At 41.4% G+C, this 115,343-nt stretch carries 96 protein-coding genes (1 of these 96 running past the window's edge); 25 read left to right on the forward strand and 71 right to left on the reverse strand.

Annotated features, from left to right (window positions below; translation table 11 throughout):
- Window positions 1-109 precede the first annotated feature (109 nt).
- The 4 genes from PV403_RS17230 to PV403_RS17245 all read right to left on the reverse strand — a co-directional run bounded on the left by PV403_RS17230 (window position 110) and on the right by PV403_RS17245 (window position 5,087).
- Window positions 110-1,150, reverse strand: a complete 1,041-nt coding sequence (locus PV403_RS17230) for a WXG100 family type VII secretion target (RefSeq protein ID WP_332085399.1) — start codon at window positions 1,148-1,150, stop codon at window positions 110-112.
- 179 nt (window positions 1,151-1,329) lie between these two features.
- Window positions 1,330-2,658, reverse strand: coding sequence for an MFS transporter (locus tag PV403_RS17235; protein ID WP_213536236.1), 1,329 nt, complete (start codon window positions 2,656-2,658; stop codon window positions 1,330-1,332).
- Window positions 2,659-2,733: 75 nt separating this feature from the next.
- Window positions 2,734-4,263 (reverse strand): FGGY-family carbohydrate kinase, encoded by a 1,530-nt coding sequence (locus PV403_RS17240; protein ID WP_332085400.1) that lies wholly within the window; start codon window positions 4,261-4,263, stop codon window positions 2,734-2,736.
- 47 nt (window positions 4,264-4,310) lie between these two features.
- Window positions 4,311-5,087 (reverse strand): SDR family oxidoreductase, encoded by a 777-nt coding sequence (locus PV403_RS17245; RefSeq protein WP_332085401.1) that lies wholly within the window; start codon window positions 5,085-5,087, stop codon window positions 4,311-4,313.
- Window positions 5,088-5,336: 249 nt separating this feature from the next.
- Here PV403_RS17245 and PV403_RS17250 point away from each other — a divergent pair, with 249 nt between their 5' ends.
- Window positions 5,337-6,461: an ROK family transcriptional regulator gene (locus PV403_RS17250; RefSeq protein ID WP_332085402.1), complete on the forward strand. Its 1,125-nt coding sequence runs from the start codon at window positions 5,337-5,339 to the stop codon at window positions 6,459-6,461.
- Between the two features lie 11 nt (window positions 6,462-6,472).
- Window positions 6,473-7,405: a HEAT repeat domain-containing protein gene (locus PV403_RS17255; protein WP_332085403.1), complete on the forward strand. Its 933-nt coding sequence runs from the start codon at window positions 6,473-6,475 to the stop codon at window positions 7,403-7,405.
- Between the two features lie 113 nt (window positions 7,406-7,518).
- Here the strand turns inward: PV403_RS17255 and PV403_RS17260 are convergent, their stop codons facing one another.
- The 11 genes from PV403_RS17260 to PV403_RS17310 form a co-directional block, all read right to left on the reverse strand.
- Complete coding sequence (locus tag PV403_RS17260; RefSeq protein WP_332085404.1) at window positions 7,519-8,640, reverse strand: DUF4179 domain-containing protein; 1,122 nt, start codon at window positions 8,638-8,640, stop codon at window positions 7,519-7,521.
- Window positions 8,621-9,208 carry an RNA polymerase sigma factor gene (locus PV403_RS17265; protein ID WP_332085406.1) on the reverse strand — a complete coding sequence of 196 codons (588 nt, stop codon included), beginning with the start codon at window positions 9,206-9,208 and terminating at the stop codon, window positions 8,621-8,623. Before PV403_RS17265 ends, PV403_RS17260 begins: the two co-directional genes overlap by 20 nt.
- Before the next feature lie 146 nt (window positions 9,209-9,354).
- Window positions 9,355-10,797 carry a radical SAM protein gene (locus tag PV403_RS17270; protein WP_332085407.1) on the reverse strand — a complete coding sequence of 481 codons (1,443 nt, stop codon included), beginning with the start codon at window positions 10,795-10,797 and terminating at the stop codon, window positions 9,355-9,357.
- Between the two features lie 27 nt (window positions 10,798-10,824).
- Window positions 10,825-11,622 (reverse strand): prolipoprotein diacylglyceryl transferase, encoded by a 798-nt coding sequence (locus PV403_RS17275; protein WP_332085408.1) that lies wholly within the window; start codon window positions 11,620-11,622, stop codon window positions 10,825-10,827.
- Window positions 11,623-11,683: 61 nt separating this feature from the next.
- Window positions 11,684-11,947 (reverse strand): B-box zinc finger protein, encoded by a 264-nt coding sequence (locus tag PV403_RS17280; protein ID WP_213535956.1) that lies wholly within the window; start codon window positions 11,945-11,947, stop codon window positions 11,684-11,686.
- Window positions 11,948-12,051: 104 nt separating this feature from the next.
- Entirely contained in the window at window positions 12,052-12,435 is a 384-nt protein-coding gene (locus tag PV403_RS17285; RefSeq protein ID WP_332085409.1) for a hypothetical protein, read from the reverse strand.
- Between the two features lie 310 nt (window positions 12,436-12,745).
- Window positions 12,746-13,207, reverse strand: a complete 462-nt coding sequence (locus PV403_RS17290) for a DinB family protein (RefSeq protein ID WP_332085410.1) — start codon at window positions 13,205-13,207, stop codon at window positions 12,746-12,748.
- 53 nt (window positions 13,208-13,260) lie between these two features.
- On the reverse strand, window positions 13,261-13,782 hold the full coding sequence (locus PV403_RS17295; protein WP_332085411.1) for a HugZ family pyridoxamine 5'-phosphate oxidase: 522 nt from the start codon (window positions 13,780-13,782) through the stop codon (window positions 13,261-13,263).
- A gap of 21 nt (window positions 13,783-13,803) precedes the next feature.
- On the reverse strand, window positions 13,804-14,577 hold the full coding sequence (locus tag PV403_RS17300; RefSeq protein WP_332085412.1) for an ABC transporter ATP-binding protein: 774 nt from the start codon (window positions 14,575-14,577) through the stop codon (window positions 13,804-13,806).
- Between the two features lie 2 nt (window positions 14,578-14,579).
- Window positions 14,580-15,569, reverse strand: a complete 990-nt coding sequence (locus PV403_RS17305) for a FecCD family ABC transporter permease (RefSeq protein ID WP_213536017.1) — start codon at window positions 15,567-15,569, stop codon at window positions 14,580-14,582.
- Between the two features lie 24 nt (window positions 15,570-15,593).
- Window positions 15,594-16,622 carry a helical backbone metal receptor gene (locus tag PV403_RS17310; protein ID WP_332085413.1) on the reverse strand — a complete coding sequence of 343 codons (1,029 nt, stop codon included), beginning with the start codon at window positions 16,620-16,622 and terminating at the stop codon, window positions 15,594-15,596.
- Between the two features lie 223 nt (window positions 16,623-16,845).
- Here PV403_RS17310 and PV403_RS17315 point away from each other — a divergent pair, with 223 nt between their 5' ends.
- The gene (locus tag PV403_RS17315; protein ID WP_191803092.1) at window positions 16,846-17,148 is read left to right on the forward strand and encodes an ArsR/SmtB family transcription factor; all 303 of its coding nucleotides are present in this window, start codon (window positions 16,846-16,848) and stop codon (window positions 17,146-17,148) included.
- A gap of 141 nt (window positions 17,149-17,289) precedes the next feature.
- Window positions 17,290-18,306 carry a zinc-dependent alcohol dehydrogenase family protein gene (locus PV403_RS17320; protein ID WP_225229410.1) on the forward strand — a complete coding sequence of 339 codons (1,017 nt, stop codon included), beginning with the start codon at window positions 17,290-17,292 and terminating at the stop codon, window positions 18,304-18,306.
- Window positions 18,307-18,434: 128 nt separating this feature from the next.
- Here the strand turns inward: PV403_RS17320 and PV403_RS17325 are convergent, their stop codons facing one another.
- From PV403_RS17325 to PV403_RS17335, 3 genes are all read right to left on the reverse strand, one after another.
- The gene (locus PV403_RS17325) at window positions 18,435-19,172 is read right to left on the reverse strand and encodes a CPCC family cysteine-rich protein (protein ID WP_332085414.1); all 738 of its coding nucleotides are present in this window, start codon (window positions 19,170-19,172) and stop codon (window positions 18,435-18,437) included.
- 253 nt (window positions 19,173-19,425) lie between these two features.
- Window positions 19,426-21,045, reverse strand: a complete 1,620-nt coding sequence (locus tag PV403_RS17330) for a Na/Pi cotransporter family protein (protein WP_332085415.1) — start codon at window positions 21,043-21,045, stop codon at window positions 19,426-19,428.
- A 216-nt stretch (window positions 21,046-21,261) separates the two neighbouring features.
- On the reverse strand, window positions 21,262-22,638 hold the full coding sequence (locus PV403_RS17335; RefSeq protein WP_332085487.1) for an MATE family efflux transporter: 1,377 nt from the start codon (window positions 22,636-22,638) through the stop codon (window positions 21,262-21,264).
- A 184-nt stretch (window positions 22,639-22,822) separates the two neighbouring features.
- Here PV403_RS17335 and PV403_RS17340 point away from each other — a divergent pair, with 184 nt between their 5' ends.
- Both PV403_RS17340 and PV403_RS17345 read left to right on the forward strand, forming a co-directional pair.
- Window positions 22,823-23,449 carry a TetR/AcrR family transcriptional regulator gene (locus PV403_RS17340; protein WP_332085416.1) on the forward strand — a complete coding sequence of 209 codons (627 nt, stop codon included), beginning with the start codon at window positions 22,823-22,825 and terminating at the stop codon, window positions 23,447-23,449.
- A gap of 247 nt (window positions 23,450-23,696) precedes the next feature.
- Entirely contained in the window at window positions 23,697-26,801 is a 3,105-nt protein-coding gene (locus PV403_RS17345) for an MMPL family transporter (RefSeq protein WP_332085417.1), read from the forward strand.
- A 55-nt stretch (window positions 26,802-26,856) separates the two neighbouring features.
- On the opposite strand, the gene PV403_RS17350 is transcribed toward PV403_RS17345, so the two are convergent.
- Together PV403_RS17350 and PV403_RS17355 are read right to left on the reverse strand one after the other, a co-directional pair.
- Window positions 26,857-27,426 (reverse strand): GNAT family N-acetyltransferase, encoded by a 570-nt coding sequence (locus tag PV403_RS17350; RefSeq protein ID WP_332085418.1) that lies wholly within the window; start codon window positions 27,424-27,426, stop codon window positions 26,857-26,859.
- Between the two features lie 43 nt (window positions 27,427-27,469).
- Window positions 27,470-28,321, reverse strand: coding sequence for a phosphotransferase (locus PV403_RS17355; protein WP_213535984.1), 852 nt, complete (start codon window positions 28,319-28,321; stop codon window positions 27,470-27,472).
- A gap of 197 nt (window positions 28,322-28,518) precedes the next feature.
- Here PV403_RS17355 and PV403_RS17360 point away from each other — a divergent pair, with 197 nt between their 5' ends.
- The gene (locus PV403_RS17360; protein ID WP_213535986.1) at window positions 28,519-28,944 is read left to right on the forward strand and encodes a GNAT family N-acetyltransferase; all 426 of its coding nucleotides are present in this window, start codon (window positions 28,519-28,521) and stop codon (window positions 28,942-28,944) included.
- Between the two features lie 91 nt (window positions 28,945-29,035).
- Here PV403_RS17360 and PV403_RS17365 read toward each other — a convergent pair whose 3' ends face one another.
- The 3 genes from PV403_RS17365 to PV403_RS17375 form a co-directional block, all read right to left on the reverse strand.
- Window positions 29,036-30,235 (reverse strand): copper amine oxidase N-terminal domain-containing protein, encoded by a 1,200-nt coding sequence (locus PV403_RS17365; RefSeq protein ID WP_332085419.1) that lies wholly within the window; start codon window positions 30,233-30,235, stop codon window positions 29,036-29,038.
- Window positions 30,236-30,419: 184 nt separating this feature from the next.
- A complete protein-coding gene (locus tag PV403_RS17370; protein ID WP_332085420.1) occupies window positions 30,420-30,812 on the reverse strand; it encodes an iron chaperone in 393 nt (130 codons plus the stop codon).
- A 69-nt stretch (window positions 30,813-30,881) separates the two neighbouring features.
- Window positions 30,882-31,421, reverse strand: coding sequence for a GNAT family N-acetyltransferase (locus tag PV403_RS17375; protein ID WP_332085421.1), 540 nt, complete (start codon window positions 31,419-31,421; stop codon window positions 30,882-30,884).
- 355 nt (window positions 31,422-31,776) lie between these two features.
- On the opposite strand from PV403_RS17375, the gene PV403_RS17380 reads away from it, so the two are divergent.
- On the forward strand, window positions 31,777-32,526 hold the full coding sequence (locus tag PV403_RS17380) for a class I SAM-dependent methyltransferase (protein ID WP_332085422.1): 750 nt from the start codon (window positions 31,777-31,779) through the stop codon (window positions 32,524-32,526).
- Window positions 32,527-32,581: 55 nt separating this feature from the next.
- Here the strand turns inward: PV403_RS17380 and PV403_RS17385 are convergent, their stop codons facing one another.
- The 5 genes from PV403_RS17385 to PV403_RS17405 form a co-directional block, all read right to left on the reverse strand.
- Window positions 32,582-34,111, reverse strand: a complete 1,530-nt coding sequence (locus tag PV403_RS17385) for a glycoside hydrolase family 32 protein (protein WP_332085423.1) — start codon at window positions 34,109-34,111, stop codon at window positions 32,582-32,584.
- Between the two features lie 130 nt (window positions 34,112-34,241).
- Window positions 34,242-35,795, reverse strand: a complete 1,554-nt coding sequence (locus PV403_RS17390) for a glycoside hydrolase family 68 protein (RefSeq protein ID WP_332085424.1) — start codon at window positions 35,793-35,795, stop codon at window positions 34,242-34,244.
- A gap of 103 nt (window positions 35,796-35,898) precedes the next feature.
- Window positions 35,899-37,176, reverse strand: a complete 1,278-nt coding sequence (locus PV403_RS17395) for an ABC transporter substrate-binding protein (protein ID WP_332085425.1) — start codon at window positions 37,174-37,176, stop codon at window positions 35,899-35,901.
- Window positions 37,177-37,205: 29 nt separating this feature from the next.
- A complete protein-coding gene (locus PV403_RS17400; RefSeq protein WP_213536002.1) occupies window positions 37,206-38,402 on the reverse strand; it encodes a response regulator transcription factor in 1,197 nt (398 codons plus the stop codon).
- Window positions 38,380-40,185 carry a cache domain-containing sensor histidine kinase gene (locus tag PV403_RS17405; protein WP_332085426.1) on the reverse strand — a complete coding sequence of 602 codons (1,806 nt, stop codon included), beginning with the start codon at window positions 40,183-40,185 and terminating at the stop codon, window positions 38,380-38,382. Before PV403_RS17405 ends, PV403_RS17400 begins: the two co-directional genes overlap by 23 nt.
- A gap of 384 nt (window positions 40,186-40,569) precedes the next feature.
- Here PV403_RS17405 and guaD point away from each other — a divergent pair, with 384 nt between their 5' ends.
- Window positions 40,570-41,934 (forward strand): guanine deaminase, encoded by a 1,365-nt coding sequence (gene guaD / locus PV403_RS17410; RefSeq protein ID WP_332085427.1) that lies wholly within the window; start codon window positions 40,570-40,572, stop codon window positions 41,932-41,934.
- A gap of 39 nt (window positions 41,935-41,973) precedes the next feature.
- Window positions 41,974-43,326 carry a uracil-xanthine permease family protein gene (locus PV403_RS17415; protein WP_332085428.1) on the forward strand — a complete coding sequence of 451 codons (1,353 nt, stop codon included), beginning with the start codon at window positions 41,974-41,976 and terminating at the stop codon, window positions 43,324-43,326.
- Window positions 43,327-43,430: 104 nt separating this feature from the next.
- On the opposite strand, the gene PV403_RS17420 is transcribed toward PV403_RS17415, so the two are convergent.
- From PV403_RS17420 to PV403_RS17445, 6 genes are all read right to left on the reverse strand, one after another.
- A complete protein-coding gene (locus PV403_RS17420) occupies window positions 43,431-43,904 on the reverse strand; it encodes a hypothetical protein (protein WP_332085429.1) in 474 nt (157 codons plus the stop codon).
- A 104-nt stretch (window positions 43,905-44,008) separates the two neighbouring features.
- Window positions 44,009-45,559: an acetamidase/formamidase family protein gene (locus tag PV403_RS17425; RefSeq protein ID WP_332085430.1), complete on the reverse strand. Its 1,551-nt coding sequence runs from the start codon at window positions 45,557-45,559 to the stop codon at window positions 44,009-44,011.
- 217 nt (window positions 45,560-45,776) lie between these two features.
- Window positions 45,777-46,394 (reverse strand): sugar O-acetyltransferase, encoded by a 618-nt coding sequence (locus PV403_RS17430; protein WP_332085432.1) that lies wholly within the window; start codon window positions 46,392-46,394, stop codon window positions 45,777-45,779.
- Window positions 46,395-46,635: 241 nt separating this feature from the next.
- The gene (locus PV403_RS17435) at window positions 46,636-47,571 is read right to left on the reverse strand and encodes a catalase family peroxidase (RefSeq protein ID WP_332085433.1); all 936 of its coding nucleotides are present in this window, start codon (window positions 47,569-47,571) and stop codon (window positions 46,636-46,638) included.
- A gap of 62 nt (window positions 47,572-47,633) precedes the next feature.
- Window positions 47,634-48,128, reverse strand: a complete 495-nt coding sequence (locus tag PV403_RS17440) for a hypothetical protein (protein WP_332085434.1) — start codon at window positions 48,126-48,128, stop codon at window positions 47,634-47,636.
- Between the two features lie 24 nt (window positions 48,129-48,152).
- The gene (locus PV403_RS17445) at window positions 48,153-49,496 is read right to left on the reverse strand and encodes a Dyp-type peroxidase (RefSeq protein WP_213535448.1); all 1,344 of its coding nucleotides are present in this window, start codon (window positions 49,494-49,496) and stop codon (window positions 48,153-48,155) included.
- Between the two features lie 345 nt (window positions 49,497-49,841).
- Between PV403_RS17445 and scfA the strand changes: the two genes are divergently transcribed.
- Together scfA and scfB are read left to right on the forward strand one after the other, a co-directional pair.
- Window positions 49,842-49,991, forward strand: coding sequence for a six-cysteine ranthipeptide SCIFF (gene scfA, locus PV403_RS17450; protein WP_160033811.1), 150 nt, complete (start codon window positions 49,842-49,844; stop codon window positions 49,989-49,991).
- 18 nt (window positions 49,992-50,009) lie between these two features.
- Entirely contained in the window at window positions 50,010-51,401 is a 1,392-nt protein-coding gene (gene scfB, locus PV403_RS17455; RefSeq protein ID WP_332085435.1) for a thioether cross-link-forming SCIFF peptide maturase, read from the forward strand.
- A gap of 171 nt (window positions 51,402-51,572) precedes the next feature.
- On the opposite strand, the gene PV403_RS17460 is transcribed toward scfB, so the two are convergent.
- The 5 genes from PV403_RS17460 to PV403_RS17480 form a co-directional block, all read right to left on the reverse strand.
- Window positions 51,573-52,259 (reverse strand): DUF3600 domain-containing protein, encoded by a 687-nt coding sequence (locus PV403_RS17460; protein WP_332085436.1) that lies wholly within the window; start codon window positions 52,257-52,259, stop codon window positions 51,573-51,575.
- Window positions 52,252-52,779 carry a sigma-70 family RNA polymerase sigma factor gene (locus PV403_RS17465; protein WP_332085437.1) on the reverse strand — a complete coding sequence of 176 codons (528 nt, stop codon included), beginning with the start codon at window positions 52,777-52,779 and terminating at the stop codon, window positions 52,252-52,254. Before PV403_RS17465 ends, PV403_RS17460 begins: the two co-directional genes overlap by 8 nt.
- A gap of 271 nt (window positions 52,780-53,050) precedes the next feature.
- On the reverse strand, window positions 53,051-54,205 hold the full coding sequence (locus tag PV403_RS17470) for a beta-ketoacyl-ACP synthase III (RefSeq protein WP_332085438.1): 1,155 nt from the start codon (window positions 54,203-54,205) through the stop codon (window positions 53,051-53,053).
- Window positions 54,206-55,072: 867 nt separating this feature from the next.
- Window positions 55,073-57,247 carry a 1,3-beta-galactosyl-N-acetylhexosamine phosphorylase gene (gene gnpA / locus PV403_RS17475; RefSeq protein WP_332085439.1) on the reverse strand — a complete coding sequence of 725 codons (2,175 nt, stop codon included), beginning with the start codon at window positions 57,245-57,247 and terminating at the stop codon, window positions 55,073-55,075.
- 12 nt (window positions 57,248-57,259) lie between these two features.
- A complete protein-coding gene (locus tag PV403_RS17480; RefSeq protein ID WP_213535441.1) occupies window positions 57,260-58,279 on the reverse strand; it encodes a glycoside hydrolase family 88/105 protein in 1,020 nt (339 codons plus the stop codon).
- Window positions 58,280-58,504: 225 nt separating this feature from the next.
- Between PV403_RS17480 and PV403_RS17485 the strand changes: the two genes are divergently transcribed.
- Complete coding sequence (locus PV403_RS17485) at window positions 58,505-59,446, forward strand: helix-turn-helix domain-containing protein (RefSeq protein ID WP_213535440.1); 942 nt, start codon at window positions 58,505-58,507, stop codon at window positions 59,444-59,446.
- Between the two features lie 134 nt (window positions 59,447-59,580).
- On the opposite strand, the gene PV403_RS17490 is transcribed toward PV403_RS17485, so the two are convergent.
- The 3 genes from PV403_RS17490 to PV403_RS17500 form a co-directional block, all read right to left on the reverse strand.
- Window positions 59,581-60,069: a cation:proton antiporter regulatory subunit gene (locus tag PV403_RS17490; protein WP_191802828.1), complete on the reverse strand. Its 489-nt coding sequence runs from the start codon at window positions 60,067-60,069 to the stop codon at window positions 59,581-59,583.
- A gap of 29 nt (window positions 60,070-60,098) precedes the next feature.
- Entirely contained in the window at window positions 60,099-61,331 is a 1,233-nt protein-coding gene (locus PV403_RS17495; RefSeq protein WP_213535439.1) for a cation:proton antiporter, read from the reverse strand.
- A gap of 413 nt (window positions 61,332-61,744) precedes the next feature.
- Window positions 61,745-62,260, reverse strand: coding sequence for a DUF4241 domain-containing protein (locus PV403_RS17500; protein ID WP_332085441.1), 516 nt, complete (start codon window positions 62,258-62,260; stop codon window positions 61,745-61,747).
- Window positions 62,261-62,613: 353 nt separating this feature from the next.
- On the opposite strand from PV403_RS17500, the gene PV403_RS17505 reads away from it, so the two are divergent.
- From PV403_RS17505 to PV403_RS17515, 3 genes are all read left to right on the forward strand, one after another.
- Window positions 62,614-63,429, forward strand: a complete 816-nt coding sequence (locus PV403_RS17505; protein WP_332085442.1) for a hypothetical protein — start codon at window positions 62,614-62,616, stop codon at window positions 63,427-63,429.
- Between the two features lie 170 nt (window positions 63,430-63,599).
- Window positions 63,600-64,925 carry a hypothetical protein gene (locus PV403_RS17510; protein WP_332085443.1) on the forward strand — a complete coding sequence of 442 codons (1,326 nt, stop codon included), beginning with the start codon at window positions 63,600-63,602 and terminating at the stop codon, window positions 64,923-64,925.
- A gap of 15 nt (window positions 64,926-64,940) precedes the next feature.
- Window positions 64,941-65,585 carry an ATP-binding cassette domain-containing protein gene (locus tag PV403_RS17515; RefSeq protein ID WP_332085444.1) on the forward strand — a complete coding sequence of 215 codons (645 nt, stop codon included), beginning with the start codon at window positions 64,941-64,943 and terminating at the stop codon, window positions 65,583-65,585.
- Window positions 65,586-65,785: 200 nt separating this feature from the next.
- Here PV403_RS17515 and PV403_RS17520 read toward each other — a convergent pair whose 3' ends face one another.
- Window positions 65,786-66,952 (reverse strand): DUF4317 domain-containing protein, encoded by a 1,167-nt coding sequence (locus tag PV403_RS17520; protein WP_160033793.1) that lies wholly within the window; start codon window positions 66,950-66,952, stop codon window positions 65,786-65,788.
- A 311-nt stretch (window positions 66,953-67,263) separates the two neighbouring features.
- Here PV403_RS17520 and PV403_RS17525 point away from each other — a divergent pair, with 311 nt between their 5' ends.
- Together PV403_RS17525 and PV403_RS17530 are read left to right on the forward strand one after the other, a co-directional pair.
- On the forward strand, window positions 67,264-67,821 hold the full coding sequence (locus tag PV403_RS17525; protein ID WP_332085445.1) for a GNAT family N-acetyltransferase: 558 nt from the start codon (window positions 67,264-67,266) through the stop codon (window positions 67,819-67,821).
- 90 nt (window positions 67,822-67,911) lie between these two features.
- Window positions 67,912-68,463, forward strand: a complete 552-nt coding sequence (locus PV403_RS17530; RefSeq protein WP_332085446.1) for a TetR/AcrR family transcriptional regulator — start codon at window positions 67,912-67,914, stop codon at window positions 68,461-68,463.
- Between the two features lie 123 nt (window positions 68,464-68,586).
- On the opposite strand, the gene PV403_RS17535 is transcribed toward PV403_RS17530, so the two are convergent.
- The 6 genes from PV403_RS17535 to PV403_RS17560 form a co-directional block, all read right to left on the reverse strand.
- Window positions 68,587-68,973, reverse strand: coding sequence for a DUF2255 family protein (locus PV403_RS17535; RefSeq protein WP_332085447.1), 387 nt, complete (start codon window positions 68,971-68,973; stop codon window positions 68,587-68,589).
- 79 nt (window positions 68,974-69,052) lie between these two features.
- Entirely contained in the window at window positions 69,053-69,805 is a 753-nt protein-coding gene (locus PV403_RS17540; RefSeq protein ID WP_191802810.1) for an SDR family NAD(P)-dependent oxidoreductase, read from the reverse strand.
- Window positions 69,806-69,832: 27 nt separating this feature from the next.
- Window positions 69,833-70,696 (reverse strand): aldo/keto reductase, encoded by an 864-nt coding sequence (locus tag PV403_RS17545; RefSeq protein WP_332085448.1) that lies wholly within the window; start codon window positions 70,694-70,696, stop codon window positions 69,833-69,835.
- A gap of 519 nt (window positions 70,697-71,215) precedes the next feature.
- Entirely contained in the window at window positions 71,216-72,850 is a 1,635-nt protein-coding gene (locus PV403_RS17550) for a formate--tetrahydrofolate ligase (RefSeq protein ID WP_332085449.1), read from the reverse strand.
- Between the two features lie 295 nt (window positions 72,851-73,145).
- Entirely contained in the window at window positions 73,146-75,443 is a 2,298-nt protein-coding gene (locus PV403_RS17555) for a thiamine pyrophosphate-dependent enzyme (protein ID WP_213535427.1), read from the reverse strand.
- The gene (locus PV403_RS17560; RefSeq protein WP_332085450.1) at window positions 75,440-76,462 is read right to left on the reverse strand and encodes a 2-oxoacid:acceptor oxidoreductase family protein; all 1,023 of its coding nucleotides are present in this window, start codon (window positions 76,460-76,462) and stop codon (window positions 75,440-75,442) included. Before PV403_RS17560 ends, PV403_RS17555 begins: the two co-directional genes overlap by 4 nt.
- 212 nt (window positions 76,463-76,674) lie before the next feature.
- Between PV403_RS17560 and hcp the strand changes: the two genes are divergently transcribed.
- Window positions 76,675-78,363 (forward strand): hydroxylamine reductase, encoded by a 1,689-nt coding sequence (gene hcp / locus PV403_RS17565; protein ID WP_332085452.1) that lies wholly within the window; start codon window positions 76,675-76,677, stop codon window positions 78,361-78,363.
- 243 nt (window positions 78,364-78,606) lie between these two features.
- On the opposite strand, the gene PV403_RS17570 is transcribed toward hcp, so the two are convergent.
- Together PV403_RS17570 and PV403_RS17575 are read right to left on the reverse strand one after the other, a co-directional pair.
- On the reverse strand, window positions 78,607-79,176 hold the full coding sequence (locus PV403_RS17570; RefSeq protein WP_332085453.1) for an SF0329 family protein: 570 nt from the start codon (window positions 79,174-79,176) through the stop codon (window positions 78,607-78,609).
- A 292-nt stretch (window positions 79,177-79,468) separates the two neighbouring features.
- Window positions 79,469-80,626: a cobalamin-independent methionine synthase II family protein gene (locus tag PV403_RS17575; RefSeq protein ID WP_332085454.1), complete on the reverse strand. Its 1,158-nt coding sequence runs from the start codon at window positions 80,624-80,626 to the stop codon at window positions 79,469-79,471.
- Between the two features lie 237 nt (window positions 80,627-80,863).
- Between PV403_RS17575 and PV403_RS17580 the strand changes: the two genes are divergently transcribed.
- Window positions 80,864-81,469 (forward strand): hypothetical protein, encoded by a 606-nt coding sequence (locus tag PV403_RS17580; RefSeq protein ID WP_332085455.1) that lies wholly within the window; start codon window positions 80,864-80,866, stop codon window positions 81,467-81,469.
- 230 nt (window positions 81,470-81,699) lie between these two features.
- Here the strand turns inward: PV403_RS17580 and PV403_RS17585 are convergent, their stop codons facing one another.
- From PV403_RS17585 to PV403_RS17610, 6 genes are all read right to left on the reverse strand, one after another.
- Window positions 81,700-82,668: a tRNA dihydrouridine synthase gene (locus PV403_RS17585; protein WP_332085456.1), complete on the reverse strand. Its 969-nt coding sequence runs from the start codon at window positions 82,666-82,668 to the stop codon at window positions 81,700-81,702.
- Window positions 82,669-83,056: 388 nt separating this feature from the next.
- Window positions 83,057-84,223: an ROK family transcriptional regulator gene (locus tag PV403_RS17590; RefSeq protein WP_213535421.1), complete on the reverse strand. Its 1,167-nt coding sequence runs from the start codon at window positions 84,221-84,223 to the stop codon at window positions 83,057-83,059.
- A gap of 119 nt (window positions 84,224-84,342) precedes the next feature.
- Window positions 84,343-85,971: a glycoside hydrolase family 43 protein gene (locus PV403_RS17595; protein ID WP_332085457.1), complete on the reverse strand. Its 1,629-nt coding sequence runs from the start codon at window positions 85,969-85,971 to the stop codon at window positions 84,343-84,345.
- Between the two features lie 62 nt (window positions 85,972-86,033).
- A complete protein-coding gene (locus PV403_RS17600; RefSeq protein WP_213535418.1) occupies window positions 86,034-87,431 on the reverse strand; it encodes an MFS transporter in 1,398 nt (465 codons plus the stop codon).
- Window positions 87,432-87,758: 327 nt separating this feature from the next.
- Entirely contained in the window at window positions 87,759-88,967 is a 1,209-nt protein-coding gene (locus PV403_RS17605; RefSeq protein WP_332085458.1) for an MFS transporter, read from the reverse strand.
- Between the two features lie 490 nt (window positions 88,968-89,457).
- Window positions 89,458-90,561, reverse strand: coding sequence for a DUF1648 domain-containing protein (locus PV403_RS17610; RefSeq protein ID WP_332085459.1), 1,104 nt, complete (start codon window positions 90,559-90,561; stop codon window positions 89,458-89,460).
- 187 nt (window positions 90,562-90,748) lie between these two features.
- On the opposite strand from PV403_RS17610, the gene PV403_RS17615 reads away from it, so the two are divergent.
- Entirely contained in the window at window positions 90,749-91,561 is an 813-nt protein-coding gene (locus tag PV403_RS17615) for an AraC family transcriptional regulator (protein WP_332085460.1), read from the forward strand.
- A 237-nt stretch (window positions 91,562-91,798) separates the two neighbouring features.
- Here the strand turns inward: PV403_RS17615 and PV403_RS17620 are convergent, their stop codons facing one another.
- The 6 genes from PV403_RS17620 to PV403_RS17645 form a co-directional block, all read right to left on the reverse strand.
- On the reverse strand, window positions 91,799-93,016 hold the full coding sequence (locus PV403_RS17620; protein WP_332085461.1) for a glycoside hydrolase family 27 protein: 1,218 nt from the start codon (window positions 93,014-93,016) through the stop codon (window positions 91,799-91,801).
- A 1,158-nt stretch (window positions 93,017-94,174) separates the two neighbouring features.
- The gene (locus PV403_RS17625; protein ID WP_332085462.1) at window positions 94,175-98,134 is read right to left on the reverse strand and encodes a P-loop NTPase; all 3,960 of its coding nucleotides are present in this window, start codon (window positions 98,132-98,134) and stop codon (window positions 94,175-94,177) included.
- Window positions 98,135-98,761: 627 nt separating this feature from the next.
- Complete coding sequence (rlmD, locus tag PV403_RS17630; protein WP_332085463.1) at window positions 98,762-100,666, reverse strand: 23S rRNA (uracil(1939)-C(5))-methyltransferase RlmD; 1,905 nt, start codon at window positions 100,664-100,666, stop codon at window positions 98,762-98,764.
- Between the two features lie 56 nt (window positions 100,667-100,722).
- On the reverse strand, window positions 100,723-101,604 hold the full coding sequence (locus PV403_RS17635) for a diacylglycerol kinase (protein ID WP_213535458.1): 882 nt from the start codon (window positions 101,602-101,604) through the stop codon (window positions 100,723-100,725).
- A 231-nt stretch (window positions 101,605-101,835) separates the two neighbouring features.
- Window positions 101,836-102,651 carry a sirohydrochlorin chelatase gene (locus PV403_RS17640; RefSeq protein WP_332085464.1) on the reverse strand — a complete coding sequence of 272 codons (816 nt, stop codon included), beginning with the start codon at window positions 102,649-102,651 and terminating at the stop codon, window positions 101,836-101,838.
- Between the two features lies 1 nt (window position 102,652).
- Window positions 102,653-102,943, reverse strand: coding sequence for a YerC/YecD family TrpR-related protein (locus PV403_RS17645; RefSeq protein WP_160033767.1), 291 nt, complete (start codon window positions 102,941-102,943; stop codon window positions 102,653-102,655).
- 409 nt (window positions 102,944-103,352) lie between these two features.
- Here PV403_RS17645 and PV403_RS17650 point away from each other — a divergent pair, with 409 nt between their 5' ends.
- Window positions 103,353-104,054 carry a hypothetical protein gene (locus PV403_RS17650; RefSeq protein WP_332085465.1) on the forward strand — a complete coding sequence of 234 codons (702 nt, stop codon included), beginning with the start codon at window positions 103,353-103,355 and terminating at the stop codon, window positions 104,052-104,054.
- Window positions 104,055-104,194: 140 nt separating this feature from the next.
- On the opposite strand, the gene corA is transcribed toward PV403_RS17650, so the two are convergent.
- The 4 genes from corA to PV403_RS17670 form a co-directional block, all read right to left on the reverse strand.
- Complete coding sequence (corA, locus tag PV403_RS17655; RefSeq protein ID WP_332085466.1) at window positions 104,195-105,154, reverse strand: magnesium/cobalt transporter CorA; 960 nt, start codon at window positions 105,152-105,154, stop codon at window positions 104,195-104,197.
- Window positions 105,155-105,461: 307 nt separating this feature from the next.
- The gene (locus PV403_RS17660; protein WP_213535457.1) at window positions 105,462-106,448 is read right to left on the reverse strand and encodes an inorganic phosphate transporter; all 987 of its coding nucleotides are present in this window, start codon (window positions 106,446-106,448) and stop codon (window positions 105,462-105,464) included.
- Between the two features lie 20 nt (window positions 106,449-106,468).
- Window positions 106,469-107,086 (reverse strand): DUF47 domain-containing protein, encoded by a 618-nt coding sequence (locus PV403_RS17665; RefSeq protein ID WP_213535407.1) that lies wholly within the window; start codon window positions 107,084-107,086, stop codon window positions 106,469-106,471.
- Window positions 107,087-107,407: 321 nt separating this feature from the next.
- Complete coding sequence (locus PV403_RS17670; RefSeq protein WP_249717726.1) at window positions 107,408-108,493, reverse strand: DUF3048 domain-containing protein; 1,086 nt, start codon at window positions 108,491-108,493, stop codon at window positions 107,408-107,410.
- Window positions 108,494-108,809: 316 nt separating this feature from the next.
- Here PV403_RS17670 and PV403_RS17675 point away from each other — a divergent pair, with 316 nt between their 5' ends.
- Window positions 108,810-109,337: a DoxX family protein gene (locus PV403_RS17675; protein WP_213535406.1), complete on the forward strand. Its 528-nt coding sequence runs from the start codon at window positions 108,810-108,812 to the stop codon at window positions 109,335-109,337.
- A 178-nt stretch (window positions 109,338-109,515) separates the two neighbouring features.
- Window positions 109,516-109,728, forward strand: a complete 213-nt coding sequence (locus tag PV403_RS17680) for a hypothetical protein (RefSeq protein ID WP_213535405.1) — start codon at window positions 109,516-109,518, stop codon at window positions 109,726-109,728.
- Window positions 109,729-109,799: 71 nt separating this feature from the next.
- Here the strand turns inward: PV403_RS17680 and PV403_RS17685 are convergent, their stop codons facing one another.
- Complete coding sequence (locus PV403_RS17685; RefSeq protein ID WP_213535404.1) at window positions 109,800-110,582, reverse strand: DODA-type extradiol aromatic ring-opening family dioxygenase; 783 nt, start codon at window positions 110,580-110,582, stop codon at window positions 109,800-109,802.
- A gap of 102 nt (window positions 110,583-110,684) precedes the next feature.
- Complete coding sequence (locus PV403_RS17690; protein ID WP_213535403.1) at window positions 110,685-111,515, reverse strand: alpha/beta hydrolase family protein; 831 nt, start codon at window positions 111,513-111,515, stop codon at window positions 110,685-110,687.
- A 195-nt stretch (window positions 111,516-111,710) separates the two neighbouring features.
- Between PV403_RS17690 and PV403_RS17695 the strand changes: the two genes are divergently transcribed.
- Window positions 111,711-112,457, forward strand: coding sequence for a DUF1129 family protein (locus PV403_RS17695; RefSeq protein ID WP_332085467.1), 747 nt, complete (start codon window positions 111,711-111,713; stop codon window positions 112,455-112,457).
- A gap of 75 nt (window positions 112,458-112,532) precedes the next feature.
- Here PV403_RS17695 and dhaK read toward each other — a convergent pair whose 3' ends face one another.
- Together dhaK and PV403_RS17705 are read right to left on the reverse strand one after the other, a co-directional pair.
- Complete coding sequence (dhaK, locus tag PV403_RS17700; RefSeq protein WP_332085468.1) at window positions 112,533-114,290, reverse strand: dihydroxyacetone kinase subunit DhaK; 1,758 nt, start codon at window positions 114,288-114,290, stop codon at window positions 112,533-112,535.
- 5 nt (window positions 114,291-114,295) lie between these two features.
- Window positions 114,296-115,343 carry the 3' portion of a glycerol dehydrogenase gene (locus PV403_RS17705; RefSeq protein ID WP_332085490.1) on the reverse strand. Its footprint extends 86 nt past the window's final position, so the window shows 1,048 of its 1,134 coding nt (coding positions 87-1,134); its start codon lies off the right edge, out of view; its stop codon occupies window positions 114,296-114,298.

Here is a 115,343-nt window from a genome sequence, read left to right on the forward strand (position 1 = left end):
CCATTTGTCTTTTGAAATCTGCTGTGAATGTGCGTCTTTGCTTTGGCATAGTAGATCCGCTCCTAATCGTATTCTCTTCATTCTACTAGCCCTTAATTTTTCTGTCCAACTAAGTGTAGACGATCCATGTACCACCATCATCTAAAGGTAAATTATGATGTACTTGCCACCCTTTTGGGTTAAGTCCATCCTTCATTCTAGAAATATCATCTTCACCTAAACCGGCCTTTTTAAGATATTCAACTCTTACAGGATCGTTAGCAAATTCCTTAAGAAAATTCTTCCTAACAGAGCTATTAAATTCCTTTCTAAATTTAGCTGTTTCTTCTGGAAGTCTCTTAGTGTAAATAATTTCTTCTACCTTTACACCTTTTAAATGAATCTTCTCTCCTTTTAACGTTCCTATGAAGTAATTATCCTTATCACCAATTCCCGTCCCCTCAGTCTTATCCTTCCCATCCGGACCATCTTGAACATTATTCTTACTCTTCAGAAGCTTCCCTAGCGTTAAATAAGAAGCTGCTTGACTTACTATATAGCCAGTATAATACCCTCTTCCCTCTTCTTCCTCTGTTCGCTTTATTTGCTCTAACAATTGTTCAGCATCTGATCGTGCAGTCCCCGTCCCCCATGCATAATCCCATGCAAAGCGTGCACCTAATAATGCATCGACTGCTCTCCCAACTGTAAATGCATATCCTATATCATATACTGTTCCGAAGGGACTCTCCCAAAAACTCTTTACTGTACCAACCGCATCGTCAAAGAGCCCTTCGATCGTAGCTCCTACTCCCTTAAGCGCAGAGGCAGTATAATCAACACGACTTTCTAGCTTTGCCTCCACTTTTGGAGGTAAGCTAGGCATAACGATCGCCGATCCTCCTTCACCATCCGCCTCAGCAAAACTCCTGGCTATAAAGTTCAGCTGCTGGGCAATCGACGAAATTTTCTCCATCGTCACACCCATGGATTGCCTGGCCGATAAATACTCATGAAAAAACCTTTCTTTTGTCGCCCCTGACCAGCCTTCACTTATAAAGTAAATTTGCTTGTCTAATTGATTGCACATCCGTTCCAGTTCCTGACGCTGGTTTAAGAAGTGTCTGACAACTTCCATCAGCTGATCAGGTGAGACCATTATTTTCACCATAAGGATTTCACTCTCACTGTTAGTTAAGGTGAATAGATTCTATCAAATAATGGAAAATATTACATCGGCCATTATTCCTTTAACTTCTATTCAATCTCTATCTTATGTACTTCATAAAAAGGAAAAAACTTCCCTGATTTATACTCAAGGAAGCTAGTAATATTTTTTATATAAACATTTTATTGAATAAGTGCACGTCGTCTTTCAAGTTCTACATCCATCGCTGCCCGCTGATCATCTAGTTTATAGAACCACATTGTAATTCCAATCAACAGACAAATGATTAGCGGCACCCAAATAAAGCAGATTTCAATATAGCTGAGTGCTGTTGTGTTTTGTGTGGCGTTGGGAACATAGCCCCCCATTTTTAGAACAACCCCAATTAAGAAACTCCCAAGCCCCAAACTTACTTTTACAAAAAATCCTTGAATTGCAGCAATCATCCCAGATATACTTTTATTCTTTTTATACTCTGAATAATCAATAATATCGGGCTGGATAGCAAATGTAACTCCGAAAATCCCGTAAATACCAAGACCTGTTATCGCAAGCCCTGCTATGACTAAAAACGATGAGGATTTTCCGAAATAAATAAGCAAATCTCCTACGATGTAAATAATCGTGCTTAAAAGCAGTATATTTCTTTTTGACATCTTCTTTTGAAGCCAAGGTAAAATAAGGAGCATAGGCAGACCCGATAAAATTCCGAATAGCCCAACAAAAGTAAGCCAATCTTGACGATTCAAATTATAAGTAAAATAATAAATTACAGTAGTATTTCGTATAACAAAAAGAGCGAAGTAGAGAAAATTCACGATAAAAAATATGGCAGCTTGACCGGTTAATCCTTTAAAGTCTTCTTTGAAGGAAGATTTTCCAGGATTGATGGTTGGCGGAACAACCTCTTTGGTACTCATAAAAGTAATCACAAATATGATAAGCGCCATGATGCCATAGATGCTCATTGTGATTAAGTAACCTCTTTGTTCATCACCTTGTCCAAAGAAATCAACCATTGGCATGGTAATGGACATGACTAAAGCGGTTCCAAGTAATGCGCAGATCATTCTTGTCGATACTAACCAGTTACGTTCATGGTTATCTGAAGTTAATCTCGGTACGATTGTATTTAATGGTATATTAACAACCGAGTAGGCAATGTTCAGCAAGGTATATGTGACATAGGCCCATATAATTTTTCCTGTCATACTGAAATCAGGCACAATAAATGTCATAATCGTAAATACAGCAAAAGGAATAGCACCAATGATAAAATAAGGCCTTCCTTGACCCCATCGGGTATGTGTTCGGTCTACTAGTAAGCCCATGCCGGTATCAGCAAAAGCATCAATTATTTTCGTTAATAACATTAACGTACCTGCAACTGCTGCTGTTATTCCAAAAACGTCAGTATAAAAGAAGAGCAGATACGAACCCATTGTGCTGAACACAAGATTACATCCTAGATCGCCAATCCCGTATCCAATCCTTTTTTTCCACTTAGACATAATTTCACTCCGTCCCTACTAATCTATCGATGTCGCTTTCCCTGATCTCATGAAAAAAGTTCCATGTGAACTACTCTATATTTTCGATAATCTTGATAACGTTTTCATGTCTTGCTTTAAATTCTGATATACCGATTTATATACACGGTAATATTCATTATATTTTTCATGGTTTTGCGGGTCGGGCATAATCTTCTGATCCAGTACCTGCCACTTTTTCACGTCTTCATACGATAGAAGTCCTGTACCAATTCCGGCAAGCATGACATCCCCCATATTGGCTTCCACATCATGAATCGGACAGACAACGGAATAACCCGTCACATCGGCAAAGATTTGTCTCCAGAGTTTTGACTTCGTTACACCGCCGGCGATTATAATAGATTCACCTAAGTTCTCCCCCGTTGCTTCCATTGCATCACGTAATGAGAACGCAACCGCTTCCAGAAATGCACGGTAGATATGAGCCTTTGTATGTGCCAGCGTAAGTCCAACCATCGTTCCTTTTGCATCTGAGTCCCAAATTGGGCTTCTTTCCCCCATGAAGTAAGGAAGAACAATAAGGCCCTCGCTGCCAACTGGAATCGTAGCTGCTTGTTTATTCAATACATCATAGGCATTTTCTCCGCCATTTTTCTCGGCTTCCACTTCAAATTGGCACATGGTTTGACGGAACCATTTCACAATTGCTCCTGCTGTGGCACCGCCGGCAAAATAATAAGAAAGTCTTTGAGCATCATATAGATAGGGCCAGACAATGAGATTCTTTCCCTTGATTGGTTTGTCCGAAATTAACGCTGCGCACATGGAAGTTCCAATTGCGGCTGCGTAAATACCAGATTCAAATACACCAAGACCAATATTCGCTGCACCACAGTCAATACCGCTTGCAATCACGGGCATTCCTTCAGAGAGCCCTAATTCAGATGCAGCTTCCTTTGTTAGTCCTCCAATAATATCTGTCGATTCTACTATGTTTTCCGGCATCATCGACATAGGAATTCCCATGGCATCCATCATTTCTTTAGACCATGTTCTGTTATTCATATCAAAAATACCGCCAATATTCCCCGCTGAGGAATAATCAATCGCAATGTTTCCGGTCAATTTATAAATAACGTAATCATTTGGGGGCAAAAATAATTTCGTTTTTTTCCAATTTTCGGGTTCATTATTTTTCATCCATAGTATTTTGGTAAATCCATAATAAGGATCTGCTCCATTGTGGGTAATACCTAATAGTTTTTCTTCTCCAATCGTGTCTAGAACCCATTGGGTTTCTTCTTCCGCTCTGCGGTCCATCCAGATCATACAAGGTCTAACTGGCTCCATATTTTCATCTAACGGAATTCCAGAACCTCCATACAGACCGCTAATCGCGATTCCGCGTATTTTTTCTGCTGGGACATTTGCCTTCTTCACTGTGTTTTTAATAGAAACCTTCGCTGCTTCGAGCCATACATCTGGCCACTGTTCAGCCCATAAAGGTCTCGGTGTAAGCACATCATATTCCTGTAAATCTTGGGCAATTAAGTTGCCTTCTGTGTCCATTAAAATGGTTTTGGTACCGGATGTTCCAATATCTGTGCCGAGTAAATAGAACAAGGATGTCGCCTCCTGATGTAATTGTTTCTTTATTTAAGTCTATTAGATTAGATGCAAGTAAAAGCGCCATCCACTACAAAGTCTGCTCCCGTAGTAAAGCTGCTCGTATCCCCTGCAAGGTAAACACAAATGGATTGTAGTTCTTCCGGTCTTCCCATTCTGCCAAGAGGAGCCATTTGATTCCATTGTTCAATTAATGGTTGTAAGCTTGGGGAATTTAACGTAAGTTCTGTTCCTATGTAGCCTGGACTGATACTATTCACGCGCACATTTCTAGTCGCCCACTCTACCGCTAGAGATTTTGTCAATTGGATGACTCCTGCTTTAGAAGCATTATAAGAACACTGCGGCTGCGGGACATTTACGATATGTGCTGACATAGAAGCTGTGTTAATAATGGAACCTCCGCCTTGCTTTAACATCACTTTTCCAGCTGCTTGAGCTGTTAAAAACACCCCGGTAAGATTAATATCAATTACTTTTTTCCATTGTTCATATGTCATTTCCTCAGCAGGTATATTCATGCAGATTCCTGCATTACAGAAAGCAACATCCAACCGTCCAAAGGCATCCAGCACTTTTTCCATCATAGCATTCACATCTTCTGGATTTGTGACGTCCGCTTTAATAGCAATCGCTTGAATTCCATGGTTTTTTTCGAGTTCGGCAGCTGTTTTCTGCGCTTCTTCAAGATCCAAATCCACTATAGCCACATCAGCCCCTGCCTCACAGAAAGCGGTTGCAACACTTTTACCAATTCCTCTCGCACCGCCTGTAACGAAGATCTTCTTTCCGTCTAATCTCATTTTTTCAATAATTCCCATAAATCTATTTCCCCTTTCTATTTTGTAAAACCGTTTTATTAAATAGATTAATAAAATCAATTTACATAATATACCCACTTTATAAAACAAGTCAACCTTCCATAAAAAAACAGCGACTTATTTCACACTCATTGCATGGATTTTATGATTCGTTAGTCACTTCAATTTGCTTCCAATTGTTATTTATTCGATAGCTATGTTATATTTAAAGGAATTTTATAAAAGTCGTTTGTATAATGGGGTTTAGTTATGGATCATAACATTACATTTAGGGATATAAAGAAAAGTAATTACTCATCGATTTATCATCTTATTTATCAAAATGAGAAGCTTTCAAAACAAGAAATCGCAAATCAACTTCATCTGAGTCTGCCAACGGTAACTCAAAATTTAGTTCGCTTAGAAAAGGAAAAACTGATTGAAAAGAGCGGGCAATTTGAATCCTCGGTTGGAAGACGTGCAACGGCATATGCATTATGTCCGCAGGCTCGTGTCAGCATAGGGGTTGAAATTCAAAGAAATACAATTTGTATTTCCGCAGTAGATTTGCTTGGTGTTGTTTTTCATAAAACCAACCTGTCACTTACATACGCAAATGAAGAGAGTTACTTCAAACAAGTAAGTCAAGCTGTACAAGTTTTCATCTCCTCTCTTATGATCGAACAAGAACAAGTCTTGGGTGTTGGTTTTGCAATACAAGCATTAACATCAGCGGATGGACAAAACATTACCTACGGAAAAATATTAAATTGTACGGGGCTCCACATTTCTGTTTTTTCACAGCACCTTGATTATCCTTGCCGTTTTTTTCATGATGCCAAATGTGCTGCAACCACGGAACTGTGGATCAGGAAAGATATTGACGATGCTGTCTATCTGTCGATTGGTACGCATCTTGGGGGAGCCATCATTATCAATGGCCAAATCTATATGGGGAATGAAGGACATAGCGGCACGGTAGAACATATGACAATCGATCCACGTGGTTCTCTTTGCTACTGCGGAAAAACAGGATGTATGGAAACACTATGTTCTGTTAGTGCGCTGCTAAAAGAAGATGAATCGTTAGAATTTTTCTTCCAACAGTTACGTTCTGGAATCCCTTCCTATATGGAAAGATGGAATGTATTCTTAGATCATTTAGCACTATCGATCAACAATATTCATCTTGTCATTAATAGAGAATTTATTCTGGGCGGTCATATATCTCCTTACTTAACAGAACATGATATTCAACTTCTTCATGAGAAAGTTTATGAGCGCACCGCTTTTCCTAGCAATGAATCATTTATTTATATTAGCCGTTCATCTGAAAATGGAGTTTCTAATGGCGCTGCCATTACTTTTATTCAATCCTTTTTAAATGAGATATAGGAGTTTCAACAATGAATGAACAACAACTATTAAACCTATTGAACGATATGGCGGGAGATGGACTCGTTTATATAGAAGAGAAAGGATATTCCACGAGTGAAGGTGCACCTGCTTGGAATGCAACTAGAGCAGCAGAGAAATTAGATAATATCGCGCTTATACCTATTCTCAGTAACCTATTATTAAAAGCTAAAAAAGAATCCGAGAAACAAGATATTTATTATGCGCTCGGTCACCTTGGAGTAAATACAAGCGATCCACGTGTAGTGGACATTCTTTTAAAACGGCTCGCAGTAGAAAAAAGCAAATATACTTTGGAGTGCATTCTCTCTCAAATAGCTCAGCAAAAAGATGTGCCTGACTGTACGCCTATCCTTCAATTTATTGATGATCCTCGCTGGTTAGTGCGTCATTCCGCCTTTCAAGCTTTAAGTAAATGTAAATGTTCTGCCGCGGAAGAAGCTTTAATCCAAGTTATTACTACATCACAAGATGAATATGATCTTTTTTATGCAATCGGTTCTCTCTGTGATCTTAGGGCAACCAGCTCGGTCCCTTATCTTCTTCCTTTATTGAAACATCCAAAAGGCGAAGTGAGATGCTCTGCTCTTAGTGCCCTAGATCAACTGGGAGATTCCACATTTCTGCCTGTTTTTATTGAAGCACTGAAAGATCGCTCTCCAGCTGTTAAATCCTTTGCTTTGTTAGCAATTCAGAATCACGGAGATGAAACTGCGATAGACTCTGTCTATCAACGAGTAAAAACGATGTTAAAAAGAATGCGATCAATAAAAAGCGATGAATTAGTGCCTGCGTTTGAATTTCTAAATCGATATAGAGAAAAATATAATCACATTCAAGAACTATTTGAATGGATTATATCGAAAAAGTGGGACTATCTTTTTGATGAAGAGAAAGACAAGGTTAAGAAGATCGTCACATAATTAAAAACCAAACCGTCTTGTTTATAAAAAAAGAAAACACCAACGTAAAAGAGCAACCTATCTTTATAGATTGCTCTTTTACTGCTATTTTACATTTTCCATCTTCGTAATAACTATTTCTCAATATCCACTTCAAACTCTAGTTCAGGAAAATAGGTTTTCATCTCATTCCCTTCCTCGTCAAACTTAACCTTCCCTTTTTCGGTGTCACTATATATATTTTGATATGGTTTGATGATGATCTTAGACGGGAGCGTAGTAAAAGGTTCTAGCCGAAGATCTGAAATCATTCCAGAGCTATTTGCCTGACCTCTCCCATTTCCACTAACTATTCTCAGCTCATTACCTTCATCATCATACACATCGTAATCCAAACCTGTCGTTAGCGGATCATATTTCATTCCTTCAGGCAGAACGAAGTGAGTTGAGATATTCGTCGTTATCGGTGTTAGTTCTACTCTTTTTAAAGTTACTGTATAGATTCCATGGGTCTTGGTCTCATTAGGAGAAATATCAACGATATCCTGTTTCGTTTTCTCAACGGGGATATGCATAACGATAGGGTCCTCAAATGGTTTAACTTCCAGGTTTAATGTAAGAATGAACGAATCAGGAAAAGGTGTTCCTTCTTGATTTCGTAAATCGGAAAATTCCAAAATCACAGAATTCTCAGATGCGCCAGGATGAAAAAATCTAGGTATCTCACCATATTTAGGTGCAAACTCATGTATATCTCTACCGTTGATCTGCAGCGTATAGCCGCTTAGATCTTCGTTCAGCTTCTCTCCTGACTCATCCGAATTACCTTGCGTTGTACGTTCTAAACTCAGTGAGACCCTCGTGCCGTCATAGATGATTTCAGGGACCGTAAATGTGGTATCCCCTCGAACCACACTAACATTTGGGGTAGCCGCTAATTTTTTTTCTGATGCTGTCCTCAGTCCAAGATCATCCACAAATGCAAAGATACTCTTCATCCCCGGAATTTGCTGCAACGAATCGGCCATCGTTGGTGACACAAATCCACTCCCTACAATCACCATGACTGCTGATGCCGCTATAGCCGTTGAAACCACCATTTTCTTCCACATCTTCTTTCTCCCCCTACACTTCGTTTTATTTTGATAAATCTCCACCATCACCTGATCCGTAAGATCGATAGGAACCTCTTTATCTCGTATCATTCGGATGACCTGATCCATGGGTTCCTCTTTTTTATGTAAATGATTCTTCATACGTCCCACCTTCCCCATTTCTTTTGATCAGTTTTTTACGTATACGCTCAAATTTCTTCCTCGCCGTAGCCGCCTTGATATTCATGACTTGTCCGATCTCATCATAGGAGTAGTCTTCCACTGCGCGAAGCAGCAAAATATGTTTTTCATCAAAAGAAAGATGATCCATTAGGATCTCTAATCTGTCACTGCTTTGGGTATCCTTCTTGTATGCCATTTCTGTCGAGTAAGTATTCTTAAAGAATTGGAGCAGCTCTACATCTCGAAATTTCTTTTTATTGAGATTCATACAGTGGTTGTACGCAATTTTGTAGAGCCAAGCTGAAAAAGAACCGGGTCTCGTGTAGCTTGCTATGTTCTCATACGCCTTAATAAAAATGTCCTGGACTGCATCCTGTGTCATTTCGGTCTGCTTTAATAAGTAATAACAATATACATAGATTTGCCTTTGATACTTCTCGACAATGACTCTATAGGGCTCGGTCTCTCCCTGCTGTATCCTCTGGATCATATGATCTAAATGTAATTGCTCACGATCATCTGCACTGTTCCGCTGTATAGAGTTCAAAGGTGCCTCTCCCTCCTTTCCACGCCTATATAACAATTCATAGTTTCGAAATGTGACATTACAATAAAATAATTCCGATAAATTCTTCACACAAAAATAAAAGCCGGATCGCATCTCTGCTCTCCGACCCTTCTCTATCCTAAAATCTAATTCTCACTCACTGGTACGACCTTGGTATCTCGATCCCATGCGGTTACAATCTCATTTTTCCGTTCTTTCAGCAGCTCTTCCTTATCGTCCCGATAGAACAAATTATAAGTATCAAAAGGAATGATCCGTCCATCAGGATGGACAATGTGAACACAGGACTTTTTGACAGAACGCACATCAAAATTGTGTGCATCGAGGAACTGCATAATGATCACCCGGAACACGTTGTCATACGTAATCTCTTCGGGAACAGCTGCGAGCGGCAGGCAGCAGAGTAAGCTTTTCAGCGAAAGAGCAGAAGACTCCGGCGAGTGTCCGGTCGACAACAGCTCAAACATTTTATCTCTGATCACCGGATCTTGTTCATATATAATTGTATTACTGTCCCCTTCGAGTAAAATGTCCGGATCGATCATTCCTGTCAGCGGAATAACTTGTCCGCCAAGCTTCAGCGCATATCCCATTGCCAGGCAGTCCGGGTGACATGGAACCGGTAAAATATCATCGTCCTCAAATACTTCCGACTGGTCAATAATCATCTGCCTCACTTCACTCACCGTCAGACGATCTGCTATAGGGTCATATCCTTCGAGTCTGCCTGCCGCCTGAATAGGCTGAATGGTGACTCCGCGAACGGCTTTCTGCTGAAGACCATACTGAATTATGTCACCGATCTCTCCGTCATTAAGTCCTTTTTTTAGTGTAACGACGAGTGTAGTGGAGATGTTAAATTCATTTAAATGGTCAATGGCCTGCTGGCGGATTCTTCTTAGGTCTGCCCCTCGCAGCTCTTTTAGTACATGTGCTTCAAAACTGTCGAACTGCAAATAGACCTCAAATCCAGGAGCATATTCAGATAACTTACGGGCAAATTCCCGGTCCTGTGCAATGCGAATCCCATTCGTGTTCACCATAATATGCTTGATGGGACGTGATTTACACATATCCAAAATTTCAAAAAAATCAGGATGTGTTGTCGGCTCCCCGCCGCTGATTTGCACGATGTCTGCTTCGCCTTCATTTTCAATAATGCGGTCTAACATAAATTCAATCTGAGCAAGTGATCGATACGAGGTACGATGCGGTGAAGATTCCGCAAAACAGATCGGACACTGCAGGTTACAATGATCGGTAATCTCCAGTAAGGTTAGGCAGCTATGCTGCTCATGATCTGGACATAATCCGCAGTCATAAGGGCATCCGTACTTGATCGGAGTATTCCACACGAGCGGCATTTCTGAAGGCTTAATAAACTGACGAGTCCGGTGATAATACTCCACATCGGTGGAGATCAGCACTTTCTCCGGTCCGTGGATAAGGCATCTTTTGACCATGTAGATTTTGCCGTCTTCTTCGATCACCTTGGCTTCTACTTTGCGATAACAGGTCGTACATATACTGTTGGTCAGCTCATGATAGAGATAAGGACGGTTAGGCATGAAATCGCTCCTCCTGTTAAATACAGATTAGGTTTGCATATTCGAACTCGTCATTTGATGATCTACCTTCTTCTTGCCATAAATAAGCCAAGCATAATAAAGCACACCAGCGATGCAGGCAAGCTGAATATTGTTCAGTCCGAGGTAAGGATGAGGCGTAGGTTTGATCCATTCAATACCCAGACGAAACAGCAGATAACCTGCCATAAACCACTGGAACATCCGCCCAGATACATACTTTACTTGAGTAGATGTAGCGCTTTTAACACGGCTCTGACGATAAAGCGGGATGAGCACTATAGCTAATATAATAAGAAAGAAAATTTCATAGAGCTGTGCCGGATGACGAGTCACCCCATCTCCAAAATCCACACCCGTAATCCATGTCGTCGGCGTACCATAGGTATGGTCAGTAAGTCCGGTAAGAAAACATCCAATTCTTCCTATACAAAGACCAAGCATCAGCGGATACACAAAATCATCCCCCGTCGATTGGGACCAACCTACCCAGCGCTTTGTAAGTTCCACCCCGATCAGTCCTCCGAGTAACCCTCCGACAATGGTCTTTCCACCCCATAAGAGTTGTCCTTGACTAAGATGCTCCCAAGTGGCGACCGGGTCCTCCAACCAAAACAGCAACTTGGCACCAATCGCTGCACCCAGAATCGTACCCGCTAATATTTGCAGGCTCATCAGGGCAGACATCCCGCTCGGTCTTCGTGTCCATAGATAGACCCTAAATCCGATAAAATAGCTAAGGGACTCAAATAGTACATGTGGGTGAATCCGCAAGGACCCAATAGTAAGATACACAGGAAAATCCATCAGTCCACTCCTAGACATAGATAGTAATAACTAACATTAGTGAATCATTTTCATAATACCTTTAGTACGATAATAAAAAGGCACCGCATATCGTAATTAAGAGTACGGCTAGTCCTCCAATGATCGCTAAGATCGCCACAATGACTTGCAAAAGAATATTTTTCTTAGGCTCATGAATAGAAGAAACTGCTCCATTATTGATACACTGATCACGACAATATCCCGTCGCTGAGTCATAGCAGTTCTCACAGATCGGCTTACCACACCTTCTACACTGAGCAACAGCCTGCTTATCCGGATGGTTCATACAGAGAAATTCCGTCATCACTTCACCTCTATTTGGTAAGTTTTGTTATTTATTGTAACTTTATTTTTGGTATTACGCTAGAATGTGGTGTACCTTTCGTTTTCAGATGAGAAGCCTACCATTTATTTTTTAATAAAAGGGTCGTATCCTTTCGCCTTGAGCGCTTCAACAAGTTCAGGACTCATTCCAAAATTCGAAACCTCATTTGTTTTGTAATTGACAGATATGTTGAAGTGTTGATCCTTATTCCCGATTACATTCCCCTCCAAACTAACTCTGTAACTTACATAAGTCGGCATTATTTGTTCTCCCGTTATTTCCACATCGAGTTCATATTTTTCTTTTAGATGCTCCACCGCTGTAAATTTTGCCTGATCAATAATCGCTTGATTATTCATTTTCTTCTCCAAGTTATGGTTGTATATTTTTTGTAATCCTAATGCGAGCAGGATAATAATAATGATGCCCAGCACAACCATGAAGGGCCGAAACTTGAAAACAATCACGATCACCCCCTTAATTTTCTTTCTTATAAGCTATGAACCTAGCCACTGCAAACAGATTATGTACCATAATAATCCATATACTGGATATATAAAAGCTTTGTTTCCATATTTTAATGAGATATGAAATTAATTTACCTGTAAAATAATTATTCTGCTTGAATATACAAAAGAACCCGAGAGATGCTCTCCCGGGCTCATTCTATTTATCTTTTATTTTTTACCGATCTGCCTGATATAGGCTCTCTCACTCTTCACCAAAACTTTTATCTGTCTAGACCTTACTTACTTCAATTCCTAATCTTCTCTATTCTTATACCTGCTTTGCTGCATGCTGCTTCTTTATATATGAGATTTGTCCTGCATGAATGCCTGTATGATACATAAGACGTCCTACGGCTTCGAGCGGTGTGGAGTCGCCAATAGGACATTTTTTAATTTCATTCCATTCTTCCTCAGGCAGCTCCGACATTCCCTGAATAAGCCAAGTTTGAGACGCCTCTAAAAATGATACAATCTCTTCTAAATTCGTGAATGTTTCTTTACTGCGTGTAGCCCCTCGGTGCGTGTGAATAACAAGATCTTCCGGCATCGGCTTATTAAAAAACCATGCTGCAAACATATACTCTACCTCGGCATTATGACTGAGCATATATCCGATCGAAGTATCGTTCATTTGAAGTGCAAGTTCTTCGTTAGTCAGCTGCTTTACCGTATTTAGAAAACGGCTTTGAATTGCATTCCATACTGGCATGATTGTAGCAAAGGTAGACATTTTCTTTCTCTCCTCCTTGTTTCTATCTGATGTCACATTACCCGGTTATTCCTTTATTTCGCTGCTGCACTGCTGGCATGACCATCGCGGGCTACATGCTCAATCCGGTCTGCGGCAAGATCTAGATCAAAAGCAAGACCGAAGCCTGCCACGTATCTTCCTGTCTGCGGAGTAAGCTCGAACAAGGAGAAATCGAGTCCCCGCAGCATCGTTACAAGTTTCGCTGGAAACTTCTCTTCAAATAGAGCGAATACTTCTGGATATCCCTCATTCCCCACATTATTCGCTGTACAAGGGAAGCGAGCCCGCTGTCTTGCAAATAGATTACCCGAAGCTGCCTCATCTTCAATTAGCATAACGTCCACTTGCGGACGTTTATCCAGATGATGATAGTGATTTGCAATGCGGCTGATGTAGATGTACATTTTATTGTCATACGCTACAAAAGGAGCATAAGAAATGAAGGGATTTCCTTCCTCATCTAACGTACTTAACATGAGCGATCTCAGCTCACCTGTAAATTCCAAGTACTTATTTTTTACTTCTTCCATATTGATCCGATTCATATTCATCATGTTTATTCCACCTGCTCCATCCTATATTTTATGAAGTACATGTATTCTAGGTTTTCTATCTTTCGTTAACTCTACATCGACCTCGACGCCGTACACACTTCGGATTAATTCTTGGTTTAGTACATCCTTTGGAGTTCCATATGCTTTTCGCTCTCCGTTCTGAATGACACATACTTTGTCGCTGTATAAACTCGCATGGTTCAGATCATGCAGCACCATTACTACTGTGATCCCGAGTTCCTTATTCAGTGTCTTCACAAGCTCCAGAACATCCAGTTGATGCGCAATATCCAGATAGGTGGTCGGTTCATCAAGTAATAGCAGCTTGGGACGCTGGGCGAGAGCCATGGCGAGCCAAGCTTTTCTTGACTCCCCGCCCGATAAGGAATGAACCAATCGGTGTTCATACCTTGTCATATTCGTCTGTTCAAGTGCCCAGTGAATGATCTCACGATCCTCCTGAGTGAGTTGTTCGTACCACTTTTTATGCGGCATCCGTCCAAAACCGACCAAATCTCCAACGGTCATATCCATAGGGCTTACATTTGATTGAGACAACATACATAGCTGCTTCGCCACTTCTCGGACATTCATTTTCTGGAGCTCCTTACCCTCAATGGTCACTCCGCCGCTTGCGTAAGGAATAAGGCCGGATATGCTTTTGAGCAGTGTTGATTTCCCTGACCCATTCGGCCCGATGATGGAGACAACTTCTCCTTTTTGAACGGTAAGCGACAGGTTCTGAACAATTGGCCGTTCTCCGTAATGTACATGTACCGATTCTACTTGCAGCAATGCTATGCCCCTCCTTTACGCATCAGATAGAGAAAATAAGGCCCTCCTACCATCGCCATCACAATACCCGCCGGAATTTCGAGCGGACTAAACATCGATCTGCCGATCGTATCGGCTATAATCAATACGACAGCCCCCAGCGCTAAGCTAAAAGGAAGGCTGTATTTATAATCCGAACCGATCATCATACGTGCCATGTGTGGAACGATGAGACCAACAAAGCCGACAAGCCCAACCATAGAGACGGAGACAGAAGCAAGAAAGACAGCAACAAAAGAAAGCGTAATCCGCACCCGATTTATATTTTGGCCGAGATTATGTGCTGCTTGTTCTCCAAGCCGTAAAATATTCGCCTGCCGAATGCATAGAAGTGCCATGATCCATCCCGCCGCAGAATAAGGTAGAATCGTCAGCACCGCATCCATTCCTTTTCCCGATAAACTCCCGTTCATCCATGAGAGCGCAGCGGGTAATTTGTCACTATAGAGAATAGATAGTAGTCCGATGACTCCGCCAAAGACGGCATTGACTGCTACCCCTGATAAAATAATGCGAATAGGCGTTATCCCCTGTGTCTTGGTCCAAGCCCATCCATAAACCATTGCCGCAGCAATCCCTCCGCCGACGATAGCTGCAATGGGAATAAGCGAGGATAACTCCGGTTTCACCAGCATGATAAAAAGTACCGTAACAGCAGCACCGCTGGAAACCCCAGTTAGCCCAGGGTCTGCCAGCGGATTATGCATTACGGCTTGAAGCAGCGCACCCGAAACTGCTAGATTGGCTCCGATGATCAGCGCGAGGATCACCCGCGGAATACGTATATTCCATAGGATGGTGTTCCATTGTTCACTTCCCGATCCAGTTAAAGTCTGAAGGACTTCCGCAGGAGATAACCTCACGCTTCCGATGCCGATAGCAAGAATAATAATGATCAGTAAGATGAGATACGTAATTGCAAGAAGTAACTTCCGGCTTCTCTGCTGCCCTATTGTATTCACAAGCTCATAATCCTCCTATTCCCCGTACAAAACGGTGGAAAGTGCTTTATAAGCGTCAGGCGTTTTGGATAGGGAAGCAACACCAAACAAGTTATAATCCAGTGTTTTCATTTTTCCATTCTTGAAAGCATTCATTTTCTCCCATGCGCCGTTCTTCTTCACATCTTCTTCAAACTTCTTCGCTACCGCTTCAGCATCTCCGTGAGCCACAAGTAAAATCACGTCCGGATTCGCTTCTACTACACTTTCCATATTAAAAGGAACATACGTCTCGGTGGACTGCATTGTATCCGTAAGTACATTCGTTGCTCCTAGATTTCTAGCGAGACTGCCGGCAAATGTATCTTCATTCATCAGCATGAGATAATCTGTGGAACCGAATAAGAACATAACAGTGGGTGCATCTTTTCCTTCTACTGATTTCACAATTTCCGATTCCTGTTCAGCAAAAGAATTCAGCACCTGCTCTGCCTCGGCTTCTTTATCGTAGAGACGTCCTATGGCAACCAGTGAAGCTTTGAGTCCATCTAATGAATCAACGGGGAGATATGCTCCCTTTAAACCGGAAGGCTTCAGCATTTTTTCAATGCTGTCTTTAATTGATTCGGGTGACAGTATTGCATCAGGTGTAAGGCTTGCGATCACTTCGAGATCCGGCTGATGAGATGACCCAACTTTCTGTACATCTTGGTAAGCTGCTGGCAGTTCACTTTGTGTAGTCGGTACACCTTCTAGCGATAATCCTAAGTCATTAAATAATTCTGTAATGGCTACTGACAAAGTTACAGTCGTACTCGGTGTTTTATTATCGAATTGAGACAAAATTTCTTCTACTAATGCTTCGTCTACCGCAACCGTTGCAGCAGCTTCATCTGTTGCTGGAGTAATATCTTCCGATCCCGCTGTTACTGTTGTATTTGCGGCTGCTTGCTGCTGAGCATCGGAACTCGTTTCACTGCCGGCCCCTTCCTGATTCCCACACGCCACCATAACAACCATGGTTAAAGCGATCATTCCTAATTTCAACGACGAAACCTTCTTCATACCTTCATGCCCCCTGATTTATTGTTATCTCTCTATGTAGACGAGTAATTGATAATGATTATCATTATATGTTGGTTGAAAATGGTTATCAATGGACTTTTTCCGGATTACCCATGGATTAATGTGACGGAGTACAGAACTACATTTGGAAACCTATTTGCTCATCCATCTCTTAAAACACTTTGAATTGACAAATCGAGTTTTATCGATTTATAATATGGCAATGGACAAGTTAACTATTTTTAAATCACTTTCTAATGAGGCTCGATTACAAATTTTAGATTGGCTGAAAGATCCTTTTGCTCACTTTGATCCACAAGAAGGAATTGACTTAGTCGAAGTTGGTGTGTGTGTTAGTCAAATCACGAATAAGTTAAACATGACTCAATCTACTGCTTCTCAATACCTTTCAACCCTACAAAAAGCTGGTTTAATTAAATCAACACGAATAGGTAAGTGGACATATTACAAAAGAGATGAAGAAGTTATTAAAAATCTCGGTATATTCATTCAAACAGAACTATAATAACAACCAAATTCTATAACGGAGTTTGGTTGTTATTATAGCTTACATATCGATAATTCTTAATTTGTAAATTTGTAGATGCGGATTTAAGTAATATTTCTTGTTACATATTGATTATTTAATATAAGAAAAGAGGAACTGATGATGAAAGCATGGCAAAAACAAGGCATAGGATTAGAAAATCTTAAACTAGTAGAAGTAGAGACCCCTAAACCAGGTCCTAATCAAATATTGATTCAAGTAAAAGCTGTATCCCTTAATTTCCGTGACAAATCCATCATGGATGGCGATTATTTACCAGACTTAATGAGCAAGCCTTTCATACCTGTATCAGATGCAGTAGGTATTGTTGTAAGTGTTGGTTCAGAAGTAACCCAGTTTAAAGTGGGGGACCGCGTTGTTTCGCACCTTTATACAAAATGGGTTGATGGAGCACCAAGCGAAGACTATGCGCCAACAGCTGTCGGTGGACCGAATGATGGTGGACTTGCGGAATATATGTTGTTAGAAGAGTATGCAGCAGTAATGGCACCAGCTAATTTAACTGATGAAGAGGCTTCTACACTCCCAATTGCGGCACTAACCGTATGGTTTTCTTTAGTGGAATACGGCAAAATTAAAGCCGGTGATACTGTACTTGTTCTAGGAACAGGTGGTGTATCCGTCTATGCGACTCAAATCGCCTCTGCATTAGGTGCAAGAGTAATTGTTACAACGAGCAGTGATGCAAAAGGCGAACGAGTAAAAGAGTTAGGCGCCAAAGAAGTCATCAACTATGTGAAAACACCGGATTGGGAAAAAGAAGTATTAAAACTAACGAACGGTAAAGGCGCGGAGCATATTTTAGAAGTTGTTGGCGGAGATAGCATTAACCGTTCGATCGAAGCACTTGCGCTACAGGGACATATTTATATTGTTGGTTTCCTGAAGAGCATGATGGCGGAAGTGAATTTATTCGCATTATTAGCGAAGCAAGCACGTATTCAAGGTATCTATGTTGGTCACCGTAAAGCATTTGATGAGATGAACAAAGCCTTTAATGAACTCAATATTCATCCAGTAATCGACACAGTATACTCCTTCGACGAGGCGATCCAAGCTTATGAGCATCTAGGTCGTGGTGCTTTTGGTAAAATTGTCATTAAAGTTTCTGAATAATTCAAATCTAGATGAAGCCTTTGTTACGTTGAACGTTGAACTAAATATTTTTAGTAAAACCATAGCATCATTAGCACAAAAAACTTCTAACGATAGATTCGTTAGAAGTTTTTTAGCATTTGTTTCACCTATTTTTTATACTTGATTGTGCCGAGAGCTGCTTCCTGTTTAAATACTTCTTCCCACTTCTTATCAGTTCCTAATGAAATTCCTTCAGTAGTCCAATTTTTTGGCTTCTCAAGCTGATCATAAGCTTCCATAAGCTGCTTGTTAGCATGAATAACCGCTTCTCTCTTCTGTGATTTCAAGACTTTATTATCATGGTAACCAAGGAAATGTTGCTTGAAAATTTCTTTCGCTACTGTAAGCGAATACTCCTGATTAGCCCCGCCCCATACCTTATCAGCCTGGTCATCTCGCTGGCCATCGTCTTCCCAGCCGCAAAGTATACAAACCTCATATCCATAATTCTGGATTTCCAGTGTAGGATAACCACAACATGGACAAGCGAATCGTTTCGGATCTATTTCTTCTTCATCATGGTCATAGAACTCCTCATCCTCCATCCACTTTGCTGCCTCTCTTCTAGAAGATATTTCTGTATCAATCACTAGCGGAAGCCAGAGAAACGTACCTATTAGAAAATGAACAACCTTACTCCCCTTTTTGCCAACCATTTGATTCATTTCTTCCATATAAACATGCGTTTCATTCCGGGCCTTATTCATTACTGTAAAATACTCATCCTTTTCATCCATCTCATTCCTTAGTAACTCAGGAAGTTCTTTAGCCATAAAGCGATAAGCGTAAATAATACCTATTAATATGTACACACAAACTACAATTACAATCCACTTGATAACCAATATCCTAATTCCCCCTGGTGATTAATCATGCTGCGCTAACATTCTAACCGAAACTTGGTCATATTCACCATGAATAAAATGGAATTGCTTATGAAAAAGGTTCTCGCTTAGGACCTTCATAATACCGGTGTGAGTCCCTATTTCTCTTCTTATGCTGATGTCCTAGACCATCATTATTTGCCGTAAAGCACAGAATGATCAGCACAAAAAAAAACGCCCTTCCAGCTATAGCTGAAAGGGCGTCTCTTCTTCTCTAGTGCTGTTCGTGAAGCACGAACTGAGCAATATTTTTACAATGATCTCCGATGCGCTCAAGGTTCGTTAGCAAGTCCAAATAAATGGTTCCTGCACCGCTTGAGCATACGTTTTGGTTTAGACGAATGATGTGATTTTTGCGGAACACAACTTCAAGGTCATCTAATTTTGTTTCCAGTTCCAACACGGCTTTAGCTGCCTCGGTGTCCTGTCCTTCCAGTGCAACGAGCGCCTTCTCTACCGTCTGATCTGCCACTTCCATCATTTCCTGCAGTTCTTTCGTAGCCGCTTCCGAGAACAAAATCTTGTTATTAATGCTGAACTCCGCAAGCTCTACTACATTCTCTGCATGGTCGCCGATCCGCTCAATATCACTAACCGTTTGGAACCAGCCAGAAGCTTTTTCTGACTCCCCTGCCGGCAGTGCGTTCTTCTGGTGGATTCGAATGATATAATCCGTAATTTTGCGATTCAGCTCATTAATAAGCTCTTCCTTTTGCAAAGCAAGGTCGGCATATTTCGTATCCCGATCGAAGAAGAACTTCGTTGCATCCTGCAAAGACTCTCTCGCGTACTGTCCCATGCGCACAATTTCATGCTGAGCTTGTCCTAGAGCCACAGCAGGTGTTGCAAGCAGGCGATCATCGAGATAGATCGGTTTAAACTGAATCTCATCCATCTTGCCTGGAATGACTTTGGTTACAATCCATGCCAGTACAGGAATTAGCGGCAGGAAGATAAGAGTGTTCGTCACGTTAAACAATCCGTGGGCATACGCAATCTGCATCCGAATATTCACGCCTTCTCCAAGCCACAGTACTACCCAGAGTACGACAGGCAGCAGAAGCGTGAAGATAATCGCTCCGCAAACGTTAAAAATAACGTGTACTAACGCCGTACGTCTTGCTGCGATCGACGCACCAATAGATGCGAGTACCGCTGTAATCGTTGTCCCGATATTATCACCAAACAGGATCGGCAAAGATCCGCTGAGACTGATCATCCCTTCATCCGCAATAGTCTGCAGAATTCCGATCGTTGCACTTGAACTCTGTACGACCATAGTAAAGATGGTACCGACAAGAAGTCCCAGTACAGGCTGATCTGCCATTTGAATCATAAAATCAGTAAAAGCCGGCAATTCCCTAAGCGGTTTCACTCCACCACTCATGGTAGATAGTCCAAGGAACAACATCCCGAAACCAAAGATTACTTGGCCAATGTATTGAAATTTCTTCTTATTCAGGAAAAATAAAAAGAAAGCACCCACTGCAATAATAGGCAGAGCATACTCTTCAATTTTGATCCCGACGATAAAAGCAGTCATCGTTGTACCGATATTCGCACCAAGTACAACCCCAATTGCTTGTCTAAGTGTCATAAGTCCAGCGTTTACAAGTCCAATTGCCATTACTGTCGTCCCAGAAGAGGACTGAATTAAACAAGTAACGATAATTCCAACTAGAACGCCCAATATCGGATTTGTGGTGTACTTTTCCAAAATCCCGCGCATTTTGTCTCCGGCTGATTTTTGCAGTCCGTCTGACATAAATTTGATACCAAATAGAAAGATGCCGAGTCCCCCGACAAACTTAAACAATATCTCTTGCCAATCCAATATATGAAAGCCTCCCTCAGTTATTGGTCGTCCAAACCTTTTTTAATTTATCATACTCACGAATCGAAATGAATAATTCAAGTTTAGACATTTTATGATATTTTTAGTACAGAATAAGGAAAATACTTAAGATGTTTCTAATATAAGTGTGAGAAATGTTATTGAATACAAAAAAAGAGAGCTGACAACTCAGCCCTCTCCAATGAAATTATCAGATTAGATCAGTTTACGACGGTACCATTTGTCCCCGCGGAAACGAATCCAGAAAATCACTCCACGAACGCTCCATTCAGTGACCATAGCAATCCATACCCCCATGATCCCAAGTCCAAGCGTAATTCCTAGGAAATATCCTAAGAATACACGGAGAACCCACATCGACAGTAAAGAAGTTAAGGAGGTGAAGTTCGAATCCCCAGCCGCACGCAGTGCAGAAGGAAGGATAAAACTAATTGACCAGAAAATCGGCTGAACAATCGCAATCAGCAGTGTGAGTGCAAAGATATCAGGTACAATCTCAGCCGGCGGCGAAAACAATCCGACGATGAATGGAAACAGCGGAATGATAATAGCAGCTACCAAAATAAAGAACGCCGTCGACAAGCCGATAAATGACTTAATAAATTTCCTTGCATCCGGTATACTCCCATTACCAATACATTGCCCAACTACGGTGACAATGGCGATACTAAGCGCGCTGCCCCCAATTTGGAACAGCAGTGATATGGAGCCGCTGATTGCATTTACGGTAATTGCTAAAGTTCCAAGCTGAACAATAAACGTCTGAGTGAGCAGTTTTCCGCCGTTAAAGAACATTTGCTCAGCGGCAAATGGAATTCCAACCGCCATAATCCTTTTGAGGATTGCAAAATCCAGTTTTAGAGCTTCTTTAATCTTGTATTTTAAAGTCTGATTTATTTTGATCAAATAATACATCGAGATACACATGCCCAGCACCCGTGCTGTGATCATGGAAATAACAAGACCTATAATTCCCATATCGAATACAGTAATAAGCAAAATATTCAGTCCAAGATACGTAAGGTTCATGATAAGTGATAATCCTAGGCAAGCCTTCGTCTCCGCTACCCCGCGTAGAACACCGGTTACGGCTTGAAATATCGCAATAAACGGATAAGAAATACAGCTGCCTATAAGAAAGACTCGAGCATTCTCGAATACTTCTGCTTCCGCCTTACCAAATAACAAATTAAGAATAGGGGTATGAAAAGTAATAACCAGCCCGCATATAACTACGGAAAGAATCGCTACTGCCGTAATGGCTTGTGTAGCCGATTTTGATACCATCTCGTCATTACCGCTCCCCTTATACTGAGCAACAATGACGGTTCCCCCTGTGGCTACCGCAACAAATACGTTAACGAGGAAAATATTGATCGAATCGACCATACTTACGGCACTTACCGCAGCAACGCCGGATGATGCAATCATCGCTGTATTTAACAGGGCCATTAAAATAATAAAAGCCTGATCCACAAATATCGGGATAATAATCGCGATAATTTGCCTGAAATCAAGCGTCTTTCCAGTAAAATATTTATTCAAGAAGGTATTAGATTTTTCTTTATACATAGGAAGTGGATTACTCAAAGGATAATCATCTCTTTTTCATTGTATTTACAACATCGCCCAATAGTATAGCATGATTTTGTGAGTATGGGTTGTGAAGTATTTCTTTTTTATGATAATGATTGCAGAAAGTCCAGTTTTCGACTATACTTTCGTTATTCCAATAAAAGTAAACAGGTGTTCATTAATGCAAATTTTAAAAGAAGAAATCCGAAATAATATTCTGAGCTCAGCCCTATCTGAATTCGAACAATACGGGTATGCGCAGTCCTCGATGAGACGAATTGCGACCGCAGCAGGAATAACAACAGGTAACATTTATCGCTATTTTAAGAACAAGGATGATCTATTCCAGGCACTCATGGGAAGCGCACATGAGCAGTTTATTTCGTACACCATCGCAATTAAGGAAGAAATAGAGAAAACCTTCACCATTCACAGTGACGAAGTATTTGAGTATATCAAGATGGTGGATGAGACCATTGTAGAACTGCTGAAAGACTCGAGTACGGAGATCAAAATCTTACTAACCTTAAGTGAAGGTTCGGCCTACGCATCGGCAAAACAGGATCTTATTGCGATTGTCATTCAGATTTTGGAGAAGGTATTCACGGTCACCCGGGAAACAACGGATTTAGATCCCAAGGATCGATTGTCTATTCAGATGCTAGCCGTCACCATCATTGAAGGGGTATGCCTGATTCTCCGCGATCACCGGGATGGAGCAACTATTAAATATCTTGTTGATGAGCTGCTGCAAGTGTTCTCTGTGGGGATTGCGGAGAAAATTAGTTGTGTTACTCGCAAAGCTTAGATTCATCTCTACGAGTGAATGAAGGTTTGCGAGTACTCGCAATTCTTTTGATCATCTCCAATCCAATGGGTCCACCTCTGCCGAGCGGATAATTGGGTTGGAGTCCAATCTTTTGGTCCGCCTCAGCTGAGTAAATAATCAATTGAAAGCACATCTCTTTTTTTAGCATTATAATGAACGCCTGTTTACTAATGTTCTGTACCTCAAGCAATGCCACTATTCCATGATCAAGGGAGATAATGTACGAATGCAAAAGATACTAAAGTGGCGCTGGCTTATTCTAGCCATTTGGCTGGTTAGCGCAAGCTTACTCACCGTATTTCAGCCAGATGTCAACGCGATTCTGCATGAGAGAGGCCAAGATCCGCTCACCAAAGATAGTCCCTCCAAAGTAGCAAGTGAGCTATTAAAGGAAATGACAGGAGATCAAGGCACCAGCGATATTATTGTTTTTCATAATGAAAATAAACTGTCTGATACGGATCTGACTCAGATCGAAGCGGGTATAGAGAACATACGAGATCATAGTGCTGAACTCGGTGTGCATGATATGATCGACCCTTTTTCTACCCCAGAGGCGAAATCCTCTCTTCTCTCCGAGAATGGAACGACCCTTATGGTCAGCTTCAGTCTCGATAAAGGAGATCGTGAAGTCGCCGTTATTAAGGAACAAATTGAGCAAGAACTCGCTGTCGTAGATACCGATTTTTATCTAAGCGGTGAAGATTTTATACAGAACGATTATTTGGAAGCAACAACGGCAGGTGTAGAAAAAAGTGCTTTGCTGACCGTTGTTTTCATTCTAGCTGTACTTATTATTATGTTCCGTTCACTGCTCATTCCCTTTATCTCGCTGCTAACGGTGGGGATTACCTATCTCGTATCCATGGGCATTGCAGCACAAATTATTGAAAAGCTGAATTTCCCGGTCACCAGTGTAACGCAGATGCTGCTTGTCCTCATTCTGTTTGGGATCGGTACCGACTATAACATTCTTTTATTCAACCGCTTTAAAGAGGAACTTGCTCACGGTGCAACGATTGATGAAGCTATCTTCACTACGTTCCGAACCGCAGGCAAAACCATTCTCTACAGTACATTAACCGTATTTATTGCGTTTGCTGCACTAAGTTTCTCAAACTTTGGAATTTACAAATCTGCGAACGTCGTTGCCATTGGTGCGATCGTATTAATTGTGCAGATTTATACCTTGACCCCCTTCTTTATGAAGACACTTGGGGAAAAATTATTCTGGCCTGCCAAACAAAATAACGGCCATAAAGACAGCAAGTTTTGGACCAAGCTCGCTACGATTTCAGTAAAATATCCGGTGATTACCACCGCACTTATTATCATCATCATGATTCCTGTTCTCATGTTCAGCAAACAGACGCTGTCCTTTGATCAGCTGAAAGAACTCGGTAACGGCTACCCTTCGACCAAGGGATTCAGCCTCGTTGCAGAAAACTTTAGTGAAGGTCAGGCTCTGCCTACGAATGTAGTCATTCAAAATGATGAGCCGATGGATAATAATGATGCCCTGGCTGTAATTGATTCGATTACCCTCGCTCTTAATGAGCTTGAAGGGGTAGACAGTGTATCGAGTGTAACGCAGCCGCAGTTTGAGGAAATTCCGGATTTGTATACAGATAGCCAAACCTCTGCTATAACGGATGGAATCTCAGCTTCTAGGGATGGTGTCGATCAGATCCAGGATGGACTTTCACAGATGGAAGCAGGACTTGAGACGCCTGACTTCTCTGAAGTGGATCAGCTAGTTTCCGGGTCGGGAGAGATCACATCAGGCTATCAGCAGCTAACAGATGCGGTGAAAGAACTTGGAGGCGGTATAAGTGACAGTGCTTCCGGAGCAACCGGGCTCTCTTCCGGTATTGCCGAGATTCGCAGTGGACTATCTTCCATACAAAAAAGCTCTTCACAAGTCTCAAGCGGACTCCGTGAGATTCAAAAACAATATACGGCCCTTGGCAGTGGATATGAATCACTAGCGAAGCAGCTGCCCGGCATTCAGCAAGGAATGACAGGGATTAACGGACTGATCACTGCCCTCGGCGCTTCCCATAGTGAACTTGCGTCTGATGATACTTATGTACAGCTGAAGACACAGGGTGCAGCACTCGAAGGCGGCATTGCCCAGTGGGCTGGAGGGTTAACACAACTCAACACGAATTATGAAAAGTTAAATAGCGCCTTTACACAAGCTACTGGTGGTCTAGACCAGATTAACAGCGCTCAGGGGCAGATTCTCAGCGGGCTCAAGGAATTAGAAAATGGAGCAAAACAGCTGAGCTCTGGACTGAATCAAGGCGCTAGCGGCGCGGATGAAATTGCTGCTAATATGAATAAATTAAATGATGCTTTAGCTAAAGTAAATCAGGGGCAAGAAGAACTGAGTAACGGTTTATCTCAGTTTTCGGGCGGTCTAACTTCATTAAAAGATGGACTTCATCAAAGTGGAAATGGACTGGAAGATATTTCGGAGGGACTTGGAAAAACCAACGAATTCCTGACGCAATTCGAATCTTCTAAAACGTTCTTCATTCCTAGAGAAGCACTTGAAGGAGAAGATTTCGCCCAGGTACTTGATAATTTCATGTCCGAAGATCGTAAAATCACAAAATTGATGGTTATTTTGAACGACGATCCTTATTCAATGAAAGCTATGGATACCATTGAAGAGATTAACGATACCGTTGCTTCAGGACTTAAAGGAACTGTACTAGACGGAGCAGTATTTGGAGCAGCAGGACCAAGCTCGACAACCTATGATACCAATAAAGTACAGCTTGAATCATTTAACGGAACAGCAGTGATCGTAATTATCGGGGTATTCCTTGTACTGCTATTTGTGATTCGTTCAATTCTGCCATCCATCTATATTGTAATATCTCTGATTGTCTCTTACTTTGTTGCCATGGCTGCAACCAATCTGGTTACCTATCAGATACTCGGTGCTGACGGCGTATCATCCTTTGTTCCCTTCTTCTCCTTCATCATTATTGTGGCGGTCGGAGTCGATTACAGCATCTTCTTCATGATGCGCTATAAAGAATACGGGGAACTGGACCCTGCAAAAGCACTCGTGGAATCAGCCAAAAATATCGGCGGCGTCATCATCTCCGCCATGATTATACTCGGCGGCACCTTTGCCACACTCATTCCATCAGGACTTGTCCTGCTGATTGAACTAGCTTCTGCAGTCATTGCGGGTCTCCTTGTACTCTGCTTCATTTTACTTCCGATGCTGGTACCTGCTTTAATTATGCTGCCTAACGCATTCAGCAAGAGAAAAAACACAGCTGCAAATGAGAAATATACGTTGCATCAATAACGACATACAGTTGTTAAAAGAAGCAGATGCCTATCATAGGCTCTGCTTCTTTGTTTTATTTTGAGAGACAATACTCCTCTTTTAATATACTGAATACTTCCCGATCCACTACCCCTTTGCCGGACCAAAGTGCTGCTTGTCTGAGAGTACCTTCTTTTATAAAACCGTTTTTCAGGAGCACCTTTTTGGAGATTTCATTCTGCGGCATCACATCTGCCTGAACTCGGTTAATACCTGCGCGCAGGAACAGGAATTCAAGCACCAAGCGAACCGCTTCCGTTGCATATCCCCTGCCCCAATAAGCCTCTGCTAAGAAGTAACCCATCGTGGCCATGTTCACCTTGCGATTAAGATCAAATACCTCAATAATACCAATCAGCCGATCCTGCTGATCCTTAGCAAAAATCCCCCACTTTACACGGGTCTGTTTATTGAAGTCTCGCTCAAAGTGCCCGACCATTTTCCTTACCGTGTCTTTGTTATGTCTCGGAAGGATTCCGCAGTATCTAAATATCACGTCATTGCTGTATATTTCGAACAATTCATCCACATGTTCCTCTTCTACTTTCTTAAGTACAAGAATCTCTGATTTCAGAATAGGAAACGAGTCAAAAATGGGATCCATATTCTCCTCCTTGTCATTCATCTTATTCTTCCTACGTTCCGGCCTATCCCTGCAAGTTTAGATCTTTTAAGAACGGATTACGGGCAGCAATGTCGTTTGCTTTCTTCATGAGGTCTATTCCTTCCGGTCCTTGTGCAAACCGGTTAAGCAGAATCCAGCGCAAATAAGCGATAGCTTCAAATTTAGTTCTGTCTTCCTCTTGAATAGGATGTAAGGAGAGATAAGCAGTAGAGAAAGCTTCGGCAAGGAAAGAAGGCATATAGATTCGCTTTAGAAAAAGAGACCAGGAAAAGTCAAACCTCGGATCACCAAGCTGTCCATTCGTCCAGTCAATGATCGTCATGCGTCCATCCTTCTCTACCAAATTATTTAAGTGAAAATCACCATGAATGAAATGACAGTGTTCGATAGAAGTTACGGATGCCACTTCAGTTACCACAGCTAATAGATCCGGATGCTGATCAAGATCGGGAAAATAATAAGCAAAAAAATCGTATTTAGGAAGTGTCAGCGGAAGTAGTTTCTCCACATTCACCTGGTGAATCTGATATAAAAGAACCGCGATCTCCTGCATTTTCTTTTCACTATAATCTTGTAGTTCTCCGCCATCATCATAGGTGAACAGTACTTGTTCCTTTTGTTCAGAACGTTTTCTTCCCCACCCTAGAGGCTTCGATACAGGTAAACCTTGCTCATATAATCCTGATAACAATCGGTACTGATAATCAATATTCGGCTTAGAAACTTTGTTCCACACTTTCAGAATAAAACGATTATCCTGTATACATAGTTTGGTTACTTCTGCTTCCATTCCTTGAGTCATGGGCTGTACAATAATCGGTGGATTTTGAGCTAACAACTCATCCAGTAAAGGGTCTTTCTGTATCCATTCCATGTCACGTAACAGAGATCTCAGCTCCTTTTTCCTAAATGTTATAGCCTATTTGCAGTATCCTTGTTACATTCGCTTAGAGAGTCTAGGAAACCTTTGAAATTCAGGTACAATTGAATATAAAACATTTTTTACTTTCCGGTTAAGCTCGAAATAAGGTAAGTTCAAATGAGATCATTTTGAAGAGGGGTTAATATACCATGGAACTACATATTTCCGCTGAACATAGTAATGAAGATCGGACCCGTGTACGTAACAAACTGATTGCATTTAATCATGCTCATTTTCCTAAAGAACTGAGTAATCGATACGAAGAATTAAATCTTTTGTTAAAAAATGCAGAAGGGGAAACGCTGGGTGGAATTGTGGGAGATATATGCTGGAACTGGCTGGAGATCCACTATCTAATTCTGGATGAACAGATTCGCGGACTTGGTTATGGCTCGAAATTATTATTAGAGATCGAGGAAATAGCCAGGCAGAAATCATGCGATTTCATTAAACTCGATACCCTTAGCTTCCAAGCACTGGACTTCTATTTGAAATATGGCTATGAAGTATATGGATCTATCAATAACGCGGGCGGGCACACTCACTATTACTTAAAAAAGGATTTGAAAAGTTAATAGGTACATGTCTAACTATCCTGACCACTTATAAAAAGCCCTGCAATTCTGCAGGGCTTTTTATAAGTGGTCAGGATTCATATTTCAATAATTACGAAAGTACGTCGTATTTAAATTCATCTTCAACGCTTGAAATATCAACAGTATCATAAATGAGCCAGTTTCCTTCTTTATTTTTCACTAGATAGTACAAGCTCTCCGTATCAAATTTCAAAATTTTGTCCGTCTCTTCTGCGTACAGAATTGCGGTATTTCCGGTGTACTTAATGACACTCATGAATTTCGCAGACATATCAAAATTAATTGCGTTTAGTAAACCCTCATCCGTCATCGCTTGCATCATTTCATACAATAGAGATGAAGGATCCATCGAGGAGAGAAGTAACGCTGTATTTTTTTCGTTAAACCCTTTGTATTGGTTGTTTACGGTCTGCATGATTGCTTTTTCCGTATCTGCTGGTACTTGAACTTGAGTGCCGATGAGATCCTCAGCTGCATAATAGTAGTCCTCGTAGTACAAATCATACTGTCTTAACGTACCATTTGGCATTTTCATCAAGTTCACTTCATAGGTTTCTACCGAATCCCAGAAAAATGGACCACTAATATAACTGCGTGTTCGAGTAACGGTCGCGTAAATGTCATCACCATACGCCTCAATGTTATTTACATTGCTGTAGACCACTTTTGCTTTGGAAAGAAATTGATCGCGGTAATCTTCTTTTATCTCCTCATAATAAGGAGCATCAGGGTGAATCAGCTGCATCGCTTTCGCCAAACTTCGTTCATTTTCCGCCGTTTGCTGCTTTTTGAAAAATTCAGCGACTTGTGCTTTTACCTTGCTATCCGCAATTCCGGTTGAGATGTGAATCGTTTTGTTCTGCTGATTCCATTTCACATCATAACCCGTTGCTTCTGCTACGAATCGAAGCGGAACAAGCGTGCTTCCTTCGGTTATGTAGGGTGCCGCGGAAAGACTCGTCTTCATTCCATCAATATAAGCTGATTTTTGTCCAACCGTCAGCTGTATTTTGGTCGACCCGTTATTGGCATTAATTCGTTTAGCTGCATTATTATAAGCGACAGTGTAATTGAAGGCTTCAAATAATGGACGGAACTGTACGAAAGTGACTCCATTTTTGATTTCGGGGGAAATAGAAAAGCTCATTACCTTCCCGTCTAGATATACCTGAATCTTTTTAGTTGCCGCACTGGCAGGGGCCACGTTACTAAGGACGGTACATACCATCAGCAGAGATAACATAAGAAGCCCAAATTTCTTTCTCATCATGCAGTCTTCTCCTCTAAGTTGTAAGTTTTTCAGGGAAAGAGAACTCTCTCCTCTCATTCCAAAATAATGAAACGAGCCCATCATAAGCCATCGTAACCTCACACAAAAGAGATTTCAACACTTGTGTAAGTTTTTACATAGAGGTAAAATATGACAATTAATGAACTGTCCATACAAGCATGTCTTACTTTTTATTACTTTTCTTTTTAGCTGCTGCTTTTTCTTTATTCTCAGCGGCTCGAAACTGTACAATCCTGCTGATTAATTCATAGGGAAGTTCCTGATTCAGCGGAAATTGGACAGAACCTTTTGCCCCCTTATATCCGGATAATTCCTCTTTAAATGCCTCGATTCCACTTGGAGCCGGATAAAAACCGATATGATTTTTAAAAGCAGCATAATGTACTAGATTCCCACTCAGCGCAAAGGTAGGCATTTGATAACTTATCTTTTCCACTGCATCTGGGGCAGCTTCTTTTATTACCTTTCTGAGCTTCTGAAGGATTTCTTGAATCTCAGCGGGAAACTGGGAAATATATTCATCAACCGACTCAACCTTCGCTTTCTTTTCGTCCATGATAGACATCACTCCGATCTTAAACTAGTTACTATAACGTCCTTTCACTTCACCCTAAAGCCGTTAATTTTAAGCTTCGAAAAATGCCTTCGAGTACTCCACCACGCCTGATTGATCCTTAAGACTATTTTCAATGAGTTCTAGTGCCATAAATGCATCATCCGGGACTTCAAACGGCGCTTTAATTTCCCATAGGGATGCTTTTTTAAATCCAAACTTCGGATAATATTCCGAATGGCCCAAAACAATAACCGAACCGTACCCTAACTCTCTCGCTGCTTGTATTCCTTCTTCAATGAGCCTTCTGCCGATACCTTTATTCTGATATACAGGTAATACAGAAACAGGAGCCAAGGCAAGAGATTCTGCCGTCTTTCCTTCACCCACGATTTTAATTTTCGAAAAAAGAATATGCCCGATGATCTCTTCATTCTCTAGATTCATCGCTACTAAAGACAATTCAGGGATGAACGCTTCCGATGTACGGATCCTAGCAACGAGTTCATGCTCTTTTTTATCACTGAATTCCACAGGTTCAAACGCACGTTGTACTACCTTCTCTACTGCTTCATAATCCTTTGCTTCTTCTTTTCTAATGATCATATGCATATTTCCATATCTCCTTTTTTGGGACAATCTCTCTACTCTTCATAGTACTCTAAAAGTATACCCGAAGAGCAGGACCTACTTTCATGAATACTTGGGTAAAACCGAACAAGGAGAAGTAATTTACTGGATTAAAGAAACTTAAATGAGATATAATGGAATGAATCTTTTGAATGAGGTGAATGGGATGAACTTCCGCAGGGTTCGAAGTAATTAGTTGCCGGGCTGGATAAAAACGCGTACCAGCTGTCAAGGGACACGTCTGTCCTTTTGTCCACAGTAACTAAGTATTTGAACGATATGGGGCTGTTCTTTCTCTAGCTTGTTATGAACCTCAATTTGAAAGGTGGAAGAAAAAATGAATACACTCGAATACAAAGATTTTTATGATAAAGTAGGAAAACGCATTGGTTGGGATTTTAGTAAGATGAAATGTGTCTCCGAAGGATTACCGTGGGACTTTTATAATGAAGTAACAAAAGTAACGAAGAAGTCAGATCTCCTGCTTGATATCGGAACGGGCGGCGGCGAAGCAATCCTCTCCATCGCAGATTCTGCACTGCTTCTCGTTGGGATTGACCATTCTACAGGAATGATGGAAACCGCAACTAAAAATGCGGTAAGTTCCGGCATACCTAATGTCCGTTTTCTGCAGATGGATGCAGAACATCTTGATTTTCCTAAACATTTCTTTCAGGTCGTCTCTTCTAGACACTCATGCTTCTATCCAAATGAAATAGCTAAAGTATTAGCTCCAGGCGGTATTTTTCTAACTCAACAAGTAAGCGAAAATGACAAAGAGAATATAAAAGAGGCATTTGGGAGAGGTCAGGCATTCGGTAAGAAAAACGGGACATTAAAAGATCAATATATTACGGAACTAAGGGAAGCTGGCTTTACGGATATCAAGGCCTTTGAAGATAGCGTCACCGAATATTATCAGATGCCGGAAGACTTACTTTTTCTCTTGAAGCACACTCCGATTATTCCTAACTTTGGAGAAACCGAAGATGATTTTCAAATCCTGAAGCAATTGATTAGGGACAATCAGACGGACAAAGGAATAATGACCAATTCATCACGATTTATGATTATAGCCCGAAAGTAACAGCGTACGTAACAAAAATCATACTAAAAAGGGATACTCATGGGTATCCCTTTTGTTATTTAACCGTATGAAAATACTTAATGACTACATGATCAAACATCGCCGTTCCGCCTTCAGCAAACAGGGTGATCGATCTATCGCCCGATTCCGGAAAAATTTCATTCGTAAAGGCGACTCTACCATCATCAATAAAAACTTCAATACTCGTTTTATCAACGAGGATTTTTAGATGCACCTTCTTGTTGTTCCCATCAAATGGCGCGGTACTTTCTACATATCTGTTACTCTCATCAGGATGTCCTGTTGAAGCTCGGTTCACATAAGAATACTCGCCTTCTACAAAAACACCAACGTCTACATGGCGAGTTTTATCACTGGATTCTCGAAGTCTAAGTCCTACATTCTTCATCTCTGACCAAGAAATATCTGCCTCCAGCTGATACATGTCTCCTGTTACATCAAGGGTTGTGGAGCCATCCACTTCGATATGTTCAAACGTACCCGTTGAACTTGTTAACTCATCTAATGCTTCAATGGGTTGGGATACTAAATAGTACCTGTTATCTCCTTCTGCCTGTAACTTGATCTGACGGACAATGGAGTCTGTACCGTTAAAACCTTCTTCGAGGGTAGGGGTCACATTTGCGTAATCCCAATTATTCATCCAAGCTAATGCATACCGATGATTATATTTATCCCTTTCCACTCCGTCTTCAAACGTTACCGCACCATACCAGTCAAATCCATAATCCAACCACTGAGGCTCGGTCTGATTCGGGATAAACTGTTTACCATCAAAATCTCCGATCCAATAGGCATACGTATTCGGTTGGCCTGTAGATTTACCGTTGGCACTGGCACCAAGAATCCACTTTAGTGTGCCATCATCTGCTCTTAACTGATAAAGATCAGGACATTCTAGCACTCCGATATTTTCAGCATGGAAGCTGCTAGTATAATGCCATTCTTTTAAGTTATCTGACTCGTAAAAACCAATTTTCGTTCCTTCTGCCAGCGTCATCACCCATTTTTGCGAATCATGATCCCATATTACTTTTGGATCTCTGAAATCTTCCACTCCCGGATTCGCGAGAACAGGAGTATCTCCATAAGGTTGGAACGTTTGACCTCGATCCGTACTGTACCACAAAAATTGTTCCTGCTTCTTTTCATCTGCAGAGGGCTGTGTCAGTATCGCTATAATTGCACCTTCGCCAAACCCTGCTGTGTTTGTATCATCTATAACAACTGAACCCGACCATGGGTCTCCATTTTGATTCGTGTATTTAGGAATGGCAACTCCTTTATCTTCCCACTCCACTAAATCTACAGAAGTGGCATGCCGCCATTCGGTACCGTTGCCTTCAGGAATATCACTATTATATAGATAATAATAATGATATTCTCCATCGAAGTAGATCGGTTTTTGGGGGTCGTTTTTCCATTTATCAGGAACAGTAAAGTGATAACCGGGACGAACACTTACCTCTGGAATCGGATGAATAGTAGCTTCCTTATCGTTTTTAACTGCGGTATAAGTGATAAGTGCTAATGCGATTAAACAACAAGCGAAAAAGATGAACATAACGGTTTTACTTCTCCTCAGTTTCTCAACTATATTCAAATGCATCCCCACTCTTTCTCTGATCATATTGCTGTTAAAACTTACAGATACAAAGAAAGTAAATGCTATATATAGCATTTACTTTCAGTTCTTAGATCTCTTTTTTATTTGGTTTGTTTGAATTGTTTGAGTTATTTGAATGATTCGGTTTGTTCGGTTTCACCGGTTTATTTGGATTATCCGTAGAGATGGTGATTTGACCTTGCTCTAGAATGCTGTCCTTCACAACCGAAGTCGTAGAATTTTTAATATTCATTAAGAAGCTTGGCGCAAAAGTAGAGTGATGATCTTCAAAGAATCCTCTGTTCGTCATGTAACTTGTGATTACCACATTGTTACCTTTCACTTGCGGAATTGCAAAGTGAGCATATGTCCAAGTAATATCATTTGGATCAAGATCTTGATGCAACACAAGTCCAGTACCGTTCAGTGGTTTATAAGGACCAGTTAATGAATTAGATACATATCCAAGCAGGTAGATGTCTTCATCATCGATACCATCAATGTACATTTTAGATCCTCTGGAACTTGTAAACAGGTACCACTTACCTCTTAATTTAAATACATTCGGACGCTCAATTTCATCTGTAACGGTATTAGAAGCAATCAGAGGTTTCAACTCTTTTTTAAATGTATAATCATCATTAAGTTCAATAATACCAAGTGCTCCATTTGCGATTTCCGCAAATGCTCTTACTGGGCTTGCCAGCAATTTCTTTCTTTCTGCTTCGAAGAAAGCTTTAGTTCCGCCGTAATAAGCTGGATTATTAAGGGATTCTGCCCCTTGATATCCTGTTTTCTTACCTGTATTTGCTTCAAACACAAGATATTTACGTCCTTTGTCCTCTATGTAGTGAGGATCTCTTAAGGTATGGTTATCGTTATAGTCACCTTGGCTGAAACCAGTAGATTCCACGTTTTGATAGATTTCGCCATCTTTTCCATCATAGATGGATTTTAGATCTTCTACACCATCAATCTTCAGCGTATTTTTATTTGGTGCTGATACATTGACTTGAGCTGTAGTCAAAATTTGTTTTCCGTAAAAACCGCGTTCTGGAGCCCATGCTTGACGATTCGTGTAGAACAAGCGAATTTTACCATCCGAAGTCATTGTTGCCGAGCCAGACCATTCTTCTGCTTGGTCGTTTAGAAGGGTGTCGCCAGGTACAAGTTTATCGCTATCTTTAAATACGCGGCCGGCATTCTTCCAGCTGGAAAGCGAAGTTTCTCCAGCTTTTTTATAGAACAAGTAGATAAATGTATCTGATCCACGTTTTGGGTCACCAGCTAAGGCAAAGACAATTTCATACCCTTTGTAGTTTGCTACAGTCCCATCCGCATTTTGCAGCGGCCAAGAGTCCCAAACATCCATTTCAATTTTATTGCCATTCTCATCATATTTCACTGCTGAAGGAATGTTTTGAATCGTAGACGCATCAAATTCAGGCACCTTAAATTGTTCACTGTTTTGTTGTGCAGGTATTTTCAGCATATCCGCACGAGTGATATGGGAAAATCCGTACGTTTCTCCTGCATCCTTATGATTGTTGCCTTTTGCTAATGCCAATGTCCCACCGCTAACTAATAAAGAAGCGGACAAGGATAATACTACCGATTGCTTGATCATCTTTTTAAAATTCATAACTGACTCCTCTTTTATAATTAACTTTAAACTCATTGTAATAAAAGCGGGTCATATTAAACATGTCTTACATTGATGCTTTTTGCGGCTTATATTGATTTGTCTATTTCTTCGCATACTTTTCCCATGAAGATTGGAGCTCATCGAGCAGCTGTTCTCTGCTTATCTGCTTCCGAACATAGGCTTGCATCGCGTATCCGAACTCATCTCTTGTCGGTTCCGGAAACTTAAACCAATTCCAGGACAATGTTTTCTTATCCTCTACATAACGCATTAGATCCTTCACGAGCGGTTCTGAGCGATCGGTTTCTATATTTTTAAATGCAGAAATAAAATGGAATTGCTCTTTCATGAACTTTTTTCCCTGTTCCGAAGATACCATCCAGTTCAAAAACTTCTTTGCTTCTTTTTTCTCTTCGGGTGGAGACAGCTTATTCACAGCCCAGTTATTTGAAACTCCGATTGGCAGAGCATCATTCTTCGCATGATCATTAATCGACATAGGGATAAATCCAATATTTATATTGGGTGATATTTCCTTGATTTTGGACTCCACCCAGTTGCCCTGTTTCAACATCGCTGATTTACCTGTTGCAAACCGCTCCACCTCGGTATTATAATCAATCGTCTCATAATCTGGGTTACCATACTCCATGGTGAGGTCCAGCATTCGAATGACATCCTTGATCTCTTTATTCCCACGGATGGTCTGTTTCCCTTCATTTAAAGCTTGAATAAAAGCGTCTGGGTTGTCCTGCTGAGCAAAAGCGAGATTGAGCATGAGGATAAAAAACCAATTATCTCCGTATCCCACGGTAAAAGGCGTTATCCCTTCGGCCTGTAATTTTTCAGTTGCCTTTTTTAATTCGGTAAATGTAGTAGGAAGTGTATCAATCTTGGCCTTAGCGAAAAGGTCCTTATTGTAGATGAAGCCGTAGCCTTCAAAATTGATCGGCATTCCATATACTTTTCCATCCATTGTCATCGGCTCAAGTGCCTGATCATAGGCTTGATCCACCCATGGCTGATCCGATAAATCCTCTAGATACCTTTTCCATGCCTTCGCTTCTTCGTAGCCACCGTTTGGAAAAATATCTGGACCTGCATCAGCCGAAAATCTCGCTCTCATTTCACTAAGGTAGCTTGCACCCCCGCCGTAAGTTAAAACTTCAATTTTCACATTCGGATTTTCCTTTTCGTATACCTCTGCCATCTTCTCGAACTCGGTCGCAATTTCTACTTTGGGATTCAGGATCTCCAGAGTAATTGTCTTTTCTGCTACGAGAGGTTTTGCTTCCTTCTGTGAAACGATGTCCCTTCCACATGAAGAAAGAGACAGGGTAATAAACCCTGCCATAATCAGAATTCCTATTCGCTTCATGTTTCCTCCATTACTTCCGTTGTATATACTTATACATTTGCCATTCTGGCTTCGCCGGTCATCCTATTTTTCCGCTCTACATTTCGATATTCAATTGGTGTCTTACCTACGTGTTTTTTGAACAATTTAGAAAAATAAATTTCATCTTGGTACCCGAGCTTCAGAGCAATCGAGTACATCTTCTCATCCGTTTCAATTAACCACTGTTTCGCTTGATTAATTCGTAACTGGATTACGTAACTCGAGAGCGTCATCCCTACCTTTTGTTTGAATCGCCGCGAGATATGTTCACGGCTTAGGAAAAACCGAGTTGATAGCTTATCCAAACTTAATTCTTCCATATAGTGTTCTTCTACAAAAGTAACAATATCTTGCATACGTCTTGCATCATCAAGATCTGCTAAACGGTGAATTGCTCTGTAATTTTGTTCTGCCATAGACCTCTGTGCAGATTGATAGGAGGATGTAATCTCTTGTAATGAACGGATGGAATACCCACTGACCAAACGTACGGGAATATCAAACTGCTGTGTAATCCATTCTTCCACCTCAAAGAACTGACCCACCGCCGATAGAATCATACTCACATGCGGATCATTCTGAAGGGTATATACATTTCCCAGTCTTCGAGCATCTAGTTCACGGCTCAGATGCTGTATGTAAGGTTCCGAGTGATGTGTTTGGTAAAAATACAATAACGTAAGATCGTACGCATCCGCTTGCGGAAGAGAGGAGGCAATTGCATCCACATCGAAACTTTCTCCGTTACAAGCGGAGGTGATCTCTCTGTTCAAACGAAAGGATTTTACCTCTTCATAAAAACCGGACTCTACATTGCGACGTTCTTCCTCTTCCAGCTTCCAGGAATTTATCGCGCTTGTCAAAGCTTCGTTCAACAACTCATCTTCAATCGGCTTCATTAAATAATCGACGCATCCATGCTGAAGCGCTTTTCGCATATAAGAATAGTCATCAAATCCCGAAATCATGATTACTTTCCCCGGGTAGGAAATGGCACCCAGCCATTCTATTAATTCAATTCCATTATTCTTAGGCATTTTGACGTCGGTCAGGATAATCTCCGGACATTCCAGATCAATCATCTGTTTCGCCTCCATACCGTTTTTGGCTTCAAAAATTTCTGTGATTCCATGTTTCTCCCACTGTCCCAAGAAACGGATGATTTTTCTTACATTATTCTCATCATCTACGATAAGAGCCTTCATGTCTTACTCCTCCTTCGTACTTAAGTGGAATCACCAGCCGTACGGAGAATCCTTCTCCCTCCAAGTTGTCTACTGTGATTCCTGCTGACTGATCGAAATGAAGAACCAAGCGATCATGAATGTTTTTTAAACCGATATGTTTTAGTGAGTAATTCTCTTCATTTGCGGCTGTATAAATATTGTTTTGTAATAATTCCAGTTCCTCCGCAGTCATACTGCTTCCGGTATTTTCAACGACTAGATGGATATTCTCGCCCTGAATTTCGCCGCATATATGTAAGCAGGCTTGTTCATATCCCTTGTCATAGCAATGTTTAAAAAAGTTTTCAACGAGTGGCTGCAAAATCATACTCGGAACCGGCACATTAAAAATTTCTTCAGGAATCTCAAGTGAGTAACTAAAGTCATTCTGAAAACGCTCCTCTTGAAGGTGCAAATAGGCTTTGACATACTCTACTTCACTTCGGATCGTTGCTTTTTGATCGACTCGTATCGAGTAACGCATCATTTTAGATAGAGAGTTGATGAGCTGGTAGACCTTAGGTGAATCAGATAGAAGAGCAACCGTAGCAATGGATTGCAATGCATTAAATAAAAAGTGTGGATTAACCTGCGACTTTAACGCCCGATGCTGGTTCTTCCTATTCTCTATCTCCAGTTTGTATTCCCGGTCAATATGTCGATTAATTCGGTTCATCATATCTTTGATATTTCGCTCCAGGATCCCAATTTCATCCTCTCGTTTATCGTTAAACGGAGCATTCATATTCCCTGCCTCTATGCTCTGTACCTTTTGGCTAAGCAATTTGATCGGACGTGTTACATAGTAGGAAATAACAGCTACCATAATCATACCGAGACCTCCCACAATGACACCAACGATGATGTTTGTGTAGGCTGTTGATCTCACGCTCTCAAATAATAGTTGGCTTGAGGTGATTTTTGTAAAATGCCAATCTTTTATCGGCACTTGCAATGAGTTAGAAAAAACAATATCTCCATCGGAAACGGTTGCCCCTGCTGAAGAAGAATAGATGATATCTGCTAATTCAGCCGGAATCGTCTTGTCTGTCCAGGTTTTATCACTTGTGTATATGACATGGCCCTCTGCATCTGACAAGAGCACCGTTTCATTTTTTGCAAGCACATGATTTGCCAGGCTCGCGATCTGATCCAGATCCATATCTATTGTAATGATTCCGAGAAATTCATTCGTCAGGGTATCCATGATTTTATGGTGAATGGTAAGAACCACTGATTGATCAGATTCTGGCAAAATGGAGGTATTATTATAGTTCACAATCGGATGAGGCGGTTCAATAACATAGTTCATCTCTGAATCCATGAGCTTCTGAATCGAGGCTTGTTTTAATAGTTCCGAATCCCGCTTCCCTGAACTTAGCATGGCGTTATAGACGGAAAATGAGATTCCCTCTTCATGGGTATAAAACCGAATTTGGCGAAACTCACTTCTCATCAGATAAAAGTTGACCATATCTTTATTGATTTCTTGCAAATTGAGATAAGGTGAGTCCTCAAACCCCTGCTTAAAAAAGCGAAAAAAATCAGGGTTTCTATATAAAAGGTAAGGAAGATTCACAATATCATCAAAATACTTTGCTATGTCGTAAGATGCCTGCTGCATCTGTTCTCTGCTGTTCTCTAGTTCATGGCGTTCCACATTTTCCTTGGTTTGTCGATAGATGAGCAGCACAGATAGGAAATAGGGAAGAATGATAAAAACAAGCAGTAAGATTAGTAAGCGATTCTGGATGCTTTTCAACAATAAATACTCCTTTATATAAGACAACTTCCAATGTTTTACTAAATTAAATAGGTAGTAGAACCAAATAAATACTTGCTGCTAGCAGCAAGTATTTATTTGGTTCTATTATTCTCATATGGTATACATGCGAAACGCACTATCTATATTACTATGATCTCCGGACAAACTCCTGTTCTTAATTACCCATTTTTGCTTCCTGTGAAACAGAAATATGATACAATTATTTTTCTCGAATCAAATTGAATATTCATCTCGGCTACTGTATCCATTACTATATTATGGCGAAGGCTCATGACTATTCGTCTTTTATTATAGACTTATCATTTTTCACGGATTATAATAACAAAATACATCATAAAAACGAACATTAAGGCGGTAAGTATGAAGAATTATATGCAAATATTTCAAGGCACTGCGTTTACCAGTAAGTCTCCCAAAGAAATTCAAATCCTAAAAGATTATCTTTTCTGTATTAATACAGACGGACTAATTGAAAAAATCGTCGCTCCAGGTGAGCCTGAATATCAAACATTGCTAGATGCATATCAAGGAAAACCTAACTTCCATTCACTAAATGAGGGCCAATATTTCTTGCCTGGTTTCGTCGACCTGCATGTACATGCACCACAGTGGGCTCAATCAGGAACTGCACTCGACATCCCGCTATATGATTGGTTACACACGTACACCTTTCCGCTGGAGTCTAAATTCTCAGATCTCGATTTTGCGAAGGAAGTCTACGATGATGTGGTAAGCACCTTGCTGGCTAATGGAACAACCACTGCTCTTTACTTCGCCACGGTACACAAGGAAGCAAGTATTCTGCTTGCAGAAATCTGCGCTAGTAAAGGTCAGCGGGGTCTCGTGGGGAAAGTTGTCATGGATGACCCAGAAGGCAATCCAGAAATCTATCGGGATGCTAATACTGAGACAGCCTTAGCTGATACGGAAGAATTTATTATCGCTGTACAGGAACTAGCCAAAACAACTAAACAAGGCGTTTATCCTGTCGTGACACCAAGGTTCATTCCAAGCTGTACAGATGAAGGATTAAAAGGACTCGGAGAGCTTGCAGCCAAATACGATACTTATATACAGTCCCACTGCAGTGAAAGTGACTGGGCACATGGATATGTACAAGATCGTTTTAATAAAAACGATGCTTTTGCTCTGAATGATTTTGGATTGCTTCGTGATAAATCGGTCATGGCTCATTGCAATTTCCTGGATAACGATGATGTTGAATTATTCGCTGAGACCGGAACGGCGATCGCCCATTGTCCTGTGTCTAATGCTTATTTTGCGAACAGCGTCATCCCTGTTAAAGAGTTCCACTCCAAGGGTGTTGAGATCGGCCTCGGATCTGATATTTCCGGAGGTTTCTCTCCAAGTCTGTTCGATAACATAAGACAAGCGGTCATTTCATCCCGAATGCTGGAAGATGGTGTGAATCCTAGCATTCCTGCGGAGAATCGCGGCGTTCCGGACTCACGGATTACAGTTAACGAAGCATTCTATCTGGCGACAGCCGGCGGCGGAGAAAGCCTCAGCCTGCCGATCGGTCGTATTGAAGAGAATTATGTATGGGATGTACAAGTTATCGATACGAAGTTACCTACGGCTAGATTGCCTATTTTTAATGAAAATGAAGACTTACATGATGTGTTCCAAAAAATGATGTACCTTGTAAGGCCTGAACATATCCGTGAAGTTTGGGTACAAGGCGAGAAAGTTCATACACGCTAAGCATTGAAAAAATAGAGAAAATTCGGGGTGTGCATCAGAGTGAAAACACAAGTAGAGCATCAAGGTAATACTGAAATGAAGTCGCAACATCTAACTGTCTTACCCGATGAAAAAGTACCATTTTTAAAATCTACCTTCCTAGGTTTACAACACGTACTCGCTATGGATATCTATGTGGTGCCTTTTCTGATTGCAATATTACTTGGATTACAATCCAATCAGTCGAGTGCTTTGATTCAATCTACTTTTATTGCTGCGGGGATCGGAACGATCGTACAATCCTACTTTTGTATGAAACTGCCTATGGCCCAGGGACCTTCTTATGTTCCGCTGGGTGCGATCATCAGCATTTATGCTGCTAGCGGCGGCGGGGAATTAGGTTGGAGTTCCGTGCTCGGTGCGAGTTTGGTCGGTTCGTTACTTGTAATCGGACTTGGGTTTACCGGTGTCTATAATACGATTGTCAAAAACTTCATTCCGCCTGTCGTAGGCGGTACCATTATCTTTAACGTAGGACTTTCATTACTACCTGTTGCACTGCAAGATAATATTTATGAAGCTTCCGGTGCTACCATTCAGCAAAATGTTCTACTAGCACTGATTACTGGAGCTGTACTCATGTTTTTCGTTATTCTTGGTTCTCTTTTAGGTAAAAAAGGATCTTTCTTCCGAATCACATCCGTACTTATGGCGTTAATCGCCGGATGTATTGCAGCAAGCTTTATGGGTGTCCTGGATTTTTCAGCAGTAGCAAATGCGAAATGGTTCAGCATGCCGCAGATTCCTTTTAAAGATTTCGGATTTTCCTTCAATCTTTCAGCAATTATTACAATGATCATTGTTTATCTCGTACTCATGGCGGAAACAACAGGTACTTGGTTTGCCATCAGCAACGTAATTGATCGGCCGTTAACGGATAAGAATATTAACCAAGGTGTGGTTGGCGAAGGAATCAGCTGTCTGGTTGCTTCCCTGCTCGGTTCGACTCCAGTTACTGGTTATTCCACAAATGCGGGGATTATTTCGATCACCGGTATTGCCAGCCGCCGCGTCTTTCTTGCGGTAGGAGGATGGTTTGTCCTCTTCGGTTGTCTCAGTAAACTCGCCGTGCTGATCTCTTCGATTCCATCTGCAGTCATCGGCGGCGTATTCGCCATCATCTGCGGAATCATCGCTATTAACGGACTGCAGGTAATCAAGAATCAAACCATGGGCGAAAAAGAAATGTACATTATTGCGATTCCGATGATTTTCACTCTTGCTTTAGTGCTCATTCCTGATGAATTCTTATCTTCCATGCCTACTTTCGTGCAGTATATCCTGGGCTCTCCTATTCTTGTTGCCTCGGTTACCGCGATTGCGCTCAATAAAATATTGCCAAGTGCAAAGTAAGATAGAATACTATACCGACTTAAAAGAATGCATTTAAATTTATACTTTTTAACTTTAAAACGCGTAAGAAGCTGCTTCATACGATTAGCTTCTTACGCGTTTTCCTATTCTTTTACCTGCGCTACTTCACCATCGCTAGTGAAATAATACCAAGTGTCATAATGATCAACGACGGCCGGGTCCGTATTCGAACCGTAGTAGCTCGCCGTATACTTGGAATCAGTCAACTGCTTGCTGCCTAGGGAAAAAGAAATTTCCACATCTGGATATGAAAAATTTCGCGCAGCATGCTCTTTTACAAACAGTCCCTTTACGATCTCATCCTGAACTTCACTGCTCAGAAAAAAATTGCGACTGTCCTCGAAAATTTGTCCCTTTTCATCCTCATTATTTATCACGTAACGAAATACCATTGTCGTCTCCGTAAACAGGATGGATAGCTCTTCTATATTTCCATAGGTGGACAGCATACGTTCTTTAAACTCTTTCACTTCATCGCTACGAATTTCTTTACTAGGAGCACATCCCGTTACTACAAGCAATGTACAGCAGAGCAGGATGATAATAGACTGACGCATGCCACCCCCTCCTTCAATGGTGAAAGAAACTTTCTTAGATAAGTATATTATTCCCGGTCGAGCCGATCATTCCTTCAAATATACGGTAACCCAGCGGTTATCGTTCACCTCTTAATTGACATTTTTGCTTTATAGAAACTCACAAAATACTCACCAACTTGAGCCTGATTATCAATCATCTCAATAGGGGCAATCAACTTTATCCTCTCTCCATTAAAATCGGCTGTCTTCTCTCCGATTATTGCCGTAAGTGAGTTCCCATTAAAGCGGATCATAACCCTTTTTGTTGCTGGATTCCATTCCACCATTGAACCAAATTGTTCAAAACTTGTTCGCAGCTGTACGAGTTTACGCTCTGATTCTCCAAACACTTTTTTCTGAATTACCGCATGAATGCCCCAGTTAGCATCCACGACTTGTGTTATACCAAAATCAGTGGAAACGGACATAAAAGAGTATGCTTCATCTTCTGTTAAATTCATTCCTTTCATCAGAAAAGCCTTCGTCTTCAAGGCAGCATCTTTCATCGCTTTGTCGATGGATGATTTATTATAAATATCCTGCTGAGCATTTTCTCCCAGCTCTTCTAAGTAGTTCGCATAGCTAAATCCATGGATTACCCATTCATTCTCATTCTCTAGCAACGGAAAATTAAGACCGCTCAGCTTGTTATTCAGCGATGCTTTTTTATGTAAGATAATCTGAATATCGCCTGTTAATGAAGTTTCAATCGCAGTTCCATTCAGTTCAGAATCTCCTTGCCCCGCATGCGGGTCACCGATAGACAAGAGTGCTCCAGGAACAGAAACGGGATAGTACATGGTAGCTCCTTCGGTAACACGCCAATCATCAATATTACCGCCGTAATAAGAAGGAGGAACGGAGTTCACAATATCCGCTTCTTTCGGTGCTACACTCATCGTTCCAAAATGAAGTCTTACTGGAATTTGAACATCTTTTAATACGTCATTGTTTCTTTCAATTGTATTAGGATCAACGATAAGGCCGGGATAATCCATCGTCTGATGTATTTTTCCATTCGGATCTGTTTGAGGTGTCCATTTATAACTGTACAATCCCTTTGCATAGTCTGTTCCCCCAGCCGAATCCATCTCATAGATCGTTATCACTTCACGCTTGATTGGTTCTTCGATCATCTCACCGTATAGGTACCCCCATCTCGAAGCAACATTGGCACCATACGTTTTACCTGCATACTGCTCATTCCCATTTGGCCGCAACCTCATATCAAGTATCTTCACCTCAAGCACATCTCCAGGCTCCGCTCCTTCGACGGCAATCGGCCCTGTCATAATATGTACACCCGGACCACGATTTGCTACATTCTGTTCCGTTTCGTTCCAATGGTAAATATCCTCTACTCCTTCATCACCTTGGATCATTCGTTCATAATCATCCCCGGAATGATGCGTCACCGCCTCGACGGTAACCATATCTCCTGAGTTTACGGTAAGGACAGGCTTGCCTACTCCTATGTTTCCCCAGCGGATATTGTCTGCATTTGCTGCAAGATAATGGGTTTTCGGCATGCTACCCACCTTATCTGCGTTAGCATTACTAACTCCATAATTCGGATTCACCAAAAGTAACAAGGATAAAGCAACAAAAACTTTGCACATATTACGTTTTTTCATAATTCATCTCCCCAATATTTAGTATATGTTACTTTTTATTACTTAATATGGGATTGATTATATCAGAGGGATTTTCAGTGAACAATATAAACATTTTTATTAGGCTGAATTTATTTTTTGATCAAAATGTGGTTTGAGCCAAGGAAATCTAATCTTAAGACAAAAAGAAGCCGCCCTATTGGCGACTTCTCTTATTGGTGATTCTTATTCATTTTTGCTAAACGGTATCCATTTTTATATTGATTTTTCTGTCTTTATAATAGTATTCCTTGTCATGCTCATTGATTTCGCGAAGCACACGGCAAGGATTCCCAACGGCAACCACATTAGCTGGAATATCCTTGGTTACCACACTGCCTGCACCGATCACCGTATTATCACCAATCTTCACGCCTGGAAGAATCACAGCGCCCGCACCAATCCATACATTCCTGCCGATATGAACGGGTAAATTGAACTGGGTTACAGGCTCACGCAGCTCGGGCAGAACGGGATGACCTCCCGTAGCAACCGTCACATTTGGGCCAAACATCGTATAATCCCCGACATAGATATGCGTATCATCTACCATCGTCAGATTAAAGTTAGCATACACATTGCTTCCAAAGTGCACATGCTTTCCACCCCAATTCGCATGAAATGGAGGCTCAATATAGCAATCGTCTCCAATTTCAGCAAACATCTCTTTCAAAAGCGCTTGGCGCTTTTCTCCTTCAGATGGACGGGTTGCATTAAAATCATACAGCTTCTCCAGACACTTCAGTTGTTTATTCATCAGATCTTCATCGGTGCAGCTATAAATTTCGCCTGAATGCATTTTTTCATATATATTCATATGATCACGCCTTTCTTGGTGAATATGTACTCTGTATAAGCTTATCTTGAATAGCAGGATCATTACAACTCTTTCTAAAAAATCTTCTGAGTTGCGAAGAGAGTGAAAGTACCTACGATGAGTAAATCGTAAAAATAAAAACAGTCTAACGATAAAAGACGCACTTCAATGGAAGGGCATCCCTATCGTTAAAAATAGTCTGTTCTAGCACGTTCCTCATGTAATGATTCGTTTACAACAATTATTGGCCCTGACTCCGGCGGTCATGTGATACCGCATAAGCATCGTGGCGGAAGTTTAAAATAGGATCTTTCGAGCATTCGATACCCGCAGGTACGTCCGTTGGATCAAAAACACGATCCTGAGCTTTCTCGTCTGCTATACCGGTGATTGATAACTCACCCACCACAATCCGTTCTCGGTCCTCCGGCCAAACAGACGTTGGATCGTCCGCCTTATCTCCCTCTTGCGCTAGGACTACAGATAATTGAAAGGCTACAGGCCCTTTTGATAGCCGCTCGGCTAGTTCATCCTCCAAATAATTGGGCGATTGCGCTTTGACTTCTTCATTCGCCAAATAATGCAGACCCGCTTCCGGTTCCCACTCATATTTAACAGCCTGCCGCTCGCCATTGCTATTGATGAAATAGTAAGCGTGAATGGAATGATAGCGGTTCGTAGCAAAACTGAGCGGAGGCTGCAGCATTTTCACAGCTTGAAGCCCGGCTCGGCTTTCCTCATATTTCTCCATGACCGCTTTAAATTTGTCTGCCGTTGTCGCTCCCTCAACTGAATTTTCTTTAATCGTGCCTAAGATATCAATAAAGGATTGAGGTGTTTTGGCAAAAAAGATAGGCAATGTAATCGTGACCAAACTTGTCACGCCCCCATCAGGCAATTCAAACTGAACAGCCATTCCTTTCGCGGGTGAAAAAACATCCGGTATGGATGGATTCGTTGAGCTGTTGGAGAAGCGCACAAGAGCTTGCGCCTCTTGATTTTGCAGATGGGGAGCAGTCGTTAAAGATGCCGCTTGTCCGTTAGGTGTAAATACTGCATGATAAACGACTCCTTTAGCGTGCGCACGTCGGTAACTTGGATATTTACCTGCGACTTCCTCAATAGAGTCCACGGCTTCAACTGCAAGTCCAGATGGTTCAACATTTTTATTATCCATTTTCGTTCACCTCTTTGTAATTTATCAAAATAAAAAAGGGGATATATTCATCCCCCTTCTTTCTAGCTTTGTGAAGCGTCTAATAGATCATTCCAGGACTTCACAATACGCTGGCCGCGCCAAATATCTTTGACCGTAGCATCAGGATAAGCACTATACCAACCGGATGCAGTTACCTGATACTTGGCGATGTAGTCTTTCGCTTCCGCAGATTCAATTCCCGGAAAGTCTACCAGTTCATTAAACATATTATTTAACAAATCCGGAATTTCGGTTCCAAAATCATCGATATAACTGTCCCAATCGCCATCGTAAGCTGTCGCAAATAGCAAGCGTGTGTCATTATCAAAAATCACAAAACGCATATCGTGAACAGTCGCGATCCGTGCCATTGTCTCCGCTTGTCTCGAAGCGCTTTTTTTCAATTTCTCACGGAGCCGATCCGCACCCCCTTCTTTAAGCGGTGCAATGATCGTAAGCTCGGATATTTCACCTTCCCGCAAACCTGCTCGTCCAGCGCTAGTAATCGGATTCGTCTGATTTTGTACTTCTTTCATGTTAATTCCTCCTTAGATATGATGTTAATCCAGCTCTGCCATCCACCGTAGTGCCGTCATGCTGGGGACAAAAAAGTACTCGCCGCCCTTAGTAATTGAGAAACTGGGAAGTTCTTTTACTCGGTGGCGGATAGGCTTGTCTGGAATCGTAAATATCCCTTCCCCTTCATTTTTACCGGTAATCGGGTCTTTTTCGGTTGATATGCCGGCGAAATTGCCTCCATTTAACCAATCCGTCTTGATAAATTCGAACTGCCGAGACAATGAACTGCATATTCCCGCAAAAATAATCCCTCGATCCTGTCCGTCATCCTCCATCTCCCCTTCGGGGAGTACAGGACCATACATCGTCGAACGCCGAAGCAACCGATGAATGTTCACATTAACTACAGAATCTTGCAAGCTGTCACGTGGAAAAGCACGCCGGATATGCGAGCTTACCGGACATTTGAAACCTTTCGGGTCATCCGCGTACGTAAATGCATTTCGGCGGTGAATATCTTCCCCGAGTGCTGGGTCATCCGTTTCCGGGGCCAGACTTAAAGGAGCACCACTTGGCCATCTTCCCACCATTTTTGCAGCCAAAAGTTCTTCATCGTCCCGATGATCGGCATGCTCCCGCAAATAACGACGAAAAGCCGCAACTCTCATGTGGAGCTTACGGAAACTGAGGTAACTACCGTTATGACCCAGTTCTACTGGTTCCGGACCCTTGGTTATGATACCGGATTCGTTTAAATACCCGAATAGGAACTCACCGGCTTTGATCTCATCTTCCTGTCCCACCGCATTCGGTATATGATTTCCTTCGATTCTCGGGTTGCTAATTCCATCCATGAAGCCAAGGTGCGTACGACCGTCAGGATTCATACCAACCTCAAGCCGGTAAATAACCGATATACCTCGCAAATCGCTATGAATTCGGCGAGCTGCATCTTCCGCTTGATGCAACGCTTCTTCAGTGGATGCAAACAGAGCAAGCGCCACATCAACTTTGTCAGTACCGAGTGGGTCTTCCCAGTGTTCTGTGCTGCTTTCGTTCACGTCGCCTAGCTTTGCGGCCCGGGCAGCCATGCCTTCCCGGAACTCTTTGTCGAAGCTGTTTAACGAATCCTGAGGAACGCCTAGCTTCTCTAGCCCTCGATAAGTAAAACCAACGTTGACCCAAGCACCTTCGTGAGGTTTACTCCATTGTCCGGCCGATGTTACTTCATCGAGAAGCCGCTGCAGCATCGCTTTCCCGTCCTGCAGATGGTCGATGGATAACAGTACATAAGTTCCTACATAAGGGGTTGGCCGTTCTTGTAAAACGATTCCTTGAATGTCATCGTAATTTAGTTTTTTTTGTTCTGTGTCTATGACGTTCACCCCTCCCTATGTTCTTAGATTCGTAATCATCATGTTTAAAAAGAGGACCATTTCCTCATCGTTTCTTCTATCTAATTAAACCTCTCTCAGAGAGTTAAGCAGGTAATACTCCTTACCTACCGGTGAGCAAGGGCGAGTTAGAACCCTCACTTCCGGGGGGGGCATCACATGCCAAAAAGCCGATCCCAACGGACCGGCTCATCTTCTCAGGAATCTTCCATACTAATTATTTCTAGGTGTGATTTATTTAATTGATATACACCCTTGGTTATAGATACCATAACTCATTGAAGTACATATCATTTTGTTACTTTTGAATGAATCTAAGACAAGGGAGTTATCATGATGAAAAGAATCGTAACACTAAGTACTCGCAGACTAATGGATACTGAAAAATACGGCGGATGCGGCGCATGCCAAACCTCTTGCCAATCCGCTTGCAAGACTTCTTGCGGGGTTGCTAACCAGCGTTGTGAAAACCCAATGAACAAGTAAGGAGCTTGATTACAAAGAATGATTCATCAATATCAACTGAACGGATACAATATCGTGCTCGACACCTACAGCGGTTCGGTGCATGTTGTTGATGATCTGGCATATAAAATTATTGAACTTTATGAGCAGACACCTCCAGAAGAAATTCTAAAGTTGATGCTTGAAGAATATAAGCAAGACGCGGACATTACGGAGAAAGACATTCGCGATACGATCGCAGCTGTTGAGGAACTCAAAGAAACAGGCCAACTCTTTACAAGCGATCCGTATGAGAATCTTTCTATGGATTTAAGAAATCGGAAAACTTATGTGAAAGCGCTGTGCCTCAATGTCGCACATACCTGCAATCTATCATGCGATTATTGTTTCGCGAGTCAAGGGAAATACAACGGCAACCGGGCGATCATGAGCTATGAGGTTGGGCAAAAAGCGATCGATTTCCTTCTAGAGAATTCAGGTCATCACCGGAACCTAGACATTGACTTTTTCGGCGGTGAACCGCTCATGGCCTGGAAAGTCGTTAAACAGATTGTCGCTTATGCCAGAAGCAAAGAGAAAGAATATAAGAAAAAGTTCCGCTTTACCTTTACGACAAACGGCATGCTGCTGAACGATGAAGTTACTGAATTTTTAAATCAGGAAATGTACAACGTTGTACTCAGTCTGGATGGAAGAAAAGAAGTTCACGACCGACTGCGTACAACGGTTAATGGAAAAGGCAGTTATGACCATATCGTACCGAAGTTTCAGGAATTCGTTCAAAAGCGCGGAGACCAAGAATACTATGTGCGAGGAACCTACACGGGGAACAATGTTGATTTCACAAACGATATTTTTCATATCGCTGACCTTGGTTTTGATAAAATCTCGATGGAGCCGGTTATCTGTGATCCACGGGAGCCTTATGCACTAACCGAAAAAGATCTCCCGGAAATTTATAACCAGTATGAAATTCTCGCTAAAGAAATGATCAAGCGTGATGAACAAGGCGAAGGCTTCACCTTCTATCATTACATGCTGGACCTCTCCGAAGGACCTTGTATCCAAAAAAGAATTACCGGATGCGGTTCGGGAACGGAGTATCTTGCGGTAACGCCATGGGGCGAGCTTTTCCCTTGTCATCAGTTCGTCGGAGATGAAGATTACAGCATGGGCAATCTGTGGGATGGCATCACACGGACGGATCTGCAGTGTCAGTTTAAAGAGAGCAACTGTTACTCAAAACCGGAATGCAAAGATTGCTGGGCGAAACTTTATTGCAGCGGCGGCTGTCCTGCCAATGCTCTGCATGCAACAGGTTCGATCAACGGCACCTATGACTTTAGCTGCGACATCTTCCGTAAGCGTGTGGAATGCTCCATGATGGTGAAGGTTGCTGAGTCGATGAGAGCTATGGAGAGTGACTCTTAAAGTGAAATCATTGGGTTTAACTAGATAGAGAAGATAACAAAGTACATCACACTTATATGTGGTGTATTTTGTTTGTTTATTAGCTATTAAATGTACTGAATTTAATGCTCTATACGAAGGAAAAAGGCTGCTGCAGCAGCCATTGAGTATCCGAAAGTAAGACTAGGATCGTCAATTTCCAGCTTGTTTTTCGTATACATAATGTAAGTAGTCTCGAGCTTTGCTGAATTCCTCTCTGAACTCTGCAGGAACTGTATTGATCTCTTTAATACTTGAGAGGCCTAGTTTTGCCTGAATCGTTTCATAAGTTATTAAAGTTTGCATGTACTGTTCATATTCTTCAGCTGTTAATACCTCTTTACTTGATAATTGTCCGTTTAGTTTGTCAAAGCAGGGTTGAATTTCGCTCATTATTACTTTCATTTTCTCTAATTGCTCTGCAGGTACTTGAGAATAATCGATGTTTCCATTTTTATCGCCATATTCAAGTTTTGCATTTGTAATTACGTGTAATGAATCTTTAAATTGTTTAAATTCTTCTTTTCCTAGGTTACCTTTTGCTTGATTTAGTTTTGCATTAGCCAATAAGTAGCCTTCCATTGTAATATAAATCCCATGTTTTTTCAGATTCTCAAAGGAACCATAAATATCATCGACTAGTAACGCTTGATAAGCAAATGCACTTGTTGGGATCACTAAACAAGCAGCAATACTAGCTATCACCCATCTTTTTTTAAAAGAACGATTCCGTATACTGCCCATTTCAGACTTTGCCTTACGAACGCCCAATTTACTTCTTTCATGAAGCTCCACAGGGATTTCGATGTTTGATAATTTTTGCTTAAAATGATTATCCATAAATACCTACCTCCTCCTTTAATTGTTGACGAAGCGTACCTAGCGCACGGTATAAGACAGACTTTGCGGTTCCTAGCGGGATGTCTAGTATCTCTGAAATTTCCTTTAGTGTGCGATCATCGTAATACTTTAGTAAAATGACACTTTTCTCATCCTCTTTTAACGTATCAATCAGCTTATTTAAAGATATCGTAAGTGCAATATCTTCATCGTCTGCCCCAGCAGGCACTTCAAAGTCTGCAATTAGCGGGATCACTTTTTTGTTTCTATTGATTAAGCTCAATGCACAATTAATCGTAATTTTCATGAGCCAAGTCTTAAAATACTCTGGTTTTTTCAAAGTACTCATATTCTTAAATGACTGATAGGCCACTTCTTGAACAAGATCTAGTGCATCATCTTTATTTTTCACATAGACATAGGCCATTCGATAAATATCTGCTTCATACTGCTGAAAAAGCATTAAAAAGGCTTTATCGTTTCCTTTTTGTGCTTTCTTTACTAAACGTTCATGTTTCATCGCAGTGCCCCCTTTCGTTTTGTTTTACATCTATTAGATAAACGGGAAGGTGATTTGGCTTATCTTTTTCAAATATTTTTATGTAATCCCCTTATTTAACATTTAATATAACCTATCCCACTACTAGATCAATAAATAATATTGTGATAAACGAGGTTATTCGCTGTGCAAAAAAGGATAGATGAATACAGGTTTTCCTCCTGTTCATCTATCCTTTTCTTATACCTTCTTTTCTTTTGAAAAATTCTATTCCTTTACTTCAAGCCATCGTTTAGTTGCTGTAATCACTCATTTCCAATGAAGATCCCATAACGCTCAGCATCATAATACAGCTTTGAAATCTCCCACTTTCGGGAACGACGCACAGCACCTGCTCCCCCTCTGTTAGACGACCCGAATTCAGCAATTCCTCAAGCATAATATATATGGAAGCTGATCCTGTATTACCTTTCGTATATAAATTCGTGAACCATTTCTCTTCAGGGATGTTCACTCCACCAAGCTCAAACAACCGAAATATTTCCTCTTTGAAAAAATGAGATGAATAATGGCAGACCATCCAGTCAATCGTCTCAGGATTAATCTTGCCTTCTTCAACGAGCTCTAGGATTCGATTCGTACCCACCTTTGTAATTTCATTAACAAGCCTCACATCTTGCTTCAGATTAAGGGCTCCTTGATCTGCTGCTTCATGAATGGATGGATAATCAAGCCAGGAAGAGATGCCGCTCTCTTTATCCATTCCTGAATACATACAAACATCGTATTGATTCGCATAGGACTTGTTGTCTATCCATTCAATTCGCAGCGATTGCCCTTCCTGAGAAGGAGTATTTTGCAGTACCGCTGCACCTGCACCATCTGACAGCATAAATCGTAAGAAATCCGTATCGAATGGTACTCGACCGTTCGCATAATTCTTTTGTGCTTCAAACTTTGTATGTTTAAACTCACGGCTCAGAAACTCACTGGCACATGAGATTGCTACTGTATTCTCACCCGATTTTATATGTAAATAAGCATTCTTCAAGGCATGCATTCCACTCGCACATAACCCCGTATGCGATGAAATTTCCATAACAGGTAATTCAGTCTCTGCATGTACCATACTTGCAAATCCAGGGAGGAGTAGGTCAGCTCTAGTTGTTCCTGCCGCAAGAAATCCAATCTGATGTTCTTCTACATTTCCATTCCGATTTAGTGCATCGCGAATAGCCAAGGAAGCCATTTCTGTGTTGGAATATAAACTCTTTTGTTCCTTATTCATCGCATAGTAGCGATAACGGATTTGATTTTTCTCCAGAATAATTCGTTTGGTCTTGGACGTCTTTCCTCCTATTTTTCCGAGATAATCTTCAATTTCATCATTACTAACGGGAGAGCCTGGAAGGAACTTACCTAAACTTGTAATATAGACAGAATTCATATAGCACCTCACTATTAAATTTATTAATAGTTATAGATATTCCCTCTCATGAAAAAATATCACTCTTTATTCCAAATGAAGTAGTCTTCCAGTAAATGAGAGAGCATCATTCGTAGTATTTCATCAAAACGATAAAAGGACATGACAGTACCTAATTCGTACCATCATGCCTTTATCGTTTAATAGCATAGTAGAGCTAAAAATAGTTTGTCCAAATACTTGGCTCGCAACAATTGAGTTCTTAAATCTGTAAATCCTTCTCGCAGGTTAGCATGGAGCTCATCAGCCTTCTCTGCCAGCTCTACCTGATTTCTCTTTTATCATTTTAAATTTTTTACAACACCAATAATCTCCAACATCAAACTTTTCTCCGTAACAAATACATCAAAGAGAAAAATAAAGCGGTAAGAATCACACAAAGAGCAATCGAATGCGGCATGATTTGTATCCCTTTTTCGGATAGATTTCGCATCCACAAAATTCCCGTTATCATCAGAAACGGAATCAATGCAATTATAACGTAGGCCACTCTATTCTTCATAAACATTTTCCTTCCCTGCATTTTAAAATAAAAACCATTTAAGTATATTTTTACATATGTTTTTTTGTAATTATATACCTAATAACCAAAAACATCACTAAACTTACTCATTCTCATTAATACAAATCTAAGTACAAAGCAACTTAATAGCTTTGTTACTTGCAGGCACTAGATATGTTTCCCCTCTTTGTCTATTCAAACTTGTCTAAATTTACGTTCTAATAAAAAGTCTACCTAAAAGGCTCTACTTCAATGTGAAGTACATCCCTTATAGGTAGACTTTGGATTAATCAACGGGTGTTCCTATCCGATCGCCTTTCATCGGTTTAATTAATCACCAATTCACCAATCGTTTTTATAATCGTGTCATACGGCTCAAGCTCCATGGTTTGTTTTCCATACTCAGTATCAACCGTTGTTCTTTGAACCTCATCACTGTTATTAATCACAACTAATATCTTGCTTTCTGGATAATAAGCACATTCTGTATATAAGTTATCCGCAATATATTTGGTTTCATGTAACTCATCGCCGGCATAACGAATGATATTCAGCAATAATCTTGTGTTTTCCAAGCTGAATTCAAAGGAAGGAAGGTAAATCCCTTTCCCTTTTCCAAAGGCATGAGTAGACAGAGTTACCATTCCACTCGCTTCATCCACGACTGCAGCTGACCCATCCGTAAGGTAAATGTTATTCTTTGGCGCTATACTCGCTCCTTCAGGTACTAAACCATGCTCGTCCGAAGCCTCAAAAGCCCATTTTCCATGAGCCACCCTTGCGCCGGTATCCTCATCTAGACCAAGAACGTGTGACATTCTGAAAAAGGTATCGTGCCCTTCTACTGCCGATGGCTGATTAACTCCAATAAAAGTACCGCCCTCATACACCCATTTCGTCAGTAAGTCCACACACTTGTGGTCATTCCAATGCTCTCCACCGCTCCAAGCTGAACCGGCAGACCCGGCATTGATTACTACATCACAGTCCTGCAATACACCCTGACGGATATCTTCAAAATCAATGAACTGTACTTCAATCGGCAGTCCCGATAGAGCTTCATTGATATGAATCAAATCATGCATATACGTTTCGTGGAAATGTCCAGACAATGTCCAGGCCCTCAGCTTGCCCCAGCTATGCAGAACGGCTACCTTCGTCTTGATATGATACGGTTTTCCTTTATGGTGCAACTCTTTAATCTCTCTGAATTCATTCGCAATCTTTTCGATGTAATCGCAAAAATCGGGATATGGCTCTACCAGATGCAAATATCCGCCCAGTCCAATCCGGTCAATCGGCTCACGTAGCAAAGCACGCCGGATATTAATCCAATACTTTTTGGCATCAAGCGTAGGGTCACCGCCCTCCATAAAGGTAGGAAGCCCGCCTAAACCAACCGGGAAAAGGTAAGGATGCAGCCGTATCTCATGCGTATCTACTTTCACACCGGAACAAAGCCTTGCTTCATAACCAGAGAATACACATTTAATCATTCCGTCAAATCCGAATTCCTGAAAGCGATCATTGTACGGCTCCATACCAACCCAGCTGTCATCATAAAAAACATACGCAAGCTTATCATGCTTATGCACAATATCAATTAATTGCTTCCCGAATTTGATGACAAAATCATTGATAAATGCCATATAGTCCAGCTTCCGCTGCTCCGCTGGGATATGACTGACGCGATATTTCCCGCCATTCACAAAATCTTCGGCCGTGAGCGAATATCCATATTTCTTTTCAAATAGATCCAGTGCTCTTGAACTTACTGTAAAATCATAGGATCCCCAGTCCGTGAACAGATGGCGATTGCGCTCATTACTGCCCCAGATCCAGGCGAAATTATAAAATAAAGAGGTAAACCGAACAACGGTTGTCTCCTTATGCTGCTCGCACCAATCTTCCATCCACTCCAGCAGATACTTTTGCGTATCCGCATACATAGGATCGATCTGCATCAAATGCTCTTTGTCCCAATGATTCGTTGTGTGATTGTACATGGAGATCTCTTCCCAGATCCGGTAGACCATAAAGCTTACTGTATATTTATGCCAAGGAGTAATTCCGCTGATGACTACATTTCCTGATTCTCTTTCATAATTCCATTGTTCTCTAGGAACTTCTTCCCCCGTTGTCCGGTCATACACTTGCCAATACTTCAGCGCCTCTTTGGAGTCATTTACTCGGAACTGTTCGTCAAAGAAATCTTCCATTAGATAGATCGAGATATAATCTTGTACAGCGACCTTCGGATTTGTAATTAAAAAACACTGCTGCAGCTTATCGAGATTCTCACTTGCCCATTCGTTATGATCTCTGATGATACAAATCGTCGAATAGATACCGTATCCCGCGTTAATAATCTCATCGGATAATTTCGTACCGTCACTATCACGGATCACATCCGCACCCCACCGCTCTGCTAACTGCAGCGTCAATGCCTCATAACCAGATTCACCTGGCAGAGTAAAGGATCCCGTTGTTTTTTTAGACAAGGTTGATTCCTCCTATTTAAGCATATCGGATAGAAAAGAGAGTGCGAGGCCTTGACCCCAGCCCTGAATCCAGTCTTTTGGAATATTACGATATCCTTCCCGGTCTTTCATCACCGCTGTACCGCCTGATACACCGAGTACTCGTCCATCTTCGGTAATATGGTTCACGATGCCATCCAGGGCCTTTTGTACATATTTGGTATGCAGCGGATTGCCGTTATTGATCATCGCAGCCGCAATACCGCAAGATGCAGATACTTCTTCATAGGAATCCTTGTCATCCAGTACCGTCCGCCACAGGCCGTTCTCTGTTTGAACAAGCTTGAGTGCCGCCAATTGATCCCGAAGTGAACATTCTACGTCCATGCATTGCGGGTATAAATACCAGTCTTTCAAAAGCATTTTCACTTGTGACATGGTGTAGGCTCCCCAAGCATTTGCTCTCCCCCAGAAAAATCCGGACATGTGATCCTGATTGACATGATTGTAGCCATGGTACCAGAAACCGCTGCTAGGATCTTGCAGGTATTTGATATGCCAGTAATATTGATTGAGGGCATCCTGGATCATTGCCTCATCTTTCAATTTGGTTCCTACACGGAGCAGGAAAAATGCCGCCATAAACAAAGTATCCGCCCAAGCCTGTTCCGGAAAATCATTATTAGCCGATACCGTATGCTGCAGAACATTGTCTCCAAATCTAAGCGCATGATTCTGGAGATAATCTACCTTGCTCATCACAATATCCCAATATTTCTGATCCCCTGTTTCTTCATACAATGTGATCAGCATATGCCCCATAGCACATGTGTTTACCGTCCAATGCGGCAGGCCAAGCTCAATATATTCATCTGCCCACTGGATCAACATATTCAGATACTCTTTATTCCCTGTTGTTTGATAGGCTCTGGATACACCATAATAAGCCACACCGCAAGGCCAGTCCCAAGTTAAGTCCATCGCCATTGTTTTTTTGACAACTTTGTCGATGATACTTACGATCTCTTCTCTGTCATAGTTTAATTGAAGCATCTGTATTCTCCTCTCGTTCGTACACATCCTAAGTGGTGATTGAGAGCGATCCGATACTAATGGAAGCGCTTTAATAAAACTATTGTAAACCGCTTTGTTGGGCTATATCTAAGCATATTCAAAGAAAAACTACGCAATTCCAACCATTTATAGCATATATAAGGTTGAAATTGGAATATTGTTGGCCTATACTAGGCACAAATCAACGGAATGGGAGTATGGAGTATGCCCAGAAAAAAGAAACCGGTCATTGAATACCGTCACTACAGCTTGCCTCTCAACTTCCCGATCTTGCTGTTAAGCGGTGAACGTTGGAAGATTTCCGACATCAAAAGCGACCATCTCCATTTTCATAACCATTTGGAGATTGGGATTTGTCATTCAGATAGCGGCTTTATGGAGATCAAAGGAGAGTCTGTCCCTTTTCAAGCCGGCGATGTAACCTTTATTCCCAGGTATCTTCCTCATACAACGTATAGTTCACCAAATACAGCCAGCCGCTGGTCCTATCTCTTTTTTTCGCCGGAAGACCTCTTCAGGTATTCATTTAAAGGTGCATACCACCACTTCGAACCCAATCTGCAGATGCTAAAGGGAATGAACTGTGTATTAAACAAAGAGATCCATCCGAAGGTTTATACCCTTGCGACGTCGGTCGTAGAAGAACTGAAACAGCAGAATACTTACTATCAGGAAAGTGCCTATGGCTTGTTGTTATCCTTATATATCGAACTTCTTAGAATTCACTCCATGAGTCTCCCCTTGGCAAATCAAGAAACCGAGCAAAATGTAAAAGGTGATTTTGTCATTTCTCCGGTTCTGGAATATATCACGAAAAACTATATGAAACCGATCACCATCGATTTTCTAGCCGATTTATGCCACTTAAGCCCCACTCATTTCCGAAGAAAGTTCCATGAAATGATGGGAACGTCTCCTCTCGATTTTCTAAACAGCACCCGGATTGAAGAAGCCTGCAAGCAGTTAAAACGTACGGATGATTCTATTCTTTCTATATCTGAGCAAGTCGGATTTCAATCCATATCCAGCTTCAATCGGTGCTTCTCTAAGCTTATAGGTGAGTCGCCGAAGCAGTGGCGTAAAGGGGCTCAGTCCCAAGCACAATCTGCGAATGCGTCAATACTTGAGTTTACGGGGTGGGTATAGTCAAACGGTAAGAAGTAGAATAAACAAAATAAAGACGCTTCTAGGGATTGATTCCTAAGCGTCTTTTGTCGTTCATTTATGACGATATTAGCTGGTGTATACCGACTTTTCGTATCAGCGTGACCGAGCTTTTGTTACCCTTCTAACAACAGATCATTCAACTGCTTAATTTGTTTTCTCTCTCCCGCTACAACAAGCGTCATCCCTAACATCAGTTTATCTTGCGGCCCAGGATTAATCTTCTGTTTCCCCTTCTCCACAATAGCAAGGATCGTTGCACCAGTGCGGGCTCTAACATGTAATTCCTCAATCGTTTTATTAATGCTTTTAAAGTGTGGTTCTATTTTGCACCATTCAATGACGAGTTCATCAAGCGTTACTTGAACCGTATCAAGTGCCTTAGGTTTGTATTGCATGCCTCCAATAATAGAAGCAATCTGTCTGGACTCTTCATCATCCAAGCTTACTTGAGAGATGCATTCATCTGGATCCTCATCTAAAAAATGATAAAGTTCTCTTCTTCCATCATTATGGATGACAATCACGATCTTACTGCCTGAATTCGCTTCCAATTGATACTTTTTTCCGATTCCAGGAAGATCAGATTCTCTTATAGTTCCCATATTCGTATACCTCCATTATTTGAACGAGTTCAGATGGTTTCGTTCAATTTCTCCTCTTTCGGTTTTTCCTTTACTTGGTTCCATCTAAACAGTTTATTTAAGCCATTATAGATATGTTTCGATTCTTTTGCTAGTAAGGGCCCAAGAATGGCCAATATTAACACATATAGCGCCGAAAATGGTTTTAAAATCGGTAACAATCCTGCAGATATACCTAAATTAGCTACAATGATCGTGAACTCTCCCCGAGCCATCACCGTAAGACCAATATTGGTCGAAGCTTTATGAGATAGTCCCGCTTTTCGTCCAGCGATCATTCCTGCTAGAATATTCCCTATCATTGTTAACACAACAGCCCCAATGGCGATCCATGCAGCATCACCCAGTGTTAATGGATCAATACTTAGACCAAAGCTAAAGAAGAATATAGCACCGAAGAAATCTCGGAACGGAACCACGAGCTGTTCAATCCTCTTACTATGGGAAGTTTCCGATAGAGCTAGCCCAAATAATAAAGCCCCGATCGCTTCTGCTACGTGCAGAGTCTCGGAAAAACCAGAGATAAAGAACAAGAGTGAGAATACAACGATGATGAATATTTCATTGGATGTGATATTAAGCAGCTTATTTAGCAAAGGCGTTCCTTTTCTTGCGATGACGAAGAATAGTAACATATACCCCATTGAGAGTGCTACAGATAGCAGAATACCACCAATAGACGTTGCTCCCCCTAGGAGTAAACCAGACATCACGGATAGGAAAACAGCGAGGAACAAATCATCAAACAAAATCATACCCAGGATGAGCTCTGTTTCAGAGTTACCTGTCCGTCTGAAATCGACGAGTACTTTTGCCACAATGGCCGTAGAGGATACAGATAACATCCCTGCAATAATTAACGTTTCATATAACGGAAAATCGACCATGAAACCATAAGCTAAACCAATAATAAAATTGATCAGAACATATACCGTTCCACCAAACACAATATTGCGGCCTGATTTAATTAATTTAGATACGGAGAACTCGAGTCCTATATAAAATAATAAAAACAGAACCCCGATCCGTCCTAAAAATGCGATCACTTCATTGCTTTCAATGAAGGTCAAATCAATCAACCCCAGTGTCGGGGCGTGCGGCCCAACGATCATCCCCAAAACAATTAAAAAGGGTATGATTGAAAACTTGAATTTACCTGCAATCAGTGAAAAGATCGCAATAAGTAATAAAGCGGTTCCAACTTCGAAAATCATATGGTCCATACAACTTCATCTCCCTCCTATGTATCATGTTCAGCAGACCAACTTCCATTATAACATTAAATTTTCCACCGATTTTATAAATTAGTGAACTTTTGTAAACTTTTTCGGAAGCTGAAATTGGTCTATAAAAAAAAGACCCTGCATTAAGCAGAGTCCTTGTTTGTCTATAAATATGCTATCTGTTCCAGATCTATCCGTCTTTGAAACCTTCCCGTGTCTACAATTCAGAATTTGAGCTTTGAAAGTTTATCAAGAGTTTGAATTGTTTAGTGTTTGGTTTGTTGGCAGTATTGTACGATCCTGTTGCAAGGACTGTACAACCAAACAAGTTAGTTTTTAGGATAAAGGACATACAAGGATACCCTTCCATGGCCGTTTGCGCTTGTTTTTTATTTAGTCTTATTAGTAGAGAGTTAATTCTTAATAAACACAATCTTCACACCAACAACCTGACTCTGCCCATTCAATGCTTTATACACGCCGTAAGCACCATCACCCATACCCGTACGAGATACAACGCCACCCGTCAGAATACCCGCTTCTTCCCCATTGTCAGTGATATCACAACAGGCTAAATACCATTCGCTATCTGTATCAGCATTACCATCAAGATTAGACACTTCAGAAACTCGGTATTGATTTCTATCAAAAATCCCGGCCTGTCCACTATCCACTCCAACCACAAATGGACACTTGATCCACTCGAGGGATGCCCCCTGTTCAGCAACCGATTGATGATAAGCCGTCAATTTAGCGTTAGCTTCACCCCAATCTGGAATTTCCACCTTCTCTACTTCCGTGTTCCAAGTACCATTCGCAGCAAGCTCTAACACACCCATGATAACGGTATTGGTATCCAGTTCATAACAAGGGTCAGCGACAACCAGTTGCCCAGAATTCACTTCAAAATTACCTAGTTGAATGATCAAGAGAGATTACCTCCATCCAAAATTATGTATGATGTTTTATTTTAGCACAGTCAACTCTTCTAAGATCTAAAAGTGCATGGAAGCATATATAACCTTGACCTCAAACCACCAATAACATATAACTCCAGCATAATAAAAAATTCAAAAATTAAAAATCAAGCAACATTTTTCCTTCTTATGTGTTTATTAAATAAGAATAAAACTATGTGAAATGAAATAAGAGAGTGACCATAACATCAAGAATGATCGCTCATACTAAGACAATGTCGAGTTCAGCAGGTATTCAAATGAATGCAGCCAAGGATTGAAAATGAATAATATAACTATTGGTTTCCCGAGGATACACCGGTTTTATGGGAAGTGAAAATAGGGGGTTATCTCAATTGAACTATTTAATTTTTAATGAGTTTAAAAATGCTTTCCCTGTAAAAAAAGTAATGCTAATTGTTGTACTTATGCTGTTTCCTCTCATTTATTTTTTTATTAGAAAGGATCAATATGAATTTCCTGACGAGCTAAGTATTTTTACATTTATGTTCGAAGGTGTCTTTTCTATGGTATTCGTTTTAGCTGCAACTTTTATCTATGCTCTTCATTTTTCAAGTGAAATTAAAAATAGATTTATTTTTTATGAGAGAACAAGAATGAGTATTCGCAAATTGCTCAGCATCAAACTTACCGTTCTTAATAGTTCGACATTTATCGTATTTTTTCTGTTAGGTATCGGCTACTTCATATTTTCATTTTACATAGCGCCTTCTCTTGAACTTATTAATGCTCGGCCCATAGACAAGCCGATCACTTCAAGACATACGTTTACTCAACTTTTTCAATACGGTCCAGTCGTTTATGGATTGTTATACTCTGGATGGATCGCACTTCATGCAGCCTTGTTTGCTTCCCTTGCTTTCTTTTTTACTTTAATAATGTCAAATGCATATATTGCACTCTCACTACCTTTTTTAATTTATATGATTGGGGCTTTTTTATTACCCAGTATTGATATTAGTTTTATGCCTTTTTGGTTTGTAGATTCAATATTCCCTTTCGGTTATGTTCAACAGCCCATTTGGACTGCATTTGTTCCATTTATAGGACTCTTGTTTGTTTGTATTTTACTATTCGTCTATGTCTATACTCGGGCAGAACGACTGGATAATCTACTATGAATTATTTCAAGAAGTTATTCACCGAATGCTTTACTTTAAAATGGCTTGTACTGTTCATTATTTTGTTCATATTCGGATTTTTAATAAGGCAGCATATGATGATAAACGCATATTACGAACACACAGAGATAAACCAGTGGGATTTCCTTTTTAATTTTTGGGGAGATCCAATGATTATTATCTACTTTTTTATTCCTTTCTGGGTACTTTTCTGTATTCGTTTTATTTTAGATGAATCGCAAAGTCATATGTTGATCCGATTAAAATCCTGGATTGGCTGGATGGGACATATTGTGTTCGAACTACACTTTTTACTGGTTATCGCTATTATGATATGGATCATTGTGAGTTTATTACTGACTATAGGTATTCCATACGAAGATTCTTGGAGTTCATGGGCTCTTAGTAGTAGTTATTCAAATTACCTAGTTTCTCCGTTTACTCATTTACAAACTTCACCGTTAGTGCTTTTTCTCTTACAGATAGCATTATTTGCTGGGTTTATGGGATGTTTATCTATATTACTTAGCGCAGCTTATCTAACTACCGGCAGATCTTTTGTTTTAATCGCACTAGGTCTTTTTCTTTATTTAGGGTCCATCATATCTTTTAAGATGCTGCCTCCTGATTGGATATGGCTTAACGTAACAAGTTACGTGGTCTTAATTTTCTCATATGGAACGTTTCATACGCTATACACAGGATTTATTATGTTATTCCTAATTATTCTACTGTGCTGGACAGCTGCGGCTTTCAAATCTTCAAGACATACATGGAAAAAAAACGTTTCGCTCGATACTCCATTGTTAATTTATTTTTTATTATGTCTATGTGGTTTCTTTATTGGAGGAAGCAATGAAAAGATAACAAGCGTATGGGATCATTTATACTTCACTTTTTTTGGAGTTACACTATCTGGTTTTCGTTTGACAACGTATCTCTATTTTTGCATCGTTTTTTTAGGATTCATCTACTTGTTCCAATTACGTCTGCATCATGTGATGAACGGAAGAATTTATTATATTCTCATCAGGCATAAATCTCTGACAAGCTGGTTTATTACTTTCTTTTTAAAAGGTTGCGTGCTAGCAATATTGCTTATCCTCTCCATGTTATTAATAAATATCTTAGCTGGACTTATCAAGGGGCAAAACCTGACGATTACTTCAACATTTGCAAGCGTTCCACTATTTGAAATATTGTATCATTTTATCCTAAACGGCTTTCTACAACTCGCTAATTATATGTTGCTTTCTTTTATAGCTATCTGGATTTGGAAGGAGTCTTATGGCGGTCTTGTAGCAATTGGTATTTTTCTAGTCGTGGGTCTTCCTAATATAAATGTGAATCAATGGCTTCCTTTTGCTTTAAACAGTTTTGGCTACTTAAGTCCTGAGCATAGCGCATTTCGGATTACTGCTATACTGCTTCTGTTTCTTATCATTGAAATGATCGGAGTTTTATTTATTCTTCGTAAGAGGAAAATTGTATTCTAGAAGGGAGTATTTCGCATGATTATTGCTTTAGAACATATAACCAAATCTTTTAAAGGCCGCCCCCTTTTTGAAGGAGCTACGGCCTCTTTTGATAAAGGAAAAATTTATGGAATCACAGGCCCTAACGGAGCTGGAAAATCGGTATTGTTTAAAATGATCTGTGGTTTTGTCCTTCCTGATGCAGGTACGATTCATATCGATGATTCTTACAAGTCAAAGGGAACACAGTTCCCACAAAAGTTCGGGATCATTATTGATCGTCCAGGTTATCTGGCGAATCAAACCGGACAAGAGAATCTAAAGAGGTTAGCGAATATTCAAGGAAAGATTGGGGAGGAAGAGATACAGGTAGCGATGAAGCGTGTAGGGCTGGATCCTGATACTAAACAAAAGGTCAAAAATTATTCACTTGGTATGAAACAGAAACTCGCGCTTGCACAAGCAATTATGGAACACCAAGAAGTCCTTATATTGGATGAACCATTCAACGGGCTTGATGCCGATAGTGTCGATCAAGTCAGACAATTACTGCAGAATTTTAAAGAACAGGGTAAGACAATTTTGCTAACAAGTCACAATAAGGAAGACATTGATCTGTTATGTGACCATGTTTATCGAATTAACAACTTGAAATTAGAACTAATAACGTTGCCAGGTTAGCCGTGAAGGTCAATATCCCCGTTATTACCTCCCTTTTTCAAAACTGAAATCTCTCTAACTCCATTTTTGTCTCGGGGTGCTGGACTACTTTTCCTCTTTCAAGAGTTACGTATGTTAATTTGAATATCGACGAAAAAACGGAGGGACCTTTATAGGGCTCTCCGTTTGATCTATTGTTTGTTTAAACATGAAAAAGTGTTCTATAACGTCTCCGTACTAAGCGTAAATCCTTCAATCACGACATCTTCATCGACCTCGATCATAATGCATCGTTTCCCTTGGAAATTCACCTGTTTCACATACTTTAAATCCTGCGGGCTAACCGAAATCGTGGCTACCTTGGTATCGATCTTAATCGATTTTGTAGTATATTTCGGCATAACGCTGCTCGCTTTCAGCTCATAGTTCCTATCATCAATAATCGTTTCAAAAGCCCGTTCCACTTTCTCCGGCGTCACGTTCTCTACTCCGCTTACCGTCAGGACACGTTCCAAATCTTTATAATCCAGCTTCGGAGGTTCTTCCTCTTCCTCGTTCGTTTCAATTACATACTGAATCTCTTCGTACACCTGTGCGATGGTGGACGCATCAAGTTCCTCACCCGCCACTTCCTTCACGATGTCCTCGAAGATCGCTCTCTCTTCCAGTGCCGTTACGGACCTTTCGGCAGTTAAGACCTGTTCGATGAAATGCGGATCTGGAAAGTTCGATTTCCCCGTACAGTACAAAATGCGGTTCACATCGGAGTAATTGTCTGTCACGCTAGGATAAAAGAACCCTTGCTCCGGCGAACTGAGCTTGATAATCGGATCTACATTCACATTGTACTTATATTCTCTCTCCACATAGTCAAATAAGAGAGTTTTCTTCTGCTTCTCTGTAGAATTCACACTGCATAGTATGAACGGATGTGCGAATACCTCGTCTTTCCCACTCTCCTCAGCTTCTTCATTTCTAGCTTTGGTCGGCAAGTAGTACTGTCCACGCACGAACGTAATTACGGTATCCCGCTCATATTTGGCATCCACCAACATTTTATCCACGAGCAGGAGCATAAGATCCTGCCATTCTTCTGGATCGCCTGTTACTAAAGCTTGGTGCAACAGCACCTGCGCTGGTTCCTCTGCTTCTTCTTGAAACTTAAGTTCGAACAACTTCTGATCTAATTCACCAGTGAGCAGTTTTTTAAAATTACCCATGTGCAGCTCCTGTTTCTCTCGCTCCACTAATTCAAAAGGATTCCGCTCCCAGTGATATACTTCGTTTGTTTCCTTCATAATGTACACGTTAAGAATATCGTAAATATTCAGTAAATCATGATCCATCTTAAACTGTTTGCGTATGTGCGCGACTTCTTTCTTGTTCATGGTTCGTCAAACATCTCCTAAGAACTAAATTGGTTTTATCAGTATAAACGATATAACCCCCCTTCGCTAGAAGCGGGGTTTATGTTACTTCTCTTCAGGTATGTAACGGAGGTCTTCCATCCAATATTACCAAGTATGCCGATAAGTCCAAGGCAGTCAAAATTAATTATTATGTTAAAGATCGCATGTTATTTATCCATATCGAAAATCATATAAAAACACACTCACAGGAGGTAAATAGTACGGGCATCGGAATTCGACCAATAGTAGTATTATATTTTATATATCTAACATCAAAAGGAGCCTTACTTATGCAAAATATAGAAACTGACCGACTATTATTGAGAAATTTTTCGGAGAAAGATGCGGAGAGCATGCTTGAGTATTTATCCAATCCCAGAGTGAACTGTTTCCTTGGTGATAAAATTTCAACATTGGAAGAAGCCATCTCTCATGCTAATAAAAAGAGTAAAGATGACTCCTATATTGCTGTCTGCCTGAAGGATGGCGGCAATCTGATCGGGGAGTTATTCACTATGAAAGAAGAACCTGACACCTACAATGTAGGATGGAATTTTAACCATAAATATGAGGGTAAAGGGTATGCAAGTGAAAGTGCGAAAGCCTTATTACAGTATCTCTTCGAACAACAAGGAGCGAGAAGAGTGTATGCTTACGTGGAAGACGACAACTTTAAATCCCAGCAGTTATGTGAGAGATTAGGTATGCGAAAAGAGGGCTGTTTCTTGGAATTCATTTCGTTCACCAAATACGAAGATGGAACACCTAAATACGAAAATACCTTCCAGTATGCCATACTTAAAAAAGAATGGTTAAAAACAGATTCATTTCAAAATGATGAAACTTAAAATGAATATTGATTGATTAATCAACACCTGTTTATAATTATAAAAAGAAAATACTGCTGATTATCTTTAGAAAAGATTGGTGACCTAACAATGACTAAAGTGGATAGAAGAGTAACCAAAAGCCAAGAAGCGATCAAAAAAGCTGTGATCGAACTGATGTCTGATAAAAATTTTGATGATATTACCATTCAGGATATTGCTGACCGGGCAAATGTGAACCGAGGAACCATTTATCTTCATTACTCGGACAAGTATGATCTACTGGATAAAATCATTGAAGAACATATTAATAAACTAAGGGTAATGTGCGAATCAGCAGCCGAATTGGATTTAGATTTTGTAGAATCGAATGTAGGCTGGTTCGAATACTTTGAAAGCAACTATACTTTCTTTTCAACGTTATTAGCAAGTACCAAAGCATCTTCTTTTCGTACTCGGTTCCAAGCGCTTCTTATCGAAGAAATGAAAAACGATATTGACACAACAAAAGCGATCAATCGAGAATTGAATGAAGAGGTTATACTTCAATTTATAGTTACCTCTTTTGTAGGCATTGTAGAATGGTGGATCAAAGAAGGGATGCCTTATCCGCCTCGTGTGATAGCAGTACAACTAGGGATTTTGATAGACAGAAATCTATAAGTATCCGAACATGGGGAATGCATTTACTCCACAAGCTATCGATCGTTCTTATCAAAAAAAGAAGTCCTCTGTTTTCCTTCAGGAAAATAGAGGACTTCTTTGAATAATTCAGGATAAATAAGATTATTCCTCACGAGGTAAGATTTTAACGGTTGCACTTACAGGTCCTTTGCTTAACATAGGTGAAAGATACATACTGTTACCGTATTTATCTTTGTAAGCTTTATCAATTTGTTCAGTTAATGCAGCATCCGTATCCATAGGTTGGAATGTAACCTTATACTCTTCACCATTTAACTTTATCTTTCCCGCTTTTTGCCTTACAGCAGATTGATACCATCTTGAATTCTGACCGTTATAGGCTCTGACATATAGATTATTATCTGCAACAACAGACCAAATCCAAGTTGGTGTTCCCGGAGTTTTACCGTCACTGTAAAAGGGTGATATATACATATCATCCGCCTTTGAAAAAGCATCCATTTGCTCTTGGCTCCAATGGGTTTGCATAGCTTTCACCTCCATTTATTTTTATCGTAGATAAGCCGAGGATCATTCTCCTAATATTTTTTTCAGCTAAATTATATGATTAGGCCGTGAATCCACCATCAACGGATATCGCTTGACCAACTATATAGCTTGCGGAAGGAGAGCATAACCAAAGTACAACAGAAGCAACTTCCTCTGCTTTAGCTAGACGGCCAATTGGGACTTGTTTTATTAATTCGTCCATTGCATCACTTTCTGTAGCTAACATATTTTCGACCATTGGCGTTTCGACGATTCCTGGACATACTGCATTAATACGAATTCCTTTTGAAGCATACTCTAAAGCAACGCTTTTCGTTAATCCGAGTACACCATGTTTAGAAGCATGGTATACAGAACGTCCGGGACCACCCATTAATCCTCCCATGGAAGAACAATTAACGATTGCCCCTTCTGTACCCTGTTTTCTTAATTGAAGCAGCTCATACTTCATACAAAGCCAAATACCCTTCGTATTCACATTCATCACTTCATCGTAAACTTCTTCCTTTAAATCAACCGTATCTGTCATGGCGTTTTGAATACCGGCATTATTATATGCATAATCTAATTTTCCAAATGCATCCACTGTTTTTTCTACCATAGCTTTAACAGCTTCCTCATCTGAAACATCACATTGGATGGATATCGCCTGATAGCCCGCGTCTACCAAGTCTTGTGCTTCTTGTTTAGGTTCATTCCTATCAACTAAAGCTACACTTGCACCTTCTTTAGCAAATAATTGGGCTGTTGCCAGCCCCATACCGCCTTTTGCTCCCGTTACAATTACCACTTTATCTTTCATTGTTGTCATAAAAATGCCTCCTCGTAAACACCCTGTTTATTTTATTTTCCCGCCAAATACCGGGAAGAAGCTATGCTCACCATAATTCTCGATGTGCTCCACATTTTTCAAAGTCTCCATATCTGCATCGCTGATCACAAAATCAAGCTCTGCATTGTTTCTCATGTGATCCGGATTTGCCGTCTTAGGAATGACTACAAGACCAAGCTGAATATCATAACGCAGGCAAAGCTGGGCAACAGATACCCCATACTTATCAGCTATTACTTTCGCCTCTGCATGATCAAGGACTGCACCGTGAGCAATTGGTGAATAGGCTTCTACCAGAATGTCATGCTTCTGGCAGAATTCAATTAACTCGAAAGGAGTATTGCTCACATGTGCCAATATTTGATTTACCATGGGTTTGATTTCACAACTTGAAAGAATATTTTCTATATCATCTTGAAGGAAGTTAGAAAGACCAATTGCCTTTGCCTTGCCTGCCTTATAAGCATCCTCCATTGCTGTCCATACTTTTTTGTTTTCCTCGAAGTAACGGTTTTCCTCACGGAACTCCTTCCAAGGCTGTGGACTGTGGATAATCAGAAGGTCAATGTAATCCAGTCCCATCTTTGCTAAAGACTCATCAATGGACTGTGTAACTGCATCATAGGTCTTTGCTTCTGCAGCCACCTTTGTCGTGATAAAAAGTTCTTCCCTTGCGACACCGCACGAACGGATTCCTTCACCTACACCAGCTTCATTCATATAAGCCTGAGCAGTATCAATATGATGATATCCGATCGATACCGCATCACGAACTGCCTGTGCTGTCTGTGCATCGTCAAGCAGCCATGTACCAAGACCTAATTTGGGAATTTCTATGCCATTTGATAATTTGAAAGTTTCGTTAAACATACTTTTTCCCCTTTCATATTAGGAATTTTTTAATGTAATTCTTTGAATGACTCTATTTTATTGTTTCCAAGGTGCTAAGCTAAATTCACCTACAAATCAATACTCATTGATTAATCAACATCTGTCTATAATTATAAATGGATTAAAATAGCGTTCAATGGTTAATTTAGCGCAATTCGTTGATTACTCAACACATCAATAAATATTGTTGATTTTTTTGGATAATGGGGAGATAAACCTAAAATAGTTAGAAGAATAGCCAAAAGCCAAGCAGCTAACGGAATAATTTATTCGCGGCAAATAGATAAACGAGGGTGTGCTGAAGTCATATATTGATATAAAAATAGGGGAAGAAATGAATGCATCTGGGCTTATCCCATCTCCATTTTTTCTTCCCCGTTTTGCTATGCAACAACAATTTTATATGCCAATGCGTGCAGAAAGTATTAAATTGTCTACCAAATTTGTTCTTACAAAATCTTTACTTACGAAGGATAGCTATCTAACCCTGCATATATATCAATACAGGCCTTCGATATGTCCCTCCTCATCCAGCCTTATGCGCCATGCCGCCGGCTCTTCAGGCAGCCCTGGCATCGTAACTACTTTCCCGGTCAGAACGACAATAAATCCTGCGCCGGCCGACCAGCGAATATCTTGCACCTCAATTGTGAACTGTTCTGGCGCTCCAAGTTCAGCAGGTCGGTCTGTAAACGAGTATGGTGTCTTCGCCATGCAGACAGGAAGGTCACGCACGCCAAGCCGCTCTAATTCCTGCAGTGCTCGCCTCGCAGCTGGGCGATAATTGACTCCAGCTCCGCGGTAGATTCGCGTAACGATCGTCTCAATTTTTTCTGTAATCGGCATGTCATCAGGATAAAGCAACTGGAACGTATCCGCTGCCGATCCGTCAGCCAGCTCCGCCACTTCCTGCGCCAACTCGCGGCAGCCTTCGCCGCCATGTTCCCAGGCATCTGAGATAATCGCCTTCACACCAAGCTCTGCACAGAGATCCGCAACCTGCGCCAGCTCTGCCTCTGTATCTGCCGCAAAGCGGTTAATCGCAACGATTACCGGTACACCGAAGGTACGCATGTTTTCCACATGGCGACGTAAGTTACTGAATCCGTTATGTATCGCCTCAGCATTCTCCGTCAGGAGTTCCTGCTTCGGTACACCGCCATTGTATTTTAACGCACGTACGGTCGCGACAATGACTGTAGCTGCGGGATGCAAATTTCCCATACGACACTTAATGTCCATGAATTTTTCCGCGCCCAGATCTGCACCAAATCCTGCTTCCGTTACGACGTAATCCGCCAGCTTGAGAGCATGGCGAGTCGCCCGTATGCTGCTGCATCCGTGGGCGATATTCGCAAACGGCCCGCCGTGAACGAACACCGGGTCGCCTTCAATCGTCTGTACCAGGTTCGGATGAATTGCATCTTTAAGCAGGGCACACATCGCGTCCACCGCCCGAAGCTCACCCGCCGTCACTGGCCGCTTGTCCATGTCGTATGCCACGACGATTCGGCTGAGCCTCTCTCTTAAATCATCCATATCTTCAGCTAGACACAGCACTGCCATTACTTCTGAAGCCGTCGAAATAAGGAAGCCATCTTCGCGCACAGTGCCGTTGTTATCGCCGATGCCAATGACAATCTGACGCAGGGGTCGATCATTCATATCAAGCGCCCGTTTCCATACAATGCGAGCCGGGTCAAGACGCAACTCGTTTCCTTGGAAAATGTGGTTATCTATGAGTGCCGCGAGCAGATTATGTGCTGATGTAATCGCATGGATATCGCCCGTAAAGTGGAGATTAATGTCCTCAGCCGGCACAATCTGTGCTTTACCACTGCCTGTCGCTCCGCCTTTCATTCCCATGCATGGTCCGAGCGATGGCTCACGCAGTGCGGCTGCGGCTTTTCTTCCAATCCGATTCAAACCTTGCGTGAGTCCAATCGTTGTGAGCGTCTTGCCCTCCCCTGCTGGCGTTGGATTCATCGCGGTAACGAGGATAAGCTTTCCGTCTGGCCGCTGTGAGATGGATTCCCATACATCCTCGGATAATTTTGCTTTCCACTTTCCGTAAAGTTCAAGCTGATCCATATCCAGCCCTAGCTTTGCTGCAACTTCTGTAATTGGTTTCATAGATGCCTTCATACCTCTCCTGTTTAATTCACTATTCAAAATGTTAACATGAATCCACAAGCTCTCAAAAATACTGCTCCATATACATCCGGTCGTTCTCTATCTCTTACGCTATTCCTCCTATATTATAAAAAAAATCCCCCCAAGATAGTTAACCTTCTTGAGGCGATTTTAGTACAGGCTCATTTTTCAAAAGAGGGTACAGATTAGTAATTAAGCTAATTTACTTACCCTAGTGAACCTTGCCAGTGCTTCAGCCAGTTACCGTTCGTACTCCACGAATGTTTTTCCGCCATTAAAGTAGCGGGTTCTCGTGTTTTGCTTTCAGAATCGACCAGCGCCGCTCCACTTCTTTCTCAAATTCACCAAGCATATCTTTATTTTCATCCTTAAGCAAATGTCTTGATTTGCCCATATATTTCAGCCAGTCGGCGAGCGGAATCCGTTTCTTCTTCGCATCAGGATCATACGTGATATTCGTTTCTCCCTGCTCCACTTCATACAGAGGGAAGAAGCATGAATTCACAGCCGCACGGACGATATTTTCCCCATCCTTGTCGCTCGATTTCCAGTTCAGCGGGCATGTGATCAGCAGCTTGCCGTAGACGGTACCTACATTTTGGGCGTACCACTGCGCTTTTGCCGCCTTTTTCACAAGATCCTGCGGGAATGCTTCTGTCCCTGTAAATACATACGGAATATGCGCCGCTGCCATCATTTGCACCGTATCTTTGTGATGGAATGGTTTGCCCTGCTGCTGTTTGCCAACGCCGGAGGTGCTGGTCATGTGGCCTAAAGGCGTTGAGTACGAAAGCTGTGCTCCCGTGTTCATATAGCCTTCATTGTCGTATTCCAGAATGATCAGGTTATGGCCCCGTAGCGCCGTCCCGATTGCCGAACCCATTCCGATGTCCATACCGCCGTCCCCAGTCACCATGACAAAAGTGAAATCCTCGGGAACTTCGATTTCTCCGCGGCGTTTCTTCTCGAGGAATGCCTCTACTGTACCGGATAAAGTAGCCGGTCCGTTCTGGAACAAGTTATGAATGAAGCTCTGTTTATGCGAGTTATACGGATAACCCGTTGTGGTGATATAAGCGCAACCAGTATGGAATAAAGTAACGACATTGCCTTCAATCCCTTTGAAAAAGAGCTCCAGTGCCGGGAAAATACCGCAGCCCGGGCAGGCTCCATGACCCGAAGCAAACCGTTTCGGTTTGGCGGCAAGTGCCCGCATCGGCGGCACTCTAACAGCCAGCTTGTTTGTCGCCTCATCCACCTTTACGGTGATCAGACCGGATTTAAAGCTGTCCCCGTTCATCGGCGCAATGACCGGCTGCAGCTTTTTCACCTCATCTCCTGGTGTTTGGCCGTAATAATCAAACGGCACCTTCGCATAGCCCAGCTCCATTGCCTCGATCGCCAAGGCAAAGAAAGCTTCCGCGTCATCCGCGTAATAATCCTTCCCGCCAAGGCCAAATATACGGGAAAGCACAATCGGCTGCGGTCCGCGTAGATCCTGTAAGGCCGATTTGACCTCATGCGTCAGATTGGCGCCGTTCGCACCATAAGAATCGGCACGTTCACCCACAAGCAGCGCTTTGACACCTGTCAGCGCTTCGCGGATTTCTTTTGCCGGGAACGGACGGATAATATTCGGGCTGATCACGCCCGCTTTAATCCCTTTTGCGCGCAGCCGGTCTACGACGTCTTTAGACGATTCAGCCGCCGAATTGAGCAGGAATAAAGCTACTTCCGCATCTTCCATGCGATACAGATCTAGCGGCGAATAGGATCTTCCGGACAATGCAGCATACTCCTCCGCCACTTCCTTGAATACCTCGCCCGCACGGTACATCGCGTTTGACTGCTGATAGTGGTTGTTGATCAAATCGTCGCCGTTCATATAAGCCCCAACAACGATCGGATTGTTCTCGTCCAGCACATGCGGGAATGCTGGCGCCTGCTCCCCTACAAACTCCTGCACGGTTTCTCGGTTCGTGAATATTTGTACCCGGCGTTTTTGGTGCGATGTGAAAAAGCCGTCATAAGCCACGATAACCGGCAGACGTACGTCTTCATGTTCAGCAATACGCAGTGCCATGATATTGAGGTCATATACTGCTTGCGGCGAACGGGCCGTCAGTATTACCCAGCCAGTGTTCAGGCCGTAATAAAGATCTGAATGGTCCCCGCGAATATCCAATGGGCCGCTGACCGCACGCGTTACCAGGTTCATGACCATAGGAAAACGAGTACCCGCCTGTACGGGAAGCTGTTCAATCATATATAGGAAACCGTTCGCGCTAGTGGCGTTAAATACCCGTGCTCCGGCAGCAGCTGCACCGTAACAGATCCCGGCAGAGCCGTGTTCACCATCAGCTGGAATCAGTTTGATATCGTGTTCGCCGCGCGTACGCATCATGTCAAGATATTGAGCGATTTCCGTAGACGGCGTAATCGGGAAATAACCCATTATATGATAGTTGATCTGGGCAGCAGCCATAGCTGCCATTTCGTTGCCTGATTCAAAGACCGCTGTCTGAGCGGCCGGCATCTTTTTCTCCGTTGTTTCTGTCATTTGCATGTTCATGATTTGACTCCCTCCGCAGTTATATAGGGGAATGATTGCGGCACCCGGTGCTGCTGCGCATAATGCGACTCTTCCAACATGGCAGACAAAGCGCTCGTCGGACAAGCTTCCACACATTTTAGGCAGCCTTTGCAGTACTGATAATCGATGCCTTTCATAAACATCTGCAGGTTGCCGCGTTTATCCGGTTTCTGTTCCCATACGATGCAGAAGTCCGGACATACCGTATCGCAGGCGGCACAGTTAATACAGTCCTCCTGCTTGTATTCCGGCAAATAACCTTGCCGGGAGCTGCTAAGATCCTTCAGTACGCTGTTTGCTGTAACCTTCAGTATTCCGCCCCGCTCCTGCGTTTCATATCCGAGGATGGGCTGTGGTCTTACGAAGGCCGCCTGGTCCATAAGCTCTGTGCCATTTTCTAAAGAAAGGAACTGGACTTCGTTATATCCTCTATCAAAAGTACGCAAATTCGCTTCCACGAAATGTGGGAGCTTTTTCTCAAACGTTTTACGGATAACCTGCCGCATATCGTCCGGGTTAAGGAAACTGCAAATCCGGAACAAGGCACCAAGCATCGCCGTATTGACTTTCGTTTTTTCCTCAACGGCAATTCTTAGCGCATCGATCGCGGCCAGCGTACCTTGCGTCATGTTCAGATCTGCGGCTACTTCGGAAAGTTCTCGCGCTGTGTTCACAAGCACCGTTCCATTAGGCCTTAATCCGCTTATCACATCAACTGTTTTATATAATGCTTCATGAAATACGCCGACTACATGCGGCTGCTCAATGGGACTGTGATCACGGATTTCGACTTCTGGATCACAGAATCTTACGAAACTCTTTACCGGTGAACCTTTTTTCTCCGAACCATAGCTAGAAAAATTGGAACCGTTCAGACCAGAGCCAGTCACTCCAGCTTCGGCCAACATTTTTCCGGCCAGGTTGGCACCAAGCCCGCCGATGGATTCAAGACGGATCTCATAAAATCCCAGTTCATTTTTTTGAGGTAAAATCGACATCTTCTCTCCTCATTTCTTCTAGGGTCAATGATACCAGTTTAAAAGAAGAGACGAACGTGGGTTGTGATTTTACTCACAACCTCAAAAATAGTGATTCCAATCACCCATACGGCTTTAAGGGCGGGGTATACTGACTTCTGACAGTCCAATTGAAGGGCAAACTTATACTGAATCAAACGATAAAGAATGACATGAAAACAGGAGGAAAGATAATGAAAAACAACGTGACAGAGCAGACCTTAAACCATCAGCCGTCCATGTTCTGCTTTCAATGCCAAGAGGCATCCAAAGGAAATGGCTGCACCCTTATCGGGGTATGCGGCAAACCGCATGATGTGGCAAACCTGCAGGATTTGCTGATTTATCTGCTGAAAGGTATCTCTTATCTCAGTCTGGATGTAAGGCTGCCAGAAGTGCTTGAACAGCGTATATCGCTGTTTATCATGGACTCCTTGTTTACAACGATTACGAACGCTAACTTTGACCGCGATGTTTTTGTAGGAAAAATAAGAGAAGCGATTGCGCTCCGCGGCGAGGTGCGAGGCTATTATAATGAACAATATCCGGACCGAGCTGCGAGTCTCCCGGATGCTGCTGTGTGGGAAGCGGATAACGAGGCTGCTTTTGATGAAAAAGCACGTACGGTTGGTGTCCTCTCCACACGTAACGAAGACATCCGCTCGCTGCGCGAATTGATTACATACGGCCTCAAGGGGATGGCTGCGTATACGTATCATGCGCTTCACCTGGAGAAGGATGACAACGAACTGAACCGATTTATGCGCCGGGCGCTTGCAGCTACGCTTGACGATAGCCTAGAAGTACAGGATCTCATAGCTTTGACGATGGAAACTGGGAAATACGGTGTAAACGCAATGGCGATGCTTGACGAAGCAAACACTTCCGTGTACGGAAATCCGGAGATAACGAAGGTAAATATTGGGGTTAGAAACCGTCCCGGCATACTCATCAGCGGTCATGATCTGAAGGATTTAGAAGAACTGCTGAAGCAGACGGAAGGAACCGGCGTGGACGTGTATACGCACAGTGAAATGCTCCCTGCTCACTATTATCCAGCGTTCAAGAAATATGAGCATTTTGTAGGTAATTACGGAAATGCCTGGTGGAAGCAGACTAGCGAATTTGCAGCCTTTAACGGACCGATTCTCATGACAACCAACTGTATCGTTCCGCCGAAGGATAGTTATAAGGACCGTATTTATACAACGGGCAACACCGGATTTCCGGGCGTCCGTCATATTCCAGAAGGAACGGATGGCGCTCCAAAGGATTTCTCTGCGCTGATCGAACAAGCAAAAGAATGCCCAGCTCCAACAGAACTTGAAACAGGCGAGATCATTGGCGGCTTCGCTCATGCTGCTGTGATGAACGTGGCCGATCAAATCGTCGATGCTGTGAAAACTGGCGCGATCCGCCGATTCTTCGTCATGGCCGGCTGTGACGGGCGGATGAAGTCCCGCAATTATTACACCGATTTTGCAGCCGAGCTTCCGAAAGATACGGTCATCCTGACCGCAGGCTGTGCCAAATACAAATACAATAAGCTGGATCTAGGCGATATCGGCGGTATTCCGCGGGTTCTGGACGCTGGGCAATGCAATGATTCTTACTCCCTGGTCGTTATTGCTTTGAAACTGAAGGAAGTATTCGAACTTGAGGATATCAATGAATTGCCGATTTCCTACAACATTGCTTGGTATGAGCAAAAAGCAGTTATCGTGCTGCTTGCCCTGCTTTATCTTGGCGTCAAAAATATTCATCTCGGCCCTACGCTTCCTGCATTCCTGTCGCCTAACGTTGCCAAAGTACTCGTAGAGAACTTTGGAATCGGCGGTATTACTAATGTAGAAGATGACATGAAAATGTTCCTAGGTGCCTAATAAATAACCCGTATTTGTTTGCTAAACGAACACAAAAAAAGAAGACTCACAGGACCTAAACTGTACCCTACAGAGTAGACACTTTGAAAAGAGTCTATCCTGTGGGGGACAGTTTAACCATCCTGTTGTCTTCTTTTTTTATACTTAAAGTCAGTGAATTCACATTTCACTTACAGTTAAGAGATCCAAGACAATTGTTAGTTCATCTACTCTTGAATACTCTATAATGAAAGTTATTTATTATTATAATGTACTACGCCGTAGTTCATAAAAATACTGAACAATGGGATGCTTTAACTTTATCTTCTCGGACATGTTTAGAATTCGTTTCTTCCCAACTCGTCTGTCGATTAATGCTAATACATTCAATAAGATATCATTGCTTTCTAGGTTATCCTCTATGGAAGTAGATAAGTACTTTGTTGCTACAACGACAAAATTAGATTTAGTTAAGGTTGCTTGGGCTGTCAAAAGCTCCTTAGCAAGTAAAGTTATTTTCTTCTTTCTTGCAATTACGATTAAACGATCCTCCGGAACGGTTCCCTTCGTATCTTGTCTGACCTCTTCAATCTCTTCATTGCTAATCGGGACTTCAATAGTTGAATCACTCTTAATTTCCTGTTCTGTCTGATACCATCTGATCGTGTTATTTGGATCACTCATGTTGAGTACATTCTTCTTATCAACGGAAATATAACAATTCCCTGATTTACCAAGTAAATAATGATAACTTGTTGCACGGTATTCGACTCTTCCAACTAACGCAGGACAGAGAAAACTCTCCAGTTCTTTCTTCAATTTACTCCAGGACATGTATCCTCCTATTTCTTAAAGCCTAAACTACCTATTTTTGCGGTTGCCCGGCTTTCTATGCTTTCTTTTCGTATGATGAGACATTCATTAACTTAAAACACTTTGTATCATCCATTCAGGCCTTCCCCCGATTCTATCATAACTTTATTTAATTTTCAGCACGTTCCTCTATGCATAGAAAAAAGACTGCCGATAAGTACCATCGACAGTCCGTGTGAGAGAATCTACTTCCCTCTTCAACTTAAATTTACATAGGACTAAAGCAACCAAAGGTATGATGAAATCGATTCAACTAACCCCAATATTGCGCTGCAATACGTTGTCCTTGATTAATTTTCGCCCACTGTTCATCTTCCGTGAGTTCATTACCGCCATCACAGGACGCAAAACCGCATTGGTGAGAAAGTAATAAACGATCCTTATCAATGATTTTCGATGCTTCATCAAGCATTCTGACTACACGAGCCTCATCGTCAAGCGTATTGGTTTTGGAAGACAACAATCCAAGTACAATTTCTGTTTCAGGCTTATCTTTGAAAACGGCAAGTGCCTCAAGTGAGCCTGCACGTTCATCATCCCATTCAAGGAAAAAGCGATCGTATTTCAGCTGCTTCAAGAACAGATTCGCAATCTTGGCATAGGAGCCGCCGCCCATATTACGGGAATCATAGTTACCACGGCAGTTATGTGTCCACATTTTGAGACCTAAGCTATGGCCATAATCAATGATTGTGTTGTTAATGTCAATAAATTCGGTAGCAAGAGCCTGCACTTCCTCTTGATCGATATTCTCGCCCGTATAAGGAGAGTTCGGGTTATCATCTGCAAATAGCTCCCATAGGCAATCGTCGAATTGCAGAATTTTTCCTCCTACAGCGGCAAAATCCTCTACAAATTCCTTATAAGCCTTAACGAGACCATCTTTAAGCTCATGTCGATCTTTATATACGGCTTCCGCGCCGCCAATGTTATCTGACCAAGATAATTCCCCAAAAATATGGGATGGAGATGGTACGCACAGCTTCGTTTCATGGTCACCCGCAGCGGCTTGTAGTTCTTTATACACTTGAATGAAATGATGGTTTTTACCGCTTAATTCGCCTGTAATACGTAGTCCAATATCTTTCCGAGTCTCATATTTTGAAGCTCCATCCGTATCTCTGAAAAAGTATCCATGATCCGCGATATAGCGGCTAACTCCCTCAAAGCCCCAGACAAAATCCAAATGCCACATCGATTTGGAATACTCTCCATCGGTAAGAATGGATACACCATTTTTAATTTCTTTATCGACTACAGATTTAATTGCATCCGTTTCACACTGCTCATATCCCTCGAAATCTTGGTAAAAGGGATAAGTGATATCATCACGGTGTTCAATCTCATGTTTATATTCTAATAAGTCCGACGGACGCAGCAAGCTACCTACGATTTGAAATCTATTGCACATTTACATTTCCTCCTTGTTTGTACATCTCGTTATGTATTGTTTTGATTCTAGCATGGAGGAATACGATCCACATAACACTTAAAAGTAATACCTGGTTATAGCTAAAAGCTATAACCAGCAACTAAGCTTACCCTATAGTTATTATCGTTTTCTTAAAGGGTGAGTCATATAGACGAATTGTTTTGTTCCACAGAAATGCTGTATACTCAGGAAAAATATAGGATGGGAGGAACACAAATGAAAGATATCATTGTAGAACTTAAGAAAATGTCTCAAAAAAAGGGATTCGAAAATAAAGACGATTTTCAACAACTGCTGGAAAAATGTAAGGATATAGAGTTAACAAGTACAGATGTTGATTTTTTAACAGAACTATATTTTCCAGCCAAAAATTTGTATATTCGTAACACCATATTGAAGGCACTTGTATTTTGTGAGGATATCAATTTAAAAGATTTTTTTCTCAAAGCTTTTAAAAAAGAGCGTTATCTAGATATGAGATTGACTGCAATTCGAGGATATGCAAAGTATGCTACTGAGAACGAAGTCGAGAAACTGATGTCTAAATTCACAGAAATTCTCATGAAGCGCCCTGAAAGCACACCATTTAACTATCAAGAATATGAGCTGCTTCGTTCTGCTTTTGGTTTACCCTATTTAGTAGATAAATATGGATATGATTGTTTTATTCAGGCGTATGAACAGGAAGAAAAACAATATCATGCCATGCCAGATGCTTTTAAGGGACATTTTACACTAAATGAAAGAGGAGATATTGTCCAGCTTCGATCCTTAGCAGAAACCAAGAGAATGCTTGATGGATTTAAGAGCAGCGTAGACTAATATTTGCTCAAGAGGGTGTTCTATTGTAAATAAGCGAAATACGCTGAGTATGATCGGTGCATTTTTCTATTCATAAAAAAGACTGCCGATACATACATCGACAGTCTGAGTGAGAGAAGCTACTTTCCTCTTTAACTTAGTTACATATTACTTGCCCAAATTCCTGAGCAGTACATTGTCCTTGTTTAATCTTCGCCCATCGTACATCTTCTGAGAGTTCATTACCGGTATCACTCCATATGGTTTGCTTCAAAATGATCAAGCAATGCACGTACTTCATCTGTAGATTTCGTGTTCATCAATTGATTTCTGAGTTCGCCTGCACCACGGAATCCTTTGACATATATTTTGAAGAAACGATGAAGCGCTGAAACGGAACGAGGCAATTCTTCTATATATTGATCATGCAGATCAAGCTGCAATCTTAGGAGATCCAGGTGTTCCTTACTGCTATGCTCTTTCGGTTCTTTCTCAAAAGCAAACGGATTTTTAAAAATACCGCGCCCAATCATCACGCCATCGACACCATATTTTGTGGCAAGCTCCAGCCCCATTTGACGGTCAAGAATATCACCATTGATTGTAAGTAAGGTGTTTGGCGCTATTTGGTCACGTAATTCCTTAATCTCCGGAATGAGCTCCCAGTGCGCATCGACCTGACTCATTTCATCTCTTGTACGTAAATGGATGGAAAGGTTCGCGATGTCTTGTTTTAGAATATGAGTTAACCACTCTCTCCACTCATCTACTTCCTTAAAGCCAAGGCGTGTTTTCACACTTACTGGCAGGCCGCCCGCTTTTGCCGCCTCTATAAGTTCTGCCGCAAGATCTGGGCGAAGAATGAGGCCGCTGCCTTTCCCTCTTTGTGCGACATTCGGAACAGGACAGCCCATATTAATATCAATCCCTTTAAAGCCCATCTCCGCTAAGCCAATACTCATTCGCCGGAAATTCTCAGGTTGATCCCCCCAAATATGGGCAACTAATGGCTGTTCATCCTCCGTAAACATTAAGCGTCCGCGAACACTCTTCAATCCTTCTGGATGACAGTAACTCTCTGCGTTTGTGAATTCAGTAAAAAACACATCAGGTCTGCCTGCTTTAGCTACAACATGTCGGAATACCACATCCGTTACATCTTCCATTGGAGCTAGTACGAAAAAAGGTTTAGGTAAGTCATTCCAAAAATTTTCTGACATATTTAAATTTCATATCCTTTCATTAAAGGTACATCTCAGATGCTGAATTAATATTAATAACGAAAATAGTTCAATTTCTTTCACACATATTCAATAGAATACACCATCTGTCCCCAATAAGAACTAGCATCTATTTGGACTTTCGAGTAAATGTTTTAAATCATTTTTACAGTATACCCTAGCTTTATTCATTTATCATCAACAAGGTCCTCTTCGAAAAATAGAAGCAAATCTTGAATTTCTCTCATCTCTTATCCGTTTTTTTAATACAAAAGAGCCCTTCCCAGGACTCTTCATTCGTTACATTTTTGAGTTGTATGTAGCTTTATCTGTATGCAGCGCTGTTTTAACATCCTAGGAACATTCCTTATGATAAAGTATGGACAGATTACTCCGTAAAAAATAAATCATACAATTCTAATCCTAGAATTTTTCTACAAATTAAAGCCACTCCACCGAGCAATGTTAATTTATGAATATGATCATCAATGGAAATAACTTGGGTTGAGCCTCGTGGATCAAGTGCCATATATTCTTTATTAATCTCGTCTAATAAGTATGGAAAGAAGGCAATAAACCTGGATGAAAGAAACACCGCGTCTGGTGCACTATATTGTACTGAATTGTAAGTAATTTGTGCGATAGCTGAGGCCCATTCCTTCATAATCGCAGTTACTTGCTCATCCTTTTTATCCATAAGTATAATAAAATCCTCTAAAGTAAAGTTCGGAATGTTTTTCAATTTACTAATCTGATCGAGCACCGCTTTTTCAGAATACACTTCTTCTAATCGGCGTTTCTTTTTATTATCTGAAATGATGATCGATCGCCCAATCTCACCAGCCAAACCATTTAAGCCTTTATACAAACTCCTATCAATAATCGTTCCTACACCGATTCCGTTATGAATGTTGATGGCTAGAATATTATCAAATTGAACATCATGAGCATGCTGATAAAAGTCTCGGATATAAATAGCAGTGAGATTTGCTTCATTTTCTATGATGACAGGAACATCTATAAGTTCCTTTAACGCATCGATTAAATTAAAGGTTTGAAAATCTAAGAAGGGACTATACAAAATTTGATTATTAAAAACTGGCGCATGCACAGAAATAGCGATTCCTATTAATCCATGAATGGTATCATCAATTTTCAAATTTACAATAATATCTTTCATGACTGCAAAGATATCCTTAGCTTTGTTCGTATAAATTTTGATGGAATCATGATGAATGAGCTCGCCATTGATATAATTTATGGAGTATCTTAAATGTTTAACTCCCATATCAAACGCCAGTACAAACCCATATTTGCGATTAAAGCGTATTAAGTTTGGTCTTCGCCCACCAATATTAGACGCTTCACCTATTCCTAACTCTTCAATTAAACCCTCGTTGTGAAGCTCACGAACAATAGAAGAAACTGTGGATTTTTGAAGATTGATTTTGTCAGCTATTGAACTTCTAGATGTCTGATCAGTATCAAATAAAGTTTTTAATACTAATTTTTTATTATTTTCTCTCATTACATCCTGATCAGTTTTCTTAATCATTTAATTATAATTCCTTTCAAATATTGTTCAGTTAGAAGTATAGCATATTGGACAAGTTATCTAAAAAAATAGTTGAAAGATTTAATCTCCCAACTATTTCTTAGTTTCACGATTCTGTTTTATTTTTCTTCAAGTTCTTTATACATAAAATAGTCGAAGTCCGCTGGCAATTCATAACCGGAATAATCAACATTAGCCATTCCAACAAAAGCTCCAGTGAAGAATCCTCCATAGGATTGAACCACATAATCATCAGACAAAATTGCTGCATCCAACGTCAAGTCAATATCAGTCCAATGCTCATTATCAAAAGAATAGGCATAGGTATAGGTCTCTTTTCTAACTTTCACTTTAAAATGCACATAATCAACGTGATCAGGTACTTTAATGGCTTTATCCTTAAGGAAACTTGTGAGTACTCCTCGATCATTCTGAGTCACTTCAATGACTCGTCCATTAATTTCATTCCAAGTTACGTGAATCATAGACCAATGCTTCGTATTATAGTAATTTACGAGTCCAGACATCTGCTGAAATGTAAAAGGGGAATACGCTACTGCTGTTTGAGCATCAAAATAAAAGGATTGCCAACGTCTTGCTACAAGCGACTGTTCATGTTCATTTGTTAAAGAGCCTTTACCAAATAAGCGCAAATTCCCAGGCTTTTCTGTAAGTGAACCTATTTTCTCATCAAATGGAACTCGTAAGGTATTAAAATTAATATTTAAAGTATCGGAGTCAAAATCATCCTTCTCTGGATAGGTTGGAGCATATTTTGTTTCAACACACCCTTTAGGGGCTTCAACAAAACGACTTCCCTGCTTGCCGCCTACGATATGCGGCCATTTATCATCATCCCACTCAACTTTTTGAATTGCTGTTTCTCTTCCTAATGTACACCAGCCGCGCGGATCACGGCTCGATTCTGTCTCACGATGCCATGGGCGTCCCGTCAAATGTGCAAAATACCATTCTCCTGATGGAGTATCTACTAACGAACCATGTCCACATTTTTGAAGCTCATTATTAGGCGCATCAAATGCAGTCAAAAATACATCACCAGGTTGTGTTTCATAAGGACCAAATAATTCTGCAGACCTAGCAACTACCTCTTGATGAGAATAAACCGTGCCTCCCTCAGCACAAAATAGATAATATTGTCCAAACAACTTATAGATATGAGGACCTTCTACTAATTTAACATCGGTTCCCATATAAATGATTTTTGCAGTCTCAGGAAGCATTCTCTTTTCTTCAACCGAATATTCCGTAAGTTTAATTCCGTTAAAAGGATGACGATATTCTCGATGATCCCATTCCATTTGGACAAGATATTTTTTTCCATCATCGTCATGAAACAGGGAAGCGTCAAAACCCACTCCATTTAACTTGATTGGATCACTCCATGGACCGTTAATGTTTTCTGCAGTAGTTAAATAATTGGTCATATCTTTGAAGGCGCCTTCAGTAACTTTCACATCGGTATAAACAAGCCAAAACTTCCCGTCAGCATAGGATAAATCAGGGGCCCATATACCTGCTGAATCCTTGTTTCCTTTCATATCTAGCAGCACCTTCGTGGAAAGCGGGTGAGTGATAAGCCGCCAATTGACCAGATCTTTAGATTCATGGATCTGAACGCCTGGAAACCATTCAAATGTAGAAGTTGCAATATAGTAAGTATCATCAACTCTTATAATTGAGGGATCTGCATTAAAACCTTTTAATACTGGATTATTAATTTGCATGAAAATTTCCTCCTTATACCTCTATTATTTAGTAACAATCGCCTAAAACATTGACCCATCCCTTAGATACTATGGCGAGCCTCGATTTCTTTATTGATTTCATAAACTTGTTCATCAGTTAAATTGTATTTAGAAATAATAATCATAGCTAGAATTAACAAGATAGCAGGCAGAACAGCAACTAACCACAATATTCCTTGTTGTGCGAAGCTAGATTGTACTTCACTTCCAGCTACATACCCTGTAAAGCTTAGAACAAAGCCAGGAACGACACCGCCTAACGCCATACCAAATTTGAAAAAGAATCCAGTTAAAGCGTTCACAACTCCCGATATACGCCGTCCTGATTGAAGCTCACCATATGAAATAACTTCTGGAACTAATGCCCACATGTATCCGGTTGCAACAATTACGCCCGTAGATTTAATGAATTGAGCAATAAGAACCCATGTAATATGATCTTGTGGATTTGGAATGAAATATATAAAGAGCATCCCAATAATCGCTATACTTAAAAACACCAGGAACATACTTTTTTTACCGATTGCTTTCTTGATTTTAGGTACTAAAGGTAAAAAGATAAATGCCGGTATAGACCCTAGTGCATTAAACCACTGAACATAATCTGATGCTTGTACAACATACTGCATATAATAGGCTCCGCCTGCATTACCGATCGACATCATGGCAAAAGCGGTTATAAAAAAGAATGCTAGAATTCGTAATGGTTTATTTCGTTTAAATTCAGTCACCAAATCTGAAATCTTGACTTCATCTTGCTTTGAATCATCCATTACAACTCTTTCTTTCGACTGAGTAAAACAAAACAATAAGATAAGAAAACCGACACCTGCATATATAGCCATTGTTATGAGCCAGCCAGAAGCACTTGATTTCGTATCCCATGTACCATCGGAAGAGAACAACTTAACGAGTACGGGCACTCCATAGGCAACTGCAAGACCACCCAAATTGGCAAGGAACATACGTGTTGAAGTTAATTTCGTAATTTCGTCATTGTCACGAGTTAATGAAGCATTTAGTGCACCATAAGGTACATTCAATAAGGTATAAAGCATAGATAACCCAACATAAGTCACATACGCATAAATTAAACTACCGGAATAACCATTCCAAAATACTAATACGGCCAACACTGATAACGGGAATCCAGCAAATACTAAGTAACCTCTATATTTACCAAAGCGTGTGGTATTTTTATCTACAACTGCACCAACAATTGGATCCCAAATAGCATCAATAATTCGTACAACCAAAAACATCGCAGCTGCAGCCCTAGGATCTAGTCCATATACATTGGTGTAAAAAAACAATAAATACGTTGATACCGTATTATAAATGAGATTCTGTGCCAAATCACCGGAACCAAATCCTATACGCTGCAATCTGGATAGTTTATAAAAGCCCCTTTCACTGTTTCTTGTCATACTCGATTCCATAAGTTGTCCTCCTTAGCTCATCATGATGCTGGAAAGCGTTTTCTTCAATTTGATTTTACCATAGTTGGTTCGACGGAGCAACTAAATACCTATAAGATTGTATACTTACCTGCTTAATGCAGCTTAGCTATTTTACACGCTCTTAGCTCTCTAATATAATTCCATTTGACCTCCAGCGTTTTTCATCCCATATTTCAAGGTCTTCACCAATGCATTCGTCCCACTCATAAGAATCGCTATTACTTGTTCTTCTTAAGCGGAACCCATTAAAAAACCACCAATTAAAAAGCAAATGCCTTTCAATTGATGGTTTAAAAACTTACTTTGTTATATAGTTTCGTTCACTTTCCCTAAATCATCTTTTTTAAGCATAAGCATGACAGCAAAGGAAATACAATATAAACCTGCTAAGTAGAGCATTGCAACCTTCATATCATAATTTTGTAGAATATAGCCGACAAGTATTGGTGAAAAACCGCCTATTGCCCGGCCGAAGTTGAAAATTGTGTTTGTTGCTGTACTTCGAATTTGAACAGGATAAAGGCTACCAATCAACGCTCCATATCCAGCGAACATTCCATTGGAGAAGAATCCGACAATCGCACCGCCTATTAGTACACCTATACTACCCGTCGCATAAGAGTATAAAAACACTGCACATGCAGAGGCGACCAGGAAGAGGCCAAAGGCACGCTTCGCTCCGAATCGATCTAAGAATAGTCCAAAGGTTAACATACCAATAATCATGCCAACGGCCGTACTAATTGTCCAAATAGCAGAGCCTGAAACAGATAAACCTTGTGACTTTTGCAGCATCGATGGCAGCCAAATCATTAATCCGTTATAACCGGCAATTTGAACAGTTGCCATAATGATTAAAGAAATTGTCGTCATTGCTGTTCGTGGTGTTTCAAACAACTGTGTCAGCTTACTCTTTTCAGCTTTCATACTAGCCTTTTTATTGTTCTGAGCAGCGAGCCACTCAGGTGATTCATCTAAGTTTTTCCTTACGATAAACGCAAAAATAACAGGTACTACACCAACAAAGAACAATGCTCTCCATCCTAAAGTAGGAAGAATGACCGCACTTAGTAATGCTGCTAAAATGACACCATATTGAGCACCAACACTGACATATGAAGATGCACGTCCTTGTTTATTTTTCGGCCAAGCTTCTGCAACAAGTGCCATACCAATCCCATATTCTCCTCCGGCACCGATTCCTGCGATAAATCTAAATAGATATACTTGTTCAATGCTAGTAGCAAGTCCAGTTAAAGCTGTACCAATTGCAAACAAGATGACGGTATATGTAAAGACCTTTACCCTTCCATACTTATCTGCTAAAATCCCAAAAATAATTCCTCCTAATAGCATCCCTACATTCGTTATGGAAGAAATAAGTCCTCCCGTTGCTAAATCAATGTTAAATTCTGAAATAATCATTGTCATCGCAAATGAGATAAACATGATGTCCATGCCTTCTAATGTTAAACCAGCTACCGATGCGACCACGGTTTTTTTACGATAATCCATTCTACGATCCTCCAAGTGTGTTCTAGATGTAATTATTCTCTTCATTTACGAATGAATGGATTTATCTTTTTATGTATAAATTCCTCATTCTCCTTTTCAGCCTCTCTGGACTTCCTTTAAAAGAGATACGTTAGTTGTATCATCACAGCTAACGAGCAAAATAAATACCCTTTCATCAGATAGACAAAAGGGCATGAATAAACAAAGATATTAATAATCTAATAACTTAATATATCAAGTAGCCCTTTTCAGCCTCTCTGGACTGTGTTAAAGGTAATTATTTCAAAAGTTATTTTAGCAGAGCGATCTATATTTCTCAATAAAAATTTTATGGACACCAATTCCCTTTGAAATAGGATAAAGTTTTATACAAGGCACCAGCGCATGTTTAGTTTCCTTCTTTTTGTTCAATTATGAATAAACCCTCACTGCAAAACGGTCTTCTTCTCGATTTCTTCCCCCACTTTTTATATCACTCCGGTGAGCACTCCTAACCTCCAAACCTTGTTCTCACCACAACTAGCAGTATAATAATCCCGAGCAAAAACAGCCAGCTTACTGGATGACCAAAATTTAATCCCCAGCCGACTTCGAACCTTTTCTCGACGAGTAGGTTTGAATCCTTGCGATTGAAATAAATCATACCTAATAGCCATTTATCATCATCATGGACAGGTCTGACGTTAGATCTATCGGCAGATTGCTCCAAGCGGCTTCCGCCTTGACCAGCCCAGAACGATAAAGCGAAGAAGTATAGACTAATAAAGGCTATACTAATTAAGATAATGGAAATAGCGAAATTGATGTTAAGCAGAGATATCATGTTTAGTTGCACGGCGGAAAGCAGGATAACGATTAAGATGCTTGCTGTAATCATAAAACATGACCAAGCACGGCGGAAAGTTACGTCTTGTCTGATGGAACGGCTCGGATTCGTGGGGTGAACCTGCTGCTTCACTCTACGAATACTCCAATTCTCAAATAGGAACAAAAGTGTGATAAACACTTGCATTAATGTAGGCATAAACACAGAACTATACGATTTATCGGCATAGCGGTCGACCTTCCAACTGCTGTTGTAATGGATTGGAATTTGATCAGGAATCAAATCGTAGTTGCGTTGCACAGTTACAATACTAACGACAATAATTAAAACATGAATGAGGAACCAATTACTAGACAAGCCAATGTTTCTTTTCCGAAAACCAGTGTCCACTGCCAAGATCGAAGATTCTGGAGCAATAGGCAGTGTAGATAGTAGACTTTTCATTTTGAAATGATAACTAATGTTTATGACTAGGGAGATCACGACCATGGTGAGTGAATAAGTGACAATGACCCAACTTTGTTGTTTGGAATGTTCATCACTGTATATTAGGCTGATGATACAAACAATGAGTAGGATGGTATGTAAAATAGCACTAATCCTAACATAAGACCTCCGCATCTGGCGCAGAGGCTCACTGTGGAATTGCACAGCGCTCACGGTAACTCCAAAACTAATCGTTTCTCTTGTTAAATAAGGCATGTTTACCATGAGTACAATGGCAGGTATAAATACACAAATCATTATTAAAACAGGCATTATCATCATATCATTCCCCTCCTCCTCTACAATAAATTTAATTATAATCGTTTTTAGTGAATACAAGGGTGAAATTCAACATTCTTCCATATTTAAAAATCGAATGCCCGATTTCGCTTGATATGATTAACCGCCGTCTAGGTATAATCTTTGCAAAAGATATGAATACATTAAAACGACACGGAGGCAATTTCTTATGAATGCGGTCTTTCTCCCTGAGGATTTGATATGTATGGACAGCGGACAAAAACCCCCCAATCTACATCATTGGGGGGGTGTCCGTGATATTTTTTCACTGCATTACGTGGTCCGCGGAACCGGGTATTATGAGGTTGGCCATGCCACTTATAAATTGACTCGGGGCGAAAGCTTCATAATCTTCCCGAATACGGAAGTATACTATTATCCCGATCCCCAGGATCCATGGGAATATGTATGGGTGGACTTCAAAGGCACCGAATCGCAGCGCCTTTTGTCCATGACCAAGCTTACCCACGATAAGCCGATAGTGACGAAAAGTCCCGTCGACCTTGAGCCGCTTTTTCACCAGGTCGAGGTTACAGGTATGGCGCCGTTTCAAAGAGAGCGGTCGAGTGCTTGCCTGCACTTGCTATTATCTTATTACATGGAGCACTACCCCCAAGAGAAGGTCCTCCAGAAAAACGACTATGTAGTATCTGCCAAGGAATATATCGAGAACAACTATTGGAAGGCGACGCTGACGGTTTCTGATATCGTCAAGTACGTCAGTATTGAACGAAGCTACTTGTTCCGTTTGTTCAAGGATGCAACCGGGATGTCCATATTAAGCTATCTGAAGGCCATTCGAATAAAGCGAGCCTGTACATTACTGCATTCATCGAAGTTTTCGATTAAGGCTGTTGCCTGGTCTGTAGGTTATCAGGATCAACTCTACTTCTCCAAGGTGTTTAAGAAGGCAACCTCTTACTCTCCTTCCGAGTACATGAAGAAGAATGCTCTTGCCTCCGGTGGGAAAGAGGAAGCTTGACCATTATGCACAACGCTCCTCCAGACCCGAGGCATCAGCGGAATAGTACGCAATTTCCCGATTCCCGGAAATATCTGATCAGCTTTTCGATGGGTTCCCGACCACATTTCAACTCTTTGCCCAGGCAATCGATACATAGAAATTGCTTCGCATACCTTGTCACAAGTTTGGAATAAATGGCGATATCATCCGCCATTAATGGAGCTCCACACTCTTTGCATATCTGGGGATTCACGGTTATTTCACCAGCTTTGCGCGGATGATCATACAATCATGAGCCGGCACGATGGCATTGAATCTCTCCTTGAATACGCCAAGTTCCTTATGCTCCCAACAATCGTACAGTGAAAGTGAAACTCCGGATGCATAAGGAAGCCCGATATCCCAGAATAACAAAGGAAGTTCCCTTTGGCTATCGCTCAGGTTGAAAAGACCTACGGCCACATCCCCGTTAGTTAATGCCTTTACCAGCATAAAGGTTTCATCCGTATGGAACCAATTGGGTTCCGGCTTAATACGGTAGGCTCCGCGAGCTTCCAAGTCCTGATTGATCGCAATAATATCCCGGTTCAGCAGAATGTCTTTTGTAGCCTGGCTCGCTTTGCGTATGTCACTACCGATCATTAGCGGGGATCCCATTAAGCTCCATAAGGCAAAGTGGGTTTTATATTCATTGTCCATACAACCGCCGATCTTGTTGCCGATAAAGCCGCTGTTGCTGCCGCCGTACATCCCTACTACCAGCATGTCCATATCGTTGTGGCAAAAGGACCCCGTGTAGCATTCCTTGCCAAGCTGGGAAATCGCCAAATTTTTGATGGACTCCCAGTTATCCTGAATATCAACGGTAGAACGGTACATATGGGCGCCGGATTCCCTAATCCATTGATATACGTCATCTTCCCCCCAATTGCATGCAGAGAAAAGAATGTCTCTACCGCAGTTTTTAAGGGCCAGACTCATTCTTTTATAAAGTAATTCCCCGGACATATTCCGTGGCTTGAAACAATAATCGTATTTCAGAAAATCTACGCCCCATTCTGCGAAGGTTGCCGCGTCCTGGAACTCATGCTCGAAGCTTCCTGGAAATCCGGCGCAGGTATGGGTTCCCGCACAAGAGTACATGCCGAACTTCAACCCTTTGGCATGAATATAATCAGATAGGCTCTTCATTCCGCTGGGAAATTTTTTAGGGTCCGGCACCAATCTTCCTTCCTCATCTCTTTCCCTTAAGCTCCAGCAATCGTCTATGACGATGTATTCGTACCCAGCATCTTTATAGCCTTCCGACACAAATACGTCCGCTACATCTCGAATCAGTTGTTCATTGATATCCCAAGTGAAAGTGTTCCAAGAATTCCATCCCATTGCTGGTGTCAAGCCAAGCAGTTTATCCATAGTGGCTCCATCCCTTTCCGGCGTATAATTCCGTATGTATGCCACTAGTCTAATCATCTCCTCCTATCCATGCCTATAGCAAGAAGTTGCTTCTATATGGACATTTATTGCTTTGAATCATCTTTAATAGCGATGAAGAAAAACAAAACCACCCGTCTATTGAACTGCACCTCATGTTAGACACCTATCTGACATGAGGTGCAGTTTTTTATGACTAAGTTTAGTTCAGACGAAAAATTACAAGCAGTTGTACGATATAAAAGTGGAACTGAAAGCATGAAGTGATCTTCGCGATCCATAGGAATTCATCATACCGTCTTATTAAGCTGGATAAGACAATATAAGTACCATAGTGAAGAAGGCTTTAAAAAGCGCTATACCATGCTTGTAATAGTTACCACATACATATCCCTTACGATAGTGGACATACCATAAAGCATTGCCGTAATCGGTGCAGAAGTAGAAACACCGATTTTGACAGCATTAATATTTCAATTATTAATTAATCGGTACGAGGTATTGTAAGAAAGACCTAATATCTCTTTGGCTCCTTTAATAGAAAACATCTTTTCCAAACTCTTTCACCTACCTTAGTTCATTTGATATCAATATAGGTTAAAGATGGTTCAGGTGTGTACAGATGATAAAGACGAACTATGTACTGATAGCCATTCTTCACATAACACAGACAGAGGAAGCTAAAACCATTGGAGGCTGTGATGATGGTATCTAGGGAAATAAATCATTGTGGCGGGATGAATATTTTGAAGATTAAGGGTAATTTTCAAATCACTTTACTTTGATAGAAGACAGGTATATTAGTTATTGTCATGTTAATGATAGAAGCATACGCTCCTTTTCTCGCCCCGGCTATATGGTTGGGGCTTTCTTTGTGCGTACAGAAGATATTCGTTAAAATTTCAGACGGTCTGACAAGCCATAACTTCGGTTCAGAATTCAATCCCTTTAGGCTAGTGACTGGGTAGGTACAACAAAGGACGACTATGAATAGCCGCCCTTAGTCGAACTTATAATAAATAAAGAAGCGGGACAATGCCCGCTCTGTTGCTGTATACGCCTATACACCTCAACTAACATGTGGAGTGTTGCTCACTGTTGGTCGGGAAAGGCCCGTTAAGGATTAAGATATTGAAATTTTATTCTCTTTTCATTCCAACTGCGAAGAATATAAAGTTTATATATTCGCTCTCCTAGTTAAGATAATTGCTCAAGAGACTTTGTGATTATTTGATTATTGAATGTGTTTAGCTCAACATCGTCAAACGGATTGCCCTTAAATGTATTCTCACAAATTTGTGTTAACTCACAATACTCATTATACGGCATATGATTTTCAATTTTTTTTAGCAAGATAAATATCTTTTCTTTCAAATTCTTCTCTATTGTAGAAAGATAATCCGAATCGGGATCAGCAGTCAATTCTTTTTTACATCTAGAAAATGCCCAAAGTAATTCAAAGACGCTGTCCACTCCATCGTACTTAGAGCGAGTAGGAATAAATAATTCATATTTCTGATCAAAACAGTTTAAAAATTGTTGTGCTATTCCTTCAGGAAATGGTGGTGATAACTTCTGTATCAATTGTTCGTCTTCTGTGTCAACAGCAACTTTAAAATCTTTTAAAAACTGAATTGGAATCCTTAATCCGTTCGGAATAATTTGGCTTTGCTTATTTTTATTAGCTACTACTAAATAACTGTAGTCCAAAGAAGCAATGGGAGTGCATAGGTATAAAAATTTCATTAGCATTTCAGGATTTGCCATATCTAGATCATCTACAATTAATGGGTAAAATTTTAAAACACCATCATTATAGTATTTTTCTGGGTAAGTGAGTAAAAAGACCTCGGACAAACCACTCAATGCTGTTTTTGAATCAATCATTAGCTTGCCATAATTTTTGTTGTACCAAGGCTTAATTGCATATTTATTAAAATATTTGCTTGGCATATGCTCATTGAAGTATTGACATGTGATGATAAGCGACTGTAGGTTTAGTTCTTCAATCATATTTAATTCGTTATGCTCATGTAGTAACATTCCTTGCTCATCAACAATAGCCCCAAAGTATTTTTGCATTCTATGCATTGAACCGTGTGCTGTTGTCAAATTGATTACAGCTAACCTACTTTGCTTTGGGTCGCGAAGTAAGAATTTGTCTAGCTGATTACAAAAATTTTGTATGCCTCCAAAATAGTTTGTCTTTATTTTATTAAACCCCTCAGGGAGGACTGCTTTTTCTTCAAAAGGTCTGTCTTGATTAGGGTATCTATACTCTCTAATGAGTTCTTTGTTTATTTCTGTTCGTAGGTTTTCTATTTCAGATGCCAGACTACCCAACTGTTTACCTTCAAGAAGCTTACAGATACTCGCTACACACTTTTCAGATAAGATTACAATATTTTTCCGAACAGAAAACCAACGTCTTAGCCATTCAAATATACTGTCGCACTCATAATTGCTCAGGATTGTTTTACCCCATAAGGATGTGAACTCCTCATGAAACATTATTATTATGTTTCTAATAGGCATGGCTTTATGTGCATTATCAGGAATATCATATCCCGAAATAATATCAAGTTTTGGACTAATTGCATCAGCATGGTATATTTCAAATATCGGTAGAGTCTTACATATTGTTTTTATTCTAGAGACGCTTTCCTCATTCCCTTTTCGAATATCGCTAGGCAAGAGTATGTATTCAACATGAATCTCCTTCCCATTTTCACTTAAATACAGTTTCAAAGATGCAGTTGACATTTTCAGGTAAGTCAAGATAGTCAACAAATTATTCTGCACAAATGAAATATAAGTCTCCTTGTTGCCACAAAAGCAAGTATACATAATACTAGATATAACATTGATCGTGAGATTCTCTTTAGCTGCCCATATTGCTTCCAATGAAATGTTATTTGATAAATTAAATTTCCGATCAATATTAAGTAACCAATATGCAATTGCTGCATAAGAAGTAATGTCATCAGTAAGTTCAGTAAGGTTATTACCCTTAAGCCTTCCAAATAATTCCCCACAAAAATAGTAAACATCTGTTTCTGATAATACGATTTTCGGAACTGAATCTCTAAGGTCACATAGATATTGAATGTTTGCGTTGTCTGGAGTTATTTTTTTAAGTTCATCTAGGGTTCGCAATGAGTATTCAAACTCTTCGAATTGTATAAAAGGATTAAGTTCCGTAGATAGAAGGAATAATCCACCATGACTGTTAGCATCATCAAAAGCGCTTTGATTTTGCACATAGTATTGCATCACATTTCCAGAAAGCAATCCTTTTAGCGCCAATACGTATGATGATAGGTTCTCTGCATCCCATAGATTCTTTACAATTGTAGAGTAAAAATCTTTCTTGTTTGTAATTAGTTGAGGAAGGTTAGAAAATAGCTTTGGAAAGTAAGTAACATCTGTTATTTTAACTACTTGAAGAGCAGTATCACTTATCTCTGTATACTCGTGTAACTTATCAACAATATGTTGAGAACGCACAGGATGTAAACCTTCAACATATTTTTCAGTTGTATCAACACGGATTAAAAATTCGTTTTCAACACTTTTTAACAGTTCGCCATAATCGCGGTTTGTTGTCTCTAGTAAACTTTCGACTAGCTTATTAACAGGTATTTTTATTCCGCAAATATCTGCAAAGCAAACTTTTCGAAGAATTTCGCACTTTATTCTTCCGGTATCCGTATTGTTGATTTGAGAGATTTGATGAGCAATCCTTTCAGAAATCATTTCGCCATGTGTAAGAAGATAGACAAATTCAATTAGTAGTTTTTTGTCAGAAACTTTTGCCCAAGAGCTTCTCCAGTCTGCTATAGTTTGATGAAGTTTTTGGGATTTTTGTAGTACCTCAAAAATACTTTTTGCTTCTTGCTCGTTAAGTGACAGTTTAACAATTTGTAAAGACCTTACATTGCTTAAATTGCCACAGTAATTATACCAATCATCTTCTCGTGTAGTAAGCAGAAGTTTGTAGTGATATGAAACATCTTCCTGTAGTAGTTGGGCTAACCTATTCCACTCACCTAACTGTGAATCTAAATTGTCAATAACTATTAATGGTTTTTCTCCTAGCTTCACTCTCGATTTAAAATACTGGACGATACTATCTAATTCTTTTGAATCATTACACCAGACAAGCTGATAAATTGTATATTCGCTACACAGATTAAAAGCAACTTGAAGAGCCATAGTTGTTTTCCCTTGTCCGCTTGATGCTTTGATAACTGTGACCCTGTTATTTTGAATAGATTCTTCAATTTCCTGTTCTGTGTGTGTGCGTCTGACAGGCAATTGCATCACGATATCTTGTGGTGTAGCTTTTTTTCCTTCAAAATAGCTGACATCATTACAGCAATTCGAAATATTAAAATCTAGCTTCTTAATCCAGCTATGAGCGGGATTCTGAATACCTTTACTAATATCATCCTTTATGCTCTGGATTATTGAATTCAATTGTTGCTGATTGATACTTTCTCTGCGCTCCATTTTTTCGAGGCAGCATATTTTTAAACCATTAGCAAACAAAGCTATATTTCCAGTTGTAATATCGTATTTTTCAATTAACAACTTCTCTATTTTTTCAGAGAGGATATTTTTATCTTGTTTTTCGAAACTAAGTTTTTTTATAAAGCTATCAAAAGAAAAGCCTGTCCAATTCCAGTGGGAATTTTCAGTTTTTATATTTTGGATTATTCCCTTCCAATACTTAGTAGAATTTTCATCTATACTATTGTCAAAGATTTTACTTAGGTTGCCTTTGGCTACAGTAAAATCATAGACTAGCTTAAAATTATGGCTGTCATCAAACAAATAAGCCTCTAGAAAGTTTTTCAAAACATCTTTTAGAAAACTCGCATCTTGCTTCTGGGTAGAATATTTTAGTTGAATATGAGTGCTACTTCTAGAAGAAACCTCACATTTATAATGATCGATATCCTCTATTCCTTCAAGGTGAAAAGTTGTGTTTTCATTAGATTCCGACAGAATTAAATAGCAAGAATACAAAAATTGATAGCTAAAACCTGAAAGTGCAATTTGTCCGCCTGTACGAGAATGCTCTAATTCCTCGATAGAAATTCTCACTGGTTTTTTGACTTCTTTTTTCTTTTTTAATGTTTTCTTTTTTTTCACGAATTCACCTTCGCAAATTATTTTCTACTCTAACCGAACATACACATGAAGTTATTTTTGTTATATTTAATAAATCCTGATTCTATTGGCGGAAACCAATAGGCATATCTAATTCTCTTTTTACATCAGTGATAAAAATATGATTCATTTTATTTACCACTTCAAAGAGTAACTGCTTTCTCTTCTTCTTTTTTCTCCATTCCTTCATATAGCTTTTCGCTCAATGAACTCAGAATTAGTTAAATTATACCACTAGCTTAGAAGATTAGTAGGATAAATAACCCAGACTAGTTCCTAGGACAGATTTCATTAAAAGATTTAAATATTTCCCGACAATGAGATATTGTAGAGAATGAATGTTTATGCAACTTTTTTCAAATAACATAGCATTGAGTCTTATAGCCGTTATATATCAAAAAAAAGGTGCTATCCGCCCCTCTTCACTTAATTACGCCAATACATCTCCGATTTAATTGTCTTTCTGTTCAGTATGAATAATGTCTTGATATAAAAAAAGAGGAAAGGCTTGATGGAGCTGGGTTTTTCCCTTTCTCCATTTAGCCCTTCCTCTCTTTTATCACGTCTTTATTCGATTTTTAGCACGAGTTTATTGCGAATAGCATGAGTTTATTGGTTGGCTACAAAATCCCTAACTAACACCGCAACGGATTCTACGTGAACGGTGTGCGGGAACATATCGACCGGCTGAACCTCAGTCGTCCGGTATCCACCATCCTCCAGCACACGCAAATCTCTCGCCAGTGTCGCAGGATTACAGGACACATACACGACCCGCTCCGGACGCATCTCTAGAATCGTATCCAGCAGTCTCGGATCGCAGCCCTTACGCGGCGGATCGACAACGATCACGTCTGGCGTAATCCCTTGTTCTTTCCACTGCGGAATAACATCCTCGGATGGTCCGGTTTCGAAGGTCGCGTTCGTAATGCCATTCAGCTCGGCATTTTTCTTCGCATCCTCGATCGCTTCCTTCACAATCTCGACCCCGTACACATGCTCCGCATGCTGCGCTAGGAAAAGTGAGATCGTCCCAATTCCGCAATACGCATCGATCACGGTCTCTTTGCCGGTAAGTCCTGCGTATTCTACCGTTTTACCGTAAAGCACCTCGGTTTGTACCGGGTTCACTTGGTAGAAGGAACGCGCCGAGATCGCAAACTTCACATCTCCGATATAGTCATAGATCACTTCACTGCCCCATAGCACGCGAGTCACATCTCCAAAAATCACGTTCGTCTTCTTCGTATTCACGTTCTGACAGATACTTGTCACCTGCGGAAGCTGTTCACGAATACCGCGAATCCATTCATCCTTCTCTGGGATGCTGTCACCATTGGTGACAAGGACTAGCATCATCTCTCCGGTGCGGAACGCTTTCTTCACGACAACATGCCGCAATAGTCCGCGCCCTGTCTCTTCGTTATATGCTCTAATCCCAACGCGGCGGCCGATCTCTTTGACACGTTCAACGACTTCATCGTTATGCTCATGCTGAATTAAACAGCGCTCCATATCGACAATCCGGTGACTGCCTTTCGCATAAAATCCACCGATTAGGCCGCCTTCCATCTCGCCCATCGGCACCTGCGCTTTGTTCCGGTAACGCCAAGGCTCGTCCATACCGAGCGTAGGAAGAACAGTAATCCCTACAGACCCATTTGGGGTATTTATCCATTCATGCACAGCTTTATCCCCACTGCTGTGTACAGTTTCGGTTCCTTCTGCAAGGTTATCCACCTGTGGATGACTGCTTTCGGCATCTACATTATCCACATCTTGATGAGCTCGTACTTCGTTACCTCTGTCTTCCCCTGCCACATTCAGTTTCCCGATCCGCTTCAGATTATCTACAACCATCTGGCGTTTCCAGTGAAGCTGTCCTTCGTAGCTCATATGCTGCAGCTGACAACCGCCGCACTGTGCGTAGATGGGACAAGGGGCAGAGACACGGTCTTTGCTCGCTTCTACAATCTCAAGCAGTTTCGCATATCCATACTGTTTCTTTGTCTTCAGCACTTTGACGCGAACTTTCTCGCCAGGAAGCGCGCCCGCTACGAACAAGGTATACCCTTCCGCACGGCCTACTCCTTCGCCGTCATGATTCATACCAATGATATCGATCACGGTCTCGTCGTTCTTAGCTACCGGCAAACCAAGCTCAGCCGCAATATCTCTTGCAGGCCTGTCCTTGCCCCCGCGATTACTGCCCGAACGCCCTCTTCCTGATCTTCTTTTCTCGGTTTTACGGCTTTCTCTACCTTCCAACTGTCCTGTCAGCGCTTTAGCAGCAGAAAAAGATGCCTCGCCTTCCGGCCGCATCTCTGTTCTTCTTACATTCAGAACTTCCTTGTTACCTGATTTCGCTGTTACGTATCCTGTCTTCTCAGCCTTATCGCGCCCTCTGTCCTGACGAACTGCATTATTTTTCGATTTTCCTGCACTTGTCATTTCCTGGCCCTGGCGCTCTGTGTTCCGGCGGCTTTTTCCACGTCCGCTGCGGTTTGTATCCATATTAGTTAATTCCTCTTTCTATAGTAAAATTGATCATATTTCTCTTAATATCTTTCTTATCTGAAAATTTGAATGTGATGCGGCAGATTACGGAATGTTGCAGGCAGCTGTCCGCCTAGTTCTCCATCCAGATTCAGCAGTACTTCACCTGGGGAGTTTACTTCCATATAATCCGTCTGAAAATGAATAACCTTCTTGTCGTTCAGATGCTCTCCGCGCAGTGCAAGCCTAACGAGACGAATCATCTCCGCGAGATTACACTTCTTGAGAGCAATGACATCGAATAAACCATCGTCAATCGTAGCTCCGGGAGCAAGTTTCTCAAAACCGCCTACCGAGTTTGTGTTTGCGATGAGAAAGAGCATAAATTCATCATGGATGTCTTCCTGTCCATTCGCACGGATATACAGCTCTTGCGGAGCCAGGTTCGTCATTTTCTCCATGCCCTTCATATAATAAGCAAGCTGACCAATCATCGTCTTCAGTTTGCTTGGCACTTCATATGTGAGTTCCGTCAGCGTTCCGCCGCCGGCTATATTAATAAAATAACGATCATTCACAAGTCCAAGATCCACGGGACGGGTCTCTTGACGAATAACCATGTCGCAGTAATCTTCCCAGTGACGCGGAATTCCCAGCGCTCTTGCGAAATCATTGGTTGTTCCCAGCGGAAAAATACCAAGCGGCGGTCTATTTTCTTTTTGGGCCATTCCGTTAATCACTTCATAGAGTGTACCGTCTCCACCGGCCGCAATAATGAGATCATAGCCGCGATCAACTGCTTCCGAGGCTTCCCTCGTTGCATCACCTTCGCCCGTCGTTGCATGGCAGGAAGCTTCAATTCCACCTTCATCAAGACGCTGTAAGATAGATACAAGTCTTCTTTTCGCTTCTTCCCGGCCCGAAGTCGGGTTATAAATTAATCTCGCTTTTTTCATCGTCATGATCCTTACGCCACCTACTTTTAGCAAATATCCGTTCCTTTTGTGCAGCATAGTTTCTTCTAAAGTATTCCCAATAAAAACGCTCTTTAGTGTCCCATATGCTTATATCTCACGTGCAGACACAGATAGTTCATTATACAACAAAAACCCAGCTGTCGTCTTCAATCTGATTCGTGTAATCACGTCAGGACAATCAGCCAGGCTATATTTTGTATTCCACTATATTCAAATACTGCTCCTATTGTTCATCCTGCTGTCCGTGCTTTCGTATGAACGAGAGATTACATCTTGCTGCATCGCGGCAACTTGTCTCTCAATCCAGGTATGAAGCAGCGGATGAGGAAGCAAGGTTCGTTCACCGCTATAGATGACTTCCACCTCATCAAGACGTTTTGGAATAACTACATTGGTAAAATAACCCGCACTCAGAAACAGCGGAACCGCAATCACGCGGTATCCTTGTTCTCGCCAGTAACTTGCACGTTCCTTGACCTGATCTGGATTCAGCAAAGCATAATCTGCTTTTGCAACGCCGCTGATCGTCTGCACTCGCTCTGCAAGTGTTCCTAGACCCTGTTCCCATCGCTGTAGGAAACCATTATGGCGACTTCCATGGCCAATGAGTAGAATGACTTCGCGAGATAGATCCTCCGAGAAGGACTTCACTTTATCCCAGACCATATCAGCAAGAAGAGGATCATCATGAAGTGGAGATCCGAAATGCAGTCTCGCCGAAATCCGAAAGGGAGCAAGATCCGTTTCCTTCTCAGGGGAAGGCTTCGCACCAAGAGCATACCCAATCTCATCCACATGCGTACTTCCCGCCGAAACAAACAAAGGAATCGCCAGAATATCGGTTACCCCTGCTGCTTCCAATCGGTCAATCCCGTCCTGAATTCCTCTTCCTTCTACATTCTCGAGAAAAGAAGCTTCCACAAGAGCAGGCTGCAAAAGCGTAAGCTGCCCTACCGCATCGTCTACAAGTTCTGTCCAGCCTGCATCCTTGGATCCATGGCTGATAATGAGAACGCCCTGTTTCATCCTAGCGTCCGAGGCGCTCCAGCGCCATTTTGTACCCGTCATTTCCGTAGTTCAGGCAGCGTTTCACACGAGAAATTGTCGCCGTGCTTGCTCCTGTCTCGGATTCGATCTGGTTATACGTATTTCCTTTGCCGAGCATACGCGCTACTTCCAGACGCTGAGACAGCGACTGAATTTCGTTCACTGTGCACAAGTCATCAAAAAATACATAACACTCTTCGATATCTTTAAGCGTCAAAATCGCTTCAAATAATTGATCTATACTTCTATCATCTAGCTTTTTCAGCTGCATTATTTTATCATCCCCTAAGGTTATCTGATTACTTTCTCCATTGTACCTACCCTATGTAGGTATTTCAAGCATTAACGGTTTCACGCGCTACAGAATAAAACCGTTAGTATATCGGTTTCCCCTGTCGTAATGCCACTACACATTATAACACAATAATTCTGCTGGCGAATGTATTTAAAAACTTGTCCACATTTTCCTTGTAACTCGAAACGAGAATTCTTATCCACAGTTCATGATGTGCACATCATGTGTGCATCTAGACCGTTATCGCTGTGTTTTGATCTCATCTCTACCTTGTAGGCAGCGGCCCAAATCCGCGATTATCACGGAAAAAAGCGGCTTTTCTAAAACCCTATAGGTTATTGTTACATATACTATGGTAAATCATGTGCAAAGGAATGTGATGAACATGTCTCAGCAATACCATGGAAGACGCAGCCGGCAGGCTCGTGCTTTACGAGACCCGCAGCAGTACACCCCCTATCCAGGTATTCCACAGTACAATAATACTCAGCCCATGCCTGTACCCGCGACTCCACCTTACTCTTTGCAGTCCTATAATCAGCCTCAGATCGTACCTCAGCAACAGGGAGCTCCTTTATATCCAAGCCAAAATTATGCTCAGCAACCCCCCGTATATCCTGCAAACCAGACAGCACAAGAGGATACGGCCGCTGTTACAGACACAGCAGAAGCTGCTGCAGGAGGCGGGATTCTTAACAGCCTAAGCGGACTCGGCGGCAATCTCAAAGAACTGAAAGGGTTCATTGATCGTATGGGCGGCATTGATGGCATTATGGATGGGATGGGAAAAGTTCAAAGGGTCGTTAACGGAGTTCAGCAGATGGCTCCTATGTTCAAACTGGTTACAGGTCTTCTGCCGTTCGGCGCTGCCGCAGCTGCAAAAGCAGCCAAAGACAGTACTTCTCCTCCGCCCCCGCTATATGAGGAAGAATATTATACACCGAAACGGCGAAAAAAGAGAAAAAAATCAAATTCCAAAAGCAAAAGCGGTTCTTCTAAAAAATCCAGCAGTAACTCTTCCGGTAAAAAAAAGAGTAAAGAGGCCAAAACAAAGGCTTACTACCCCTCAGCAACCAGAAGATATTAATTTCCACGGTTCCCTACAAGACAGCTCATAAGAGCACCCTCTTTTACCTTAAGGGATGGGTGCTCTTGTGCTATTTTTTCAGTCTTCTTCTTTCCATATCGGTCAATCTAAATCTTCTATTTATCCTGATCGGAGAAGTTCTACTGAAACCACCCTCGTTTTTTAAACCAGAAGATCATTCCTCCACTAAGCAGTCCCATAAACAGAAGAACACTCAAATACCCATACTTTACTCCCAGCTCTGGCATGTGTTCAAAGTTCATCCCATAAATACCTGCAATCAAAGTAAGCGGCATAAATATCGTTGTAATTACAGTGAGTGTTTTCATAATATTATTCATACGGTTTGAATTCAGTGAGATATAACTGTCTCTGAGGTCCGCTGTCATTTCTCGATCTGCTTCGAGCATATCGGTAAGCTTGAGCAGATGATCGTAGATATCTATAAAATACAGCTTATGCTCACTTCCACCTTGGATCCTGTGGGAATGAACTACCCGATATAACAAGTCTCTCATCGGCACAAAAGTCCTTCTCAGTCGCAGTAACCTGCTTCTCAGCATAAATACTTGATTCATGAGCTCATCAACAGGTTCATTACTGCTTCGTCCCTCGAGCTCCCCGAGCTCATCTTCAATAGCAAAGAGAATCGGAAAATACCCATCTACCAGCTTATCCATCACGGTATAAGCCACAGCTACAGTAGCTTTACTCCAAATGGTTCGTTCTCCCGCATGTTCTGCAATCCACTCCCACGCCTGATTGATCTCCTCCAGTTCATCATGATGATAAGAGACCAGGTAATTCGGGCCTAGGAATAAATCCACCTCAAGCGGCTCTGCATCTCCCATGCGAAGGGCGTGCAGTACGAGAAAATATACATCATCATAATAATCAAGCTTAGGACGCTGAAGTACATGCAGACAATCTTCAACAGCGAGAGGATGAAAATGAAAATAGTCAGTAAGCAGCTGAGTTTCTTCTTCGGTTGGACGGCTAAAGTCGGCCCATACAAACATGTAATCCTGAAGATTCATCTCCTGCAGCGGCTGATTCATGACAACCTCATGCTCCTGAGTTATTGCCAGTGTACGAATCAAGGGAGCTTCCCCTCCATTTCAAGTATCCATTCCTAGAAGTTATGTACTCATTCTTTATTACACCTATAAACCTGTAACCGAACTACTATGTTATTCACAAACTCACAAGATCTTTAGCCGCATTCCGGCTGTCCACAAGTGGATAACTTCTATAATGCTATTATCTTCAGGAAAATGTCCCCATATTCACAGAGTTATGAACATTTTCCACATAAAGGCGTGAAGAACCCAAATAACTCGTAATAAAGTATCCACACTTTACGAGTGATTTGGGTTCTTCCTATATATAAAACCGCATTTATGATGTTTAGAAGAACAAGTACATAATTACACCTGCAAGAACTCCGGTAATCGGGATCGTAATAAACCAAGTAACTACAATCCGTCCTGCAAGGGACCATTTGACAGCTGAGAAACGTTTCGCAGAACCAACACCGAGAATCGCTGATGTAATCGCATGTGTTGTGCTTACTGGTAAATGAAGCAGCGTAGCTGAAAAAATTACAGATGCTGCTGAGAAATCCGCTGCAAAGCCGTTAATCGGCTCAATCTTGAAGATTTTCGTACCCATCGTCTTGATAATTTTCCATCCACCAATGGCTGTACCGCCCGCCATCGCTGTTGCAGCTGCAATCTTAACCCACAGCGGAACTTCCATATGATCCTGAACGCCGCCGGCAACGAGGGCAAATGTAATAATCCCCATCGCTTTCTGTGCATCGTTCGTTCCGTGTGTAAAAGATTGAAGGGCAGCTGTGAAAATCTGCATTGTTCGGAATCCTTTATTTACCGTATGCGGACTGCGTTTCGCAAAAATATACTTCAGAATCGTCATCACCACATACCCAATCGCGAACGCGATAATCGGCGACAAGATCAGACCTTCTACAATGCTAGTGAATCCAGACCAGTTCAGCTTCCCTGGTTCGCTGATGAATACAGCCCCCGCCAGTGCACCAATCAGTGCATGGGAAGAGGAAGACGGAAGTCCGAACCACCAAGTGACCAAATTCCAAATAATCGCGGCAATGAGCGTCGCTATAACAATATTGATCCCGTTATCTAGTTTCGTGGGATCAGCTACGCTTCCCCCAATTGTTTTCGCTACCCCTGTAAATAACAGGGCTCCAATAAAGTTCATACTGGCTGCGAGAAGAATCGCACGACGCGGCGTCAATGCACGGGTAGATACCGAAGTTGCAATGGCATTGGCTGTATCATGAAATCCATTGATAAAGTCAAAGGCCAAAGCCAAAAAGACGACGATCCCTAGAATCCATACTGGAGTTACCATATCCATATCTCACATACTCCTTATGAATTCCGCATAATGATGGACTCAAGACAGTTTGCAACATGTTCACAGGAATCTGTAGTTGCCTCAAGGCGCTCGTAGATTTCTTTACGCTTAATCAGCTCGATTGGATCCTGTACGGAAGCAAACAAGTTTTTAGTACAGATACGAAGAAGCTCGTCTCCTTGATTCTCTAGATCATTCAGACGAATCGTATACTCACGGATCGCGAGCAATTTTTTCTGTGATAAGAGGTGAACCGCCTTCTGAATTTCATAAGCAGACTCACGAAGAATTTCGGAGAACTGAATGATATACTCGTCCGCTTCTTTCAGATCGTACATATAGAAACGGGAAGCCGTTGCTTCAAGTCCATCGAGTACATCGTCAAGTGTTGTCGCCAGAGCCATAATATCATCACGTTCAATCGGTGTGATAAATGTTTTGTTAAGCTCTTTGATGATCGTATGCGTATAGTTGTCGCATTCGGTCTCGTACTTTTTCATTTGGTCAGTGAACTGAACCATGTTACTTAGATCGCCGGTGTTCTGTGCAAAGTAGTCTGCAGCTTGTACAACGGTATTCGCCATATTTTCGAGTGACTCGAAAAAAATATCTTTTTTCTTCTTAAAAGCCATTTTTATATCCCCTTCACAGAAAGATTACGTGAAATTTAATGAAAAGAAATGACAACAAGTGATATCTTATCACACTTTTCATTGTGTTTACATAAAAAACGAACGATTTTTACAATTGAATTATTCAACTTTTGTCGTAGACTGACCAGTGCTGACACATATTATCCAAATACTGTTTATAACGTATATCATTGTCTTGTTTCTAGTACCCTTTGTTCTTACTTTCAAATAAAATAAGCTAACCCTTTTATCCGTCAGGACCTGAGAGGCTTAGCTTATTAATGGACATTGTTTATGAGTAAATTTGTAATTCTACTTTTATTACGGTGTACGAATGAGGACATGTTCATCAAGCGGCGGTACATTGGTCACAATACTTAAGAAGGTTTTTCCGGGCACAAGCGGCAGTTCTTTTCCTTCTTTTGTCAGACGGATTAGATCCCCCGCTTTCTTAGACCATTTCGCATGGATCACTTTCCCTTGCTGAAATAACATCGCATCTCCGCCAGAAGTAAGATCAACACTGAGTCTCCCCACATCGTCCAGTACTTTATGGGCTGTGGATAATACGATAATGTTGGAAGCTGCGAGTCTCTCCCCATTATCTGCATCGATATCTTCTTTTCCCTCTACACTTCTTATATACGTACTTGTAGACTCGTCGTAATCATAACTTACCTCGTAACTGCTAGTTAAATAGGTAATATCAAAATGGAGAGCTTCTTCTCCCTCCACCTGCGCTCCTTCTTCTAAATAGTTATACACAGGTGATTTATTCTCTTCCGAATATCCCCGTTTCGCAGCAGCTTCTCTCAGCTGATCCAGCGATGAATATAAATTATGAGGTGCCTTGCGATCACTGCTTCGGAAATAGTAGGGACCTGCATTCGAAATTTCGTCCAGATAAGGCTTCCCCTGTTTTTGCAAAATAGAATAGGCTGCCTGACTTCCTCCGGCATGAGCAAGAATACTGCCATAGCTTTCTCCAATCTCTATTAGGTAAGGACGAATGCTGCGAATCGGACCTACCGTTTCCGTCGTACCCTCACTTTGAAAAATAGCAATCAGCCGGGTAATACCACCCTCAGCAAGCACTTCATAGATCTGATCGGCATGACTTAGTCCCGATTGGGGTCTAGCAGCGGGCGCGTTATTAATCATCACCGCAACGGGCCTCTTCTCTGCAGGTTCTTCTACTTTCATCCCCGTTAAAGGAGCCGTATAAGCGTAGTCTTGTTCTTGATTCTCTTGGGGCGAATCTGTTGGATCTGTTGAATCTATTGATTCCGTTGGTGCTTCCATTTCAAGCGCTGAAGGATCCGCAAGTTCCGATGATTCGGCACGGCAGGCTGTAAACACAACCAATAAGAACATCAATAACGCCACAAGTCTCCATTTTTTATGCAAACCGATTTTTCCCCCTCCGTTTGTCCACTCTAATGAACATGGTCATATCATTTATTTAATCATACCAGCAGAGGTTTTGTCCCTATATGTTGTAAATTTGGAAATAATAAGGATGGAAAACAAGGTAAATAAATTCTTTTTTTCTGTTTGTGAAAAATATCACAACTATGTCAAGGAATTTATTTTAATATAAAGACATCGAAAGAGTGATCACTTTTACAGCAATAAAAAAAGTCACATCAGTAATAAAGCAACCGCAACTTGGTTGCTCGGCAATATCTTAATAGACCATAAAAAAATGGATGGAGTGGTTTCTATGTTTACAACATGGATTAGAGAAAATAAAGTAGCAATGTGGTTACTAACTGTACTGCGTATCTATATCGGTTATGATTGGATGACTCACGGATGGGCTAAACTTAGCAGCGGCGGTTTTGATGCAAGTGGCTTTATCGGCTATGCAATCACCAATTCGACTGGTGAGGGTGCAACCGTTCAAGGTTGGTGGGGAAGCTTCCTTCAAACCTTTGCTCTGCCGAATGTAGGACTATTCAACGTCCTTGTACCGCTTGGTGAGTTCCTTGTTGGTCTTGGTCTCATCCTTGGATGTTTCACTACTTTCGCTGTACTGATGGCAATGGTAATGAACTTCGCTTTCCTCTTCTCGGGTACGGTAAGCACGAATGCACAGCTGATCCTGCTTCAAATGTTTATCCTGGTTGCTGGATTTAACGCAGGTAAAATCGGTCTTGATAACTGGGTGGTTCCTTACATCCGCGGTCTGTTTGGTAAATTTAGAAATAAAGACAAAGCAGTTCATATTAAAACACAGCAAAATTATTAATCAAAATAATACTCGATATATTATGAAATTGATTCGCTTACATCACCATATCTTTTAGTGAACAAGTTCCCTGAATACGGGAGCTTGTTTTTTTGCCTATAAGCACGCTTTGCCTATGTTATAATTTCTATTAAAGAAAAGTCTATCGTTTCATAATTAACTACCTGGAGGTGTGTGTATGGCTGTTAATCGCCGCCTGAATACCGATGCTGATTTCGAAGAAGCAATGAACGGCAAGAAGCAAATTCGAGTATTTCAAGATAATCATCAGATCAATAACGGAGGACAGATTATTCGGTTTGATCAGAAGACGATCGTGATTCAGTCCAGTGTCAGTGACCTGGCCTATCATGGACGGAATGAATGTGAATTCTTCGAGATCAAAAAGTAATTCTGTTTAAATGATAAGAAAGGCATCCCATTTGATTAGGGATGCCTTGTTTTATTTTATAAAGGTAAGACTTACGTTGTTCCAAACTGCCAGCAATTCAAGCTGAGACTGCCATATTGATAGGCCTGAAATTTCCTTTCCGCCTTTCGATCTGTATCAGCTGCGCCCATGGCATAGAACAAAGGAGCAAAGTGCTCTGAAGCATAAGAAGGAACGGCATCCTGAGCATTTGGTGCTTTTCTCTCGTAAGCAAACAGCTCTCTAAGGTTCCACTGTTCAAGACGCTCTGCAACCCATTCATCAAATTCCACTGCCCAGGCCTCAGGCTCGTCTTGCTGACTCAGCTTCCTCAAATTATGAACTAGTCCTCCGCTGCCAATCAGTAGAATTCCTTCATCACGAAGCGGGGCCAGCATACGTCCAATATGATACTGTTCCTCCGAAGAACGCTGTGAATCTACAGATAAGGCGACTACCGGAATGTTCGCTTCCGGGAACATATGACGAAGAATGACCCAAACACCATGATCGAGTCCTCTGTCTTTGATTGTTTTCACAGGAAGGTTCGCTTCTTTGAAAATTCCGCATATTCTCCTAGTTAATTCAGGATCACCTTGAGCGGGATATTCCAGTTCATACATCTCGCTAGGAAAACCATAAAAATCATGCATCGTGGAATGATGCTCGTCCATCGATACGGTCTGCACAGGCTCATCGAAATGCGCCGAAAAAACGGCAATGCTTTTGGGAAGGGGCATACGGGTACCGAGTTCTCTAAGGAAAGCAGTATACTCGTTATCCTCCACCGCAAGGGTAGGTGAACCGTGAGCTATAAACAATGTAGGTAAGGTCATCGCTGCCAAGCCTCCAGACACAGGTATAATGGTTGCCCCTTTATTTTAACGCTAGAATGTAAGAATTCCAATCATTTTCAGGGAAAATTTCATAATTTTTCATTAGATCATCCAGTGCTGCCAGTCCTCATCTATCCGATTCTGTTCAGCAAGCCAGGCACGGGTCCGTTTGATAAGTTGCTCCCGTTCTGGTCCCGATGAAAACGTATGGTTTCCCTGAAAAATAATATCCTTATCACAGCGTCCCGTTGAACGCGTCCAGAACACTTTCTGAAATAAAAAAGCATAGTCGACCGGAATGGTATCATCACTTGTTCCATGCGCAATAAATACATCTCCCGTAAATTTAGCAGCCTCCTGAAACGGCTGAAACTGAGCGAGCGAATGAAAGAACACCGGACTAAAATTATAACCGAGATGATCTGCGCTTCCTTCTTTTACAGACTGATCATAGGTACTGCGGCCCGTAATCTTCACGATATCATTGAAAGGATAACCTACTGCAGACCACATGATCAGCCTGTTCACACGCTTATCTCTCACCGCTGTAAGCAGTGCTGTCGCTCCGCCAAGGCTATGTCCCAGCAGTGTGATTCTCTTAGGATCAACGTCACAGCACTGGATTGCATAGTCGAGAACCGTGCGTGTCTGATTAATCATCGATTCAAGGCCTTCCGCTCCATACTCTCCGCTGCTTTCACCGCAACCAATATAATCAAAACGGAGCACTAAATATCCATCTTCAGCAAGTTCCCGGCTCGTTTTTACAAAAAGACGATCCACACCAATCCGACTGCCTACAAAGCCGTGACATATAATAATAAGCGGTACACGTGAAGGACGTTCTCCTTCTTGCAGTTCAGGCACGACAGGATAATGAATTGTCGCAGCAAGTTCTTCCTCACCATGACGAATAACGATTTGTCTTTCCATAAAAACGCCTCCTAAGAATGAAATATATCTATTTATTTAAATCCGATAGGTTTAATATGAATTAAGGTAAAATTAGTGTAGCATCCACCTGCTTAAAAAGTCAATCAAACCTTTTTCTGTATCCATTTTTGCGAATTAAGGTATCCTCCCGTATAATTTATGAGCAGAGCCTGTACTCCGAAGGAGAGAACACGAATGAAACCGAACAACAAACAGATCATGCTGCTCCGAAATCGCAAGAATACTTTTCTTGGGCAAATGAAGGAAAGTACCTTAGCCTTTTATGAGACTTTCTCTATGCATGTCAGAGACACGCATATTCCAGCACAGAAGCAGGAAGAATTGCTCCTAGATGCTGCTAAGCGCCTTGTAGAAGCACAAAACAAAGGGGATGCACCTGATTCCATCTATGAAGGTAATCCGCTGGGATACATAAAAGAACTAGATCAAAAATACAGACCGCACACCGGTACGGAGTGGGCTTCACCAAAGGACACGAAGGCCGAAGAATCATTTTCTGCGACAGGGGGCGAAACCCGAGGCATTTCTTTTAATCTACTGATTGCTTGGTCAGCGATATCGATTGTTTTTGTACTCATGGGCTTCATCGGTTTAGTAACGGAATGGAGCGGTCAAGACCCGACTCCCTATACTCGAATCAGCTTATTTACTTTAACTCTTATCGCAGGCGGAGCCATTGTATTGATTCAGGTGCTGCTTTCTTTCAATAACGAAACCGATGATGTTCAATCCTCTATAAGAAAAAAAGGGTTTCAGCTTGCATCTATGCTCAAATATCTCATCGTCGTTGTAGTGATTCTACTACTAGGGTATACGCTCGGAAAAGTACTCCCTGTCATTCAGTTTTCTTCTATTACCCTTCTAATTATTGGACTCATTGGTCTTGTTTTGATCTATCCGATCTTTGTTCGTAAACGGTAAAAATAAAACAAAAGGCTGTCTGCGTATCGATAGGTAACGATACGTAGACAGCCTCTTTTTATAGATAAGAGCTCGTTATTTCATTGCTTCAGATAACTCGGTGAAAATAAATCCGATGGCATAAGCTCCCGCATCTGGATATCCAATGCTTCGTTCTCCGACCGTTCCTGCTCTTCCCATACGAGCAACGATTTCTTCGGTTTTCTTCGCACCATCTACCCCAGCTTGTGCAGCTTTTTCAGAAGCAGTCTTCAAATCCTCTCCTGCATCTGCACTCTTCTGCCAGGAATCAGCCATAGGTACAAGTGCATCAATGAGTGTCTTGTCACCCACCACTGCTCCGCGTCCAAATGATCTTTCCCCTGTATCCTGGATTCCCTTCACTACAGCAGAGAACAGATCAGCAACGTCCTGCACCCCAAGAACTTCTTTCTCGCCTGCACTTTTACTTGCTGCGCGGAAAGCCGATCCCCAGATTGGACCTGAAGCCCCGCCGCATTTCTCCATAATAATGAGAGAACATGCATCAAGGAATTCAGACATGCTGGAACTTTTCTCTAGTACGTGATCCCATTCTTTTTTGAGTTGTTTAAATCCGGTTGCGATACTTGTACCGAAATCACCGTCTCCTGCATGAGAATCAAGATCACAGAAAGGTCCCTCATTTTTAATAATGATTTCACTCATCTTGTCGATATAATAGATCAGATTATTCAGAGAGAACTGCTCATTTTGTACCTTCGAATGTTCCTCCGAAGTTTCTACGGTATAAGATGCTTTCTTACTGCCATCTGCTTGAACTTCTTCCACTTTGTCTGTATAGATCACTTCTGTTAGAGGTCCTCTCATGGTAAGCGCCGGTGTCTCACACTCTACAGCAAGCAGATTTTTTAATTCCTCATCAAGCTGCATCAGTGACAAGGATGCGCCTGCCATATCAATACTTGTCATATAGTCACCAACGAGAACCTTCATCACCTTTTTGCCTCTTGCCTTCATCTCTCTCATGACTGCGTTATTCAGCAAGTACAGCTCCTGAAGCGGTGAACCTCCAAAGCCATTAACGAGAACAGCATACTCATCTTCACCATTTGGGTCCATATGTTTCAGCAAATCTTCAACCATCCGGCCGGCGAGTTCATCAGCAGAAAGCATTTTCTCACGCCGAATCCCTGGCTCACCATGAATACCTACTCCATATTCGATCTCATCCTCGTTCAGTTGGAACGTAGGGCTTCCTTTGGCAGGAACAGTACAAGAAGTCAGAGCAAAGCCAATACTTTTCGTACGATCCGCTGCTTTTTGTGCCGCTTCTTTAACTTCTGTCAGTGATTTGCCCAGTTCTGCTGCAGCTCCCGCAATCTTATGAACAAATACGGTACCTGCTACACCTCGCTTACCTACCGTGTACAAGCTGTCTTCCACTGCAATATCATCTTCTACTTTTACGTAGTCAACGGTAATTCCGTCTTCTCGTGCCAGATGGGCAGCATTACGGAAGTTCATGATGTCTCCGCTGTAGTTTTTAATAATAAGCAGCGTACCTTTGTCACTGCGTGACCCGCGAAGCGCTTGGTAGACTTGAATCTGAGATGGAGAAGCAAATACGTCTCCGCAGACGGCTACATCAAGCATCCCTTTCCCAACAAAACCTGCGTGTGCCGGTTCATGACCGCTTCCTCCGCCGCTGATCAGCGTGACTTTGCTTGGGTTAAGTTCTTTTTTCGCAATGATTTTATATCTCGAATCAAATGTAAGTTCTGGATGAGCGAGAATCAGACCGCTCGCCATTTCTCTTACAAGTGTTTCCGGTTTGTTCATTATTTTTTTCATATCGCTCACCCTAACTTTTGTTTATATTCTCGTCCAATTTGGTCAGCAACCATGATGGAAGCAACGACTGCTTCTTCGGTTACCGGAAATGGCATGGAATGAATCGATTCCTCTGGAATACATGCTTTTCTTGCTACTTCTTTCAGTTCTTCCACTGTCACTGTATCAACGCCGATATCAGCAAGACATACGGGAAGTCCGATGGATACACAGAAAGCAAGAACTTCGTCCAGCTCTTCTTTCGGTGCATTTTCAAGCACCAATTGAGCGATGGTACTGAACGCTACTTTTTCACCGTGGAAATAATGATGTGTGCCTTCAAGTGCAGTAAGTCCATTGTGAATCGCATGGGCTGTTGCAAGACCTGCACTTTCGAAACCAAGTCCGGACAGCAAGATGTTCGTCTCTACAATATTCTCAAGCGCTGGAGTCACTAAGTTGCAATCACATGCAACCTTCGCATTCAGACCATCTTCGAGCAGGGTTTCATAACATAGTTTTGCAAGCGCAAGCGCTGCTTTTGTACCGACTACTTTAGGAGCGCTTCCGTCAAGTACGCCGCAAGGGAGACCTGCGTTCACACTAGAGTAAGATCTAGCAGTTGCTCTCGCTTCAAAGTAAGTAGATAGAGCATCGCCCATTCCGGAAACTAGGAAACGAGTAGGTGCATTCGCAATAATCGTAGTATCAATCATGACAACACTTGGACTTTGTTTGAAGTAAGCGTAATCATCAAATGCTCCATCTTCGGTATAAAGTACAGCAGAATGGCTTGTAGGTGCATCTGTTGCCGCGATCGTTGGTACGATAATCAGGGCTTCACCTTCAGCTACACACTTCGCTGTGTCAATGGCTTTCCCTCCGCCAAGGCCAATCGTACAGTCACAATTTTTTTCTTTAGCGAGTTCTTGTAATCTAGCGATCTCCTCGCGGGTACATTCTCCGCCGAAACCACCTTCTACAAAAGTCACATTAAATTTATCTGAAGTTGTGTTCAGTTTTTCTTTTACACGAGCGATATCATCGGGATGGGCAATCAGTAACGCAGAGTCA

Source organism: Paenibacillus sp. GYB006, assembly GCF_036577645.1.
In the GTDB taxonomy this organism is placed as follows: domain Bacteria; phylum Bacillota; class Bacilli; order Paenibacillales; family Paenibacillaceae; genus Paenibacillus.

Excerpts from the sequence above, each read along its gene's own strand:
- PV403_RS17230 (WP_332085399.1), bottom strand. The coding sequence starts at position 1,150 with ATGGTGAAAATAATGGTCTCACCTGATCAGCTGATGGAAGTTGTCAGA.
- PV403_RS17235 (WP_213536236.1), bottom strand. The coding sequence starts at position 2,658 with ATGTCTAAGTGGAAAAAAAGGATTGGATACGGGATTGGCGATCTAGGA.
- PV403_RS17245 (WP_332085401.1), bottom strand. The coding sequence starts at position 5,087 with ATGGGAATTATTGAAAAAATGAGATTAGACGGAAAGAAGATCTTCGTT.
- PV403_RS17250 (WP_332085402.1), top strand. The coding sequence starts at position 5,337 with ATGGATCATAACATTACATTTAGGGATATAAAGAAAAGTAATTACTCA.
- PV403_RS17255 (WP_332085403.1), top strand. The coding sequence starts at position 6,473 with ATGAATGAACAACAACTATTAAACCTATTGAACGATATGGCGGGAGAT.
- PV403_RS17260 (WP_332085404.1), bottom strand. The coding sequence starts at position 8,640 with ATGAAGAATCATTTACATAAAAAAGAGGAACCCATGGATCAGGTCATC.
- PV403_RS17270 (WP_332085407.1), bottom strand. The coding sequence starts at position 10,797 with ATGCCTAACCGTCCTTATCTCTATCATGAGCTGACCAACAGTATATGT.
- PV403_RS17275 (WP_332085408.1), bottom strand. The coding sequence starts at position 11,622 with ATGGATTTTCCTGTGTATCTTACTATTGGGTCCTTGCGGATTCACCCA.
- PV403_RS17280 (WP_213535956.1), bottom strand. The coding sequence starts at position 11,947 with ATGACGGAATTTCTCTGTATGAACCATCCGGATAAGCAGGCTGTTGCT.
- PV403_RS17290 (WP_332085410.1), bottom strand. The coding sequence starts at position 13,207 with ATGTCTACCTTTGCTACAATCATGCCAGTATGGAATGCAATTCAAAGC.
- PV403_RS17295 (WP_332085411.1), bottom strand. The coding sequence starts at position 13,782 with ATGATGAATATGAATCGGATCAATATGGAAGAAGTAAAAAATAAGTAC.
- PV403_RS17310 (WP_332085413.1), bottom strand. The coding sequence starts at position 16,622 with ATGAAGAAGGTTTCGTCGTTGAAATTAGGAATGATCGCTTTAACCATG.
- PV403_RS17315 (WP_191803092.1), top strand. The coding sequence starts at position 16,846 with ATGGACAAGTTAACTATTTTTAAATCACTTTCTAATGAGGCTCGATTA.
- PV403_RS17320 (WP_225229410.1), top strand. The coding sequence starts at position 17,290 with ATGATGAAAGCATGGCAAAAACAAGGCATAGGATTAGAAAATCTTAAA.
- PV403_RS17335 (WP_332085487.1), bottom strand. The coding sequence starts at position 22,638 with ATGTATAAAGAAAAATCTAATACCTTCTTGAATAAATATTTTACTGGA.
- PV403_RS17340 (WP_332085416.1), top strand. The coding sequence starts at position 22,823 with ATGCAAATTTTAAAAGAAGAAATCCGAAATAATATTCTGAGCTCAGCC.
- PV403_RS17345 (WP_332085417.1), top strand. The coding sequence starts at position 23,697 with ATGCAAAAGATACTAAAGTGGCGCTGGCTTATTCTAGCCATTTGGCTG.
- PV403_RS17350 (WP_332085418.1), bottom strand. The coding sequence starts at position 27,426 with ATGGATCCCATTTTTGACTCGTTTCCTATTCTGAAATCAGAGATTCTT.
- PV403_RS17355 (WP_213535984.1), bottom strand. The coding sequence starts at position 28,321 with ATGGAATGGATACAGAAAGACCCTTTACTGGATGAGTTGTTAGCTCAA.
- PV403_RS17360 (WP_213535986.1), top strand. The coding sequence starts at position 28,519 with ATGGAACTACATATTTCCGCTGAACATAGTAATGAAGATCGGACCCGT.
- PV403_RS17365 (WP_332085419.1), bottom strand. The coding sequence starts at position 30,235 with ATGATGAGAAAGAAATTTGGGCTTCTTATGTTATCTCTGCTGATGGTA.
- PV403_RS17370 (WP_332085420.1), bottom strand. The coding sequence starts at position 30,812 with ATGGACGAAAAGAAAGCGAAGGTTGAGTCGGTTGATGAATATATTTCC.
- PV403_RS17375 (WP_332085421.1), bottom strand. The coding sequence starts at position 31,421 with ATGCATATGATCATTAGAAAAGAAGAAGCAAAGGATTATGAAGCAGTA.
- PV403_RS17380 (WP_332085422.1), top strand. The coding sequence starts at position 31,777 with ATGAATACACTCGAATACAAAGATTTTTATGATAAAGTAGGAAAACGC.
- PV403_RS17385 (WP_332085423.1), bottom strand. The coding sequence starts at position 34,111 with ATGTTCATCTTTTTCGCTTGTTGTTTAATCGCATTAGCACTTATCACT.
- PV403_RS17390 (WP_332085424.1), bottom strand. The coding sequence starts at position 35,795 with ATGAATTTTAAAAAGATGATCAAGCAATCGGTAGTATTATCCTTGTCC.
- PV403_RS17395 (WP_332085425.1), bottom strand. The coding sequence starts at position 37,176 with ATGAAGCGAATAGGAATTCTGATTATGGCAGGGTTTATTACCCTGTCT.
- PV403_RS17400 (WP_213536002.1), bottom strand. The coding sequence starts at position 38,402 with ATGAAGGCTCTTATCGTAGATGATGAGAATAATGTAAGAAAAATCATC.
- guaD (WP_332085427.1), top strand. The coding sequence starts at position 40,570 with ATGAAGAATTATATGCAAATATTTCAAGGCACTGCGTTTACCAGTAAG.
- PV403_RS17420 (WP_332085429.1), bottom strand. The coding sequence starts at position 43,904 with ATGCGTCAGTCTATTATCATCCTGCTCTGCTGTACATTGCTTGTAGTA.
- PV403_RS17425 (WP_332085430.1), bottom strand. The coding sequence starts at position 45,559 with ATGAAAAAACGTAATATGTGCAAAGTTTTTGTTGCTTTATCCTTGTTA.
- PV403_RS17430 (WP_332085432.1), bottom strand. The coding sequence starts at position 46,394 with ATGAATATATATGAAAAAATGCATTCAGGCGAAATTTATAGCTGCACC.
- PV403_RS17435 (WP_332085433.1), bottom strand. The coding sequence starts at position 47,571 with ATGGATAATAAAAATGTTGAACCATCTGGACTTGCAGTTGAAGCCGTG.
- PV403_RS17440 (WP_332085434.1), bottom strand. The coding sequence starts at position 48,128 with ATGAAAGAAGTACAAAATCAGACGAATCCGATTACTAGCGCTGGACGA.
- scfA (WP_160033811.1), top strand. The coding sequence starts at position 49,842 with ATGAAAAGAATCGTAACACTAAGTACTCGCAGACTAATGGATACTGAA.
- scfB (WP_332085435.1), top strand. The coding sequence starts at position 50,010 with ATGATTCATCAATATCAACTGAACGGATACAATATCGTGCTCGACACC.
- PV403_RS17460 (WP_332085436.1), bottom strand. The coding sequence starts at position 52,259 with ATGGATAATCATTTTAAGCAAAAATTATCAAACATCGAAATCCCTGTG.
- PV403_RS17465 (WP_332085437.1), bottom strand. The coding sequence starts at position 52,779 with ATGAAACATGAACGTTTAGTAAAGAAAGCACAAAAAGGAAACGATAAA.
- PV403_RS17470 (WP_332085438.1), bottom strand. The coding sequence starts at position 54,205 with ATGAATTCTGTCTATATTACAAGTTTAGGTAAGTTCCTTCCAGGCTCT.
- PV403_RS17480 (WP_213535441.1), bottom strand. The coding sequence starts at position 58,279 with ATGCTTCAATTAAACTATGACAGAGAAGAGATCGTAAGTATCATCGAC.
- PV403_RS17485 (WP_213535440.1), top strand. The coding sequence starts at position 58,505 with ATGCCCAGAAAAAAGAAACCGGTCATTGAATACCGTCACTACAGCTTG.
- PV403_RS17490 (WP_191802828.1), bottom strand. The coding sequence starts at position 60,069 with ATGGGAACTATAAGAGAATCTGATCTTCCTGGAATCGGAAAAAAGTAT.
- PV403_RS17495 (WP_213535439.1), bottom strand. The coding sequence starts at position 61,331 with ATGGACCATATGATTTTCGAAGTTGGAACCGCTTTATTACTTATTGCG.
- PV403_RS17505 (WP_332085442.1), top strand. The coding sequence starts at position 62,614 with ATGGGAAGTGAAAATAGGGGGTTATCTCAATTGAACTATTTAATTTTT.
- PV403_RS17510 (WP_332085443.1), top strand. The coding sequence starts at position 63,600 with ATGATTATTATCTACTTTTTTATTCCTTTCTGGGTACTTTTCTGTATT.
- PV403_RS17515 (WP_332085444.1), top strand. The coding sequence starts at position 64,941 with ATGATTATTGCTTTAGAACATATAACCAAATCTTTTAAAGGCCGCCCC.
- PV403_RS17520 (WP_160033793.1), bottom strand. The coding sequence starts at position 66,952 with ATGAACAAGAAAGAAGTCGCGCACATACGCAAACAGTTTAAGATGGAT.
- PV403_RS17525 (WP_332085445.1), top strand. The coding sequence starts at position 67,264 with ATGCAAAATATAGAAACTGACCGACTATTATTGAGAAATTTTTCGGAG.
- PV403_RS17530 (WP_332085446.1), top strand. The coding sequence starts at position 67,912 with ATGACTAAAGTGGATAGAAGAGTAACCAAAAGCCAAGAAGCGATCAAA.
- PV403_RS17535 (WP_332085447.1), bottom strand. The coding sequence starts at position 68,973 with ATGCAAACCCATTGGAGCCAAGAGCAAATGGATGCTTTTTCAAAGGCG.
- PV403_RS17540 (WP_191802810.1), bottom strand. The coding sequence starts at position 69,805 with ATGACAACAATGAAAGATAAAGTGGTAATTGTAACGGGAGCAAAAGGC.
- PV403_RS17545 (WP_332085448.1), bottom strand. The coding sequence starts at position 70,696 with ATGTTTAACGAAACTTTCAAATTATCAAATGGCATAGAAATTCCCAAA.
- PV403_RS17550 (WP_332085449.1), bottom strand. The coding sequence starts at position 72,850 with ATGAAACCAATTACAGAAGTTGCAGCAAAGCTAGGGCTGGATATGGAT.
- PV403_RS17555 (WP_213535427.1), bottom strand. The coding sequence starts at position 75,443 with ATGAACATGCAAATGACAGAAACAACGGAGAAAAAGATGCCGGCCGCT.
- PV403_RS17560 (WP_332085450.1), bottom strand. The coding sequence starts at position 76,462 with ATGTCGATTTTACCTCAAAAAAATGAACTGGGATTTTATGAGATCCGT.
- hcp (WP_332085452.1), top strand. The coding sequence starts at position 76,675 with ATGAAAAACAACGTGACAGAGCAGACCTTAAACCATCAGCCGTCCATG.
- PV403_RS17570 (WP_332085453.1), bottom strand. The coding sequence starts at position 79,176 with ATGTCCTGGAGTAAATTGAAGAAAGAACTGGAGAGTTTTCTCTGTCCT.
- PV403_RS17575 (WP_332085454.1), bottom strand. The coding sequence starts at position 80,626 with ATGTGCAATAGATTTCAAATCGTAGGTAGCTTGCTGCGTCCGTCGGAC.
- PV403_RS17580 (WP_332085455.1), top strand. The coding sequence starts at position 80,864 with ATGAAAGATATCATTGTAGAACTTAAGAAAATGTCTCAAAAAAAGGGA.
- PV403_RS17585 (WP_332085456.1), bottom strand. The coding sequence starts at position 82,668 with ATGTCAGAAAATTTTTGGAATGACTTACCTAAACCTTTTTTCGTACTA.
- PV403_RS17590 (WP_213535421.1), bottom strand. The coding sequence starts at position 84,223 with ATGATTAAGAAAACTGATCAGGATGTAATGAGAGAAAATAATAAAAAA.
- PV403_RS17595 (WP_332085457.1), bottom strand. The coding sequence starts at position 85,971 with ATGCAAATTAATAATCCAGTATTAAAAGGTTTTAATGCAGATCCCTCA.
- PV403_RS17600 (WP_213535418.1), bottom strand. The coding sequence starts at position 87,431 with ATGGAATCGAGTATGACAAGAAACAGTGAAAGGGGCTTTTATAAACTA.
- PV403_RS17605 (WP_332085458.1), bottom strand. The coding sequence starts at position 88,967 with ATGGATTATCGTAAAAAAACCGTGGTCGCATCGGTAGCTGGTTTAACA.
- PV403_RS17610 (WP_332085459.1), bottom strand. The coding sequence starts at position 90,561 with ATGATGATAATGCCTGTTTTAATAATGATTTGTGTATTTATACCTGCC.
- PV403_RS17615 (WP_332085460.1), top strand. The coding sequence starts at position 90,749 with ATGAATGCGGTCTTTCTCCCTGAGGATTTGATATGTATGGACAGCGGA.
- PV403_RS17620 (WP_332085461.1), bottom strand. The coding sequence starts at position 93,016 with ATGATTAGACTAGTGGCATACATACGGAATTATACGCCGGAAAGGGAT.
- rlmD (WP_332085463.1), bottom strand. The coding sequence starts at position 100,666 with ATGGATACAAACCGCAGCGGACGTGGAAAAAGCCGCCGGAACACAGAG.
- PV403_RS17635 (WP_213535458.1), bottom strand. The coding sequence starts at position 101,604 with ATGAAAAAAGCGAGATTAATTTATAACCCGACTTCGGGCCGGGAAGAA.
- PV403_RS17640 (WP_332085464.1), bottom strand. The coding sequence starts at position 102,651 with ATGAAACAGGGCGTTCTCATTATCAGCCATGGATCCAAGGATGCAGGC.
- PV403_RS17645 (WP_160033767.1), bottom strand. The coding sequence starts at position 102,943 with ATGCAGCTGAAAAAGCTAGATGATAGAAGTATAGATCAATTATTTGAA.
- PV403_RS17650 (WP_332085465.1), top strand. The coding sequence starts at position 103,353 with ATGTCTCAGCAATACCATGGAAGACGCAGCCGGCAGGCTCGTGCTTTA.
- PV403_RS17660 (WP_213535457.1), bottom strand. The coding sequence starts at position 106,448 with ATGGTAACTCCAGTATGGATTCTAGGGATCGTCGTCTTTTTGGCTTTG.
- PV403_RS17665 (WP_213535407.1), bottom strand. The coding sequence starts at position 107,086 with ATGGCTTTTAAGAAGAAAAAAGATATTTTTTTCGAGTCACTCGAAAAT.
- PV403_RS17675 (WP_213535406.1), top strand. The coding sequence starts at position 108,810 with ATGTTTACAACATGGATTAGAGAAAATAAAGTAGCAATGTGGTTACTA.
- PV403_RS17680 (WP_213535405.1), top strand. The coding sequence starts at position 109,516 with ATGGCTGTTAATCGCCGCCTGAATACCGATGCTGATTTCGAAGAAGCA.
- PV403_RS17685 (WP_213535404.1), bottom strand. The coding sequence starts at position 110,582 with ATGACCTTACCTACATTGTTTATAGCTCACGGTTCACCTACCCTTGCG.
- PV403_RS17690 (WP_213535403.1), bottom strand. The coding sequence starts at position 111,515 with ATGGAAAGACAAATCGTTATTCGTCATGGTGAGGAAGAACTTGCTGCG.
- PV403_RS17695 (WP_332085467.1), top strand. The coding sequence starts at position 111,711 with ATGAAACCGAACAACAAACAGATCATGCTGCTCCGAAATCGCAAGAAT.
- dhaK (WP_332085468.1), bottom strand. The coding sequence starts at position 114,290 with ATGAAAAAAATAATGAACAAACCGGAAACACTTGTAAGAGAAATGGCG.